This is a genomic window from Pseudomonas sp. GW531-T4 (assembly GCF_017349615.1).
GTDB lineage: Bacteria > Pseudomonadota > Gammaproteobacteria > Pseudomonadales > Pseudomonadaceae > Aquipseudomonas > Aquipseudomonas chlororaphis_I.
The window spans coordinates 1-106,219 of the sequence record NZ_JACMZT010000021.1; the positions used below are offsets into that span (position 1 = coordinate 1).

Annotated in this window: 99 protein-coding genes, 2 tRNA genes and 4 pseudogenes; 60 read left to right on the plus strand and 45 right to left on the minus strand. The window is 62.3% G+C overall.

Translation table 11 applies throughout. The features are described 5' to 3' along the window. The first annotated feature begins 12 nt into the window (after positions 1 to 12). From hslV to J4D28_RS17745, 7 genes are all read left to right on the plus strand, one after another. Positions 13 to 543 carry an ATP-dependent protease subunit HslV gene (gene hslV / locus J4D28_RS17715; RefSeq protein ID WP_007925866.1) on the plus strand — a complete coding sequence of 177 codons (531 nt, stop codon included), beginning with the start codon at positions 13 to 15 and terminating at the stop codon, positions 541 to 543. A 57-nt stretch (positions 544 to 600) separates the two neighbouring features. Next, positions 601 to 1,941 carry an ATP-dependent protease ATPase subunit HslU gene (gene hslU, locus J4D28_RS17720; protein ID WP_009046589.1) on the plus strand — a complete coding sequence of 447 codons (1,341 nt, stop codon included), beginning with the start codon at positions 601 to 603 and terminating at the stop codon, positions 1,939 to 1,941. 79 nt (positions 1,942 to 2,020) lie between these two features. Continuing rightward, positions 2,021 to 2,398: a gamma-butyrobetaine hydroxylase-like domain-containing protein gene (locus J4D28_RS17725; protein ID WP_007925870.1), complete on the plus strand. Its 378-nt coding sequence runs from the start codon at positions 2,021 to 2,023 to the stop codon at positions 2,396 to 2,398. A 258-nt stretch (positions 2,399 to 2,656) separates the two neighbouring features. Continuing rightward, positions 2,657 to 4,336: a class II poly(R)-hydroxyalkanoic acid synthase gene (gene phaC, locus J4D28_RS17730; RefSeq protein WP_009046588.1), complete on the plus strand. Its 1,680-nt coding sequence runs from the start codon at positions 2,657 to 2,659 to the stop codon at positions 4,334 to 4,336. Between the two features lie 96 nt (positions 4,337 to 4,432). Next, complete coding sequence (gene phaZ / locus J4D28_RS17735) at positions 4,433 to 5,290, plus strand: poly(3-hydroxyalkanoate) depolymerase (RefSeq protein WP_009046587.1); 858 nt, start codon at positions 4,433 to 4,435, stop codon at positions 5,288 to 5,290. Positions 5,291 to 5,396: 106 nt separating this feature from the next. Next, positions 5,397 to 7,079: a class II poly(R)-hydroxyalkanoic acid synthase gene (gene phaC / locus J4D28_RS17740; protein WP_103331346.1), complete on the plus strand. Its 1,683-nt coding sequence runs from the start codon at positions 5,397 to 5,399 to the stop codon at positions 7,077 to 7,079. 57 nt (positions 7,080 to 7,136) lie between these two features. Next, positions 7,137 to 7,757 (plus strand): TetR/AcrR family transcriptional regulator, encoded by a 621-nt coding sequence (locus J4D28_RS17745; RefSeq protein WP_009046585.1) that lies wholly within the window; start codon positions 7,137 to 7,139, stop codon positions 7,755 to 7,757. Between the two features lie 75 nt (positions 7,758 to 7,832). Here the strand turns inward: J4D28_RS17745 and J4D28_RS17750 are convergent, their stop codons facing one another. From J4D28_RS17750 to J4D28_RS17760, 3 genes are all read right to left on the minus strand, one after another. Continuing rightward, positions 7,833 to 8,648 (minus strand): phasin family protein, encoded by an 816-nt coding sequence (locus J4D28_RS17750; RefSeq protein ID WP_103331345.1) that lies wholly within the window; start codon positions 8,646 to 8,648, stop codon positions 7,833 to 7,835. Positions 8,649 to 8,658: 10 nt separating this feature from the next. Beyond that, a complete protein-coding gene (locus tag J4D28_RS17755) occupies positions 8,659 to 9,081 on the minus strand; it encodes a phasin family protein (RefSeq protein WP_009046583.1) in 423 nt (140 codons plus the stop codon). A gap of 208 nt (positions 9,082 to 9,289) precedes the next feature. After that, positions 9,290 to 9,565, minus strand: coding sequence for a polyhydroxyalkanoic acid system family protein (locus J4D28_RS17760; protein ID WP_007925878.1), 276 nt, complete (start codon positions 9,563 to 9,565; stop codon positions 9,290 to 9,292). Positions 9,566 to 9,721: 156 nt separating this feature from the next. On the opposite strand from J4D28_RS17760, the gene ubiE reads away from it, so the two are divergent. The 11 genes and pseudogenes from ubiE (at position 9,722) to J4D28_RS30715 (ending at position 17,859) form a co-directional block, all read left to right on the plus strand. Further along, a complete protein-coding gene (gene ubiE / locus J4D28_RS17765; protein ID WP_007925879.1) occupies positions 9,722 to 10,492 on the plus strand; it encodes a bifunctional demethylmenaquinone methyltransferase/2-methoxy-6-polyprenyl-1,4-benzoquinol methylase UbiE in 771 nt (256 codons plus the stop codon). Further along, positions 10,492 to 11,115: an SCP2 domain-containing protein gene (locus tag J4D28_RS17770; protein WP_009046582.1), complete on the plus strand. Its 624-nt coding sequence runs from the start codon at positions 10,492 to 10,494 to the stop codon at positions 11,113 to 11,115. Before ubiE ends, J4D28_RS17770 begins: the two co-directional genes overlap by 1 nt. Further along, positions 11,112 to 12,716 (plus strand): ubiquinone biosynthesis regulatory protein kinase UbiB, encoded by a 1,605-nt coding sequence (ubiB, locus tag J4D28_RS17775; RefSeq protein WP_009046581.1) that lies wholly within the window; start codon positions 11,112 to 11,114, stop codon positions 12,714 to 12,716. Before J4D28_RS17770 ends, ubiB begins: the two co-directional genes overlap by 4 nt. Positions 12,717 to 12,797: 81 nt before the next feature. Next, positions 12,798 to 13,190, plus strand: a complete 393-nt coding sequence (gene hisI / locus J4D28_RS17780; protein ID WP_007925882.1) for a phosphoribosyl-AMP cyclohydrolase — start codon at positions 12,798 to 12,800, stop codon at positions 13,188 to 13,190. Positions 13,191 to 13,192: 2 nt separating this feature from the next. Beyond that, on the plus strand, positions 13,193 to 13,525 hold the full coding sequence (locus J4D28_RS17785) for a phosphoribosyl-ATP diphosphatase (RefSeq protein WP_007925883.1): 333 nt from the start codon (positions 13,193 to 13,195) through the stop codon (positions 13,523 to 13,525). A gap of 25 nt (positions 13,526 to 13,550) precedes the next feature. Next, the gene (locus J4D28_RS17790; RefSeq protein WP_007925884.1) at positions 13,551 to 13,829 is read left to right on the plus strand and encodes a twin-arginine translocase TatA/TatE family subunit; all 279 of its coding nucleotides are present in this window, start codon (positions 13,551 to 13,553) and stop codon (positions 13,827 to 13,829) included. Positions 13,830 to 13,839: 10 nt separating this feature from the next. After that, positions 13,840 to 14,280: a Sec-independent protein translocase protein TatB gene (tatB, locus tag J4D28_RS17795; RefSeq protein WP_016704437.1), complete on the plus strand. Its 441-nt coding sequence runs from the start codon at positions 13,840 to 13,842 to the stop codon at positions 14,278 to 14,280. Then, positions 14,277 to 15,071 carry a twin-arginine translocase subunit TatC gene (tatC, locus tag J4D28_RS17800; protein ID WP_009046579.1) on the plus strand — a complete coding sequence of 265 codons (795 nt, stop codon included), beginning with the start codon at positions 14,277 to 14,279 and terminating at the stop codon, positions 15,069 to 15,071. The genes tatB and tatC overlap by 4 nt, the downstream gene beginning before the upstream one ends. Continuing rightward, on the plus strand, positions 15,068 to 15,775 hold the full coding sequence (locus J4D28_RS17805; RefSeq protein ID WP_009046578.1) for a 16S rRNA (uracil(1498)-N(3))-methyltransferase: 708 nt from the start codon (positions 15,068 to 15,070) through the stop codon (positions 15,773 to 15,775). The genes tatC and J4D28_RS17805 overlap by 4 nt, the downstream gene beginning before the upstream one ends. A gap of 200 nt (positions 15,776 to 15,975) precedes the next feature. After that, a pseudogene (locus J4D28_RS30710) lies at positions 15,976 to 17,004 on the plus strand (methyl-accepting chemotaxis protein); the annotation flags it as partial. 141 nt (positions 17,005 to 17,145) lie between these two features. Further along, complete coding sequence (locus J4D28_RS30715; protein ID WP_371923112.1) at positions 17,146 to 17,859, plus strand: methyl-accepting chemotaxis protein; 714 nt, start codon at positions 17,146 to 17,148, stop codon at positions 17,857 to 17,859. 119 nt (positions 17,860 to 17,978) lie between these two features. On the opposite strand, the gene J4D28_RS17815 is transcribed toward J4D28_RS30715, so the two are convergent. The 19 genes from J4D28_RS17815 to hutC all read right to left on the minus strand — a co-directional run bounded on the left by J4D28_RS17815 (position 17,979) and on the right by hutC (position 41,982). Then, positions 17,979 to 18,713, minus strand: a complete 735-nt coding sequence (locus J4D28_RS17815) for an amino acid ABC transporter ATP-binding protein (RefSeq protein WP_009046576.1) — start codon at positions 18,711 to 18,713, stop codon at positions 17,979 to 17,981. Continuing rightward, a complete protein-coding gene (locus J4D28_RS17820) occupies positions 18,706 to 19,665 on the minus strand; it encodes an amino acid ABC transporter permease (RefSeq protein WP_371920942.1) in 960 nt (319 codons plus the stop codon). Before J4D28_RS17820 ends, J4D28_RS17815 begins: the two co-directional genes overlap by 8 nt. Positions 19,666 to 19,817: 152 nt before the next feature. Then, complete coding sequence (locus tag J4D28_RS17825; RefSeq protein WP_016704434.1) at positions 19,818 to 20,615, minus strand: transporter substrate-binding domain-containing protein; 798 nt, start codon at positions 20,613 to 20,615, stop codon at positions 19,818 to 19,820. 369 nt (positions 20,616 to 20,984) lie between these two features. After that, positions 20,985 to 23,555 (minus strand): glucans biosynthesis glucosyltransferase MdoH, encoded by a 2,571-nt coding sequence (gene mdoH, locus J4D28_RS17830; protein WP_016704433.1) that lies wholly within the window; start codon positions 23,553 to 23,555, stop codon positions 20,985 to 20,987. Continuing rightward, positions 23,548 to 25,341 carry a glucan biosynthesis protein G gene (locus J4D28_RS17835; protein WP_009046572.1) on the minus strand — a complete coding sequence of 598 codons (1,794 nt, stop codon included), beginning with the start codon at positions 25,339 to 25,341 and terminating at the stop codon, positions 23,548 to 23,550. Before J4D28_RS17835 ends, mdoH begins: the two co-directional genes overlap by 8 nt. 276 nt (positions 25,342 to 25,617) lie before the next feature. After that, positions 25,618 to 26,055, minus strand: a complete 438-nt coding sequence (dtd, locus tag J4D28_RS17840) for a D-aminoacyl-tRNA deacylase (RefSeq protein WP_007925900.1) — start codon at positions 26,053 to 26,055, stop codon at positions 25,618 to 25,620. Beyond that, complete coding sequence (pip, locus tag J4D28_RS17845) at positions 26,052 to 27,023, minus strand: prolyl aminopeptidase (RefSeq protein WP_009046571.1); 972 nt, start codon at positions 27,021 to 27,023, stop codon at positions 26,052 to 26,054. Before pip ends, dtd begins: the two co-directional genes overlap by 4 nt. 255 nt (positions 27,024 to 27,278) lie before the next feature. After that, positions 27,279 to 28,082, minus strand: a complete 804-nt coding sequence (gene hutG / locus J4D28_RS17850; protein WP_009046570.1) for an N-formylglutamate deformylase — start codon at positions 28,080 to 28,082, stop codon at positions 27,279 to 27,281. 10 nt (positions 28,083 to 28,092) lie between these two features. Further along, positions 28,093 to 29,298, minus strand: coding sequence for an imidazolonepropionase (gene hutI, locus J4D28_RS17855; RefSeq protein WP_009046569.1), 1,206 nt, complete (start codon positions 29,296 to 29,298; stop codon positions 28,093 to 28,095). A 16-nt stretch (positions 29,299 to 29,314) separates the two neighbouring features. Beyond that, the gene (locus J4D28_RS17860) at positions 29,315 to 30,724 is read right to left on the minus strand and encodes an amino acid permease (protein WP_009046568.1); all 1,410 of its coding nucleotides are present in this window, start codon (positions 30,722 to 30,724) and stop codon (positions 29,315 to 29,317) included. A gap of 154 nt (positions 30,725 to 30,878) precedes the next feature. After that, complete coding sequence (gene hutH, locus J4D28_RS17865) at positions 30,879 to 32,411, minus strand: histidine ammonia-lyase (protein WP_009046567.1); 1,533 nt, start codon at positions 32,409 to 32,411, stop codon at positions 30,879 to 30,881. 158 nt (positions 32,412 to 32,569) lie between these two features. Then, a complete protein-coding gene (gene hutH, locus J4D28_RS17870; protein ID WP_009046566.1) occupies positions 32,570 to 34,093 on the minus strand; it encodes a histidine ammonia-lyase in 1,524 nt (507 codons plus the stop codon). A gap of 99 nt (positions 34,094 to 34,192) precedes the next feature. Continuing rightward, positions 34,193 to 35,023 carry a glycine betaine/L-proline ABC transporter ATP-binding protein gene (locus J4D28_RS17875; protein ID WP_009046565.1) on the minus strand — a complete coding sequence of 277 codons (831 nt, stop codon included), beginning with the start codon at positions 35,021 to 35,023 and terminating at the stop codon, positions 34,193 to 34,195. Continuing rightward, positions 35,020 to 35,871 carry a proline/glycine betaine ABC transporter permease gene (locus J4D28_RS17880; protein ID WP_009046564.1) on the minus strand — a complete coding sequence of 284 codons (852 nt, stop codon included), beginning with the start codon at positions 35,869 to 35,871 and terminating at the stop codon, positions 35,020 to 35,022. The genes J4D28_RS17875 and J4D28_RS17880 overlap by 4 nt, the downstream gene beginning before the upstream one ends. Positions 35,872 to 35,942: 71 nt before the next feature. Further along, entirely contained in the window at positions 35,943 to 36,911 is a 969-nt protein-coding gene (locus J4D28_RS17885; protein WP_009046563.1) for an ABC transporter substrate-binding protein, read from the minus strand. A gap of 74 nt (positions 36,912 to 36,985) precedes the next feature. Further along, positions 36,986 to 38,449, minus strand: coding sequence for a cytosine permease (locus tag J4D28_RS17890; protein ID WP_009046562.1), 1,464 nt, complete (start codon positions 38,447 to 38,449; stop codon positions 36,986 to 36,988). A 117-nt stretch (positions 38,450 to 38,566) separates the two neighbouring features. Then, positions 38,567 to 40,249 (minus strand): urocanate hydratase, encoded by a 1,683-nt coding sequence (gene hutU / locus J4D28_RS17895; protein WP_016704424.1) that lies wholly within the window; start codon positions 40,247 to 40,249, stop codon positions 38,567 to 38,569. Positions 40,250 to 40,731: 482 nt separating this feature from the next. Next, positions 40,732 to 41,304 carry a HutD family protein gene (locus J4D28_RS17900; RefSeq protein ID WP_009046560.1) on the minus strand — a complete coding sequence of 191 codons (573 nt, stop codon included), beginning with the start codon at positions 41,302 to 41,304 and terminating at the stop codon, positions 40,732 to 40,734. Between the two features lie 9 nt (positions 41,305 to 41,313). Further along, positions 41,314 to 41,982 carry a histidine utilization repressor gene (hutC, locus tag J4D28_RS17905; protein WP_231999351.1) on the minus strand — a complete coding sequence of 223 codons (669 nt, stop codon included), beginning with the start codon at positions 41,980 to 41,982 and terminating at the stop codon, positions 41,314 to 41,316. 188 nt (positions 41,983 to 42,170) lie between these two features. Here hutC and J4D28_RS17910 point away from each other — a divergent pair, with 188 nt between their 5' ends. Next, a complete protein-coding gene (locus J4D28_RS17910; RefSeq protein WP_009046558.1) occupies positions 42,171 to 43,535 on the plus strand; it encodes a formimidoylglutamate deiminase in 1,365 nt (454 codons plus the stop codon). Between the two features lie 42 nt (positions 43,536 to 43,577). Here the strand turns inward: J4D28_RS17910 and J4D28_RS17915 are convergent, their stop codons facing one another. Then, complete coding sequence (locus J4D28_RS17915) at positions 43,578 to 44,147, minus strand: lipocalin family protein (RefSeq protein ID WP_009046557.1); 570 nt, start codon at positions 44,145 to 44,147, stop codon at positions 43,578 to 43,580. Positions 44,148 to 44,183: 36 nt separating this feature from the next. Further along, positions 44,184 to 44,438, minus strand: coding sequence for a hypothetical protein (locus tag J4D28_RS17920; protein WP_007925924.1), 255 nt, complete (start codon positions 44,436 to 44,438; stop codon positions 44,184 to 44,186). A gap of 295 nt (positions 44,439 to 44,733) precedes the next feature. Between J4D28_RS17920 and J4D28_RS30720 the strand changes: the two are divergent. From J4D28_RS30720 to J4D28_RS17935, 4 genes and pseudogenes are all read left to right on the plus strand, one after another. Beyond that, a pseudogene (locus tag J4D28_RS30720) lies at positions 44,734 to 45,756 on the plus strand (cache and HAMP domain-containing protein); the annotation flags it as partial. A 93-nt stretch (positions 45,757 to 45,849) separates the two neighbouring features. Then, positions 45,850 to 46,614: a methyl-accepting chemotaxis protein gene (locus tag J4D28_RS30725; protein WP_371920941.1), complete on the plus strand. Its 765-nt coding sequence runs from the start codon at positions 45,850 to 45,852 to the stop codon at positions 46,612 to 46,614. A 90-nt stretch (positions 46,615 to 46,704) separates the two neighbouring features. Further along, positions 46,705 to 46,977 (plus strand): type II toxin-antitoxin system Phd/YefM family antitoxin, encoded by a 273-nt coding sequence (locus J4D28_RS17930; RefSeq protein ID WP_016704421.1) that lies wholly within the window; start codon positions 46,705 to 46,707, stop codon positions 46,975 to 46,977. Next, positions 46,974 to 47,307: pseudogene (locus tag J4D28_RS17935) on the plus strand (type II toxin-antitoxin system RelE/ParE family toxin). Before J4D28_RS17930 ends, J4D28_RS17935 begins: the two are co-directional and overlap by 4 nt. Positions 47,308 to 47,446: 139 nt before the next feature. Here the strand turns inward: J4D28_RS17935 and J4D28_RS17940 are convergent. From J4D28_RS17940 to J4D28_RS17950, 3 genes are all read right to left on the minus strand, one after another. Beyond that, the gene (locus J4D28_RS17940; RefSeq protein ID WP_103331343.1) at positions 47,447 to 48,049 is read right to left on the minus strand and encodes a DUF924 family protein; all 603 of its coding nucleotides are present in this window, start codon (positions 48,047 to 48,049) and stop codon (positions 47,447 to 47,449) included. A gap of 3 nt (positions 48,050 to 48,052) precedes the next feature. After that, on the minus strand, positions 48,053 to 49,063 hold the full coding sequence (locus J4D28_RS17945) for a class 1 fructose-bisphosphatase (RefSeq protein WP_009046552.1): 1,011 nt from the start codon (positions 49,061 to 49,063) through the stop codon (positions 48,053 to 48,055). 199 nt (positions 49,064 to 49,262) lie between these two features. Then, positions 49,263 to 51,713, minus strand: a complete 2,451-nt coding sequence (locus tag J4D28_RS17950; protein WP_009046551.1) for a glycogen/starch/alpha-glucan phosphorylase — start codon at positions 51,711 to 51,713, stop codon at positions 49,263 to 49,265. A gap of 265 nt (positions 51,714 to 51,978) precedes the next feature. On the opposite strand from J4D28_RS17950, the gene J4D28_RS17955 reads away from it, so the two are divergent. Next, positions 51,979 to 52,422: a YkgJ family cysteine cluster protein gene (locus J4D28_RS17955; RefSeq protein WP_028683793.1), complete on the plus strand. Its 444-nt coding sequence runs from the start codon at positions 51,979 to 51,981 to the stop codon at positions 52,420 to 52,422. Between the two features lie 272 nt (positions 52,423 to 52,694). Here the strand turns inward: J4D28_RS17955 and typA are convergent, their stop codons facing one another. Then, complete coding sequence (typA, locus tag J4D28_RS17960) at positions 52,695 to 54,515, minus strand: translational GTPase TypA (protein ID WP_009046549.1); 1,821 nt, start codon at positions 54,513 to 54,515, stop codon at positions 52,695 to 52,697. A gap of 139 nt (positions 54,516 to 54,654) precedes the next feature. Next, the gene (gene thiI / locus J4D28_RS17965; protein WP_009046548.1) at positions 54,655 to 56,109 is read right to left on the minus strand and encodes a tRNA uracil 4-sulfurtransferase ThiI; all 1,455 of its coding nucleotides are present in this window, start codon (positions 56,107 to 56,109) and stop codon (positions 54,655 to 54,657) included. A gap of 330 nt (positions 56,110 to 56,439) precedes the next feature. Here thiI and glnA point away from each other — a divergent pair, with 330 nt between their 5' ends. The 4 genes from glnA (at position 56,440) to J4D28_RS17985 (ending at position 61,274) form a co-directional block, all read left to right on the plus strand. After that, on the plus strand, positions 56,440 to 57,846 hold the full coding sequence (gene glnA, locus J4D28_RS17970; RefSeq protein WP_007929953.1) for a glutamate--ammonia ligase: 1,407 nt from the start codon (positions 56,440 to 56,442) through the stop codon (positions 57,844 to 57,846). Between the two features lie 161 nt (positions 57,847 to 58,007). Next, positions 58,008 to 60,041, plus strand: a complete 2,034-nt coding sequence (locus J4D28_RS17975) for a hypothetical protein (RefSeq protein ID WP_103331342.1) — start codon at positions 58,008 to 58,010, stop codon at positions 60,039 to 60,041. Between the two features lie 86 nt (positions 60,042 to 60,127). Further along, the gene (locus J4D28_RS17980) at positions 60,128 to 60,670 is read left to right on the plus strand and encodes a chorismate mutase (RefSeq protein WP_103331341.1); all 543 of its coding nucleotides are present in this window, start codon (positions 60,128 to 60,130) and stop codon (positions 60,668 to 60,670) included. A gap of 88 nt (positions 60,671 to 60,758) precedes the next feature. Further along, positions 60,759 to 61,274, plus strand: coding sequence for a DUF4124 domain-containing protein (locus J4D28_RS17985; RefSeq protein WP_041985466.1), 516 nt, complete (start codon positions 60,759 to 60,761; stop codon positions 61,272 to 61,274). Here the strand turns inward: J4D28_RS17985 and J4D28_RS17990 are convergent. Continuing rightward, entirely contained in the window at positions 61,246 to 62,361 is a 1,116-nt protein-coding gene (locus J4D28_RS17990) for a bifunctional transcriptional activator/DNA repair enzyme AdaA (protein ID WP_009046543.1), read from the minus strand. The two genes, J4D28_RS17985 and J4D28_RS17990, sit on opposite strands and share 29 nt — an antisense overlap. Positions 62,362 to 62,641: 280 nt before the next feature. On the opposite strand from J4D28_RS17990, the pseudogene J4D28_RS17995 reads away from it, so the two are divergent. From J4D28_RS17995 to ntrC, 3 genes and pseudogenes are all read left to right on the plus strand, one after another. Next, positions 62,642 to 62,863: pseudogene (locus tag J4D28_RS17995) on the plus strand (MFS transporter); the annotation flags it as partial. 358 nt (positions 62,864 to 63,221) lie between these two features. Then, positions 63,222 to 64,307, plus strand: coding sequence for a nitrogen regulation protein NR(II) (gene glnL, locus J4D28_RS18000; RefSeq protein ID WP_009046535.1), 1,086 nt, complete (start codon positions 63,222 to 63,224; stop codon positions 64,305 to 64,307). Then, positions 64,304 to 65,740, plus strand: a complete 1,437-nt coding sequence (gene ntrC / locus J4D28_RS18005; protein WP_007929941.1) for a nitrogen regulation protein NR(I) — start codon at positions 64,304 to 64,306, stop codon at positions 65,738 to 65,740. The genes glnL and ntrC overlap by 4 nt, the downstream gene beginning before the upstream one ends. Positions 65,741 to 66,659: 919 nt before the next feature. Here ntrC and J4D28_RS18010 read toward each other — a convergent pair. Next, positions 66,660 to 67,100, minus strand: a complete 441-nt coding sequence (locus tag J4D28_RS18010; RefSeq protein WP_016702609.1) for a hypothetical protein — start codon at positions 67,098 to 67,100, stop codon at positions 66,660 to 66,662. On the opposite strand from J4D28_RS18010, the gene trmL reads away from it, so the two are divergent. Next, positions 67,099 to 67,554 carry a tRNA (uridine(34)/cytosine(34)/5-carboxymethylaminomethyluridine(34)-2'-O)-methyltransferase TrmL gene (gene trmL / locus J4D28_RS18015; RefSeq protein WP_007930832.1) on the plus strand — a complete coding sequence of 152 codons (456 nt, stop codon included), beginning with the start codon at positions 67,099 to 67,101 and terminating at the stop codon, positions 67,552 to 67,554. The genes J4D28_RS18010 and trmL overlap by 2 nt on opposite strands. A gap of 220 nt (positions 67,555 to 67,774) precedes the next feature. Here the strand turns inward: trmL and secB are convergent, their stop codons facing one another. The 3 genes from secB to J4D28_RS18030 are packed head-to-tail and all read right to left on the minus strand — an operon-like array spanning position 67,775 to position 68,983. Continuing rightward, complete coding sequence (secB, locus tag J4D28_RS18020; protein WP_009046533.1) at positions 67,775 to 68,257, minus strand: protein-export chaperone SecB; 483 nt, start codon at positions 68,255 to 68,257, stop codon at positions 67,775 to 67,777. 56 nt (positions 68,258 to 68,313) lie between these two features. Further along, positions 68,314 to 68,568 carry a glutaredoxin 3 gene (gene grxC / locus J4D28_RS18025; RefSeq protein WP_007930824.1) on the minus strand — a complete coding sequence of 85 codons (255 nt, stop codon included), beginning with the start codon at positions 68,566 to 68,568 and terminating at the stop codon, positions 68,314 to 68,316. A 1-nt stretch (position 68,569) separates the two neighbouring features. After that, the gene (locus J4D28_RS18030; RefSeq protein WP_009046532.1) at positions 68,570 to 68,983 is read right to left on the minus strand and encodes a rhodanese-like domain-containing protein; all 414 of its coding nucleotides are present in this window, start codon (positions 68,981 to 68,983) and stop codon (positions 68,570 to 68,572) included. A 151-nt stretch (positions 68,984 to 69,134) separates the two neighbouring features. On the opposite strand from J4D28_RS18030, the gene gpmI reads away from it, so the two are divergent. The 4 genes from gpmI to J4D28_RS18050 all read left to right on the plus strand — a co-directional run bounded on the left by gpmI (position 69,135) and on the right by J4D28_RS18050 (position 74,354). Continuing rightward, on the plus strand, positions 69,135 to 70,664 hold the full coding sequence (gpmI, locus tag J4D28_RS18035; protein WP_103331340.1) for a 2,3-bisphosphoglycerate-independent phosphoglycerate mutase: 1,530 nt from the start codon (positions 69,135 to 69,137) through the stop codon (positions 70,662 to 70,664). 136 nt (positions 70,665 to 70,800) lie between these two features. Further along, the gene (locus J4D28_RS18040) at positions 70,801 to 72,087 is read left to right on the plus strand and encodes a murein hydrolase activator EnvC (protein ID WP_041985460.1); all 1,287 of its coding nucleotides are present in this window, start codon (positions 70,801 to 70,803) and stop codon (positions 72,085 to 72,087) included. Between the two features lie 31 nt (positions 72,088 to 72,118). Further along, entirely contained in the window at positions 72,119 to 73,429 is a 1,311-nt protein-coding gene (locus tag J4D28_RS18045; RefSeq protein WP_009046529.1) for a S41 family peptidase, read from the plus strand. Between the two features lie 166 nt (positions 73,430 to 73,595). Beyond that, positions 73,596 to 74,354 (plus strand): divergent polysaccharide deacetylase family protein, encoded by a 759-nt coding sequence (locus J4D28_RS18050; RefSeq protein WP_103331339.1) that lies wholly within the window; start codon positions 73,596 to 73,598, stop codon positions 74,352 to 74,354. Between the two features lie 72 nt (positions 74,355 to 74,426). Here J4D28_RS18050 and J4D28_RS18055 read toward each other — a convergent pair whose 3' ends face one another. The 7 genes from J4D28_RS18055 to J4D28_RS18085 all read right to left on the minus strand — a co-directional run bounded on the left by J4D28_RS18055 (position 74,427) and on the right by J4D28_RS18085 (position 80,367). Further along, positions 74,427 to 75,182, minus strand: a complete 756-nt coding sequence (locus J4D28_RS18055) for an ABC transporter substrate-binding protein (protein ID WP_009046527.1) — start codon at positions 75,180 to 75,182, stop codon at positions 74,427 to 74,429. 63 nt (positions 75,183 to 75,245) lie between these two features. Next, the gene (hisF, locus tag J4D28_RS18060; protein WP_007921812.1) at positions 75,246 to 76,016 is read right to left on the minus strand and encodes an imidazole glycerol phosphate synthase subunit HisF; all 771 of its coding nucleotides are present in this window, start codon (positions 76,014 to 76,016) and stop codon (positions 75,246 to 75,248) included. Positions 76,017 to 76,101: 85 nt separating this feature from the next. Beyond that, positions 76,102 to 76,851, minus strand: a complete 750-nt coding sequence (gene hisA / locus J4D28_RS18065; protein ID WP_009046525.1) for a 1-(5-phosphoribosyl)-5-[(5-phosphoribosylamino)methylideneamino]imidazole-4-carboxamide isomerase — start codon at positions 76,849 to 76,851, stop codon at positions 76,102 to 76,104. 95 nt (positions 76,852 to 76,946) lie between these two features. Further along, positions 76,947 to 77,210, minus strand: a complete 264-nt coding sequence (locus tag J4D28_RS18070) for a DUF2164 domain-containing protein (RefSeq protein ID WP_009046524.1) — start codon at positions 77,208 to 77,210, stop codon at positions 76,947 to 76,949. Then, positions 77,211 to 77,849 carry an imidazole glycerol phosphate synthase subunit HisH gene (hisH, locus tag J4D28_RS18075; RefSeq protein WP_009046523.1) on the minus strand — a complete coding sequence of 213 codons (639 nt, stop codon included), beginning with the start codon at positions 77,847 to 77,849 and terminating at the stop codon, positions 77,211 to 77,213. Next, on the minus strand, positions 77,849 to 78,442 hold the full coding sequence (gene hisB / locus J4D28_RS18080; RefSeq protein WP_007921806.1) for an imidazoleglycerol-phosphate dehydratase HisB: 594 nt from the start codon (positions 78,440 to 78,442) through the stop codon (positions 77,849 to 77,851). The genes hisH and hisB overlap by 1 nt, the downstream gene beginning before the upstream one ends. 263 nt (positions 78,443 to 78,705) lie before the next feature. After that, positions 78,706 to 80,367 carry an OFA family MFS transporter gene (locus J4D28_RS18085; RefSeq protein ID WP_009046522.1) on the minus strand — a complete coding sequence of 554 codons (1,662 nt, stop codon included), beginning with the start codon at positions 80,365 to 80,367 and terminating at the stop codon, positions 78,706 to 78,708. 389 nt (positions 80,368 to 80,756) lie between these two features. Here J4D28_RS18085 and J4D28_RS18090 point away from each other — a divergent pair, with 389 nt between their 5' ends. The 5 genes from J4D28_RS18090 to J4D28_RS18110 all read left to right on the plus strand — a co-directional run bounded on the left by J4D28_RS18090 (position 80,757) and on the right by J4D28_RS18110 (position 84,976). After that, positions 80,757 to 81,167 carry an acetyl-CoA sensor PanZ family protein gene (locus J4D28_RS18090; RefSeq protein ID WP_009046521.1) on the plus strand — a complete coding sequence of 137 codons (411 nt, stop codon included), beginning with the start codon at positions 80,757 to 80,759 and terminating at the stop codon, positions 81,165 to 81,167. A gap of 68 nt (positions 81,168 to 81,235) precedes the next feature. Continuing rightward, complete coding sequence (locus tag J4D28_RS18095; protein WP_103331338.1) at positions 81,236 to 83,464, plus strand: AsmA family protein; 2,229 nt, start codon at positions 81,236 to 81,238, stop codon at positions 83,462 to 83,464. Further along, a complete protein-coding gene (gene mutY / locus J4D28_RS18100) occupies positions 83,461 to 84,528 on the plus strand; it encodes an A/G-specific adenine glycosylase (protein WP_023970061.1) in 1,068 nt (355 codons plus the stop codon). The genes J4D28_RS18095 and mutY overlap by 4 nt, the downstream gene beginning before the upstream one ends. Beyond that, on the plus strand, positions 84,525 to 84,797 hold the full coding sequence (locus J4D28_RS18105) for an oxidative damage protection protein (RefSeq protein ID WP_103331337.1): 273 nt from the start codon (positions 84,525 to 84,527) through the stop codon (positions 84,795 to 84,797). The genes mutY and J4D28_RS18105 overlap by 4 nt, the downstream gene beginning before the upstream one ends. A 103-nt stretch (positions 84,798 to 84,900) precedes the next feature. Beyond that, positions 84,901 to 84,976: transfer RNA gene (locus J4D28_RS18110), tRNA-Phe, on the plus strand. A gap of 87 nt (positions 84,977 to 85,063) precedes the next feature. On the opposite strand, the gene J4D28_RS18115 is transcribed toward J4D28_RS18110, so the two are convergent. Continuing rightward, on the minus strand, positions 85,064 to 85,522 hold the full coding sequence (locus J4D28_RS18115; protein ID WP_103331336.1) for a hypothetical protein: 459 nt from the start codon (positions 85,520 to 85,522) through the stop codon (positions 85,064 to 85,066). Between the two features lie 349 nt (positions 85,523 to 85,871). Here J4D28_RS18115 and J4D28_RS18120 point away from each other — a divergent pair, with 349 nt between their 5' ends. Both J4D28_RS18120 and J4D28_RS18125 read left to right on the plus strand, forming a co-directional pair. After that, positions 85,872 to 86,837 (plus strand): alpha/beta fold hydrolase, encoded by a 966-nt coding sequence (locus J4D28_RS18120; protein ID WP_103331335.1) that lies wholly within the window; start codon positions 85,872 to 85,874, stop codon positions 86,835 to 86,837. Positions 86,838 to 86,941: 104 nt separating this feature from the next. Beyond that, a complete protein-coding gene (locus J4D28_RS18125) occupies positions 86,942 to 87,340 on the plus strand; it encodes a hypothetical protein (protein ID WP_009046516.1) in 399 nt (132 codons plus the stop codon). A 195-nt stretch (positions 87,341 to 87,535) separates the two neighbouring features. Here the strand turns inward: J4D28_RS18125 and gabP are convergent, their stop codons facing one another. Beyond that, complete coding sequence (gabP, locus tag J4D28_RS18130; RefSeq protein WP_009046515.1) at positions 87,536 to 88,933, minus strand: GABA permease; 1,398 nt, start codon at positions 88,931 to 88,933, stop codon at positions 87,536 to 87,538. Between the two features lie 565 nt (positions 88,934 to 89,498). Between gabP and J4D28_RS18135 the strand changes: the two genes are divergently transcribed. The 17 genes from J4D28_RS18135 to J4D28_RS18215 all read left to right on the plus strand — a co-directional run bounded on the left by J4D28_RS18135 (position 89,499) and on the right by J4D28_RS18215 (position 105,243). Next, positions 89,499 to 90,272, plus strand: a complete 774-nt coding sequence (locus J4D28_RS18135; protein WP_009046514.1) for an ABC transporter ATP-binding protein — start codon at positions 89,499 to 89,501, stop codon at positions 90,270 to 90,272. Positions 90,273 to 90,285: 13 nt separating this feature from the next. Next, on the plus strand, positions 90,286 to 91,041 hold the full coding sequence (locus J4D28_RS18140) for an ABC transporter substrate-binding protein (RefSeq protein WP_009046513.1): 756 nt from the start codon (positions 90,286 to 90,288) through the stop codon (positions 91,039 to 91,041). Between the two features lie 78 nt (positions 91,042 to 91,119). Continuing rightward, positions 91,120 to 91,815, plus strand: a complete 696-nt coding sequence (locus J4D28_RS18145) for an ABC transporter permease (protein WP_009046512.1) — start codon at positions 91,120 to 91,122, stop codon at positions 91,813 to 91,815. Beyond that, positions 91,812 to 92,501: an ABC transporter permease gene (locus J4D28_RS18150; RefSeq protein ID WP_007922607.1), complete on the plus strand. Its 690-nt coding sequence runs from the start codon at positions 91,812 to 91,814 to the stop codon at positions 92,499 to 92,501. Before J4D28_RS18145 ends, J4D28_RS18150 begins: the two co-directional genes overlap by 4 nt. Before the next feature lie 85 nt (positions 92,502 to 92,586). Further along, complete coding sequence (locus J4D28_RS18155) at positions 92,587 to 93,798, plus strand: methyltransferase (RefSeq protein ID WP_103331334.1); 1,212 nt, start codon at positions 92,587 to 92,589, stop codon at positions 93,796 to 93,798. Between the two features lie 354 nt (positions 93,799 to 94,152). Further along, positions 94,153 to 94,983 carry an FkbM family methyltransferase gene (locus tag J4D28_RS18160; protein ID WP_103331333.1) on the plus strand — a complete coding sequence of 277 codons (831 nt, stop codon included), beginning with the start codon at positions 94,153 to 94,155 and terminating at the stop codon, positions 94,981 to 94,983. A gap of 351 nt (positions 94,984 to 95,334) precedes the next feature. Continuing rightward, on the plus strand, positions 95,335 to 95,844 hold the full coding sequence (locus J4D28_RS18165; protein ID WP_028683813.1) for a PAAR domain-containing protein: 510 nt from the start codon (positions 95,335 to 95,337) through the stop codon (positions 95,842 to 95,844). Beyond that, positions 95,841 to 96,554 (plus strand): VRR-NUC domain-containing protein, encoded by a 714-nt coding sequence (locus J4D28_RS18170; protein WP_039967602.1) that lies wholly within the window; start codon positions 95,841 to 95,843, stop codon positions 96,552 to 96,554. Before J4D28_RS18165 ends, J4D28_RS18170 begins: the two co-directional genes overlap by 4 nt. A 16-nt stretch (positions 96,555 to 96,570) precedes the next feature. Beyond that, the gene (locus J4D28_RS18175) at positions 96,571 to 97,671 is read left to right on the plus strand and encodes a type VI immunity family protein (protein ID WP_103331332.1); all 1,101 of its coding nucleotides are present in this window, start codon (positions 96,571 to 96,573) and stop codon (positions 97,669 to 97,671) included. A 206-nt stretch (positions 97,672 to 97,877) separates the two neighbouring features. Continuing rightward, positions 97,878 to 97,953, plus strand: a tRNA-Thr gene (locus J4D28_RS18180). A gap of 329 nt (positions 97,954 to 98,282) precedes the next feature. Then, entirely contained in the window at positions 98,283 to 99,266 is a 984-nt protein-coding gene (locus tag J4D28_RS18185) for an AraC family transcriptional regulator (protein ID WP_009046506.1), read from the plus strand. Between the two features lie 316 nt (positions 99,267 to 99,582). Continuing rightward, positions 99,583 to 100,617 carry a DUF1254 domain-containing protein gene (locus tag J4D28_RS18190; protein ID WP_016702596.1) on the plus strand — a complete coding sequence of 345 codons (1,035 nt, stop codon included), beginning with the start codon at positions 99,583 to 99,585 and terminating at the stop codon, positions 100,615 to 100,617. A 146-nt stretch (positions 100,618 to 100,763) separates the two neighbouring features. After that, positions 100,764 to 101,615 carry a MipA/OmpV family protein gene (locus tag J4D28_RS18195; protein WP_009046504.1) on the plus strand — a complete coding sequence of 284 codons (852 nt, stop codon included), beginning with the start codon at positions 100,764 to 100,766 and terminating at the stop codon, positions 101,613 to 101,615. Between the two features lie 43 nt (positions 101,616 to 101,658). Next, positions 101,659 to 102,486: a phosphatase PAP2 family protein gene (locus tag J4D28_RS18200; RefSeq protein ID WP_103331331.1), complete on the plus strand. Its 828-nt coding sequence runs from the start codon at positions 101,659 to 101,661 to the stop codon at positions 102,484 to 102,486. A gap of 13 nt (positions 102,487 to 102,499) precedes the next feature. Then, positions 102,500 to 103,294: a hypothetical protein gene (locus tag J4D28_RS18205; protein WP_103331330.1), complete on the plus strand. Its 795-nt coding sequence runs from the start codon at positions 102,500 to 102,502 to the stop codon at positions 103,292 to 103,294. A gap of 403 nt (positions 103,295 to 103,697) precedes the next feature. Continuing rightward, positions 103,698 to 104,297: an NAD(P)H:quinone oxidoreductase gene (gene wrbA / locus J4D28_RS18210; RefSeq protein ID WP_103331329.1), complete on the plus strand. Its 600-nt coding sequence runs from the start codon at positions 103,698 to 103,700 to the stop codon at positions 104,295 to 104,297. A 391-nt stretch (positions 104,298 to 104,688) separates the two neighbouring features. Then, complete coding sequence (locus J4D28_RS18215) at positions 104,689 to 105,243, plus strand: hypothetical protein (protein WP_009046500.1); 555 nt, start codon at positions 104,689 to 104,691, stop codon at positions 105,241 to 105,243. Between the two features lie 31 nt (positions 105,244 to 105,274). Here J4D28_RS18215 and J4D28_RS18220 read toward each other — a convergent pair whose 3' ends face one another. Both J4D28_RS18220 and J4D28_RS18225 read right to left on the minus strand, forming a co-directional pair. Further along, positions 105,275 to 105,592, minus strand: coding sequence for a cytochrome C oxidase subunit IV family protein (locus J4D28_RS18220; RefSeq protein WP_009046499.1), 318 nt, complete (start codon positions 105,590 to 105,592; stop codon positions 105,275 to 105,277). A 21-nt stretch (positions 105,593 to 105,613) separates the two neighbouring features. Further along, the coding region (locus J4D28_RS18225; protein ID WP_207246437.1) for a heme-copper oxidase subunit III family protein at positions 105,614 to 106,219 on the minus strand (606 nt) is incomplete at its 5' end.

Genomic DNA, 106,219 nt, shown 5'->3' on the forward strand with positions numbered 1-106,219 from the left:
GAGACTCTCCCCTTGACCACCATCGTTTCAGTCCGCCGCTTCGGCAAAGTCGTCATGGGCGGCGACGGCCAGGTTTCCCTCGGCAACACCGTGATGAAAGGCAACGCGAAAAAGGTTCGTCGCCTGTATCACGGCCAGGTTATCGCCGGCTTTGCCGGGGCCACGGCTGACGCCTTCACCCTGTTCGAACGTTTCGAAGGCCAGCTTGAGAAACATCAGGGGCACCTGGTACGCGCCGCCGTCGAACTGGCCAAGGAATGGCGCACCGACCGCTCCCTCAGCCGCCTCGAAGCCATGCTCGCAGTCGCCAACAAGGACGCTTCCCTGATCATCACCGGCAACGGTGACGTGGTCGAGCCGGAAGACGGCCTGATCGCCATGGGCTCCGGCGGCGCCTATGCCCAGGCCGCAGCCAGCGCCCTGCTGAAGAAAACCGACCTGTCGGCCCGCGAAATCGTCGAAACCGCCTTGGGCATCGCCGGCGACATCTGCGTATTCACCAACCACACCCAGACCATTGAGGAGCAGGATCTCGCGGAATAAGCCTGTTTCGGCCATCGCGCCACGGCATTCATTCTTGCTTGAGGACCGCCAATTACTATGCCCATGACTCCCCGCGAAATCGTCCACGAACTCAACCGCCATATCATCGGCCAGGACGATGCCAAGCGCGCCGTCGCCATCGCGCTGCGTAACCGCTGGCGCCGCATGCAGCTGCCTGAAGAGCTGCGTGTCGAAGTGACCCCGAAGAACATCCTGATGATCGGCCCGACCGGCGTCGGCAAGACCGAGATCGCCCGGCGCCTGGCCAAGCTGGCCAACGCTCCGTTCATCAAGGTCGAAGCGACCAAGTTCACCGAAGTCGGTTATGTCGGTCGTGACGTTGAGTCCATCATCCGCGACCTGGCCGATGCCGCGATCAAACTGTTCCGCGAACAGGAAATGACCCGCGTGCGCCACCGCGCCGAAGACGCTGCCGAAGAGCGCATCCTCGATGCCCTGCTGCCACCGGCGCGCATGGGTTTCAGCAACGAGGACGCCGCCCCGGCCCAGGACTCCAACACCCGCCAGCTGTTCCGCAAGCGCCTGCGCGAAGGCCAGCTGGACGACAAGGAAATCGAGATCGAAGTGGCTGAAGTCAGCGGCGTCGACATTTCCGCGCCACCGGGCATGGAAGAGATGACCAACCAGTTGCAGAGCCTCTTCGCCAACATGGGCAAGGGCCAGCGCAAGAACCGCAAGCTCAAGGTCAAGGACGCGCTCAAGCTGATCCGCGACGAAGAAGCCAGCCGCCTGGTCAACGATGAAGAACTCAAGGCCAAGGCCCTGGAAGCGGTCGAACAGCACGGCATCGTGTTCATCGACGAAATCGACAAGGTTGCCAAGCGCGGCAACTCCGGTGGCGTCGACGTCTCTCGCGAAGGCGTGCAGCGCGACCTGCTGCCGCTGATCGAAGGCTGCACCGTCAACACCAAGCTGGGCATGGTCAAGACCGACCACATCCTGTTCATCGCTTCCGGCGCGTTCCACCTGAGCAAGCCGAGCGACCTGGTGCCCGAGCTGCAAGGCCGCCTGCCGATCCGCGTCGAACTCAAGGCGCTGTCGCCGGAAGACTTCGAGCGCATTCTCAGCGAGCCTCACGCCTCCCTGACCGAGCAATACCGCGAGCTGCTGAAAACCGAAGGCCTGGTCATCGAGTTCCAGGCGGACGGCATCAAGCGCCTGGCGGAGATCGCCTGGCAGGTCAACGAGAAGACCGAGAACATCGGTGCCCGTCGCCTGCACACCCTGCTCGAGCGCTTGCTCGAAGAGGTGTCGTTCAGCGCCGGCGACCTGGCCAGCGCCCACAACGAAGAGCCGATCCGCATCGACGCCGCCTACGTCAACAGCCACCTGGGCGAATTGGCGCAGAACGAAGACCTGTCCCGTTATATCCTCTAAGCGACAAGCCATAAGCTTCAAGCTGCAAGTTGACCGTAGTCATCTTGTAGCTTGGGGCTTGCAGCTTTAAGCTGCCCCCATGACCAGACTTCCCACCGCCATCAACCTGCACAAAGCCTCGAAGACCCTGACGCTGACCTATGCGCCAGACGAGGTCTATCACCTGCCCGCCGAATTCCTGCGGGTGCACTCCCCCTCCGCCGAGGTCCAGGGCCACGGCAAACCCATCCTGCAATTTGGCAAGATCGGAGTCGGCCTGACCAAGGTCGAACCGGCGGGCCAGTACGCACTGAAATTGACCTTCGACGACGGGCATGACAGCGGCCTGTTCACCTGGGACTACCTGTACCAGTTGGCGGTGCGCCAGGACGATCTGTGGAAGGATTATCTTGCCGAACTTCAAGCCGCCGGAAAGTCCCGCGACCCGAATGAGTCTATCGTCAAGCTGATGCTCTAGATCAGACCTCTGACGCTTTAGAGGGCATTTTCTAGATTCATCTGTTTGAATGCTGGGCTGCATGGCCAACGATTGGCCTGCTTGCGAAAAAAATTAAACTCGGGTAACCAATGGAGCTGGCAAGTTCCCTGCAGTGTTCTCTGAACAAAAAAGCAGTAATGCAGAATCAACGGTCACCCGAGCAGTAGTACCTGGCATCTTTGCTGTGTGACTACACAGCAGGTCCGGTACTCGTCTCAGGACAATGGAGCGTCGTAGATGAGTAACAAGAATAACGATGACCTGAAACGCCAAGCCTCGGAAAACACTCTGGGCCTGAATCCTGTCATCGGTTTACGTCGGAAAGATCTGCTTACCTCTGCTCGTATGGTGCTGACCCAGGCCATCAAACAACCGCTGCACAGCGCCAAACATGTGGCCCATTTCGGCGTCGAACTGAAGAACGTGATGTTCGGCAAATCGACGCTGCAACCGGAGAGCGATGACCGTCGCTTCAACGATCCGGCCTGGAGCCAGAACCCGCTGTACAAGCGTTACCTGCAAACCTACCTGGCGTGGCGCAAGGAGCTTCACGACTGGATCGGCCACAGCAACCTCTCCGAACAGGACATCAGTCGCGCCCACTTCGTCATCAACCTGATGACCGAAGCCATGGCGCCGACCAACACCGCCGCCAACCCCGCGGCGGTCAAACGCTTCTTCGAGACCGGCGGCAAAAGCCTGCTCGATGGCCTCTCCCATCTGGCCAAGGACCTGGTGCACAACGGCGGCATGCCGAGCCAGGTCAACATGGACGCCTTCGAGATCGGCAAGAACCTGGGCACCAGTGAAGGCGCGGTGGTGTTTCGCAACGACGTGCTGGAACTGATCCAGTACCGCCCGGTGACCGAGCAGGTGCACGAACGCCCGCTGCTGGTGGTCCCGCCACAGATCAACAAGTTCTACGTCTTCGACCTCAGCCCGGACAAGAGCCTGGCGCGTTTCTGCCTGCGCAACGGCGTGCAGACCTTTATCGTCAGTTGGCGCAACCCGACCAAGGCGCAGCGCGAGTGGGGCCTGTCGACCTACATCGAAGCGCTGAAAGAAGCGGTCGACGTGGTCACCGCCATCACCGGCAGCAAGGACGTGAACATGCTCGGCGCCTGCTCCGGTGGCATCACCTGCACCGCGCTGCTGGGGCACTACGCGGCCCTGGGCGAGAAGAAGGTCAATGCCCTGACCCTGCTGGTCAGCGTGCTCGATACCACCCTCGACACCCAGGTGGCGCTGTTCGTCGACGAGCAGACCCTGGAAGCCGCCAAGCGTCATTCCTATCAGGCTGGCGTGCTGGAAGGCCGCGACATGGCCAAGGTCTTCGCCTGGATGCGGCCCAACGACCTGATCTGGAACTACTGGGTGAACAACTACCTGCTGGGCAACGAGCCGCCGGTGTTCGACATCCTGTTCTGGAACAACGACACCACCCGGTTGCCCGCGGCCTTCCACGGCGACCTGATCGAAATGTTCAAAAACAATCCACTGATCCGCCCCAACGCACTGGAAGTGTGCGGTACGCCGATCGACCTGAAACAGGTCACCGCCGACATCTTCTCTCTGGCCGGCACCAACGATCACATCACCCCATGGAAGTCCTGCTACAAGTCGGCCCAACTGTTCGGCGGCAAGGTCGAATTCGTCCTCTCCAGCAGCGGGCATATCCAGAGCATCCTCAACCCGCCGGGCAACCCCAAGTCGCGCTACATGACCAGCGAAGAGATGCCGCCCAGCGCCGACGACTGGCAGGAAAACTCCACCAAGCACACTGACTCCTGGTGGCTGCACTGGCAGGCCTGGCAGGCGGAGCGCTCGGGCAAACTGAAAAAGACGCCGAGCATTCTCGGCAACAAGGCGTATCCAGCGGCCGAGGCGGCGCCGGGTACTTATGTCCATGAACGTTAACCGATAGCAAGCCTGCAGGATCGAGCCGCTTGCGCTGATGCTGCTGCGCAAGCGACTCTCTCTTGCAGGCAACGATTCCACCAACAGGGCCAAGGCATGCCTCAACCGTTCATCTTTCGCACCGTCGACCTGGATGGCCAGACCATCCGCACCGCGGTACGCCCAGGCAAGCCTCACTTGACACCCTTGCTGATTTTCAATGGTATCGGCGCCAACCTGGAGCTGGTGTTTCCATTCGTGCAGGCTCTGGACCCGGACCTGGAAGTCATCGCCTTCGACGTACCGGGCGTTGGTGGCTCCTCGACGCCGAGCCGACCCTACCGTTTTCCCGGACTGGCCAAACTGACCACGCGCATGCTCGATTACCTCGACTATGGGCAGGTCAATGTGGTGGGTGTGTCCTGGGGCGGGGCGCTGGCCCAGCAGTTCGCCTATGACTACCCCGAACGCTGCAAGAAGCTGGTGCTGGCCGCCACCGCCGCAGGCGCCTTCATGGTGCCGGGCAAACCCAAGGTGCTGTGGATGATGGCCAGCCCGCGGCGCTACATCCAGCCCTCCCATGTGATCCGCATCGCCCCCCTGATTTATGGCGGCTCGTTCCGCCGCGATCCCAACCTCGCCGCCGAACATGCCAGCAAGGTCCGCTCGGCGGGCAAGCTGGGCTACTACTGGCAGCTGTTCGCTGGCCTCGGCTGGACCAGCATCCACTGGCTGCACAAGATCCACCAGCCGACCCTGGTGCTGGCCGGCGACGACGACCCGCTGATCCCGCTGATCAACATGCGCATGCTGGCGTGGCGAATTCCCAACGCCCAGTTGCACATCATCGACGACGGGCATCTGTTCCTGATTACCCGGGCCGAAGCTGTCGCGCCGATCATCATGAAATTCCTCGAGGAGGAACGGCAGCGGGCAGTGATGCACCCGCATCCGACACCGTTCAGCGGTACGTAGCAAAAAGCGTCTGCCGACAGGATCGTCGCGCGCAGGATGGTTCAGGACCGACTATGGTGTTTGTCTTGGTGTGCTTGTTGATGGCTTGACGAAGGAGTGTTGAAGCATGCGAGACAAACCAACGGCGGGCTCGTTGCCCACGCCCGCCACCTACATCACAGCCCAGAGTGCCATCACCGGCCTGCGTGGCCGTGACTTGCTGTCGACCCTGCGCAGCGTGGCCACCTACGGCCTGCGCCACCCGGCGCACAGCGCCCGCCACGCCTTGGCACTGGGAGGCCAATTGGGCCGTGTCCTGCTGGGGGAAACGCTGCACAAACCCAACCCCCAGGACAACCGGTTCTCCGATCCGACCTGGAACCTGAACCCGTTTTACCGACGCGGCCTGCAGGCCTATCTCAGCTGGCAGAAACAGATCAGGAGCTGGATCGACGACAGCGGCATGAGCGAGGACGACCGGGCCCGCGCGCACTTTGCCTTCAACCTGCTCAACGATGCGGTGGCACCGTCCAACACCCTGCTCAATCCGCTGGCGATCAAGGAAATCTTCAACTCCGGCGGCAGCAGCGTGATCCGCGGCATCGGTCATCTGGTCGATGACCTGCTGCATAACGATGGCCTGCCCAGCCAGGTCACCAAACAGTCCTTCGAAGTCGGCAGGAACCTGGCCACTACCCCCGGTTCGGTGGTGTTTCGCAACGAACTGCTGGAACTGATCCAGTACAAGCCGATGAGCGAAAAACAGTACGCCCGGCCCCTGCTGGTCGTGCCGCCACAGATCAACAAGTTCTATATCTTCGACCTCAGCCCCACCAACAGCTTCGTGCAGTTCGCCCTGAAAAACGGCCTGCAGACCTTCATCATCAGCTGGCGCAACCCCGATGTCCGGCATCGCGAATGGGGCCTGTCGAGCTATGTCGAGGCCGTGGAGGAAGCCATGAACGTCTGCCGGGCGATCACCGGCAGTCGTGACGTGAACCTGATGGGGGCCTGTGCCGGCGGCCTGACCATTGCCGCCCTGCAAGGCCACCTGCAAGCCAAGCGACAACTGCGCCGGGTCTCCAGCTCCACCTACCTGGTCAGCCTGCTGGATAGTCAGTTGGACAGCCCGGCGACCCTGTTCGCCGACGAGCAGACCCTCGAGGCAGCCAAGCGCCGCTCCTATCAACGCGGCGTGCTCGACGGTCGCGACATGGCCAAGGTGTTCGCCTGGATGCGGCCCAACGACCTGATCTGGAATTACTGGGTCAACAATTACCTGCTGGGCAAGGAGCCGCCGGCGTTCGACATCCTTTACTGGAACAACGACAACACCCGGCTGCCGGCAGCCTTTCATGGCGATCTGCTGGATTTCTTCAAGCACAACCCGATGAGTCATCCCGGTGGCCTGGAAGTCTGCGGCACGCCAATCGACCTGCAAAAAGTCACGGTCGACAGTTTCAGCGTCGCCGGAATCAACGACCACATCACCCCCTGGGATGCGGTGTATCGCTCGACCCTGCTGCTGGGCGGCGAAAAGCGCTTCGTGCTGTCCAACAGCGGGCACGTGCAGAGCATCCTCAACCCGCCGAGCAACCCCAAGGCCAACTACGTCGAAAACGGCAAGCTCAGCAGCGACCCGCGGGCCTGGTACTACGACGCCAAGCACGTCGACGGCAGTTGGTGGACGCAATGGCTGGAATGGATCCAGCAGCGTTCCGGCGCCCAGCGCGAAACCCTGATGACCCTGGGCAACCAGAATTACCCACCGATGGAGGCGGCGCCTGGCACCTACGTGCGCGTCCGCTGAATTTCCCCGAGCCGCGGCCCGAGGGTCGCGGCCTGACTGAACAACCAAGAAGACTGGATGAAAACCCGCGACCGGATACTCGAATGTGCCCTGCAGCTGTTCAACCACAAGGGCGAACCCAATGTCTCGACCATGGAAGTTGCCAACGAAATGGGGATCAGCCCCGGCAACCTCTACTACCACTTTCACGGCAAGGAGCCGCTGGTCCTCGGGCTGTTCGAGCGTTTCCAGAATGAACTGACGCCCCTGCTAGATCCGCCCGCCGATGTGCACCTGGCGCCCGAAGACTACTGGCTGTTCCTGCACCTGATCGTCGAACGCCTGGCGCACTACCGCTTCCTGTTCCAGGACCTGTCCAACCTGGCCGGGCGCCTGCCGAAGCTGGCCAAGGGGATTCGCAACCTGCTCAACGCCCTGAAGCGCACCCTGGCCTCGCTGCTGGCCAGGCTCAAGGCTTCGGGACAACTGGTCAGCGATACCCAGGCGCTGGGGCAACTGGTGGAACAGATCACCATGACCCTGCTGTTCTCGCTGGACTATCAGCGCATCCTCGATCGCGAGGGCGAGGTACGGGTGGTGGTCTACCAGATCATGATGCTGGTGGCGCCGCACCTGCTGCCACCGGCGAAACTGGCCACCGAGCAGATGGCCCTGCGTTACCTCGACGAACACGATTGATCGGCGCAGCAAGAACCCCACAAACAAAAACGCCCGACCTTTGCAGGCCGGGCGTTTTTGTTTGTCCCGAAAAACTCAGGACTGACTGGTTGGCGTCGCGGGTGCTGGCGCCGCAGTCGGGGTGACGGCAGGGGTTGGCGCCACTGCGGAGTTCGCAGGGCTGACCGGTGCTGCCGGCTTGGCGACAACCGCTGGCTTCGGTGCTGCGGCCTTGGGTGCTGCCGGTTTTTTCACTGCTGGTTTTTTCGCCGCCGGTTTCGCAGCGGGCTTGGCCGCTGGTTTTGCCGCGGGCTTGGCGGCTACTGGCTTGGCGGCAGGCTTTGCAGCCGGCTTGGCCGCCGCAGTTTTGGCTGCCGGTTTCGCGGCAGGCTTGGCTGCTGCCTTGGCCGGAGCCTTGGCTGCCGGTTTGGCTGCTGCTTTAGCCAGAGGCTTGGCCGCCGGTTTGGCCGCGGCAGTCTTGGCCGCGATCGGAGCTACCTTGGCGCCTGTAAGTTTCTCGATCTGTTTGGTCAGGGTGTCGACCTTGCTGTGCAGCGCCTTGACTTCATTGCGGCTGGGCACGCCCAGACGCGAAATGGCACTGTTCAAGCGCTTGTCGAATGCACCTTCCAGCTCGTCCCACTTGCCCAGCGCGCGGTCCTTGACGCCACTGATGCGCGATTTTGCCGAGCTCGCGGAGTCCTTGGCGGCATCGACTTTCTTGCCGACAGCGCTTTTGGTGAGCTTCTCGGCTTTCTCGCCATCCTTGACCAGCGACTCGAAAAGCTTGCTGCCGTCAGTGTCGATTTTCGAGTACACGCCTAAACCAGCAAGCCAGATTTTACGGGAGTAGTCTTCGACCTTCCCGATCCACGAGCTGCCTTCTTTTTCAGTATTCTTTTTACCAGCCATCCCGTTCTCCTTAATGTTTACGCGCGACACGTTCGAGCAATGCCGTCAGCTCATCGAGCTTAGCAGAGAGTGTCTCAACGTCATGTTTAGACGGAATGCCGATGCGATTCAAGGCACTTGCGACGCGCGTGTCAAAAGCCCTCTCGACTTTATCCAGTTGCACTTCGACTTTGCCCCTGAGACTGGTGACATCGCTCTTCACGTTATCAATCTGACTGTTGGCGGCCTCAAGTTGTTCAGTCACAACTTTTTTGCCTTTCTTTTCAACAGATTGACCGGCTTTAACGAGCTCTTGAAAGTACTCGCTGCCTTCCTGACCGACCTTGGTGTAGGCACCCAGGCCTGCCAGCCAGATCTTGCGGGCATAGGATTTGACTTCGCTCAGAGTGGTTGATGCGACATCAACTTTTTTCTTCAGAATTGCTTTGGCCATGGTGCACCTCACGCGCAGAAGGTTTGAGGAACTGCCCGCAGGAAAGTGGGCTCAGGCACAAAGTAGTGAGAAAAATTAGAATCGGCACCCTAACCAATGTCATAAAAAAGGTGGCGGGTTATTGGAGATGACCGGCTCGCCAGCGATGTTTTTCCAGGCGTCATGACAACACCCAAATCACCGGCAAGCCGACTTCGGTGAAAGCGGCTCAGACCAGGGCTTTATCCAGCGCCTTTTCGATTTCCGACTTGATCATGCCGCTCATGGCGGACATCAACAGGCCCAGCTCGACATCGACCCTGATCGAATCGTCGCCCACCTGCACCGCACCTTTGACCCCCGAACGCTTGAGGTTCAGGGTATCGCCCGACCACTGCGGCTCGAGGCCATACTGATCGGCCAGTTTCTGCGCCAACTGGTCAGCCTTTTCGCGGGCTGCTTCCTTACCCAGGCCGTGGGCACGCTCAACACTTATACGGGCCATTGAATGACTCCTGCTTTATCGGGACTTGCCTATGAGCGTCTTGAGCTGCGCTGCGTCAAAACGCCCCGGCGCTTCACTATCTTACATTCAGCCTTGCCAAGACAAAGACCGCCACCGGGATTAGAATGTCCCGCATTCTCTTTTGGTGACAGCGATATGACTGATCAGCGCAAAGGCAGCGATGCCGAACCCACCACTCACTTCGGCTTCAAAAACGTTCCGGAAAGCCAGAAGGCGGAAAAAGTCGCTGAGGTGTTCCACTCCGTGGCCGCCAAGTACGACCTGATGAACGACGTACTGTCCGGTGGCATGCATCGCCTGTGGAAACGCTTCACGATCGAATTGTCCGGCGTTCGCCCTGGCAATCGCGTGCTGGACATCGCCGGCGGCACCGGCGACCTGACCCGCAAGTTCTCCCATCTGGTGGGCCCTACTGGCCAGGTGGTGCTGGCGGACATCAACGCCTCCATGCTCAAGGTCGGTCGCGACCGCCTGCTCGACAAGGGCGTGGCCGGCAACATCGAGTTCGTTCAGGCCGACGCGGAAAAGCTGCCGTTCCCGGACAACCATTTCGACGTCGTGACCATCGCCTTCGGCCTGCGCAACGTGACCCACAAGGAAGACGCCCTGCGCTCGATGCTGCGGGTGCTCAAGCCCGGTGGCCGCCTGCTGGTACTGGAGTTCTCCAAGCCGACCAACGCGCTGATGTCCAAGGTCTACGATGCCTACTCGTTCGCCTTCATGCCGCTGGCCGGCAAGCTGATCACCAACGACTCGGAAAGCTATCGCTACCTGGCCGAATCGATCCGCATGCACCCGAACCAGGAAACCCTGAAGTCGATGATGGTCGAGGCCGGCTTCGATCGCGTGACCTACCACAACATGACCGCGGGCATCGTCGCCCTGCACCGCGGCATCAAACCCTGATGTTGTTCAGCGGCCTGCTTGCCAGCGTCGAACACGGCCTCAACCGTGTACTGCGTCTCGACAGCACGGCTTTGCCACGCTTGCAGCATTTGAACGGCAAGGTCATCGCCGTCGATTGCCGCAGCCCGAGCGTGCAGCTGTTCGTCATTCCTGGCGATGAGGGCCTGACCCTCGCCGCGCATTGGACGGCCGACGCCGACTGCACCCTGCGGGCGCCGGCCTCGAGCCTGGTGCGCCTGGCCCTGAGCCAGGACAAGACCTCGGTGCTGCACAGCCCCGAAGTCGAGCTGGAAGGCGACAGCGGCGTGCTGCTGGAACTGGCGGCCATCCTCCAGGACCTCGAACTGGACTGGGAGTACGAACTCTCGCGCTGGCTCGGCCCGGTGGCCACCCAGCTGTTCAGCGGCCATTTACGCAGCCGCGCGCGCTGGTATCGCCAGGGTTTCGCCAGCCTGAACCAGAATCTCGCCGAATACCTGGCCGAAGAGTCGCGCACCCTGGTGGGCCAGCGCGAAGCCGAAGCCCGCTTCAGTGAACTGGACCGGGTCAAGCTCGACCTGGAACGCCTCGAGGCGCGCTTCGAGCGCCTTTCCCGATCCCTTGACCCAAGCGATAACGCATGAAGCTGCTTGCCGTCCGCCGTTTGTTGCGCATCCAGCGCGTCGTGATCCGCTACCGCCTCGATGACCTGCTGTTCGCCCTGCCCCTGCCCTGGTTCCTCCTGGCGCTGCGCTACGCCTTGCCCTGGCGCTGGTTCCCGCGCAAGCAACTGGAGCTGAGCCGCGGTGCGCGCCTGCGCCTGGCCTTGCAGGACCTGGGGCCGATCTTCATCAAGTTCGGACAGATTCTCTCGACCCGCCGCGATCTGCTGCCCGAAGACATCGCCGACGAGCTGATGCTGCTGCAGGACCGCGTGCCGCCCTTCGATTCGAAGAAGTCAGTGGCGCTGATCGAGGAGCAACTGGGCAAGAAGATCAGCGATGTGTTCAGCCGCTTCGATATCGAGCCCCTGGCCTCCGCTTCGGTGGCGCAAGTCCACGCCGCCCAGCTCAAGAGCGGCGAAGAAGTGGTGGTCAAGGTCATCCGCCCGGGCCTCAAGCCGGTCATCGCCCAGGACCTGGCCTGGCTGTTCATCCTTGCCCGCGCCGCCGAAAAGGTTTCGGCCGACGCCCGCCTGCTGCACCCGGTGGATGTGGTCAGCGATTACGAAAAAACCATCTACGACGAACTCGACCTGTTGCGCGAAGCGGCCAACGCCAGCCAGCTCAAGCGCAACTTCGAAGGCTCGCCGCTACTCTACGTGCCGCAGGTCTACTGGGACTGGTGCCGGCCGAAAGTGCTGGTCATGGAGCGCATCTACGGGATCCAGGTGACCGACCTGGCCACCCTGGCCGACCAGCGCACCGACATGAAAATGCTCGCCGAGCGCGGCGTGGAGATCTTCTTCACCCAGGTGTTCCGCGACAGCTTCTTCCACGCCGACATGCACCCGGGCAACATCTTCGTCAGCACCGTGCAGCCGTGGAGCCCGCAATACATTGCCATCGACTGCGGCATCGTCGGCAGCCTGACCCCGGAAGACCAGGACTACCTGGCCCGCAACCTGTTCGCGTTCTTCAAGCGCGATTACCGGCGCGTGGCGCAGCTGCACATCGATTCGGGCTGGGTGCCGGCAGAGACCAAACTCAACGAATTCGAAGCGGCGATCCGTACCGTGTGCGAGCCGATCTTCGAAAAACCGTTAAAAGATATTTCCTTCGGCCAGGTGCTGATGCGCCTGTTCCAGACCGCTCGCCGCTTCAACATGGAAGTGCAGCCGCAGCTGGTGCTGCTGCAAAAGACCCTGCTGAACATCGAAGGCCTGGGCCGCCAGCTGTACCCGGAGCTGGACCTGTGGAACACCGCCCAGCCGTTCCTCGAACGTTGGATGCGCGAGCGCGTCAGCCCGAAAGCCTTGCTGGGCAACCTGCACAGCCAGGTCGAACAACTGCCGCACCTGGCCAACATGACCCGCGACCTGCTCGAACGCATGTCCCAGCCCCATGCCCAGGACCCTTCGCCACCCTGGAAACGGCGCAAGGACGACTGGTTCCTGCGCCTTCTCGGCGCGGCGCACCTGGGCGGTGGCGCGATCCTCGCGGCCGGCGGACCGCTGAACGAACTGGGTCACTGGCCGGCCGGCATCATGATGGCCGTGGGCTTGTATCTGGTCGTGCGCCGATAGCCAGCCGGGCTAGCGGCTGGCACACTGTTTCTCATCGCCGAGGCTCGACGAGCGCGTCGGGCCCTGTTGTCGGAGTCGAAGATGAAAGATTGGCTGGACGAGATCAAATGGGACGCTGACGGCCTGGTGCCGGCCATCGCCCAGGATCACAAGACCGGGCGCGTGCTGATGATGGCCTGGATGAACCGCGAGGCGCTGAGCCTGACCGCTGCCGAAAACCGTGCCATCTACTGGTCACGTTCGCGTGGCAAGCTATGGCGCAAGGGAGAAGAGTCCGGGCATGTGCAAAAGCTTCATGAAATGCGCCTGGACTGCGATGCCGACGTCATCATCCTGATGGTCGAACAGATCGGCGACATTGCCTGCCACACAGGCCGCCAGAGCTGCTTCTACCGCGTTTATGAAAACGGCGACTGGAAAACGGTCGATCCGGTACTCAAAGACCCGCACGCGATCTATCAAGCAGGACACTGAACATGAGCGATACCCTGACCCGTCTGGCCCAGGTGCTGGAAGAGCGCAAAGGCGCCGCCGCCGACACTTCCTATGTCGCCAGCCTGTACCACAAGGGCCTGAACAAGATTCTGGAAAAAGTCGGCGAAGAATCGGTAGAAACCATCATTGCCGCCAAGGACGCCGCCCACAGCGGCGACTGCAGCGATGTGATCTACGAAACCGCCGACCTGTGGTTCCACACCATGGTCATGCTCGCCCAGCTGGGGCAGCATCCGCAGGCCGTTCTCGATGAACTGGACCGGCGCTTCGGTTTGTCTGGACACGCCGAGAAAGCCTCGCGTCCGTCCGCCTGAACATCATTTAGAGAGGAAACGCAGCATGGGCATTTTTGACTGGAAACACTGGATCGTCATCCTGGTTGTCGTGGTGCTGGTGTTCGGCACCAAGAAACTGAAAAACCTCGGCACCGATGTCGGCGAATCGATCAAGGGCTTTCGCAAGGCCATGAACGACGACGAAAAACCCGCCGAGCCTGGCGTGCCTCCGACCGCCCAGCCTGCTCCGCCGGTCCAGCCGCAAAGCGCTCCGCTGAACCAGCCGCACACCATCGACGTGCAGGCGCAAAAAGTCGAAGAGCCGACCCGCAAAGACTCGTGAGCACTGACTAATGTTTGGTATCAGCTTCTCTGAACTGCTGCTCGTCGGCCTGGTGGCCCTGCTGGTGCTCGGCCCCGAGCGTCTGCCGGGCGCCGCGCGCACGGCTGGCCTGTGGATCGGCCGCCTGAAGCGCAGCTTCAATGCGATCAAGCAGGAAGTTGAACGGGAAATCGGTGCCGATGAAATTCGTCGGCAACTGCACAACGAACACATTCTGTCGCTGGAACAGGAAGCGCGGAAAATCCTCAATCCGATCCAGCAACAGCCGACACCGGTCGAGCCCGTGGCCGAACAGAGCATTCATGCGCCCGCCGCGGCGCCTGAAGCGCCCGCCAGCGCGACCACGGCGAGCCCTACTGCCGCAACTGCACCGGCCGAACCGGCTGCGCCCGTGACAACGCCTGTCACGCCAGCCCCCCACGACCCTACTTTGCCGCCGCGAGCCCCATGAGCGATATTCCGGAAAACGACCAACATATGCCGCTGGTGTCGCACCTCACCGAGTTGCGCACCCGGTTGCTGCGCTGCGTGGCGGCGATCTTCCTGATCTTCGGCGGGCTGTTCGCCTTCACCCAGCAGATCTACACCATCGTCTCCACGCCGCTGCGCCAGTACCTGCCGGCGGGCGCAACGATGATTGCCACCGACGTGGCGTCGCCGTTCCTGACCCCGCTCAAGCTGACGATGATGGTCTCGCTGTTCCTGGCGATCCCGGTGATCCTGCACCAGATCTGGGGCTTCATCGCCCCCGGCCTGTACAAGCATGAAAAGCGCATCGCCGTACCACTGCTGGTCTCCAGCATCCTGCTGTTCTACATCGGCATGGCCTTCGCCTATTTCCTGGTGTTCCCGCTGATCTTCAAGTTCTTCGCCGCGGCCACCCCGGCCGGCGTGGAAATGATGACCGACATCACCAGCTACCTCGATTTCGTCATGACCCTGTTCTTCGCCTTCGGCGTGGCGTTCGAGATCCCGGTGGCGGTGGTGCTGCTGGTGTGGATCGGCGTGGTCGACGTCGCCTACCTGAAGAAGATCCGCCCGTACGTGATCATCGGCTGCTTCGTGGTCGGCATGATCCTGACCCCGCCGGACATCTTCTCCCAAACCCTGCTGGCGGTACCGATGTGGCTGCTGTTCGAGATCGGCATCCTGTTCGGCAGCCTGATCAGCAAGCGCGGCGACCATCCGGACGACCAGCCGGCGGAAGACCACAACGACCAGCCGCCAGCGACCCAAGCGTGAACCTGCTGCTGCTCGAGGAGGCCGACTTCATCGCGGCCGACCGGGTGATCCTGCGCGATCGCCGCCTGACCCACATGCAGGAAGTCCATCGGGCCGCGGTGGGCGACAGCCTGCGGGTCGGCCGTATCGGCGGGTTGATGGGCTCGGCCGAACTGCTGCGCCTGGAGCCTGGGGAAGCCGAACTGCAAGTCAGCCTCGACCAGCCACCGCCGAGCAAGCTGCCCCTGACCCTGGTGCTGGCCCTGCCGCGCCCGAAAATGCTCCGCCGGGTGCTGCAAACCGTCGCGGCCATGGGCGTGCCCCGGCTGGTGCTGGTGAACAGCTACCGGGTCGAGAAAAGCTTCTGGCAAACGCCTTTCCTCGAACCCGAGGCGATTCGCGAGCAACTGATCCTCGGCCTGGAACAGGCCCGCGACAGCGTGCTGCCGGAAGTGGTCATCGAAAAGCGCTTCAAACCCTTCGTCGAAGACCGTCTGCCAGCGCTGGTCGAAGGCACCCTCGGCCTGGTCGGCCATCCCGGCCAATACCCGGCCTGCCCTCGCGGCCTGGATGAGCCGGTGACCCTGGCCATCGGCCCGGAAGGCGGCTGGATCCCCTACGAAATCGACCTGCTGGGCAAGTCCGGCCTGCAACCGGTGCAACTCGGCGAACGCATCCTGCGGGTCGAAACCGCCGTCACCGCCCTTCTCGCCCGCCTCTTCTAACTAACCCCCACTCCCGTAGGAGCGAGGCTTGCCCGCGATAGCGCGGTGCCTGACACGGCGCCATCGCCGGCAAGCCTCGCTGCTGTTACACGGCTGCTTCAGATTTATCTGACGCAGCCGATAGGCTCTCTACAAAACCTATTTAATAGCCCAAGGGAGTTCGCGGCATGTACCGTTGGTTAGCCCAGAGTCTGGGAAATATGAGCGTCAACCTCAAACTCGGCGTTGGCTTCGGTCTGGTGCTGCTACTGACCCTGCTGATCACCGCGACCGGCTGGCTGGGCCTGGGCAATGTGATCGAGCGCGGCGACAAGCTGGGCTATATCTCCAGCCTCAACGAGCTGACCAAGGACCTGCGCATCGCGCGCCTGGACTATGAAATGCGCCGTGGCGAGCAGGGGCCGGGGGCCGTCAGCGAGCTGCTGAACAAGCTCGACGAAGGCTTGCAACGCGCACGCAAGATGCTGGAAATGCCTGAAAGCATCGCCATGATCGACCAGCAGATCGCCGCCGTCAGCGAGTACAAGCTGGCCTTCGCCGACATGACCCGCGCCACCGCCAGCCGCGAAGCCGCCCGCGCCAAACTGGGCGCCACCGCCGATAACGCCGTGGCCCGGGTGGCCGAAGTGGAGAAATCCATGCTGCAGGGCGACAGCGTGGCCCAGTTCAATAGCGTCATCGACCTGAGCAAACTGATCCAGCAGGCGCGCTTCCAGGTCCGCGGCTACACCTACAGCGGCAAGGCCGAGGCCGAACAGCCGGCGCTGGACGCCATCGACAACGCCCTGAATAACCTCGCCAGCCTGCCGGCCAAGCTGCCGGAACAGCACCTGGCCAACCTGCAACAGGCCACCGAAGCCCTCAAGGGCTATCGCTCCGCCGTCAGCGAGTTTCGCGACTCCCAGGTGGCCAGCGCCGCCGCGCTCAAACGCATGGCGGCCCAGGGCGACCGCCTGATGGAAGTCAGCAAGCAGCTGACCGCCGCGCAAACCCACAAACGCGACAGCGACGCCGCCCGGGCCAGAAGCACCCTGGCCATCGTCACCGCCCTGGCCCTGCTGTTCGGCCTGGTTGCTGCCTGGAGCATCACCCGGCAGATCGTCATCCCGCTGCGCCAGACCCTCAAGGTGGTCGAGCGTGTCGCCTCGGGCGATCTCAGCGAAAACCTGCAGGTCGAGCGTCGCGACGAGCTCGGCCAGCTGCAACGGGCCATGCAACGCATGACCCTGAGCCTGCGCGAGCTGATCGGCGGCATCAGCGATGGCGTCACCCAGATTGCCAGCGCCGCCGAGCAATTGTCGGCGGTGACCGAGCAGACCAGCGCCGGAGTCAACAGCCAGAAAGTCGAGACCGACCAGGTCGCCACCGCCATGAATGAAATGGCCGCCACGGTCCAGGAAGTCGCGCGCAACGCCGAGGAAGCCTCGGAAGCCGCGGTCGCCGCCGATCAGCAGGCCCGCGAGGGCGACAAGGTAGTTGGCGAGGCGATCGCACAGATCGAACGCCTGGCCGCCGAGGTCGGCAACTCAACCGCCGCCATGGGCCACCTGAAGCAGGAAAGCGACAAGATCGGCAGCGTGCTCGACGTGATCAAGTCGGTCGCCCAGCAGACCAACCTGCTGGCCCTCAACGCCGCCATCGAAGCCGCCCGCGCGGGCGAAGCCGGTCGCGGTTTCGCGGTGGTGGCCGACGAGGTGCGCAGCCTGGCGCAGCGCACCCAGAAGTCCACCGAAGAGATCGAGGAGCTGATCGTCGGCCTGCAGAACGGCACCCAGGAAGTGGCCAACATCATGGACAACAGCCGCAACCTGACCGACAGCAGCGTAGAGCTGACCCGCCGGGCCGGCGGCTCGCTGGAAAACATCACCCGCACCGTCTCGGCGATCCAGGCGATGAACCAGCAGATCGCCGCCGCGGCCGAGCAGCAGAGCGCGGTGGCCGAGGAAATCAACAGAAGCGTGCTGAACGTGCGCGACGTGTCCGAGCAGACCTCGGCAGCCAGTGAGGAGACAGCGGCCTCCAGCGTCGAGCTGGCGCGCCTGGGGACCCATCTGCAGACCCTGGTCGGGCGCTTCCGGGTTTGAGCCGAGCCGGTTTCGCTTGATATCGGGGTGAAACAATCGCGGGCAAGCCTCGCTCCTACAGATAAAGGTCATCTGCAGGAGCGAGGCTTGCCCGCGATGGGTTTCAGCCGGTGGAAAACCTACAGGACCTGACGCAGGAACGCCTGGGCCCGCGGGTCTTGGGGCGCATCGAAGAACGCCGCTGGCGAGGCGTCTTCCAGCAGTTTGCCGTGATCGAAGAACAGCACCCGATCCGCCACTTCCCGGGCAAAGCCCATTTCGTGGGTCACGCAGACCATGGTCATACCTTCCAGGGCCAGGGTTTTCATCACGTCCAGCACTTCACCGACCATTTCCGGGTCCAGCGCCGAAGTCGGCTCGTCGAACAGCATGACCTTGGGCTCCATGGCCAGCGCCCGGGCGATGGCGACGCGTTGCTGCTGGCCGCCGGAGAGCCGCGACGGGAACTCGTTGGCCTTCTGCGCGATACCGACCTTCTCCAGCAACGCCAGGGCCTTGGCCTCGCGCTCCTGCTTGCCGCGCTTGCGTACCACCTTCTGCGCCAGGCAGAGGTTTTCCAGCACGGTCATGTGCGGGAACAGGTTGAAATGCTGGAACACCATGCCGACTTCGCGGCGATAGGCATTCACATCGGTCTTCGGATCGGCCAGTTGCAGGCCGTCGATGCTCACCGAGCCGGAATCGAACTGTTCCAGGCCGTTGAGACAACGCAGGAAGGTCGACTTGCCGGAGCCGGACGGGCCGATCACCACCAGCACTTCGCCCTTGGCCACGTTAGTGGTGACGTTATCTACCGCGCGGACCACCTGGCCCCGGGTGTCGAAGACTTTTACCAGATCGCGGACTTCAATCACTTTGCGCGAGCCTCCGCTCAAGCCGGCTGGCCATCTTCGACAGCGGCAGGTTGATCAACAGGTACAGGGCCGCCACGCAGAACAGGATCTCGAACGGCGAAAACGAGGTGGTGATGACTTCACGTCCGCTCTTGAGCAGCTCGGTGATGGCGATCACCGACACCAGCGAGGTGTCTTTCACCAGGCTGATGAACTGCCCGGCCAGCGGCGGCAGCACCCGCTTGAAGGCCTGCGGCAGTACCACATGGCGCATCGACTGGCAGGCGTTCAGGCCCAGGGAGCGGGCCGCCTCATTCTGGCCACGGGCGATCGACTGCACGCCGGCGCGGACGATTTCCGCCACATAGGCACCGGTGAACAGCGACAGCGCGGCGATCCCGGCGAACTCGCGGGACAGGTTCAGCACCGTACCGATGAAGAAATAGAAAATGAAGATCTGCACCAGCAGCGGCGTGCCGCGCACCAGTTCGACGTAAATGGTCGACAGGTCCCGCAGGGTCGGGTTGTTCGACAGCCGGCAAAGCCCGGTCGCCAAGCCGATGAACAGCCCCAGCACCCCGGACACCAGCGACAGCCACAAGGTGGTCCACAGCCCCAGCAGCAGCGGCCCGGCCGCCCAGTGACGGGTCACGCCGATCACATCGCCTTCGGCCACATCGTCGCCACGGGCGACTTGCAGGCTGTTTTCGTCGACCGTCAGCCGTTGCTCGTCACCCGCGTCGTTGCGCAGCGTGACCTCGGCCTTGCCGCCTTTGCGCACCAGTTCGCTGACGGTGGAGATGTCCGCCGCCCGCTGCGACTCCTCGGCCTGGTAGGCGAAGTACTGCGGTACACGGTTCCAGCGCCATTCGTAGGACATCAGCGAGGTGGCGTAATACAGCGCGCCGGCCAGGCCGATCAGCACCAGCACGGTCAATACGTGCCAGGGCCATTGGGCTTTTTTATGTTTGATCACTTTGCAGGTTCCAGCCGTTTGCAGCGGGGAAGTTCGGTATCGCCGATCAGGACGCCATCGCGAGCCGGCTCGCTCCTACAGGGATTGCGTGAATCCGTAGGAGCGAGGCTTGCCCGCGAATGGGGCGACTCGGTCTGTCTGACCGAGTGTTATTCCATGTCCTTGAGCCACTCGGTGCTCTTGAACCACTTGTCATGGATACGATCGTAGGTGCCGTCTTCGTGGATCTGGTGCAGGAAGTTGTTGATGAAGTTGAGGCTGTCGTAGTCACCCTTCTTCAGACCGAAGGCCAAAGGCTCGTAGGTGAACGGCTTGTCGAGGAACGTAAGCTTGCCGTTGCCGACCTTGCTCAGTGCCACCACGTTGTACGGGGCATCGTAGATAAAGGCGTCGGCCTTGCCGTTGACCACGTCGAGCACGGCTTCCTGCTCGTTGTCGTAGCCGTGGTACTTGGCCTTGGCGATCAGCTTCTTGGCGACCATCTCGCCGGTGGTGCCCAGCTTGGAGGTGATGCGGTAGTCGGCGGTGTTCAGGTCTTTATAGGACTTGATGGTGCCTTCCAGTTCCTTGCGGATCAGCAGGGTCTGGCCGACCACGATAAAGGGTTCGCTGAAGTTCAGGCGCAGGTTGCGTTCCTGGGTCAGGGTCATGCCGCTGCCGATCATGTCGAACTTGTCGGTCAGCAGGGCCGGGATGATGCCGTCGTAGCCGGTGGAAACCAGCTCCAGCTTGACGCCCATGGCCTTGGTCATGGCCTTGAGGATATCGACCTCGAAACCGATGATCTCACCGCGCTTGTTGGTCATCTCGAACGGCATGTAGGTCGGGTCCATGCCGACTTTCAGCGTGCCGCGCTTGACCGCATCATCGATGGCGCCAGCCTGGGCTGCATTGACCGCCACCATTGCCGTGACGCCGAGCAGCAGCATCGAGAGATACTTCTTCATCTTCAAGTCCCCTGAACCCATTTTATTGTGAGGCGAACCCGCGACAGGTTTTCCCTGGAAAACCGACGGATACGGGCACCAGGAATGCCCGCTCGCAGCAATTCGGGGTGCGATGCTAACTCACCCGGCCGTTTGCACAAGGGTTTGACCAGGATTTGTTGTTACAGAGGGGGGTGACAATCTCCCTGTAGCCGCTGCCGCAGGCTGCGATGGTCCGGGCCACGCTGGTCGTAGGACCTCCTGCGATCTCAGGATCCTGCGTCCCCTTCGGTACGGATGCCGCCCAATCGATCGCAGCCTGCGGCAGCGGCTACAAGAGCGGGCCCACAAACAACAACGCCCTTGAGAGTGCTCTCAAGGGCGTTGTCATCAGGCCGGTTGGGCGATTGCCGTTTGCGGTCGCAACGGCAACAACGGTGCATGAGGGTCTTCATCCACCGATTGCCGCCAGGCGCTCAGCCAGTCAGCATGGCCTTCGCTCCAGACCTGCTCATGCAGGCGGGCCAGGGCCACCGGGTCGCTCAGCAGCGCCAGGCGCTCGCCATTATTCAGCGCCGCCGGCCCCACTTTCAGGGCATGGCGGACACGTTCGCTACGCAGCCACTCGATCGGCTCGGCCAGGCCGTGCCGGGACGTCGCCAGGGCACAGGCCAGGGCGTTCTGCTGCGGATCGACCACCGCCCGGATGAAGCCGTCGTTCAGCGCATGCCAACGGTTTTCATGGGTGTACTGGTCGGTGGACACCAGCTCCTGTGGCGGCGCGTATTCCTCGGGGATCAGGAACAGGCTTTCGTCACGGGACTTCAGGCCCAGGCCGACGCGGCTGGAAATCACCGACACCGGGATCGACAGCATCAGCGAACCGACGATCGGCACCAGCCACCAGAGGAAGCTCGGGTTCAGCCAGATCACCAGCAGCGCCCAGAAGAAGCCCAGCAAGGTCTGCGGACCATGGCGGCGCACCGCTTCGCTCCACGGCGTGGAATCGTCGTCACGTTGTGGCGAGTTCCAGGTCGCGGCCCAGCCAAGGAACGCGGCCAGCACGAAACGGGTGTGGAAGATCATCCGTACCGGCGCCAGCAGCATGGAGAACAGCATCTCCAGCAGCATCGACAGGGTCACCTTGAACTTGCCGCCAAACTCTTTCGCGCCCTTGGCCCAGATCAGGATGATGCTCAACAGTTTCGGCAGGAACAGCAGCACGATAGTGGTCGAGAACAGCGCGATCGCCTTGTCCGGATGCCATTGTGGCCACAGCGGATACAGCTGGCGCGGCTCCAGGAAGTACTGCGGTTCCATCAGGGTATTGACCGCCAGCAGGGCCGTCGACAGCACCAGGAAGAAGAACCACAACGGCGCCGACAGGTAGGACATCACCCCGGTGAGGAACACCGCACGGTGCACCGGGTGCATGCCCTTGACCAGGAACAGGCGGAAGTTCATCAGGTTGCCGTGGCACCAGCGACGGTCGCGCTTGAGCTCGTCCAGCAGGTTCGGCGGCAACTCTTCGTAGCTGCCCGGCAGGTCGTAGGCAATCCACACGCCCCAGCCGGCGCGACGCATCAGCGCCGCTTCGACGAAGTCGTGGGACAGGATCGCACCGGCGAAGGCGCCTTTACCGGGCAACGGCGCCAGGGCGCAGTGCTCGATGAACGGCTTCATGCGGATGATCGCGTTGTGGCCCCAGTAGTGGGACTCGCCCAGCTGCCAGAAGTGCAGGCCGGCAGTGAACAGCGGGCCGTAGACGCGGGTGGCGAACTGCTGCATGCGCGCATACAGGGTGTCCATGCCCGAGGCTTTCGGCGCGGTCTGGATAATCCCCGCGTCCGGCGTGGCTTCCATCAGGCGCACCAGGCTGGTCAGGCATTCGCCGCTCATCACACTGTCGGCGTCGAGCACCACCATGTACTTGTAGTCGCCGCCCCAACGACGGCAGAAGTCGTCGAGGTTACCGCTCTTGCGTTTCACCCGACGGCGACGGCGGCGATAGAAGATCTTGCCGAAACCCTTGGTTTCGCGGCAGACGTCCAGCCAGGCCTGCTGCTCGGCCACGCAGATATCGGTGTCGTTACTGTCGCTGAGCACGAAGAAGTCGAAGCGGTCCAGGTCACCGGTGGCCGCGACCGACTCGAAGGTCGCCCGCAGGCCGGCGAATACCCGCGGCACGTCTTCGTTGCAGATCGGCATCACCAGCGCGGTGCGTGCATCTTGCGGAATCGGCTCGTTGCCGGCGCTTTTACCGGAAATGCGGTATTTGTCATGCCCGGTGAGCAGCTCGAGGAAGCCCATCAGCGCGGTCCAGAAACCGGCCGAAACCCAGCAGAACAGGATGCCGAACATGATCAGGATGCTGGTCTGCAGGGCGTACGGCAGTACCTGGGTGGCGGTCTGCATCAATGGCTGATGCATGACTTCTTCCAGGTCGACGAACGACCAGCCCTGGTACGGCATGATGCCTTTCATGTACCAGCCGGCCACTATGGTCTGGCCGAGCATCAGCACCAGCAGGATGTAACGGCGGATCGAACCCACGGTGCGCCAGCGCGCCGCCGGGAGCACCCGCTCATCCTTCGGCGGTGCCGGCGGGTTGGTGCGCCCGGTCAGGCGCCGCCAGCCACGCACCAGGATATTGGTGCGCCAGGGCTCGGGAACCACCTTGGTCCGCCGGATCGGCGGCGTGGCCTTGAGGCACACGCGACCGCTGGCGTCGAGCGCCAGCATCTCGGCATCGATCAGTTCCTCGGCGGAACTCAGGGTCAGCCGGCGGCCCACCGAGGCCTGGGCGGCATCGGCAGGCGCGTCGAACGTCGAGGACGACAGGCGTTCGTGCAGTTCACTGAAGGACTTGCAGCCCGCGAGTTCCGCGCGCTGCTCATCGGTCATTGGCAGGTGCGCCAGATACTCGGCAAGAGTCTCTGGCTGTACTTGAGGGTTACTCATCGGCAGGCAACTGGTAGCTCCAGGTCTCGGTCAGGACTTGCTCGGTCGGGACAGATTCCGGTGTGGCTGGGGCCGCCTCGGCAGCAGCAGGCTGCTTGGCGTCTTTGTGGTTCTTGGCGTCCTTGGCCGGCTTGGCTTCGGCTTGCTTGGCATCCGCCTCTTTTTTCTCCTGCTGCTTGGCGGCGACTTTGTCGGCCTTGGCGATGGAGGAGCTGGAGGCTGGCGACACGGCCTTGGCCGGCTCGACAGGGGTGGCGTTCTTGACCAGGGCCGCACGCATCTCGGTGGATTTGCTCGGATCCTTGATCTTCATCCGCAGGGTCAGGCGCCAGCCCTTGGTTTCAGGGTTGTAGCGCACGCTGTTTTCCACCAGCTCGGCGTTGTCGCCGACGCTGACCTGGCTGCGCACCTCGGTGTCTTCCGGCAATGCCGCCAGGGATGGACCTTCGAAGTCCACCAGGTAGGCCACGCTGCCGTCCGGCTGGCGGATCAGGTTGGATTGCTTGACGTCACCGGTGGAACGCAGGGTCTGCTCGACCCAGGCGCTGTCTGGCGAATGCAGGGAAGCCTCGTCCATGGTCCAGTGCAGGCGATAGGCGAAATCGAACGCCTGGCCTGGCTCAGGCTGCTTTTCCGGGCTCCAGAACGCCACGATGTTGTCGTTGGTTTCGTCCGCGGTCGGGATCTCTACCAGGTCGACGGTGCCTTTGCCCCAGTCGCCCTTCGGCTCGATCCAGGCGCTTGGGCGCTTGTCGTAGCGGTCGTCGAGGTCTTCGTAGTGGCTGAAGTCGCGACCACGCTGCAGCAGGCCGAAACCACGCGGGTTCTCTACCGAGAAGTTGCTCACGGCCAGGTGTTTCGGGTTGTTCAGCGGACGCCAGATCCACTCGCCGTTGCCGGCATGGATCGACAGGCCGCTGGAGTCGTGCAGCTCGCGGCGGTAGTTGAGGACTTTCGACGGCTGGTTGGCGCCGAACAGGAACATGCTGGTCAGCGGGGCAATGCCCAGCTTGCCGACCTTGTCACGCAGGAACATCTTGGCCTTGACGTCGACGATGGTGTCGCTGCCCGGACGCAGGGTCAGGCGATAGGCGCCAGTGGCCCGCGGCGAGTCCAGCAGGGCGAAGATCACCAGATGCTTGTCGGTCGGCTTGGGTTGCTGGATCCAGAATTCGGTAAAGCGCGGGAATTCCTCACCGGACGGCAGCGCAGTGTCGATGGCCAGGCCACGGGCCGACAGACCATAGACGTGACCCTTGCCAATGACGCGGAAGTAGCTCGCGCCGAGCATGGTCATGATTTCGTCCTGCTTGTCCGCCTTGTTGATCGGGTACAGGACACGGAAGCCCGCGTAACCGAGCTGTTCGGTGGCCTTGGGATCGAACTTGAGGTCGCCAAAATCGAAGCGAGTCGAGTCGTATTTGATCTCTTCGACGGTGTTCGCCGTGATTTCGTTGATTTTCACCGGCGTATCGAAGTGCATGCCCTGGTGATAGAAGGACAGCTTGAATGGGGTTTTCTGCTTGGCCCACTCGGCCTTTTCAGGCAGGAAGCGGATTTTCTGATAGTCCGCGAACTTCATCTCACGAAATTCGTTCGGCAGGTTACTGCGCGGAGCCTCGTACTTCTGCCCGGCCAGATCCTTAGCCTTGGCCGATACATCATCCAGATTGAATGCCCAGAGTTGGCCGGCGCTAAGCAGGCAAAGCAGTGCGGAGCCCGTCACCAGTGCGTTTCGTAACCGTTTGGCAGACAATTTTGGTGCATTACAGGGACTAACAATCACGAGCAACCCTCGCCGAAAACAGATCAAAAAACCAACGGCCAGCTATCTATATGCCAGGTTGGCGAGCATTGTTCCGACTCCGATGGGGCTAAATGATTCCCCAAACGGTCCCGAACAAGTCTCTACCTAAGTCAAAACGGACCAACGAACGCTGATCCCCGTAGCGCGCGATTATCTAGTAGCCCGCGTTACAACGCATCAGGGGCGACCAAGTATTTATCGCGAAAAACGCCTATTTTCGGCCGCTTCCGGCCGAAAAAGATGTTTCAAGCACTTTCAGGTCTGTAACAGGAAGGTTACCGGGCCATCATTGACCAGATGGACCTGCATATCCGCCCCGAAGCGCCCTGATGCTACTTTGCCATGCAACTGTTGCGCCTTGCATAGCAGATAGTCAAAAAGTTCCTCACCGAGGGCCGGCGGCGCCGCGGTGGAAAAGCTCGGGCGCAGGCCGTTCTTGGTGTCCGCGGCCAGGGTGAACTGCGAGACCAGCAGCAAACCGCCGTCCACATCGGCCAGGGACAGGTTCATCTTGCCCTCGGCATCACTGAATACCCGATAGTTAAGCAGCTTGTGCAGCAGTTTGTCGGCACTGGCCCGGGTGTCCTCGGGCTCCACCGCTACCAGCACCAGCAAGCCCTGGTCCACCGCACCGACGATTTCCCCCGCCACTTCGACCCGCGCGCCGCGCACGCGCTGCAACAACCCCTTCATGCTTCTTCGGGCGGCAGGTCGAGCAGGCGCCGGGCCATCTGATTAGCGGCGCGCACCAGGGCATCGGTGATGCCCGGCTCCGACGCGGCGTGACCAGCATCGCGGATCACCTGCAGTTCGCTGTTCGGCCAGGCCTGGTGCAATTCCCAGGCGTTGTCCAGCGGACATATCACGTCGTAGCGGCCATGCACGATCACGCCCGGCAGGTGGGCAATCTTGCCCATGTCGCGAATCAGCTGGTTCGGCTCGAGGAACGCATGGTTGGTGAAGTAATGGCATTCGATCCGGGCGATCGACAGCGCGCGCTGCGGCTCGGAGAAACGATCGACCACCAGCGGGTTTGGCCGCAGCGTCGCGGTGCGCCCTTCCCAGATCGACCAGGCCTTGGCCGCATGCATCTGGGCGATCTGGTCATTACCGACGAGACGCTTGTGGAAGGCGCTGAGCAGGTCGTCGCGCTCGTCCAGCGGGATAGGCGCCACGTAGTCCTGCCAGTAGTCGGGGAACAGACGGCTGGCGCCTTCCTGGTAGAACCATTTGATTTCCTGCGGACGGCACAGAAAGATCCCCCGCAGAATCAGACCATGGACACGCTCAGGATGGGTTTGCGCATAGGCCAGGGCCAGGGTCGAACCCCAGGAGCCGCCGAACACCACCCATTTCTCGATGCCCAGGTGCAGGCGGATCCGCTCGAGGTCGGCGACCAGGTCCCAGGTGGTGTTGTTTTCCAGGCTGGCGTGCGGGGTGGAGCGCCCGCAACCGCGCTGGTCGAAGGTGACGATGCGGTACAGGTTCGGGTCGAAGTAACGGCGACTCTGGGCATCGCACCCGGCTCCCGGGCCACCGTGGATGAACACCACCGGCAAGCCTTCCGGGGAACCGCTCTCATCGACATACAGTACATGGGGTTCGTCGACAGCCAGATCGTGCCGGGCATAGGGTTTGATCTGCGGGTACAAAGTCTGCATTGCGCGCTCCGTAAGGGGTCGAGGTCATCCCTGGGGGGACTTCAATTATTCTGCCGTCCGGCATCATAAACCCGAATTACGGAATGAGCATGTCCTTGGAAAAAATGCGGTTGTTCCCCCCGGAAAGCCAGGCGCACCTGTAGCCGCTGCCGAAGGCTGCGCTCGACTGCGCAGCAGGCGCAGGATCTTGAGATCGCTGAAGGCCTTCGGCCTTATCGCAGCCTGCGGCAGCGGCTACAGGCTTTCCCGTCGGCCTCAGCGCCCGTAGCGCTTCTGCCCCCAGGCCAGCAGCCCTTGCAGCAGCTGCTTGAGCACCACCTGGGTCGGCGCCGCCAGATCGTCGCGGTAGCGGAACGGCTCGAACTCTTCCATGTAGGTGCTCTGCGCCAGCTCCAGCTGCACGGCATGGATGTTCTCCGCCGGGTTGCCGTAATGCCGGGTGATATGGCCGCCCTTGAAACGGCCATTGAGCACATGGCTGTAGTCGGCATGACGGGCGCAGATCGCTTCCAGCTGGCTGGCCAGCTCGGCATCGCAGCTGGCGCCGTTGAAGGTACCCAGGTTGAAGTCCGGCAGCTTGCCTTCGAACAAATGCGGGATCAGCGAGCGGATCGAGTGCGCATCGAACAGCAAGGCATAGCCGAACTCGGCCTTCAGCCGCGCCAGCTCCTGCTGCAGGGTGCTGTGATAAGGCGTCCAGACCTGCTCCAGATAAGTCGCCCGCTCCTGCTTCGACGGCTCCCGCCCCTCACGGAACAGCGGCACACCATCGAACAGCGTGGCCGGGTACAACCCGGTGGTGGCGCCGACATATAAAGGCTTGTCGTCGGACGGGCGATTGAGGTCGATGACGAAACGCGAATACTCGGCCGCCAGGGTGCTGGCGCCCAGTTCCTCGGCGAACGCGTAGAGCCGCGGGATGTGCCAATCGGTATCCGGCAGGCTTTGCGCCTCGGGGATCAGCCCGGCCTCGACCACTGGCGTCAGGCGCAGGCCGGCGTGGGGCATGCTGATCAGCAGCGGCACCCGGCCTTGTTTGAAGTTCAGAACCTTATCCACAACCCTTCTCCTATAAATCCACTTCAACGCCGTGGCGCACGACGCGTTTTTCCAGGTCGCCGCCCAGCCAGTAGGCCAGGTCGGCGGGACGATCGATCTGCCAGGCGACGAAGTCCGCCACCTTGCCGGCCTCCAGCGAACCGTGGGTCCGCTCCATGCCCAGCGCGGTGGCCGCGTGCAGGGTCACGCCGGCCAGGGCTTCTTCCGGGGTCATGCGGAAACAGGTGCAGGCCATGTTCAGCATCAGGCGCAGGGAGAGCGCCGGCGAAGTGCCGGGGTTGAGGTCGCTGGCCACGGCGATCTTCACCCCGTGTTTACGCAGCGCGTCCATCGGCGGCAGCTGGGTTTCGCGCAGGAAATAGAAGGCGCCCGGCAACAGCACGGCGACAGTGCCGGCCTTGGCCATGGCGATGGCGTCCTCCTCGGTCATGAACTCCAGGTGGTCGGCCGACAGCGCGTGATAACGCGCCGCCAGGCTGGAGCCATGCAGCGACGACAGCTGTTCGGCGTGCAGCTTCACCGGCAGACCGAGCTTCTGCGCGGCAACGAACACCCGCTCCACCTGTTCCGGCGAGAACGCCAGGTATTCGCAGAACGCATCCACCGCGTCCACCAGGCCCTCGGCGGCCAGGGCCGGGAGCATTTCGCTGCAGATGTGCTCGATGTAGTCGTCCGAGCGCTCGGCGTATTCCGGCGGCAAGGCGTGGGCCGCCAGGCAGGTGCTGCGCACGCTGACTGGCAGCTCGGCGCCCAGGCGCCGGATCACCCGCAGGATCTTGCGTTCGCTGGCCAGGTCCAGGCCGTAGCCAGACTTGATCTCGACGCTGGTCACGCCGTCGCGCAGCAGGCTTTTCAAGCGCTTGCGGGCACTGTCGAACAGTTCATCCTCGCTCGCCGCACGGGTGGCCCGCACGGTGCTGGCGATACCGCCACCGGCGGCGGCGATTTCGGCGTAGCTCACCCCTTGCAAGCGTTGCTCGAATTCGCCGCTGCGGTTGCCGCCGAACACCGTGTGGGTGTGGCAGTCGATCAGGCCCGGGGTGACCCAGGCCCCCGCCAGGTCATGCCGCTCGGCATAGTCGCCGGCCGGAACCTGGTCGCGCGGGCCGATCCACTCTATGAGCGCTCCTGACGTCACGATGGCGGCATCCTCGATGATCGAGTAAGCGCCTTGCGCCATGCTTGCGACGTGGCAGTGTTGCCAGAGAGTTTTCATCCGAGGCCTCCGTTAGTTATCGATGGGACAAAGAAGGGTCGCGGTGTACCTGGACCGCCTGACCGGCGGCCGGCTTGACCCACAACAGATAAGCGATCACCAGCAGCACGATCCACACCGCACCCACCGCCAGCGCCGCCTGGGTCTCCGGGAAGTAACCCAGCACGCCGAAGACGAACAGCATGAACACGATGGCGGCTGCCGGCGCCCAGGGCCAGAACGGCACCGGGAATTTCAGTTGGGCGACCTGCTCGGCGCTCATCGAGCGACGCATGGCCACCTGGGTGACCAGGATCATCAGCCAGACCCAGACCGTGGCGAAGGTGGCGATCGAGGCAATCAGCAGGAACACGTTTTCCGGAATCAGGTAGTTCAGCAGCACACCGCCCAGCAGCGCGGCGCCCATGACCACCACGGTCATCCACGGCACGCCGTGTTTCGACAGCTGGGCAAAGCCTTTTGGCGCCTGCCCTTGCTGGGCCAGGCCGTACATCATGCGCCCGGCGCCGAAGATGTCGCTGTTGATCGCCGACACCGCCGCCGAGATCACCACGATATTGAGGATGGTCGCCGCCGAGCCGATGCCCAGGTTGTCGAAGATCTGCACGAACGGGCTGCCCTGGCTACCGATCTGCGGCCATGGATAGATGGCCATCAGCACGAACAGGGTCAGCACATAGAACAGCAGGATGCGCATCGGCACCGCGTTGATTGCCTTGGGGATGACCCGCTGCGGGTCCTTGGCTTCACCGGCGGTGATACCGATGATCTCGATGCCGCCAAAGGCGAACATCACCACCGCGAACGAGGCGATCAGGCCGCCGATGCCGTTGGGCATGAAACCGCCGTGGGCCCAGAGGTTGGCCACCCCGGTGGCCTGCTCGCTGCTGGCCGAACCGATGCCGAACAGCATGATGCCGAAGCCGGCGAGGATCATCGCGACAATCGCGCCGACTTTCAGCAGCGACAGCCAGAACTCCATCTCGCCGAAGACCTTGACGTTGCACAGGTTGAGGCCGCCGATCAGGAACACGATGCCGAGCACCCAGACCCAGCGCGCCACTTCCGGAAACCAGAAGCCCATATAGATGCCGAAGGCCGTGACGTCGGCCAGGCAGACGATGATCATTTCAAAGGCATAGGTCCAGCCGAGGATAAATCCCGGCAACGGCCCCAGGTAATTGCTGGCGTAGTGGCCGAACGAGCCGGACACCGGGTTGTGCACGGCCATCTCGCCCAGCGCGCGCATCACCATGAACACCGCGGCACCACCGATCAGGTAGGCCAGGAGGACCGCGGGACCGGCCATCTGGATGGCCGAGGCAGAACCATAGAACAGCCCGGTGCCGATCGCCGACCCCAGCGCCATGAAGCGAATATGTCGGGCGGACAGCCCGCGTTTCAATCCTTGAGCTTGCTGTTGCATTTCTCGTTCCTAATTATTTTTATCGGAGAAAACCGGAACCACCTGTAGCCGCTGCCGAGGTACGAGGCTGCGAAGCGGTCCGCAGGACCACCCTCGGGGGCTGCTGTGCAGCCCATCGCAGCCTCGTGCCTCGTCAGCGGCTACCGGCATGGGGTTACAGGCTCGGCAGCAACTTGGCCGGCAGCAGCTCATTCAGGCAACGGGACGCCAGCAGTTCGCTCGCGGCGTTGATGTCCGGGGCGAAGAAGCGGTCCTTCTCGTAGAACGGCACTTTGCTACGCAGGGTAGCGCGGGCCTTTTCCAGCTTGGTCGAGGTCTTCAGGCCGTCACGCAGGTCCAGGCCCTGGCAGGCTGCCAGCCATTCCACGGCGAGGATGCCACGGGTGTTTTCGGCCATTTCCCACAGGCGCTTGCCAGCGGCGGGCGCCATGGACACATGGTCTTCCTGGTTGGCGGAAGTCGGCAGGCTGTCCACCGAGTGCGGATGGGACAGCGCCTTGTTTTCGCTGGCCAGGGCCGCGGCGGTCACCTGGGCGATCATGAAGCCGGAGTTGACCCCGCCATTGGCCACCAGGAACGGCGGCAGCTGGGACATGTGCTTGTCCATCATCAGCGAGATGCGGCGCTCGCTCAGGGAACCGATTTCGGCGATGGCCAGGGCCATGTTGTCGGCGGCCATGGCCACCGGCTCGGCGTGGAAGTTGCCACCGGAGATCACGTCGCCCTCGGCGGCGAACACCAGCGGGTTATCCGACACGGCGTTGGCTTCGACCACCAGCACCTCGGCGGCCTGGCGGAACTGGGTCAGGCAGGCGCCCATGACCTGTGGCTGGCAGCGCAGGGAGTACGGGTCCTGCACCTTGTCGCAGTTCTGGTGCGACTTGGAGACTTCGCTGCTGTCGCCCAGCAGGTCGCGGTAAGCCGCGGCAGCGTCGATCTGGCCTTTCTGGCCACGGGCGGCATGAATCCGCGCATCGAACGGCGAACGCGAGCCCAGCACCGCCTCGACGGTCAGGCCGCCACAGGCCAGGGCGCCGGCGAACAGGTCTTCGCCTTCGAACAGGCCACGCAGGGCGAAAGCGGTGGACACCTGGGTGCCGTTGAGCAGCGCCAGGCCTTCCTTGGCCGCCAGGGTCAGCGGCTTGAGGCCGGCCACGCTCAGGGCTTCGGTAGCGTTCAGCCATTGGCCTTTGTAACGGGCCTTGCCTTCACCCAGCAGCACCAGGGACATGTGCGCCAGCGGCGCGAGGTCGCCGGAAGCGCCCACCGAGCCCTTGAGCGGGATATGCGGGTAGACCTCGGCGTTGACCAGGGCGATCAGCGCGTCGATCACCTGGCGGCGGATACCGGAGAAACCACGGCTCAGGCTGTTGACCTTGAGCACCATGATCAGGCGCACCAAGGCGTCGCTGATCGGCTCGCCGACACCGGCGGCATGGGACAGCACCAGGGAGCGCTGGAGGTTTTCCAGGTCTGCGCTGGCGATACGGGTCGAGGCCAGCAGGCCGAAACCGGTGTTGATGCCGTAGGCGGTGCGGTTCTCGGCGAGGATCTGCTCGACACAGGCGACGCTGGCGTCGATCTGCTTCGATGCACTGTCATCGAGGCTGAGGGTTACCGGCTGTTGGTAGACGGCACGCAGTTGGGCCAGGGTCAGTTGGCCGGGAATCAGATTTAGCGCAGTCACATTTATGCTCCTTTTGAGAGTTTGTTATTAACTACCAGTCGCTCCGGAAGCTTCCGTTGTCCGTCGCAGCCCGCCGTTTGTGAGCGAGTGGCGCCTTGGCACGCTGGTTTTTCGTGGAAACCGTTGTCGTGGAAAATTCCGTTCTTGCAGGGCGTTGCTCAGCGCACGCCCGGTAAAACCTCCTGCAGCAAGGCTGGAGCCTTGAGCAGCGCCGCCGCGCTGGCGATGTCCGGGGCCAGCCAGCGGTCCTGGTCATAGGCCGCAACCCGCTGGCGCAACAGCTTCCAGGCCGCATCGGTGCCGGCACCGAAACGCTGTTCCTTGAGAAATTCAAAGGCCTGGGCCGCCAGCAGGTATTCGATGGCGAGGATCTGGGTGCAGTTTTCCAGCGCACGGGAAAGCTTCAGCGCGGCGTTGGTGCCCAGGCTCAGGTGGTCTTCCTGCAGGCCGGAGGTGACGTAGTTGTCGAGCACCGCCGGTTGCGCCAGCTGGCGGTTCTCTGCGCACAGCGAGGCAGCGACATACTGGACGATCATCATTCCGGAGTTGACCCCGGGGTTGCTCACCAGGAATGCCGGCAAACCGCTGACGTGGGGGTTGATCAAGCGATCCAGGCGCCGCTCGGCGATCGAGCCGATCTCGGCCATGGCGATCGCCAGCAGGTCCGCCGCCAATGCCACCGACTGGCCGTGAGGGTTGGCCTGGGACATCACCCGGTAGTTGTCCGGAGTGCCCAGCACCATCGGGTTATCGGTGACGGAATTGAGCTCGGTCTCAACCTGCTGCGTCGCATGCGCCAACTGATCGCGGGCGGCGCCGTGAACCTGCGGGATGGAACGGATGCTCAGGGCATCCTGGGTGCGGATGCCTTTGCTGGCGGCAATCACTTCGCTGCCGTCGAGCAAGGCGCGCAGGTTGATGCCGACCTGCTGCATGCCCGGGTGCGGCTTGAGCGCGATGATCTCGGCATCGAACGCGGCGATCTGCCCGCGCTGGGCCTCGAAGCTCATGGCGCCGATCACGTCGGCCCATTGCAGCAGGCGCGTGGCATCGGCCAGGGCCAGGCAGCTCAGGCCGGTCATGCACGGCGTGCCGTTGACCAGGCACAGACCGTCCTTGGCCCCCAGTTGCACCGGCTTCAGGCCTTCCGCCGCCAGCGCCTGCTCGGCCGATACGACCTGCCCGCGATAGCTGACCTGGCCGACACCAAGCAAGGCGATGCTGATATGCGCCATGTGGGTCAGGTAACCCACCGAGCCCTGGGACGGCACCTGCGGGGTGATACCACGATTGAGCAGGGCCAGCAGCGCCTCGACCACCCGGCGATGCAGGCCGGACTTGCCGTGGCTGTAGTTGACGACAGCCGCGCAGATGATCGCCCGGGTCTGCTCGTCGGCCAGCGGCGCGCCCACGCCACAGGCATGGCTGAGCAAGGTGTTGCGCGACAGCTGGCTCAGTTGTTCGTCCTGCAGCGAAACGTTGCACAGCGCGCCCAGGCCAGTGTTGATGCCATAGGCGCGTTCGCCGCTGACGACGATGCGCTGGACGATGGCCTGGGCATTCTCGATGCGCGCCCAGGCCTGGGCCGACAGCTCGAGCTGCGCGCCATGCCGGGCTACGGCGACCACATCCTGCCAACGCAGCGGGGCGTCGGCGATAACGATTTTTTCAGCCTGCGACATCTTCGACCTCACGGGTACCACCTGAACATTGATGCAGCTTTACCGCCGCATTCGCGGGCAAGCCTCGCTCCTACATAGGAAGAGGCCCGCCGCACGCCTTCAAACCACCGCCGCGCGCCGCTGCACGAAACGGTCGACGTACTCGTCCGCCGGCGAATGCAGGATCTCTTTCGGCGTGCCGACCTGGATCAGCCGGCCATCCTTGAGGATCGCGATGCGGTTGCCGATGCGCACGGCCTCGTCGAGGTCGTGGGTAATGAAGACGATGGTCTTGTGCAGGGTCTTTTGCAGCTCCAGCAACTGGTCCTGCATCTCGGCGCGGATCAGCGGGTCGAGGGCACTGAAGGCTTCGTCCATCAGGATGATGTCGGTGTCCGCCGCCAGGGCGCGGGCCAGGCCGACGCGCTGGCGCATGCCGCCGGACAGCTGGTGCGGGTACTTCGCCTCGTAGCCCTTGAGGCCCACGGTGTTGATCCAGTGCAGCGCGCGCTCGGCGCAGACTTCCTTGCTCTCGCCACGCACCTTGAGGCCGTAGGCGACGTTTTCCTGCACGGTCTTGTGCGGCAGCAGGCCGAAGCTCTGGAACACCATGCTGATCTTGTGCCGGCGAAATTCGCGCAGGGCTTCCATGTCGTATTGCAGGATGTCCACGCCGTCCACCAGGATCGCGCCGCTGGTCGGGTCGATCAGGCGGTTGAAGTGGCGCACCAGGGTCGACTTGCCGGAGCCGGACAGGCCCATGATCACGAATATCTCGCCAGTGCCGATGCTCAGCGACAGGTCGTTGACCCCGACCACGCAGCCGGTCTCGGCCAGCACCTGGTCCTTGGTCTTGTTCTGGCGAATCATGTTCAGCGCGTCGGCCGAACGGTTGCCGAAAATCTTGAAGACGTTCTTGACTTCGATCTTGCTCACGGTTGCGTTGTTCATTTGCTCACCTCATGGCGTGGACGACCATAGGCTTGGGTAATACGGTCGATGACCACGGCCAGAATCACGATCGCCAGGCCGGCTTCCAGGCCACGGCCGACGTTGAGGGTCTGGATGCCGACCAGCACGTCTTCGCCCAGGCCACGGGCACCGATCATCGAGGCGATCACCACCATCGACAGGGCCATCATGGTGGTCTGGTTGATCCCGGCCATGATGCTCGGCAGGGCCAGCGGCAGTTGCACGCCGAACAGTTGCTGCCAGCGGTTGGCGCCAAAGGCGTTGATCGCTTCCATGACCTCGCCGTCGACCTGGCGGATGCCCAGGTCGGTCAGGCGGATCAGCGGCGGCGCGGCGTAGATCACGGTGGCGAAGATCGCCGGCACCTTGCCCAGGCCGAACAGCATCAGCACCGGGATCAGGTACACGAAGCTCGGCATGGTCTGCATGATGTCCAAGAGCGGCATCAGCACCGAACGCAGGCGATTGCTGCGCGCCGAGAGGATCCCCAGGGGAATGCCGATCAGCACCGAAATGAAGGTCGCCACCAGCATCAGCGCCAGGGTCTGCATCAGCTTGTCCCACAGGCCGACCGCACCCACCAGGAACAGCAGGCCGACGATTACCGCGGTGGTCACCAGCTTGCGGGTCGAATGCCAGGCGATGCCGCCGACGATCGCCAGCATCAGCCACCAGGGCGCCAGGCGCAGCAGGCCTTCGAGGTTGACGATGGCCCACAGCAGGGTGTCGGAGATGTGGCGGAACACATCGCCGTAGTTGGTCACCAGCGAATCGACCCAACCGTTGACCCAGTCGGCGATGGAAAACGTGAAGCTTTCAGGAAACATAGAGAGACTCTCGATCAAGTGGGTTGTGGCGAGGCTCCCGGCTGCGCTTCAGGCAGCCGGAAAGGCTCTACCTACAAGGCCGCGTCGATTTTCTTGGCTGCGTCGTCGCTCACCCATGCGTGCCAGACTTCAGGATGTTCCTTGAGAAAGATTTTCGCCAGTTTCGGCGACTCGATACGTTCCTTCGCCATGCGGCCCAGGTTCTGGTTCAGTAGGTCGATCGGCAGGTTGACCTTTTCCAGCACGGCCACCAGCTCAGGCGCTTGTTCGTGGAAGGTCTTGGACAGGCCAACCTTGATGGTCACACTCTTGTCCACGCCTGGTTTCTCTTCCAGCTTCACCAGGTCGACCTGGCCCATCAGCGGGGTTGGCGACCAGTAGTAGAACAGGATCGGTTCGCCACGCTTGTAGCTCGACAGCACCGCGGCATCCAGCGCCGGGCCGGTGCCTGGGCGGAAGTTGGTGTAGCTGCTTTCCAGGCCGTAGCTTTTCAGCATCTCGCTGTTGTCCAGCTCGCAGGTCCAGCCGGCCGGGCAGTTATAGAAACGGCCTTTGCTCGGCTCTTCCGGGTCCTTGAACACGGCGGAATACTTGGCCAGGTCGGCGATGTTCTTCAGGTCCGGGGCCTTGGCTTCCAGCTTGCGCTTGGCATCGCCCTCGATCACGTAGCGCGGCACGTACCAGCCTTCGATGGCGCCCACCACCGGGGCGCCGACGCCGACCACCTTGCCGGCCTTCTCGGCCTTGTTCCAGACCTCGCTGCGACCGACCCACTCCTCGGCGAAAACCTGGATGTCATTGCTGCTCAGGGCGTTCTCCATGGTGATGGAGTTGCCTGGCAGGCTGTCGGTCTTGCAGCCGTAGCCTTTTTCCAGGACCACTTGCAGCACGTCGGTCAGCAACATGCCGCTTTCCCAGTTCAGGCCGGCGAATTTCACCGGTTTGCCGGACTCGCACCAGCCGGCCGCCTGGGTAGCGCCGGCGCTGGCCAGCAGGCCCATGGAAAGCAAAGTGGTCAGCAGGGTCTTATTCATTTTCATTGTGTGACGCTCCCAATCATTGAAATGGATTACGGCAGTCAAAAGGCATCCAGCCCGTCCACGTCCAATCAGGTCTAGACCGCAGTAGCGCGGCCTGCCCCACTCAGCTTTTGTTCTGTGATCGAGTCCTGCTCTACCGGCAGGATCAGGCGATCGGGTACAGCGCCATGCCATTTCTTCGCGCAGACGTAATACAGCGCCGCGGGAACCACCAGGCCGACGATCCAGGAGATATCCACGCCACCCAGGACTTCCACCAGCGGACCGGTGTAGAACTTGGTGCCGATGAACGGCAGCTGCACCAGCACGCCGATCACGTAGACGCTGATCCCGAGGATGTTCCAGCGGCCGTAGCGACCGTTCGGATCGGCCAGCGCCGGCACGTCATAGTGCTCGCGGGTGATGCAGTAGTAGTCCACCAGGTTGACCGCGCTCCACGGGGTGAAGAAGGCCAGCAGGAAGAGGATGAAAGACTTGAACGCACCGAGGAACGAGTGCTGGCCGAGCAAGGCGATCAGGGTCGCGGTGCCGACGATGACCAGCACGAACACCAGGCGCTGCAAGCGCGTCACTTCCAGGTGGCCACGGAAGCCACTGATGATGGTGGCGATGCACATGAAGCTGCCGTAAGAGTTCAGCGTCGAGATGGTGATCTTGCCGAAGGCGATGCTGAAGTACAGCAGCGCCGCAGTGGCACCGCTACCGCCCAGGCCGACGATGTAGGCCACTTCGTGACCGGCGAACTGCCCGTCGGCCATGGCTGCGGCGAACACGCCGAGCATCATCGCCACCTGCGCGCCGATCACTGAGCCTGCGCCAGCGGCGAGGAAGGTTTTCACCGAGGAGGTCTTGCTCGGCAGGTAGCGCGAATAGTCCGCCACATAGGGGCCGAAGGCGATCTGCCAGGACGCGGCGAGCGACACCGCGAGCAGGAAACTGCTCCAGCTGAAGTGGCGGATTTCCAACAGCGCGCCAACGTCGGTCTGACTCATCAGGCGGCTGAACAGGTAAACGAAGGCGATCACGCCAATGACGCTGGCGGCGCGACCGATGAAATGGATCACCCGGTAGCCAAGCACCGTGACCAGCACGATGACGCTGGCGAAGATCAGGATCCCGACGCTGTCACTGACCCCGAACAGCTGGCCCAGCGCCTGGCCGGAAAGCACGGTGCCGGTAGCCGTGAAGCCCAGGTACATCAGGCACACCAGGACAATCGGGATGGCCGCGCCATAGACGCCGAACTGGACCCGGCTGGAGATCATCTGCGGCAGGCCGAGCTTGGGCCCCTGCGCCGCGTGCAACGCCATCACACCGCCGCCCAGCAGTTGACCGATGAGCAGGCCGATCAACGACCAGAACACATCACCGCCCAGCACCACCGCCAGAGCGCCAGTGACGATGGCCGTGATCTGCAGGTTAGCCCCCAGCCACAGGGTGAACTGGCTGTAGAGCTTGCCGTGGCGTTCAGCCTCGGGGATGTAGTTGATCGAGCGCCGTTCGATCAGGGGTTTGGAGCTATCGCTGGCCGTGGACATCGTTATTGTTCTCCCGGGAGATTCTTGTCATGTCAAAGCTCTGCTACATGGACCGAGCCGCCGCACTACAGCGTGCGACGGCTCCTTCCCTGATCCTGGCGGCAATCCGCCGGGAGCTTACTTGCCAGTGATCATCGGCAGGTTCAGGCCCTGTTCCTTGGCGCAGTCGATGGCGATCTGGTAACCGGCATCGGCGTGACGCATGACACCGGTACCCGGGTCGTTATGCAGCACACGGGCGATACGCTCGGCCGCTTCGTCGGTACCGTCGCAGACGATCACCATCCCGGAGTGCTGGGAGAAGCCCATGCCGACGCCGCCGCCGTGGTGCAGGGAAACCCAGGTCGCACCGCTGGCGGTGTTCAGCAGGGCGTTGAGCAGCGGCCAGTCGGACACGGCGTCGGAACCGTCCTGCATCGATTCGGTTTCGCGGTTCGGGCTGGATACCGAACCGGAGTCCAGGTGGTCGCGACCGATCACGATCGGCGCCGACAGCTCGCCGCTGCGCACCATTTCGTTGAACGCCAGGCCGAGCTTGGCGCGCAGGCCCAGGCCAACCCAGCAAATACGCGCCGGCAGGCCCTGGAAGCTGATGCGCTCGCGCGCCATGTCCAGCCAGTTGTGCAGGTGAGCGTCGTCCGGGATCAGTTCCTTGACCTTGGCGTCGGTCTTGTAGATGTCCTGCGGATCGCCCGACAGCGCGGCCCAGCGGAACGGACCGATGCCGCGACAGAACAGCGGACGGATATAGGCCGGTACGAAGCCAGGGAAGTCGAAGGCGTTCTCGACGCCCTCTTCCTGGGCCATCTGACGGATGTTGTTGCCGTAGTCGAAGGTCGGGATGCCCTGCTTCTGGAAGTCGAGCATGGCCTTGACGTGCACGGCCATCGATTGCTTGGCCGCCTTGACCACCGCCGCCGGCTCGGTCTTGGCGCGCTCGCGGTACTGCTCCCAGGTCCAGCCGGCCGGCAGGTAGCCGTTGAGCGGGTCGTGGGCGCTGGTCTGGTCGGTGACCATGTCCGGACGCACGCCGCGACGGACCATTTCCGGGAGGATTTCAGCCGCGTTGCCGCACAGGGCGATGGAGATCGCCTTGCCTTCGGCGGTGTACTTGGCGATACGCGCCAGGGCATCATCCAGGTCCTTGGCCTGCTCGTCGACATAGCGGGTCTTGAGGCGGAAATCGATGCTGCTCTGCTGGCATTCGATGTTCAGCGAGCAGGCGCCGGCCAGGGTCGCGGCCAGAGGCTGGGCGCCACCCATGCCGCCGAGGCCGGCGGTCAGGACCCAGCGGCCCTTGAGGTTATCGTTGTAATGCTGGCGACCGGCTTCGACGAAGGTTTCGTAGGTGCCCTGGACGATGCCCTGGCTGCCGATGTAGATCCAGCTGCCGGCGGTCATCTGGCCGTACATGGCCAGGCCCTTGGCATCCAGTTCGTTGAAGTGTTCCCAGGTGGCCCAGTGCGGTACCAGGTTGGAGTTGGCGATCAGCACGCGCGGGGCGTTGCTGTGGGTCTTGAACACGCCGACCGGCTTGCCGGATTGCACCAGCAGGGTCTCGTCGTCATTCAGGTTGGTCAGGCTCTCGACGATCTTGTCGTAGCACTCCCAGTTGCGCGCGGCGCGGCCGATGCCACCGTAGACCACCAGTTCTTTCGGGTTCTCGGCGACTTCCGGATCGAGGTTGTTCATCAGCATGCGCAGCGGCGCTTCTGTCAGCCAGCTCTTGGCGGTCAGCTTGTTGCCGCGGGCAGCGCGAATTTCGACGTTCCGGTATTTCGTAGGTTTATTCTCAGTCACGAAAAAACTCCTCAGCGATCAATCCAAACCAACCCAGGCAGTGGGCGAGCGTGCCTGCGCGCAGGGCGCTGCGCAGCAAGCGAATCAGGGGACGCTACGAATAGTCTTCAGCGACTCATACGCATACGTCTTTACTTGTACATACAAGCATATGCAATCGAGCGGCCAACTCGTTGAATGCACCTTCAAGAAAATCTCTGGAAATGCTGGAGAGGCCCTTGGATCAAGGGTTTCAGCGTCGATTATTTTTTCGCGGGGAATGTGGCGAGAGATGTGAGCGCTGTTACTTCGGCTGAGCCTTGCGCCACGCTGGGGCGTTCGGTAACAAATTGGTGCGCGAGGGAAACAACATCAGGGAGGGAGAGAAACAGGAGGGCTTTGTAGCCGCTGCCGAAGGCTGCGATCGACTCCGAAGGAGACGCGCTCTTTGCAGGCCGGAAGGCTCTTCGAGCCTTATCGCAGCCTGCGGCAGCGGCTACAGGTCAGATGGCCGTCAGTTCGATCACGCAGCAAGCGCCGCTGACGCTGACTTCCCGCAGGCCGGGGTTATCGAGCAGTTGCAGGCAGTCATGGCGCTCCAGCAAGGCGGCGACACCACCACCCAGGTCGGCGCGCATTTCGTCGGCCACGCTGAATACCAGCACCGTGCTGGCCTGGGTGAAGAAACGCTGGCCACCCTGCAGCCATTGCAAGCGAGCGCTGTAGCGATCCGGCGCGTAAATCAGGTTGAAGTCGCGAATCGGCCCGTCGATCAGGGTGCAGGCGACCTGGCTGGCGCCACTGAAGGCAAAGGGGTCCAGCGGTAACAGTGCGCGGCTGTCCTGGCCGTCCACCGTCAGGGTCATGCCCGCGCCTTGCAGCACGGTGATGATGCGCTGGTAGCCGGTGAAGCTGGAAAAGCCGCCGGACTCGCCGATATCGGCGATCGACAGCCGCCAGCCGAAACCTTCCAGGCCGACGCCGGCGTCCCGGGTGATTTCTTCGGTGCTGCCGCCGCCGTTTTTCCACGGCATGCGCGGGTAGTTGGCCGCGCGCAAAACGTTCAACTGAGTCATTGATGCCCCTTACTTATGAAACCGCCCTTCCAGGCTGTGACGAGAACCCGGGTGGATCAGGCGCGCGGCGGTCACCGGCTGGCGGCCGGACCAGGTCCGGCGGCGAATCAGCAGGCACGGCTCGCCGCGCTCGATCTGCAGCAACTTGCATTCTTCCGGCTCGGCCAGAATCGCCTCGACCACATGCTCGCCCTCGGTCAGCGGCGCGACCTGGTTCAGGTAGGCGTATGGGGTCTGCAGGGTGAAGTCCTGCTTGAGGTAGTCCGGCGCCACCAGCGCGTTGACGAAGCGGTCCTCGATCTGCACCGGGATATCGTTCTCGAAATGCACGATCAGCGAGTGGAAGACCCTCTGCCCTTCGCGCATTTCCAGGGCCACGGCGCGCTCGGAACCGGCCGTCTCTTCACCCAGGGTGATGACCTTGCAGGTGTGGCGATGGCCGCGCGAGGCGATCTCGTCGGCGATGTTGTGCACCTCGAACAAGGCTGACTGGCTCTTGGGTTCGGCGACGAAAGTCCCCACGCCCTGCATGCGCACCAGCATGCCTTCGGCGGTCATCTCGCGCAGGGCGCGGTTGATGGTCATGCGGCTGAAACCCAGTTGGCTGACCAGCTCGCTTTCCGAGGGCACACGGTAGTGCGGCGGCCAGTTTCCACTCTCGATCTGCTGAGTGATCATCTGCTTGACGCGGGCGTACAGGGGCGCCGGACTATCGCCCAGATGGGCGGCCAGCGGGGAGTTGGCGGGCGGAGTCGGCACGGGAAATCCTTGTTTGTCGAAGAAGGCCACTAGCTTGCCGGAGTTTACCGAGCAGGCAAACGTCTGTATATGTATATACAAATAACACACGACGGGGTGCTTGAACCATGTCCGCCTTCTTTGCCGAACGCGCACTGCTGCCTAACGGATGGGCCAACAACGTACGTCTCGAGGTCAGCGCCGACGGCCTGTTGACCCACATCCAGGCCGATGCCAGCGCAGAAGGCGCCGAACGGCTACAGGGCCCGCTGCTGCCGGGCATGCCCAACCTGCACTCCCACGCCTTCCAGCGGGCGATGGCCGGGCTGGCGGAAGTGGCCGGCAACCCCAACGACAGCTTCTGGACCTGGCGCGACCTGATGTATCGCCTGGTGGGCAAGATCAGCCCGGATCAGCTGGGCATCATCGCCCGCCAGCTGTACATCGAAATGCTCAAGGCCGGTTACACCTCGGTCGCCGAATTCCATTACGTGCATCACGACACCAGCGGCCAGCCCTACGCCGACCCGGCCGAGCTGTCGCTGCGTATCAGCCAGGCCGCCAGCGCCGCCGGCATCGGCCTGACCCTGCTGCCGGTGCTGTACAGCCACTCCGGTTTCGGCGGCCAGGCGCCCAACGAAGGCCAGCGCCGCTTCATCAACAGCACGGAAAACTACCTCAAGCTGCAAAGCCGCCTGCAACCGCTGCTGGCCCGGCAGCCGGCCCAGCAGTTGGGGCTGTGCTTCCACTCGTTGCGCGCGGTCACCCCGCAGCAGATCAGCGAGGTGCTGGCCGCCAGCGACAAGCTGTGCCCGGTGCATATCCATATCGCCGAACAGCAGAAGGAAGTCGACGACTGCCTGACCTGGAGCGGACGCCGACCGCTGCAATGGCTGTATGAAAACACCGAGGTCGATCAGCGCTGGTGCCTGGTCCACGCCACCCACGCGAATGCCGAAGAAGTCAGCCTCATGGCGCAAAGCCGGGCCATCGCCGGCCTGTGCCTGACCACCGAGGCCAATCTCGGCGACGGGATTTTCCCGGCGGTGGATTTCCTTGCCCAGGGCGGCCGCATGGGCATCGGCTCCGACAGCCATGTGTCGCTGAGCGTGGTGGAGGAATTGCGTTGGGCGGAATATGGCCAGCGCCTGCGCGATCAACGCCGCAACCGCTTGTATCGAAACGACCAGCCGATGGTTGGCCGGACCCTGTACGACGCCGCGCTGGACGGTGGCGCCCAGGCCCTGGGGCAGCCGATCGGCGCCCTGGAAGTGGGCAAGCGCGCCGACTGGCTGGTGCTCGACGGCAACGATCCTTACCTGGCCACCGCCGAGGGCGACGGCATCCTCAACCGCTGGCTGTTCGCCGGCGGTGATCGCCAGGTACGCGATGTGCTGGTCAACGGTCAGTGGGTGGTGCGCGACGGACGTCACGCAGGCGAGGAAGAAAGCAATCGGGCCTTTACCCGGGTGCTGCGCGACCTGCTCGGCTGAAGCCGTCACCGCGGGAGCCAGCGTGCTGGTTCCCGCATGGATTCACTTCGAGGTCTTGGCCATCGCCGAGTCCGACACACGCCAGATCAGTCGGGTGGTGTCATAGCCTTGCTGACGCGCCCTGCTCAGCAGATCCTCGCGAACCGCCTCGCTGACATTCGGCCGGCGCGACAACAGCCACAGGTATCGACGATCCGGGTTGCCGACAATGGCGGTCTTGTAGTCGTCGCTCACGTACAGCACCCAGTAGTCGCCCTTGGCCAAGCCCGGTATCAAACGGGAAAACCAGGTATCGAACTCGACCCACAGCTTGTCGGTTTTATCCGGCGCCTGCGGCGTTGCCGTGCCCCGCACCTCTTCCCATTGCCAGTTGGCGGTCAGGCAGCGGTTGAGCACCGTCATATTGCCTTCGGGCAACAGGGTGTAGCGGGCTTCGGATTGCGCGCAGTTACGTTGGAAATACATCGGCAAACGCGCCAACTCGTACCAGGTCCCTTGGTAACGCTTGAGATCGACGTGATTCGCGGTCTTGGGCGCCAGTGAATCGTCCCGGGAAGTGGCGCAGCCGGCCAACAACAGGCCGGCCAGAAGAGTGACTAGCAAACGCATCATTATTTTTCTCCCGTGGGCACGTGGCCCCGGTTTTTTTTACTTCAGGCCTTGCCCGGAAAACATCAACACTTTGTCACCGGCGTACTGCACGCTGATAAAGCTGTTCTTGTCGCCCCAGGTGCAGCTGGACATGCCCAGCGCGCCGGAACAGTCGGTCGGTTTGCCCAGCAGTTTTTCAACTTCGGCCTTGGGCATGCCGGCCGACAGCTTGGAATAGTTTTCCTGATTGATCTTGCCGCACGCAGCCAACAGCACGCAGAACGACAACAGAGCGAGAGAACGCAGGGACATGGTGAAACTCCTGGGCGGACGGGGGGATGGCATGCTGCCAACCAGAAGCTTAGAAGAGAAAAGCCCCATCTGGTTCCCCAGCCAGACGGCTATTTATTGTGACGCAGCGCCCAGCATTTCCTCCCGAATCAACCACTTTGCGACGGCCAAAGACATTTCGTCGGACAGGCTTCGACGCCCCTCATCTTTAGTGATGGCCAGTCGACATAAAAGCAGCGCAAAAGCCGCCGTTATGGCAAATTGACGCCCCCTCGCTGACCACCCTCTCGCGGTAGTTCACTTAATGACCAGAAACATGAAATTCAGCCATAAGATCCTGCTTGCCGCCGCTCTTGTGGTCGCCGTTGCGTTCGTCTGTTTTATCCTGTTCAACGACTATCGACAGCGCGAAGCCCTGCGCAGCAGCAACGAATCCTCCATGCAGGAACTCGGCAGCCTGACCAGCAGCAACATCCAGACCTGGCTGGAAAGCCGCATCCAGTTGCTGCACACCCTGGCCCAGCAGATCGCCGTGGACGGCAGCGGTGCCGACGGCCTGAAACGCAGCGTCGGCCTCCCCGCCTACGCCAGCAACTTCCAGCTCAGCTATTTCGGCGGCCAGGACGGTGCGATGTTCTCGGTCCCGGCGGGCAACCGCGCGCCCGATTACGATCCGCGCGCCCGCGGCTGGTACAAGGCGGCCAACGCGGCCCAGCAGACCATCGTCACCGAACCCTACATCGCCGCCTCTTCCGGCAAGCTGGTGATCACCGTCGCCACCCCGGTCCAGCACCAGGGCAGCTTCATCGGCGTCGCCGGGGCCGATATCGACCTGTCCAACGTCAGCGCCATCATCAACTCGCTGAACTTCGGCGGCCATGGCCAGGCGTTCATCGTCAGCGCCGGCGGCAAGATCCTGATCCACCCGGACAGCAAGCTGGTGCTCAAGAACCTCAGCGACGCCTACCCCAATGGCGCTCCGCAGGTCAGCCCGGGCCTGAAGGAAGTCGAGCTGGACGGCAAGACCCAGTTCATCTCCTTCACCCGGGTCAACGGTGTGCCGTCGGCGGACTGGTACGTGGCGCTGGTGCTGGACAAGGACACCGCGTTCTCGATGCTCAGCGAATTCCGCACCTCGGCGATCATCGCCATGCTGATCGCCGTAGTGATCATCATCAGCCTGCTGGGCATGCTGATCCGCGTGCTGATGCAACCGCTGCACCTGATGGGCCGCGCCATGCACGACATCGCCGAGGGCGAAGGCGACCTGACCAAGCGCCTGACCATCCATGGCCACGACGAGTTCGGCACCCTGGGCGCGTCGTTCAACCGCTTCGTCGAACGGGTTCACGGCTCGATCCGCGAAGTCGCCTCGGCCACCGGCCAGGTCAACGAGGTCGCCCTGCGGGTGGTCAGCGCCTCGAACTCGTCGATGTTCAACTCCGACCAGCAGGCCAGCCGCACCAGCAGCGTCGCCGCGGCGATCAACCAGCTCGGCGCCGCCGCCCAGGAAATCGCCCAGAACGCCGCCCTGGCATCGCAGCACTCCAGCGATGCGCGCAACCTGGCCAGCGAAGGCCAGGCCGTGGTGGACCAGACCATCGCCGCCATGCAGCAGCTGTCGGCGAAGATCAGCGACTCCTGCGGCAACATCGAGACGCTGAACAGCAACACGGTGAACATCGGGCAAATCCTCGAAGTCATCACCAGCATCTCCCAGCAGACCAACCTGTTGGCCCTCAACGCCGCCATCGAGGCCGCCCGCGCCGGTGAGGCCGGGCGTGGTTTCGCAGTGGTCGCCGACGAGGTGCGCAACCTCGCCCACCGCACCCAGGACTCGGCGCAGCAGGTGCAGAAGATGATCGAGGAACTGCAGGTCGGCGCCCGCCAGGCGGTGAACACCATGACCGAAAGCCAGCGCGAGAGCGAAAGCAGCGTCGGCATCGCCAACCAGGCCGGCCAGCGCCTGGGCAGCGTGACCCAGCGCATCGGCGAGATCGACGGCATGAACCAGTCCGTGGCCACCGCCACCGAGGAACAGACCGCCGTGGTCGAGTCGATCAACGTCGACATCACCGAGATCAACACCCTCCACCAGGAAGGCGTGGAAAACCTGCAGGCAACCCTGCGCGCCTGCGCCGACCTGGAGCAGCAAGCGGCGCGGTTGACGCATCTGGTGGGCAGTTTCCGTATTTAACGATCGGCAACACTCAACTCGTCTGGCGCGGCGCACACAGGACTGAATAAAGACTAAACTCAGTCCTGCTTCCCCAGACGAGATGCTCCCATGAAGCTTTCCTCTCAGATCAAACCGATCAGCTACCTGAAAAGCCACGCCGCCGAGATCGTCAAGACCATCACCGAAAGCCGTGAGCCCATGGTCATTACCCAGAATGGCGAGGCGAAACTGGTGGTCATGGATGTGAAAAGCTTCGAGCAGCAGGAAGAAACCATGGCGCTGCTGAAGATCCTCGCCCTCGGTAATCGCGAGATCGATGAAGGCCAATTCCGCGACGCGGAGGATGTGTTCGCCGACCTGGACCAGGCCGACCAGCCGTGACGTTCAAGGTAGTGCTTCTGCATTCAGCGGAAACCGACCTCATCGAGTTGCGTACCTACCTCACCCAGCGGTTCTCCACCGCCACCTGGCAAAAGCAGCTACGGCAACCTGAAACAGGCCATTCGCCAACTGGCCACCCTGCCCTATGCCGGGGTGATTCCCGAAGAACTCGAACAACTGCATATCGGTCACTACCGACAGATACTCTCGGGAATGAATCGAATCATCTATGAAGTACGGGACGCCACCGTCTACATCCATGTCATCGCCGACACCCGCCGAGACCTGCAAAGCTTGCTGATGGCACGGTTGCTGCGCGCCAAGCGCTAAGTATTCATGGGGCTTGAGGCCCTATCGCGGGCAATCGAGCGTCGACCGGCCGCTCCTACAGAAGAACCTAGGCATCCGTAGGAGCGAGCGGGCGGCGATCCGACTTGCCCGCGATAGCGTTTGATGCTGCTCAGAAGATTTAGAAGCTGGAACCCGGCTCGCGCAGGAATGCCAGTTCCTCCGGCGTCGATTCACGCCCGAGAATCCGGTTGCGATGGGGGAAGCGCCCGAAGCGGGCGATGATTTTCTGATGCCGTTCGGCGTAGTCCAGCTGGTCGGCGAACACCGGTCGATCTTCCGGCGGCTGTTCGTCCTGCAACGCGACGAACCTGGAGATCGCTTCGTTCTGCACCGCCAGGTTCTCGCAATGCTCGAACACCAGGTAGATGAAGCTACGCTGCATCGCGGGCAGTTGCCGGTCGAAATCCGCGGCGATGCCCTGGGCCACCAGTGCCTGGGCACGCAGGTCGCCGGCAAAGCTCTTGGGGGTTTCGCGATACAGCATGCGTGGCAGTTGGTCGAGCAGCAGCACCAGGGCCAGCCAGCCTTGCGGGCGTTGCGCCCACTCGGTCAATCCACCGGCCAAGGCCTGTTCCACCAGATCCCCGAAACGCTCGCGCGCCTCGAGGTCCTGGCTGTCACGCTTGCCAAACCACAGCTTGCCCTTTTCAGCGACGATGTCCGCAGGTTTCTCGGCAGAACCGAACCACCAGTCGAGCAGGGGCTGCCAGGGCGCGGCCATGATTTATTCCTTGTGGTAGGCGGTGACGCGGGCGACTTCTTCCTTCGAGCCGAGGAACACCGCTACGCGCTGGTGCAGGCCTTCAGGCTGGATATCGAGAATGCGCTGGTGGCCGTCGGTGGCGGCGCCGCCGGCCTGTTCAACCAGGAACGACATCGGGTTGGCTTCGTACATCAGGCGCAGCTTGCCTGGCTTCGATGGCTCGCGGCTGTCGCGTGGGTACATGAACACACCACCCCGGGTCAGGATGCGGTGTACGTCGGCGACCATCGCGGCGACCCAGCGCATGTTGAAGTTCTTCTTCAGCGGGCCTTCCTCGCCAGCCATCAGCTCGCTCACGTAGCGCGCGACCGGCGCTTCCCAGTGACGCTGGTTGGACATGTTGATGGCGAACTCCTGGGTGCTCTCAGGAATGGTCAGGTCTTCGTGGGTCAGCACGAAGCTGCCCATTTCACGGTCCAGGGTAAAGCCCTTGACGCCATCGCCCAGGGTCAGCACCAGCATGGTCTGCGGACCGTAGATGGCATAACCGGCGGCTACCTGCTGGGTGCCGGGTTGCAGGAAGGCCTTTTCGTTCAGGGCTTCGTTCTGGCTCAGGTGCTCGTTCGGGCAACGCAGCACGGAGAAGATGGTGCCGACCGGCGCGTTGATGTCGATGTTCGACGAACCGTCCAGCGGGTCGAACACCAGCAGGTAGGCGCCTTTCGGGTATTTGCCCGGGATCTGGTAGGCGTTGTCCATTTCCTCGGACGCCATGCCGGCCAGGTGGCCGCCCCATTCGTTGGCTTCGAGCAGGATCTCGTTGGAGAGCACGTCGAGCTTCTTCTGCACTTCGCCTTGGACGTTTTCAGTGCCCATGCTGCCCAGGACACCGCCCAGGGCGCCTTTGGACACGGCGTGGCTGATCTCCTTGCAGGCACGCGCCACCACTTCGATCAGGAAGCGCAGATCGGCAGGAGTGTTGTTGCTGCGGGTCTGCTCAATCAAATAGCGACTCAGGGTAACGCGGGACATGGAAGGCTCCGGAGGAATGGGGGGGGCTAAAAAACCCGCGCAGTTTAGCGCGAGTCGGGGTGCATTTCCTCCTATGAGACGAGATCCGTCATAGAGAGTTCATGCGTGGGGTTGAGCGTAGCCCGAAATCCGACCCGTAGCCGCTGGCGCAGGCTGCGCTAGCCTGCGCCCTTTCGACACTAGGGGGCCGACGAGCAGCCTATTCCAGAGCCTTCCAGATCTCCGTGGCGTACTCGCGAATGGTCCGGTCCGAAGAGAACCAGCCCATGCGCGCACTGTTGAGCACCGCCGAACGCCACCAATGATTGCTGTCGCGCCAGCGCTCCTCGACATGCAATTGGGCATTCCAGTAGGAATCGAAATCGGCGCACACGTGGAAGCGGTCATAGTCGATCAGCGAATCGATAAGGCCGGTGTAGCGGGCCGGATCGTCCGGCGAGAACACCCCGCCACGAATTGCCTGCAGCACATCGTTGAGGCGATGGGAGGCGGCGATGTCCGGCACCGCGCTGAACTCGCCGTTGCGTTTGCGCGCCTCCACCTGCTGGGCGCTGAGGCCGAAGATGAACATGTGCTCGGCGCCGACCCGCTCGCACATCTCGACGTTGGCGCCATCCAGGGTGCCGATGGTCAGGGCGCCGTTGAGGCCGAACTTCATGTTGCTGGTGCCCGAGGCCTCGAAGCCGGCAGTGGAGATCTGCTCCGACAGGTCCGCCGCCGGGATGATGCTTTCGGCCAGGCTGACGTTGTAGTTGGGCAGGAACACCACCTTGAGCAGGCCACGCACGGTCGGATCGTTATTCACCGTGCGGGCGATGTCGTTGCTCAGCTTGATGATCAGCTTGGCCTGGTGATAACTGGCCGCGGCCTTGCCGGCGAAGATCTTCACCCGCGGCACCCAGTCGATTTCCGGCTCGGCACGGATCGCCTGGTACAGCGCCACGGTGTGCAACAGGTTGAGCAACTGGCGCTTGTACTCGTGGATCCGTTTGACCTGCACGTCGAACAGCGCCGCCGGATTGACCGCGATCCCCAGGCGCTCATGGATGATCGCCGCCAGTGCGCGCTTGCTATGCAGGCGCTGCTCGGCGAACTGCTTGCGAAAGGACGACTTCTCGGCGAAGGGCTCGAGCTTGAGCAACAGCTCCTCGGGGTTGTCCAGCAGCTCCGGGCCGACGGCCTCGACCAGCATCGCCGTCAGCTTGGGGTTGGCCTGGTACAGCCAGCGGCGGAAGGTGATGCCGTTGGTCTTGTTGTTGATGCGTTCCGGATACAGCTTGTGCAGCTCGGAGAACACCGTGCTGCGCATCAGCTGGGTGTGCAGGCCGGACACGCCGTTGACGCTGTGGGAACCGAGAAACGCCAGGTTGCCCATGCGCACGCGGCGCCCGTTGTCTTCTTCGATCAGCGACACCGCGCGCAGCACGTCGAAGTCGTGGATGCCCTTGGCCCGCAGCGAATCGATGTGCTGGGCGTTGATCAGGTAAATGATCTGCATGTGCCGCGGCAGCATGCGTTCCATCAGGCCCACCGGCCAGGTTTCCAGGGCCTCGGGCAGCAGCGTGTGGTTGGTGTAGGCCAGGGTTTCGACAGTGATCTGCCAGGCCGCCTCCCAGGCGATGCCGTGCAGGTCCACCAACTGGCGCATCAGCTCGGCCACGGCGATCGATGGGTGCGTGTCGTTGAGCTGGATCGCCGCATGCTCGCCGAGGCTGAGCACCGAGTCGTGCATGTTCTTGTGCCGGCGCAGCAGGTCCTGCAGGGACGCGGAGACGAAGAAGTATTCCTGGCGCAGGCGCAGCTCCTGGCCGGCTTCGGTGCTGTCCGCCGGGTAGAGCACCCGCGAGATGCTCTCGGCGCGGGCCACCTCGGCCACCGCGCCGAGGTGATCGCCGGCATTGAAGCGTTCCAGGTGCAGGTCTTCCATGGCTCGCGCCCGCCACAGGCGCAGGGTGTTGACGCTGGCGCCGCGCCAGCCGACCACCGGCGTGTCGTAGGCCACCGCGCGCACGGTTTCCGCCGGCCACCAGACTTGCCGCGCATGGCCAGCCTCGTCGGTGACGGTCTCGACGCTGCCACCGAAGCCGATCGAATAGATCACTTCCGGACGCTCGAACTCCCAGGGGTTGCCGAAATCCAGCCAGTGCTCGGTCTGCTCCTGCTGCCAGCCATCGACTATGGCCTGGCGGAACAAGCCGTGCTCATAACGGATGCCGTAGCCGTGGCCGGCAATGCCCAGGGTCGACATGCTTTCCATGAAGCACGCCGCCAGCCGGCCGAGGCCACCGTTGCCCAGCGCCGCGTCCGGCTCCAGCAGGCGGATGCGCTCCAGGTCGACGCCCAGATCGCTCAGGGCATCGCGCGCCACGTCCAGCAGCCCGAGGTTGCTCAGGCTGTCGTAGAGCAGGCGGCCGATGAGGAATTCCAGGGACAGGTAATAAACGCGCTTCTGGCCTTTGCGGTAGATCTGCCGCGTGTGGTCCATCCAGTGCTCGACCATGTGATCGCGCGCCGCCAGGGCGATGGCTTCGAACCAGTCATGGTCAAAGGCGTGGTCCGGGTCTTTGCCCACCGCGTAGGTGAGTTTGGTCAGGACGGCATCGCGAAAAGCGGCCACCTCAGCGTCACGAACTTGCAGTTCCTGAGTCATGAATACGACCTCGAGCGAGATAGACAGTGAGCATGGAATTGTCTGAGCCTAGTCGGTCTGACAGGAGCCAAAGTCTCTGGTTCGGTGCGTCGTGCAATTGCCCGAACAGAGGCAGCGTCTCCCGCGGCAGCGGGTAAAAATGATGCAGATGCCGTGCCGACCCTCGCAATCCCCCCGAGCACGGTTAAATTCCGTTAAATGGTTGTTCAAAAATCCACCAGTACCGGTATGATCGCGCGCCCTGATACACACGCTGGAAGCAAGCCTGATGAAGTCCAACCTGATCGCCGCCGCGGAAATCGACCGACTCGATACCTGGGCCAAGTATTCCGCGCCCATGTGCGGCTCCTGCATGTCCAGCTGCTGCACCCTGCCGGTGGAGGTCAAGATCAAGGACCTGATCCGCATCGGCATCGTCGACGAATTCGAGCGCGGCGAGCCGGCGAAGAACATCGCCAAGCGCCTGCAGAAGGAAGGCATCGTCGAGCGCTACAACCAGAAGTCCGAGATCTTCACCCTGCAGCGCATGAGTAACAACGACTGCCTGTATCTGGATCGTAAGAGCCGCCTGTGCACCATTTATGACAAGCGCCCGGACACCTGCCGCAACCACCCGAAGATCGGCCCGCGCCCAGGCTATTGCGCGTACAAGCCCAAGCCGGTCGAGCGCCCGACCAACACCGGCAGCCGGACCCTGGAACGCTTCTGAGCCTCGACCTGCGCCTGCAACCCTGTTCCCCGCGTAACCCTGCCACCCTGTAGCCGCTGCCGAGCCTTGGCGAAGCTGCGAACGGCTGCAAAGCAGCCGCAGTACGGGCCACCGCAGAGTTTCAGATACACCGCTTGACGACCGCTACGCGGCCGATCGCAGCCTCGCTGGCGCTCGGCAGCGGCTACAGGAATCAGCTCATTTTCGCAGATCAAAAAAAACGCCCCCGGCCTTTCGACCGGGGGCGTTTTTATTCAGCCTGAACTAAAGGATCAGTTCTTGGCTTTCTTGGCAGCGCGGGTACGCTCGCCTTCGTCCAGGATCTTCTTGCGAAGACGGATGGACTTAGGAGTCACTTCGCACAGCTCGTCGTCCTGGATAAATTCCAGAGCCTGTTCCAGGGTGAAACGAACCGGCGGAACCAGGGCGATGGTTTCGTCCTTGCCCGAAGCACGCATGTTGTCGAGCTTCTTGCCTTTGGTTGGGTTCACGCCCAGGTCGTTGTCACGGCTGTTCAGACCAACGATCTGACCGTTGTAGATTTCCTGGCCGTGCTCGACGAACAGCTTGCCGCGCGCCTGCAGGGTTTCCAGGGAGTAGGTCAGTGCCTTGCCGGTCTCGACCGAAACCAGTACGCCGTTCTGACGGCCGGACATGTGGCCGGACTTCATCGGAGCGTAGCGATCGAAGATCGAGGTCAGGATGCCTGCACCGTTGGTCAGGGTCAGGAACTGGTTACGGAAACCGATCAGACCACGGGCTGGAATGTTGTATTCCAGGCGTACACGGCCCTTGCCATCCGGAACCATGTTGCTCAGGTCGCCCTTACGCAGACCCATTTCTTCCATGACCTTGCCCTGGGATTCTTCAGGGATGTCGATGGTGACGTTTTCGAACGGTTCCTGCTTCACGCCGTCGACTTCACGGATGATCACTTCAGGACGGCCAACGCCCATTTCGAAACCTTCGCGACGCATGGTTTCGATCAGTACCGACAGGTGCAGCTCACCACGGCCGGAAACCTTGAACTTGTCGGCCGAGTCGCCTTCTTCAACGCGCAGTGCAACGTTGTACAGCAGCTCTTTGTCCAGACGTTCCTTGATGTTACGGCTGGTCACGAACTTGCCTTCTTTACCGCAGAATGGCGAGTCGTTGACCTGGAAGGTCATGGAAACGGTCGGCTCGTCGACGGTCAGCGGCTTCATCGCTTCGACAGCGGTCGGATCGCACAGGGTGTCGGAGATGAACAGCTCGTCGAAACCGCTGATGCAGACGATGTCGCCGGCAGCGGCTTCTTCAACGTCCACACGGTGCAGACCGTGGTGACCCATCAGCTTCAGGATACGGCCGTTGCGCTTCTTGCCTTCGGTGTCGATAGCGACGACCGGAGTGTTCGGCTTGACGCGACCGCGAGCGATACGACCAACGCCGATCACACCCAGGAAGCTGTTGTAGTCCAGAGCGGAGATCTGCATCTGGAACGGACCGTCACGGTCAACGGCTGGAGCCGGAACGTTGTCGACGATCGACTGGTACAGCGGGGTCATGTCTTCAGCCATGTCGGTGTGGTCCAGACCGGCAATACCGTTCAGGGCCGAGGCGTAGACGACTTTGAAGTCCAGCTGTTCTTCGGTGGCACCCAGGTTGTCGAACAGGTCGAAGATCTGGTCCAGAACCCAGTCAGGACGCGCGCCTGGACGGTCGACCTTGTTGATCACCACGATCGGACGCAGGCCGGCTTCGAAAGCCTTCTTGGTCACGAAACGGGTTTGCGGCATAGGGCCGTCTTGGGCGTCGACCAGCAGCAGAACGGAGTCGACCATCGACATTACGCGCTCAACTTCGCCGCCGAAGTCGGCGTGGCCCGGGGTATCCACGATGTTGATGTGGTAGCCGTTCCAGTTGATGGCGGTGTTTTTGGCCAGGATGGTAATACCGCGCTCTTTTTCCTGGTCGTTGGAGTCCATCACGCGCTCGTCGTTGAGCTCGTTGCGCTCCAGGGTGCCGGATTGACGCAGGAGTTTGTCTACCAGGGTGGTTTTACCGTGGTCAACGTGAGCAATGATGGCGATGTTGCGTAGATTTTCGATCACTTGTGTATCTCGATCAGAGGATTCGGTGTGCTGACAACTGCTGGCAGCGATTAACAATAGAGTCCGGCAAGGCCGTTACAGCTTGACGGTGGCGTCGGGGGGCCGGTGACGCAAGCCACAGGCAAACAGCCCCGGGCACTTAGCTCGGTCTATAAACGCGCACATTGGCATGTCCCTCACTGAGCAGATGGTGAGCATGCAGGCGACTCATGACGCCTTTGTCGCAATACAGCAGGTACTGGCGAGTAGGGTCCAGTTCCTTGAAGCGTGCATTCAATGCATAGAACGGCAGCGCTTTTATCTCGATGCCAGCCAACTCCAGCGGGTCGTCTTCCTGAGCATCCGGATGACGGATGTCGATCACGATCTGCCCCGCCAGCGCCTCGCTGACTTCTTCGATCTGCAAATCCTGGCCCAGTTCGTCGATTACCCGATCGATCGGCACCAGTTTGGCCCGCTCGATCGCACGCTCGAGCACCGCCATGTCGAATTCTTTCTCTTCGTGCTCCACGCGATGGCGCTTGGCGTGGGTCTTGGGGTTCACCGAGATGACCCCGCAGTACTCCGGCATGTGCTTGGCGAAGTCGGCGGTGCCGATTTCGTTGGCCAGATCGATGATGTCCTGCTTGTGGCTGGCGATCAGCGGGCGCAGCACCAGCTTGTCGGTTACGCAGTCGATGACCGAGAGGTTCGGCAGGGTCTGGCTCGACACCTGGGAAATCGCCTCGCCGGTGACCAGCGCGTCGATGTGCAGGCGGTCGGCGATGCTCGACGCGGCACGCAACATCATACGCTTCAAAATGACGCCCATATGACTGTTGTCGACTTTGCCGAGGATTTCGCCGAGCACTTCCTCGAACGGCACGCTGACGAACAGCACGCGCTGGGAGCTGCCGTACTTCTTCCAGATATAGTGCGCGACTTCCATCACGCCCAATTCGTGGGCACGCCCGCCCAGGTTGAAGAAGCAGAAGTGGCTCATCAGGCCGCGACGCATGATCTGGTAGGCCGCCACCGTGGAATCGAAACCGCCGGACATCAAAACCAGGGTCTGTTCCAGGGCGCCCAGCGGATAACCGCCGATGCTGTTGTGCTGGCTGTGGATCACGAACAACCGTTGGTCGCGAATTTCCATCCGCACTTCGATTTCCGGCTCTTTGAGGGAAATTCCGGCGGCGCCGCACTGCCGGCGCAGCTGGCTGCCGACGTATTTCTCCACATCCATGGAGCTGAATTCATGCTTGCCGGCGCGCTTGCAGCGCACGGCGAAAACTTTCCCCGCCAGGGCCTCGCCAAAGTGCTGCTTGCACTTGGCAACTATGTCGTCGAAGTCGCCCAGCGGGTATTCATCGACCTGCAGGAAATGCGCGATGCCCGGCATGCAGCTCAGGCGCTCGGTCATCTCCTTCAAGGCTTTCGGCTCGCTGACGGCGGTTTCCAGCTCGAGGTTGTCCCACACACCATTGACCACCACGGCCGGGTCCAGATCGCGGAGCACGGCACGGATGTTCTTGGCCAACTGACGGATGAAACGCGTCCGTACCGGGCGGCTCTTGATGGTGATTTCCGGGAAAACTTTAACGATTAGTTTCATGAAAACAGCGCGCGCTGGGCCAGCCGAAAAAGGGGGGCGCGGATTATAGCGGAAATTGCTCAAGGTTTAACCAATTAATGTGCACTCGGTTTTTCGTGCACCAAAACGGGTCGCCGCCAGATAAAAACGCAACATTGCGGTGCGTCAGTTTGCCAATCTGGCCCAAATAGCGCCCGGAATGCGTGAGTTTGGGGCATAAAACCCAACTCAGGGCACTGGCATGCAATTTGCTCCCTTGTGAGGCAGGTTGCCATGGCAGAGTATCTGCGCCGGCATCACCCACATTCTAAGGGCACACCAACACTCGCCCGAAGCCACCCGGAGGACACTATGTCGAAGTCGGTTCAACTCATCAAAGATCATGACGTCAAATGGATTGATCTGCGCTTCACTGACACCAAAGGCACTCAGCACCACGTGACCATGCCGGCCCGTGATGCGCTGGATGACGATTTCTTCGAAATCGGCAAAATGTTCGACGGTTCCTCCATCGCTGGCTGGAAAGGCATCGAAGCCTCCGACATGATCCTGATGCCGGTTGACGAAACCGCCGTCCTGGACCCGTTCACCGAAGAGCCGACCCTGATCCTGGTCTGCGACATCATCGAACCTTCGACCATGCAGGGCTACGATCGCGACCCACGCGCCATCGCCAAGCGTGCCGAGGAGTACCTGAAGTCCACCGGTATCGGCGACACCGTATTCGTAGGCCCAGAGCCTGAGTTCTTCATCTTCGACGAAGTGAAGTTCAAGTCCGACATCTCCGGCTCCATGTTCAAGATCTTCTCCGAGCAAGGCTCGTGGATGTCCGACCAGGACGTGGAAGGCGGCAACAAAGGCCACCGTCCAGGCGTCAAAGGCGGCTACTTCCCGGTTCCTCCGTTCGACCACGACCACGAGATCCGTACCTCCATGTGTAATGCCATGGAAGAAATGGGCCTGGTCATCGAAGTTCACCACCACGAAGTGGCGACTGCCGGCCAGAACGAAATCGGCGTGAAGTTCAACACCCTGGTCAACAAGGGCGACGAAGTTCAGACCCTGAAGTACTGCGTACACAACGTGGCCGATGCCTACGGCCGCACCGCTACCTTCATGCCTAAGCCTCTGTACGGCGACAACGGCTCGGGTATGCACGTGCACATGTCCATCTCCAAGGATGGCAAGAACACCTTCGCTGGCGAAGGTTATGCCGGCCTGTCCGACACCGCCCTGTACTTCATCGGCGGCATCATCAAGCACGGTAAGGCCCTGAACGGTTTCACCAACCCTTCGACCAACTCCTACAAGCGTCTGGTACCAGGCTTCGAAGCTCCGGTAATGCTGGCCTACTCGGCTCGCAACCGTTCCGCTTCGATCCGTATCCCTTACGTGTCGAGCCCTAAAGCCCGCCGTATCGAAGCACGCTTCCCGGATCCGGCTGCCAACCCATACCTGGCCTTCGCTGCCCTGCTGATGGCTGGCCTGGACGGTATCCAGAACAAGATCCACCCTGGCGATGCGGCCGACAAAAACCTGTACGACCTGCCGCCTGAAGAGGCGAAAGAGATCCCACAAGTTTGCGGCAGCCTGAAAGAAGCCCTGGAAGAGCTGGACAAAGGTCGTGCGTTCCTGACCAAAGGCGGCGTTTTCAGCGACGACTTCATCGACGCTTACATCGCCCTGAAAAGCGAAGAAGAAATCAAGGTCCGTACCTTCGTACACCCACTGGAATACGAGCTGTACTACAGCTGCTGATCCGGTAGCGCCGCCCCACGCGGCGTGACAAGAAAAGGCCTCCCTCGGGAGGCCTTTTTTATTGCCCGCCCATCGCCCCGGAGCATTCCCCCAGGCCAGCCATCCATGGATAATCCGCGCCTCTCGCGCCCGCTGTCCGGCGCCTCGACGAAGGGATTCGTATGCAGTGGACTCGTTCTCTCGGCCTGATCGCCTGCCTGGCGTTCGGCAGTACCCAGGCCGCTCCTTTCTATGCTGACAAATCCCTGGCCCACCCGCTGATCACCGGCCTGGCGGAAAGCTCGGCGACCCTGGCCTTTATCAAGCAGGCCGGCAGCGTCAAAGGTTATTACTCGGTCGACCCGGACGAGGGCCAACCGCAGCTGCTGGACGACTTCGGCGATGCCACCATCGAGTCGGTGTTCAACATCGCCCTGGATGATGAGTCCCTGACCCGCCTGGTGCTGTTCAAACAGCGTGGCCAATACCGCCTGCATGCCTATCGCTATGACGAAAACGACCGCCTCTACCGGCGCCTGGAGAAACTGCAGCCCGCCCTGGAGCGCATCGCCAAAGACCGCAAGAAGCTCGATGCCCCGACGGTGAAACAGGCCCTGCGCCAGCTGACGCCACTGAACTACAGCTACTTCTACGAAGACTCGGGTATCGACGAATTCGACCAGCTCGACCATTCGGCCGGCACCCTGGTGGGTTATTTCGACGCTAACGGGCAGCCCATCACCGCCAATCCGCCCGGAGCCGACCAGTACCGCTACAAAAAGACCTTCGTCGAAAAAGACGGACGCTTTCTCACCGCCACCTACTGGCGCGGCGAAGCGCCTGCGCCGGAGGGCGAGCCCCTGCTGTACAACTACCGGGCCAGCCACATCGCCTGGGAGACCGAGCCGCAGCGCTTCACTGGCAGTGAGGACGGGGCCTACGTGGAGTACTCCAGTTTCGGCGGTGCCGTCATCGCCCAGGGTGCCTATGCCCACGGCCAACGCACCGGCGAATGGAGTTTTTCCAACCCAGACGATGGCTGGACCCACGGCCGTTTTGTCGATGGCAAACGCCAAGGCCAGTGGACTGAGTCCTACGGCTGGCAAACCGCTACCGGCGAGTATCGGGACGATCTGCGTGAGGGACGCTGGGTGCTGTCCTACGACGAAGGAGGCGAATCCGCTGTCACCGGCTTCCAGACCTATGTCCAGGGTGTGCTCGACGGTCCGAGCGAAGAGCGGGTGGACGGCTCCACGGAGAGCGGCAGCTACCGCAACGACAAACGCGAAGGGCCATGGGTGACCCAAGCAGGTCGCGGCAGCTTCGAGAACGGCCTGAAAAGCGGCCCGTGGATACTCAAGACAGACAAGGGCCATAACCAGAGCGTGAACTTCGTCGCCGATAAAAAAGACGGTGAGTTGCGCGAAACCGACGCCAACGGCGTGCTGGTCCTGATCGAGCATTACAAAGCAGATGTGCTGTCCGGTACCCGCGAAGGCTATAGCCCCAGCGGCAACCTGCAGTACTCACAGCAATATGAGAATGGCAAACGGGAAGGCCGCTCACTGGGTTACAGCGAAGACGGCAAGCTGATCAGCGATATTTCCTGGCACAACGATCGCTACGAAGGCCCTCACCTGACCTTCCTGCGCGACGGTACGCCGGCCACGGTCGGACGCTTCGAGGGAGGGCGCTTTGTCGGCCTGATGAAACAATACGATCAGGACGAAGTGCTTTATGAAGAAGCCAACTGGTGCCGCTTCGACAAGCGCGGTTCAACCGTCGAACGCTGTGGAAAACAACGGCGGTTCACCCACGGAAAGCTGTCCTGGGAAACGGACTTTCTCTTTGGCAGCCCCCAAGGCTCCATCGAGTACAACTATGAAACAGGCCAAAAGATCCGCGAGAAGATCATCGGCGACAATGACCAGATCACTCAGCGCACCTACTACGACAATGGGCAGGTCGAGTGCCAGAAAAACTCGGTGGGTTTCACCTGGATGACCATCAACCAGCAACAGGTGAAAAGTCATGAGTCCGACGGCCAACTGACCGGCGAACAGCTGTGCTATCACCGCAACGGCGTGGTCAAGAGCCGCGAGCTGATCGACAACGGCTTGAGCGCCTGCCGGATCATCTATGACGAAAGCGGCAAGCGACTGTCTTCCAGCCCGACCGATTGCGGGGCGCCCGCGACCGCCGCGGCCGGCCAATGATCCATCTTGTGCCCGACGCTTGCCAGGCACTGCGGTTTTGCGTGCATCATGGCCGCCGACTTGTCCCCAAGAAGCCGAGACTATCCATGACTTCGCGATTCTGCCTTGCCCTGTTGACCCTGTTGCTGGCCGGCAATGCCTGCGCCGCCCCTGCCACCCTCAGCCCTCTGCTGGCCAGCATCGAAGAACGCCTGGCCATCGCCGACCAGGTGGCCCTGAGCAAATGGGACAGCCACAAGCCGGTGGAAGACCGCCCCCGCGAGCGTGAGGTGATTGCCGGCGCGGTGGCCCAGGCGCCGGCCTACAAACTCGACGGCGCGGCGGTGGAACAGTTCTTCGCCGCGCAGATCGAGGCCAACAAGCTGGTGCAGTACGCCCATCTGTCCGAATGGACCTTGCAAGGCCAGGCACCGGACGCGCCGCGCCCGGACCTGGTGGGACAGATCCGCCCGCAACTTGATCGGTTACAAAAACGCCTGCTGCAGCAACTGGCGGATTTCAGCCCCCACCGCAACGACCCGCACTGCCCACAATGGCTGGCCCAGGCCACCCACGAAGGTGATCGGGCACCACTGCGCCAACTGGCGCTGATCCGCGCCACCGCCGAGCTTTGTGTGTTCAAAGGTTGAAGCGGCGAACCCGGGCCCGGTCTGCGGCTCTATGCTGGAGGCACTTCCATCCTTGAAGCCGCCGACCCCAGCGCCCAGGAAAGCTGCCATGCGTGTGCACTGTCTCTACCTGCTGTTGCTGGCCGCCCTGCCGGCCGCCGCGCAGATCTACCGCTACACCGACGCCCACGGCAACACCGCCTACAGCGACCAGCCGCCGGCCGGCGTGCCCGGCCAGGCCGTCGAGCTGGCGCCGCTGAACCGCATCGAGGCGCCCAGGCCGCTCACACCGCCCGGCGTCGATCCAGTACAAACGCCACCCAGCCGCGCACCGGCCTACACCACCCTGGAGCTGAGCGGCGTGCCGGATGGCGGCGTGGTGCGTGCCAATAACGGCACCTTCGAGGTCGAGGTGCGCCTGCAACCGCCCCTGCTCAACGAGCATCGCCTGCGCCTGCTGCTGGACGACCAGCCTTACGGTCAGCCCGGCAACGTACCGAGCTTGCAACTGGTGAACATCGATCGCGGCGAGCACCGCCTGGCGGTGCAAGTGCTCGATGGCGAGCGGGTGATCCAGCAAAGCCCGCCGCTGACCTTCACCCTGCAACGGGTTCATCGGCCCTGAGGTGTTGTCGCGCCTGAACCTGCGCGTACAGGCGCCGCTCATGTTCGAGTAGCCAGCGTTTGCGCCACAGCCCGCCGCCATAACCGGTGAGCGAACCGTCGGAACCTATCACCCGGTGACAGGCAATCACGATGGCGATCTGGTTGGCGCCATTGGCCCGGGCCACGGCCCGCACGGCGGAGGCCGAACCGATGCTGCTCGCCACCTCGGCGTAACTGCGGGTAACGCCTGGAGGAATGGCCCTGAGTGCCTGCCACACCGTGCGAGTGAAGGCCGAAGCATTCAGCGCCAGCGGCGTGGTAAAGCTCGCCGACTCCCCGGCGAAAAATCGCCGCAATTCGCTCTCGATCTGGTCGATGGGGGCAAAACGCCCGAAGCCGATGGTCGAGCCGGTGTGCTCTTGCAGGCGCTTCAGCTCAGTGGCCAATGCCGGGCGGTCGAAGAACTCCAGCAGATGCAGGGCCTGCGCATCGGCCACCGCCAGCATCACGCCGATCGGGGTTTGCAGCCAGTCGGCCTTGAGCAGTTCGCGGCCGCGCAGGTTCGACGGTGGTTGGCCGAGCAGCCGGGTGAAGGCACTGCGAAAGCCGCTGTCGGAATCGAAACTGGCGCTGATCTGCGCATCGATCACGCTGGCACCGCCCGCCAGTTGCTGCATGCCCTCGCCGATCCGCCGCAGCCGGGCCATTTCCAGGAAGGTCACGCCGAAGTGGCGCTTGAAGGCCCGGCGCACCGTGGAAGGGTCGAAGCCGAGCTCGATCAGGTCGCCTTCATACCAGCGCTTGTCGGCATTGTGTTCCAGCAAGGCCAGCAGCTGCTTGACCAAGGGCTCCTGGGCACCTGTCTGCTCCAGCGGACGGCAGCGCAGGCAGGCGCGAAAACCGGCCTCGACACAGGCCTTGATCGAGCTGAAGAACACCGTGTTTTCGCGCTTGGGCTTGCGCGCCGCGCAGGTCAGCCGACAGAACACGCCCGTGCTCTTGACCCCGACGAAAGCGAACCCGTCATAGGCCGGGTCGCGTTCGAGCAAGGCGCGGTACAGGGTGTCGTCGTCGGGCAGTTGGAACAGCAAGGGGGCGTTGTCCATGGCCGTCTCCAGCACCAGAGGGAATGTCTGTGCACTGTAGAGCAGCGCCGCAACGGATGCCGCCGCAAATCAGGCGTTGATTCGCCAACGGTGCCCCCACTTTGCGCCCGGCGTGAAACAACGCCGAGCGGTAGCTCAACCTCAGGCGCGCTCGATCACCATGGCCACGCCCACGCACAGGCTGACCGAGGCCGATGAGAGGATTCGCGCCATGGGCACGACCCCATGCTCCATGCCGATCTCGCGGCTGCCGAGCAACCACACCGCCGCGCCATCGTTAAGCATTGTCGGCGTGGCCATCGCCTCGGCCTGCTATGCCCTGGTCTCCCTGGTGTGCATGCTCCTGCTGCTCAAGCGCATCGGCCACAACGCCGCCGACCTGTCCACCGCCGAGCAGGCGGACGCCGACGAACTGGCCCGGGAACCCCGTGCCACGCCGCTGATCGAGGATCCCGCGACGCTGCCACCGAGTATCGACAAGGACGCCCAGCCCGCCCACTGAGACGCCATCCGCCGCATTCTTCCAGGCCCGCAGCAAGCGGGCCTTTTTGCGTGCGCCGAAAATTTTCGGCCCGGCGTGCCGCTGGCCATTCTTTAGCGCAGCCTCGGACAAATCGCACTATATTGGTGCATCAAACTGCACCTTCATCCATCCGCAGCCCATTTTGGTTCGAAAGTACCCAGCGCAGCCGGCAAAACGCTGAGAAAGAGAACTTTAAACGTCCGTTTCAGGGCTCGAGCGCTTCTTTTCGGAGCCTTGGTTTGGTTTTTGCATTTTCTCGATACCAGCGCCTTATTCGCGCGCGCAATCCTGGGCCGGCCCGGGATTGCCTTGTTTCAAAAGAGGTCAACATTTACCCATGACCATCAGCGATCAACTGCACCGCTTGCTACTCGACAACCTGACCACCGCGACCATCCTGCTCAACGCCGACCTGCGCCTTGAGTACATGAACCCGGCGGCGGAGATGTTGTTGGCCATCAGTGGCCAGCGCAGCCATGGGCAATTCATCAGCGAACTGTTCACCGAATCGGCCGAAGCCCTGAGCTCCCTGCGCCAGGCGGTGGAACAGGCGCATCCGTTCACCAAGCGCGAAGCCATGCTCACCGCGCTGACCGGCCAGACCCTGACCGTGGACTACGCCGTGACGCCGATCCTGAGCAATGGCGACACCCTGCTGTTGCTCGAAGTCCATCCCCGTGACCGCCTGCTGCGGATCACCAAGGAAGAGGCCCAGCTGTCCAAGCAGGAAACCAGCAAGATGCTGGTGCGCGGCCTGGCCCACGAGATCAAGAACCCCCTCGGCGGGATTCGCGGCGCCGCCCAGTTGCTGGCCCGCGAACTGCCGGACGAGAACCTCAAGGACTACACCAACGTCATCATCGAAGAGGCCGACCGCCTGCGCAACCTGGTGGACCGTATGCTCGGCTCCAACAAGCTGCCGTCGCTGGCCATGTGCAACGTGCACGAAGTGCTGGAGCGCGTGAGCAGCCTGGTGGAAGCCGAAAGCCAGGGCTGCATCACCCTGGTGCGCGACTACGACCCGAGCATTCCCGATGTATTGATCGACCGCGAACAGATGATCCAGGCGGTGCTCAACATCGTGCGCAACGCGATGCAGGCCATCAGCAGCCAGAACGAGCTGCGCCTGGGCCGCATCTGCCTGCGTACCCGCACCATGCGCCAGTTCACCATCGGCCACGTGCGCCATCGCCTGGTGACCAAGATCGAGATCATCGACAACGGCCCGGGGATCCCCGCGGAACTCCAGGAAACCATCTTCTTCCCCATGGTCAGCGGCCGTCCGGACGGTACCGGGCTGGGCCTGGCCATTACCCAGAACATCATCAGCCAGCACCAGGGCCTGATCGAGTGTGACAGCCATCCCGGCCACACCACGTTCTCGATCTTTCTGCCACTGGAACAAGGAGCCCCATCGACATGAGCCGTAGTGAAACCGTGTGGATCGTCGATGACGACCGTTCTATCCGTTGGGTTCTGGAGAAAGCCTTGCAACAGGAAGGCATGACCACCCAGAGCTTCGATAGCGCCGATGGTGTGATGAGTCGCCTGGCCCGCCAGCAGCCGGACGTGATCATCTCCGACATCCGCATGCCCGGCGCCAGTGGCCTGGACCTGCTGGCGCGGATCCGCGAGCAACATCCGCGCCTGCCGGTGATCATCATGACCGCGCACTCCGACCTGGACAGCGCTGTCGCTTCCTATCAGGGCGGCGCCTTCGAGTACCTGCCCAAGCCGTTCGATGTCGACGAAGCGGTGTCGCTGGTCAAGCGCGCCAACCAGCATGCCCAGGAACAGCAAGGCCTGGAGGTGATCCCCGCGCTGGCCCGCACTCCGGAGATCATCGGCGAAGCGCCAGCGATGCAGGAGGTGTTCCGCGCCATCGGTCGCCTCAGCCATTCCAACATCACCGTGCTGATCAACGGTGAGTCCGGTACCGGTAAAGAGCTGGTGGCCCACGCCCTGCACCGCCACAGCCCGCGGGCGGCTTCGCCGTTCATCGCGCTGAACATGGCGGCGATCCCCAAGGACCTGATGGAATCCGAGCTGTTCGGCCATGAAAAAGGCGCGTTTACCGGCGCCGCTAACCTGCGGCGTGGGCGCTTCGAGCAGGCCGACGGCGGCACGCTGTTCCTCGACGAGATCGGCGACATGCCGGCCGACACCCAGACCCGCCTGCTGCGGGTGCTGGCCGACGGCGAGTTCTACCGGGTCGGCGGGCATACGCCGGTCAAGGTCGACGTGCGCATCATCGCCGCGACCCACCAGAACCTGGAAACCCTGGTGCACGCCGGCAAGTTCCGCGAAGACCTGTTCCACCGCCTGAACGTGATCCGCATCCATATTCCGCGCCTGTCGGACCGTCGCGAAGACATCCCGACTCTGGCCAAGCACTTCCTCAGCCGCGCCGCCCAGGAGCTGGCCGTCGAGCCCAAGCTGCTGAAAAGCGAGACCGAGGAATACCTGAAGAACCTGCCGTGGCCCGGCAACGTGCGCCAGCTGGAGAACACCTGCCGCTGGATCACCGTGATGGCTTCGGGTCGCGAGGTGCATATCAGCGACCTGCCGCCGGAGCTGCTGAGCCTGCCGCAGGATTCGGCGCCGGTGACCAACTGGGAGCAGGCCCTGCGCCAGTGGGCCGACCAGGCCCTGGCACGCGGCCAGTCGAGCCTGCTGGACAGCGCGGTGCCGAGCTTCGAGCGGATCATGATCGAGACCGCCCTCAAGCACACCGCCGGCCGCCGTCGCGACGCCGCCGTGCTGCTGGGCTGGGGCCGCAACACCCTGACGCGCAAGATCAAGGAGTTGGGGATGAAGGTCGACGGCGGGGATGACGACGACAGCGACGAGGGCTGAGCCGCTGTGAGCCTGTAGCCGCTGCCGCAGGCTGCGATAAGGCCGAAGGCCTTCAGCGATCTTGAGATCCTGCGCGCCCTTCGGTCGCGATCGCAGCCTTCGGCAGCGGCTACAGTGCAAGGTATTCGTGCTGTGCCGAATGACAGGGCCAATCGCGGGCAAGCCTCGCTCCTACAGATTCAGGTCGTTTGCGGCAATTGCGCCCGACACGGCTTCTGTAGGAGCGAGGCTTGCCCGCGATGCTTTTCGTGCACCGCAATGGTGAGCCTGCACTGCCGAAATGCGCGAACAGACCTGGGGTTTCACCACGGGCGACCTCGATATTTCTCGCCAGAACAAATCCACAGAACGACGAAAGCCCCGTAAACCGGGGCTTTCAGCATTTCTTGAAAATTCGCTTAACCGTTTAAGCCAGAATTGGCACGCCCCCTGCAAAGACAAGATCACGAGTGCAGTCACTCACCCGTTTTGGGGACCTTGGTACAGGCAGGCCGAGACTCCCCTTCTTTACACCCGGAACCCCTACCGCTCGCAGCGACGGGTTCCAGCCGGTTTGGGGAACCCTGGTACAGGCAGGCCAGGGATTCTCTCTTTAACCCCGGGCTCATCACGCTCTCAGCGACGAGCCCCACCCGTTTCGGGAACCTTGGTACAGGCAGGCCGGGGATTCCCTCTTTAACACCCGGGCTCATCACGCTCACAGCGACGAGCCCTACCCGTTTCGGGAACCTTGGTACAGGCAGGCCGGGGATTCCCTCTTTACACCGGGCCCAGCGCGATCAGCGCGGCCCTCACGCTTTTGGGAACCTTGGTACAGGCAGGCCGGGGCTTCCCCTCTTTACACCGGGCCCGGCGCAATCAGCGCCCCGCCCTCACGCTTTTGGGGACCTTGGTACAGGCAGGCCGGGAATCCCCTCTTTTATTCCTCGCGCAGCTGGAGCTCCAGGCGCCAGCGCCCGTCGACCTCGCTGCCCGACCACTCGCCGTGCAGCGCCCGCGCGGCGACCACGTTCAGCAGCAACCCTTCCTCAGTCGTCCGCACCCGCCAGTTGGCATCCTTGTCGTTGATCTTCAACTGGCCCTTCTGCGCCCGCCCCTCGGCTTCGAACAGCAGCGCCACCGCCCCGTCGATGTGCTCGCCATGAACCTTGGGCTCGTTGTTGAACCACACCACCAGGGCATTGGGCTGGACCTGCACTTCCTGCAGCTCGGTGGGGTCCGGAGTGGTCAGGCGACCGATCATCAGCCCCACCATCACGCCAAAGATCGCCAGCGAGCCGAACACCCGCAGCATTAGCTTCGGCCTGACGTCCGCTTCAGGCGTAGAATGCGGCCTGTCTTTTTCTTCGGAGCCGTGCATGTTTCACGTCATCCTTTTTCAACCAGAAATTCCGCCGAATACCGGCAACGTAATCAGGCTGTGCGCCAATAGCGGCTGCCACCTGCATTTGATCGAGCCACTGGGTTTCGAAATGGACGACAAGCGCCTGCGCCGGGCCGGCCTCGACTACCACGAATATGCCACCTTGCAGCGCCATGCCGACCTCGCCAGCTGTCTTGAAAGCCTAGGCCATCCGCGCCTGTTCGCCTTCACCACCAAGGGCTCGCGACCGTTCCACGACGCCAGCTTCGCCGAGGGCGACGCCTTCCTGTTCGGCCCGGAAAGCCGCGGCCTGCCCGCCGAAGTGCTGGACGCCCTGCCCGCCGAACAACGCCTGCGCCTGCCCATGCGTGAAGGCTGCCGTAGCCTGAACCTGTCCAACACCGTGGCGGTGGCCGTCTACGAAGCCTGGCGCCAGCTGGGGTTCAAATAAGCCACCCACTTCCGCGCCACTCCCTGTAGCCGCTGCCGCAGGCTGCGATAAGGCCGAAGGCCTTCAGCGTTCTCAAGGCCTTGCGCCTCCTTCGGCGGTGATCGCAGCCTTCGGCAGCGGCTACAGGTTCGGCGCCGGGTATCGACATCAGTCTCGAAACCCTGGGCCCAAACATGAAAAAAGCGCCTGAAACGGCGCTTTTTTCATGGAACCCAGCAGCTTATTGAACAGTGCCTTCACCAGCTGCCTGCAGGCGTTGCAGCTCTTGTGCGTACAGCGCGTCGAAGTTCACCGGAGCCAGCATCAGGGCCGGGAACGAACCGCGGGTCACCAGGCTGTCCAGCGCTTCGCGAGCGTACGGGAACAGGATGTTCGGGCAGAACGCGCCCAGGGTGTGGCTCATCGAAGCGTCGTCCAGGTTCTTGATCAGGAAGATACCGGCCTGTTGCACTTCGGCGATGAACGCTACTTCTTCACCATTCTTCACGGTGACCGACAGGGTCAGCACGACTTCGTGGAAACCTTCTTCCAGCGCCTTCTGACGGGTGTTCAGGTCCAGGCCGACGCTCGGCTCCCACTGCTGGCGGAAGATCGCCGGGCTTTTCGGAGCTTCGAAAGACAGGTCACGCACATAGATACGCTGCAGCGAGAATTGCGGTGCGGATTCGTCTTCGGTCGCAGCGGTGTTCTGTTGGTCAGTCATCTCAGATCCTTCTTGATCTCGGGGTCATGTAGGGTTTGCTGATCTTGGGTGGTCAGTCAGGCCGCGAGCAGTGCGTCGAGCTTGCCGGCGCGCTCCAGGGCGAATAAATCGTCACAACCGCCCACATGGGTGCTGCCGATCCAGATCTGCGGCACGGACGTGCGCCCGGCCTTCTGGGCCATTTCGGCGCGAACCTGCGGCTTGCCGTCGACCTTGATCTCTTCGAAGGCTACGCCTTTGTTCTCGAGCAGGTACTTGGCCCGCGAGCAGTAGGGGCAGTAATCGCTGGAATAGACGACGACGGCGGCCATATCACTTCACCAGCGGCAGGTTGTCGGCTTTCCAGCTGCCAACGCCACCGGACAGCTTGGCGGCGGTGAAGCCGGACTTCATCAGCTCGCGAGCGTGGGTGCCGGCGTGCTGACCCAGGGCGTCGACCAGAATGATGGTCTTGGCCTTGTGCTTTTCCAGCTCGCCCACGCGGGCGGCCAGTTTGTCTTGAGGGATGTTCAACGCGCCGACGATATGGCCCGCGGCGAAGTCCTTGGACGGACGGATATCGATCACCACGCCCTGCTCGCTGTTGACCAGCGCGGTCAGTTCACGGGTGCTGAGGCTGCGGCCACCGCGGCTCAACTCGTGAGCGATCAACAGAGCCAGCAAGATGACGAAGGCGCCGACGAGCAAGTAGTGTTCAGTGGCGAATTGAATCAGGTGAGCAACCATCAAGGAGGTTCCAGGGCGTTAAAATGTCGGCCAGTATACACAGCCCTCCGGGTCGGCCAAACCCCGCCCGGCGGTGACGCCACCGGAACTTCGCTTTAAACTGCCACTCCCTTTTTCCAACATTCTCCCAATCCAGCCACGAGTGGAATCTATGACTACCACGCCTAAACCTTTGGTCCTGATGATTCTGGATGGCTTCGGTCACAGCGAGAGCCACGAATCCAACGCTATCTATGCGGCCAAGAAGCCGGTCCTCGACCGCCTGTACGCCAGCGTGCCGAATGGCCTGATCTCGGGTTCGGGCATGGATGTCGGCCTGCCGGACGGCCAGATGGGCAACTCCGAAGTCGGCCACATGAACCTCGGCGCCGGCCGCGTGGTGTACCAGGATTTCACCCGTGTCACCAAAGCCATCCGCGATGGCGAGTTCTTCGAAAACCCGACCATCTGCGCCGCCGTGGATAAAGCCGTGGCCGCCGACAAGGCCGTGCACATCCTCGGCCTGCTGTCCGACGGTGGCGTGCACAGCCACCAGGACCACCTGGTGGCCATGGCCGAACTGGCCTTCAAGCGCGGCGCCGAGAAGATCTACCTGCACGCCTTCCTCGACGGCCGCGACACCCCGCCGAAAAGCGCCGCCTCGTCGATCGAGCTGCTGGATGAAACCTTCAAGACCCTGGGCAAGGGCCGTATCGCCAGCCTGATCGGCCGCTACTTCGCCATGGACCGCGACAACCGCTGGGACCGCGTGGCCCAGGCCTACAACCTGATCGTCGACGGCAACGGCGAATTCAACGCCGCCACCGCCCAGGAAGGCCTGCAGGCCGCCTACGAGCGTGGCGAGAGCGACGAATTCGTCAAGGCCACCACCCTCGGCGAGCCGGTGAAGGTCGAAGACGGCGACGCCGTGGTGTTCATGAACTTCCGCGCCGACCGCGCCCGCGAGCTGAGCCGGGTGTTCGTCGAAGACGATTTCAAGGAATTCGCCCGCGCCCGCCAGCCGAAACTGGCCGGTTTCGTCATGCTGACCCAATACGCGGCGAGCATTCCGGCCCCTTCGGCCTTTGCCCCGGGCAGCCTGGAAAACGTGCTGGGCGATTACCTGGCGAAAAACGGCAAGACCCAGCTGCGCATCGCCGAAACCGAGAAATACGCCCACGTGACCTTTTTCTTCTCCGGTGGCCGCGAAGAGCCGTTCCCGGGCGAAGAACGCATCCTGATCCCGTCGCCGAAAGTCGCCACCTACGACCTGCAGCCGGAAATGAGTGCGCCGGAAGTCACCGACCGGATCGTCGACGCCATCGAAAACCAGCGCTACGACGTGATCGTGGTCAACTACGCCAACGGCGACATGGTCGGCCACAGCGGCGTGTTCGACGCGGCGGTCAAGGCCGTTGAATGCCTGGACCTGTGCGTCGGCCGGATCGTCGAGGCCCTGGAAAAGGTCGGCGGCGAAGCCCTGATCACCGCCGACCACGGCAACGTCGAGCAGATGTCCGACGCCGCCACCGGCCAGGCCCACACCGCCCACACCAGCGAGCCGGTGCCGTTCATCTATGTTGGCAAGCGCAACCTGAAAGTCCGCGAAGGCGGAGTCCTGGCTGACGTGGCGCCGACCATGCTCAAGTTGCTGGGCCTGCCGCAGCCTGCGGAAATGACTGGCACTTCGATACTGGTCTGATATCAAACAGTCCGAATAATGGGCCGGAAACGGCTTTTTATGACGAACGCCTCAAAGCAGTTGGCTTTGAGGCGTTTTTTTTGCAGCGAGGGGCGGGCATACTAGGCCGTCCCTTTCCCTGGTGTCGCCCGCCTCTATGCTTCGCGCCCTGATTACCCTAGCTCTGATCTGCCTGCTCCAACCGGCCTTCGCCGACGAGCGCGCGCAAACCCAACAGCAGTTGGACGCCACGCGTCAGGACATTGCCGAGCTGAAAAAGCTGCTGGGCAAGCTGCAGGAAGAAAAGTCCGGCGTGCAGAAAGACCTGCGCGGCACCGAAACCGAGATGGGCAAGCTGGAAAAGCAGGTCGATGCCCTGCAGAAAGAGCTGAAGAAAAGCGAATCCGAGCTGCAGCGTCTCGATGAGGAGAAAAAAAAACTCCAGAGCGCGCGCATTGAACAGCAACGACTGATCGCCATCCAGGCCCGCGCGGCCTACCAGAACGGCCGTCAGGAGTACCTCAAGCTGCTGCTCAACCAGCAGAACCCGGAAAAATTCGCCCGCACCCTGACCTATTACGACTACCTGAGCCAGGCCCGCCTGGAGCAGCTGAAGAATTTCAACGAGACCCTGCGCCAGCTGGCCAATGTCGAAAAGGAAATCTCCCTGCAGCAAGCCCAGCTGCTGGTGCAGAAAAGCAGCCTCGACACCCAGCGCGAAGAGCTCGACAAGGTCCGCAAGGAACGCCAGGTGGCCCTGGCCAAGCTCAATGACGACGTGAAGGCCCGTGGCGACAAGCTCAAGGCCCGCGAACAGGACCAGGCCGACCTGGGCAAGGTGCTGAAAACCATCGAGGAAACCCTGGCCCGCCAGGCCCGCGAGGCAGAGCAAGCGCGACAGAAAGCGCTGATCGCCCAGCAGGAAGCCGAAAAAAAGCGTTTGCGTGAGGCCCAGGCCAGTGCCGACGACAGCCCGCGCAAGCCGCCCCGAGCGGCGCCCGGCCCCTTGGTTTCCAGCGCAGGCGCCTCCTATGGAGGCCCTTTTGCTTCATCCCGGGGAAAACTTCCATGGCCGGTTGATGGTCGACTGCTGGCGCGCTTCGGCGAAAGCCGTGGCGACGATGCCCGGACCAAGTGGGACGGGGTGATGATCAGCGCCTCGGCCGGCAGCCAGGTGCATGCCGTCCACGGCGGCCGCGTCGTGTTCGCCGACTGGTTGCGCGGCGCCGGCCTGCTGGTGATCCTCGACCATGGCAACGGCTACTTGAGCCTCTACGGACACAACCAGACGCTGCTTAAAGAAGCAGGCGATGTGGTCAAGGCCGGCGAGTCCATCTCCACTGTGGGTAGCAGTGGCGGCCAGGGCGCGCCTGCACTGTACTTCGCTATTCGCCAGCAGGGTCGCCCAAGCGACCCGGCACAATGGTGCCGCGCGCAAGGATAAGCGCGCCATCTCATTCAGGAGTTCGTTCGACATGCTGCATTTGTCCCGCCTCACCTCGCTGGCCCTGACGATCGCTCTGGTGATCGGTGCGCCCCTGGCGTTTGCCGCCGAAACCGCTCAATCGACAGCCGCCACGACCACCAAGGCGCCATTGCCGCTCGAAGAGCTGCGCACCTTCGCCGAGGTCATGGACCGGATCAAGGCCGCCTATGTCGAACCCGTCGACGACAAGACCCTGCTGGAAAACGCCATCAAGGGCATGCTCAGCAACCTCGACCCGCATTCGGCCTACCTGGGCCCTGAAGACTTCGCCGAGCTGCAGGAAAGCACCAGCGGCGAGTTCGGCGGCCTGGGCATCGAAGTCGGCGCCGAGGACGGCATCATCAAGGTGGTGTCGCCGATCGACGACACCCCGGCGTCCAAGGCCGGCATCCAGGCCGGCGACCTGATCGTCAAGATCAACGGCCAGCCGACCCGCGGCCAGAGCATGACCGAAGCCGTGGACAAGATGCGCGGCAAGATCGGCCAGAAGATCACCCTGACCCTGGTCCGCGACGGCGGCGCGCCGTTCGACGTGACCCTGGCCCGCGCCACCATCCAGGTGAAGAGCGTGAAGAGCCAGCTGCTGGAGTCGGGCTACGGCTACATCCGCATCACCCAGTTCCAGGTCAAGACCGGCGAGGAAGTGTCCAAGGCCCTGGCCAAGCTGCGCAAGGACAACGGCAAGAAGCTCAACGGCATCATCCTCGACCTGCGCAACAACCCGGGCGGCGTGCTGCAATCGGCGGTGGAAGTGGTCGACCACTTCATCACCAAGGGCCTGATCGTCTACACCAAGGGCCGCATCGCCAACTCCGAGCTGCGCTTCTCCGCCACTGGCAAGGACGAAAGCGAAGCGGTACCGATGGTGGTGCTGATCAACGGTGGCAGCGCCTCGGCTTCGGAGATCGTCGCTGGCGCCCTGCAGGACCAGAAACGCGCGGTGCTGATGGGCACCACCAGCTTCGGCAAGGGCTCGGTGCAAACCGTGCTGCCGCTGAACAACGACCGTGCGCTGAAGATCACCACCGCGCTGTACTTCACCCCGAACGGCCGCTCGATCCAGGCCCAGGGCATCGTGCCGGACATCGAGGTGCGCCGCGCCAAGATCACCAACGAGGCGCAGGACAACGAGTACTTCAAGGAAGCCGACCTGCAAGGTCACCTGGGCAATGGCAACGGCGGCGCCGACAAGCCGACCGCTTCCGGCAGCAAGCCCAAGCCGATGCCGCAGGACGACGACTACCAGCTGGCCCAGGCCCTCAGCCTGCTCAAGGGCTTGAGCATCACCCGCAGCAAGTGATGGAACCCATCGCGAGCAAGCCCTCCGCCTCCTCTGTAGGAGCGAAGCTTGCTCGCGATGGCGTCATCATGATCGCCACACCCCGCCAAGGCCCTACCCGAACCCTATGCTGCAAATCCCCATGACCCACCAACGCCAACCCCACCCACGGTTGTCGTGGAGGCTCATGATCGGACTTCTGTGCCTTCTCGCCTTCACCTCGACCCAGGCCGCCGAGCCCGCTGCGCGCAAGGCCTACCTGAGCCTGATCATCGACGATCTCGGGCAGAACCTGCCCCGCGATCGCCGCGTACTCGCCCTGCCCGGCCCGGTGACCACGGCGATCATGCCCGACACGCCCCACGCCGCCGAGTTCGCCCGCGAAGCCCATCGCGCCGGTAAGATCGTCATCCTGCACATGCCCATGGACCCGGCCACCGGCCCCTTCGCCTGGCACCCCGATCTGCCCATCGAAGAGCTGGAAAGACGCCTCAATGCCGCCTTCAAGGCCGTGCCCTACACCAGTGGCATCAACAACCACATGGGCAGCCGCATGACCTCCCAGCCCCAGGCCATGGCCTGGCTGATGGCCGAACTGCAGCGGCGCCACAAGTTCTTTGTCGACAGCCGCACCAGCGCCAAGACCGTGGCTGCCGCCGAAGCACAGAAAATCGGCCTGGCCAGCGTATCCCGCGATGTGTTCCTCGACGACGAACGCACCGAAGACGCCATCAGCCACCAGTTGCAGACCGCGATAAACCTGGCGCGCAAGCAGGGTTCGGCGGTGATGATCGGCCATCCCTACCCGCAGACCCTGGCCGTGCTCGAACGCGAACTGCCCAGGCTCAAGGCCCAGGGCATCGACTGGATCGATATCGAGTTGATGATCAGCGTGCGCAGCAACAGGGCGATGGTTGGGCACGGCAAGGATGGGGTTTACCGCTGAAACAGCTGCAAGTGGCAAGCTGCAAGCCTCAAGCGACTTGCAGCTCCAAGCTTGCAGCTTGCGGCTGCCCTTCTACAGGTAGCGCCCCATGATCTCTTCCACCACGCCTTCCTCGCGCAGTTGGTCCAGCGCGGCCTGCAGCCGGGCGACGGTCTCGTCCGGCACTTCTTTGTTCAGCGCCAGGTACAGCTGGGCGCTGTGGAAGCGCAGCACGGTCTTGAGCCCGGTCACGCCTTCCTGCCTGGCCAGGTAACGCCCGGCGGGGTCGCCGGTGGCCCATAGATCGATCTGGCCGCCGACCAGCTTCCTGGCGTTGTCCTGGTCCTTCAGCACTACCTGCGGCTTGAGCCCTTGCTTGGCCAGGGTCTCGGCGATGGCGTCGCCCTTGTAGGCGCCGATCCGGTATTTGCGCGCCTGCTCCAGGGATTGCAGGGCGATCTTGCTGTCGTCCCGGGCCAGCAGGATCCAGTCATCCGGGCCGATGGGGCCGACCCATTTGAACAGCGGCTCCCGGTCCGGCAGCCGCGCCGTGACAAACACGCCATACCCCGGCTGCTCCAGGGCGAGCTTGTAGATGCGCTCCCAGGGAAAGCGCAGGGTCAGGCTGTAGTTGATCCCGGCGCGCTTGAACATTTCGCGGACGATATCCACGGCGATGCCGTTGATATTCTCGCCCTGGGCGAAGTTCTTGCCGTTCCTGGCCATGTTGTAGGGGGGGAAGTTTTCCGTCAGCAGCACCAGGGAGGTGTCCGGCGTTTGCGCTGCGCGAGCGCTTGCGGCGAAGAGAACCGAAGCGCTGGCAAGAACAAGAAGAAGACGTTTGAACATGACGGGCTACCGGAATCCATGGCGTGCTCCAGAGTGCCGCGAGCCCGCCATGCTGTCCAGTGGCTATCTTACGACGATACCGCGGTGTGCCATGTAGGCCTTGGCCTCGGGCACGGTGTACTCGCCGAAGTGGAAGATGCTCGCCGCCAGCACCGCGCTGGCGTGGCCTTCGAGGATGCCGTCGGCCAAGTGTTGCAGGTTGCCGACACCGCCCGAGGCGATCACCGGAATGCCCAGGGCGTCGCTGATGGCGCGGGTTACACCCAGGTCGAAGCCGTTCTTCATGCCGTCCTGGTCCATGCTCGTCAGCAGGATTTCGCCGGCGCCCAGGCCTTCCATCTTCTTCGCCCACTCCACCGCGTCCAGCCCGGTAGGCTTGCGCCCGCCGTGGGTGAAGATCTCCCAGCGCGGGGTTTCGCCCGGCCCGGACACCTTCTTAGCATCGATGGCGACGACGATGCACTGCGAGCCGAAATGCTGCGCCGCTTCGCCGACGAACTCGGGGTTGAACACCGCCGCGGTGTTGATCGAGACCTTGTCCGCACCGGCGTTGAGCAGGTTGCGGATGTCCTGCACGGTACGCACGCCACCGCCGACGGTCAGCGGGATGAACACTTGGCTGGCCATGCGTTCGACGGTATGCAGCGTGGTGTCACGGCCATCGACGCTGGCAGTGATGTCGAGAAAGGTAATCTCGTCCGCGCCCTGCTCATCGTAGCGACGGGCGATTTCCACCGGGTCGCCGGCGTCACGGATGTTCTCGAACTTGACGCCCTTGACCACCCGGCCGTTGTCGACATCGAGGCAGGGAATTATGCGTTTGGCTAAAGCCATGGTTAATCCTCGAGTTGCAAGCTTCAAGCTTCAAGCTGCAAGAAAGAGCGGATCGCGTTCACGCTCTTAACTTGCAGCTTGCAGCTTACGACTTGGAGCTGGCCGCGTAGCCATCACAAAAGGCCTGAGCCTCAGCCACATCCAGAGTGCCCTCATAAATCGCGCGGCCAGTGATGGCGCCGATGATCCCCGGCGCCTTGGCGTCCAGCAGGGCCTTGATGTCGCCCAGGTTGTGGATACCGCCGGAAGCGATCACCGGGATTTTGGTGGCAGCGGCCAGGGCAGCGGTGAAGGGTACGTTGCAGCCCTGCATCATGCCGTCTTTGGCGATGTCGGTATAAACGATGGCGGACACGCCGTCGGCTTCGAAGCGCTTGGCCAGGTCGATGACCTGCACGCTGCTGACCTCGGCCCAGCCGTCGGTGGCGACGAAGCCGTCCTTGGCGTCCAGGCCGACGATCACCTTGCCCGGGAAGGCGCGGCAGGCTTCGGCGACGAACTCCGGCTCCTTCACCGCCTTGGTGCCGATGATCACGTAGCTCACGCCGGCCTTGACGTAGTGCTCGATGGTTTCCAGCGAGCGGATGCCGCCACCGATCTGGATCGGCAGGTTCGGGTAGCGCTTGGCGATGGCGGTGACCACTTCACCGTTGACCGGCTGGCCTTCGAAGGCGCCGTTCAGGTCGACCAGATGCAGACGGCGGCAGCCGCCCTCCACCCACTTGGCAGCCATGCTCACCGGGTCATCGGAGAACACCGTGGAATCTTCCATGCGGCCCTGGCGCAGACGTACACAGGCACCGTCTTTAAGATCGATAGCGGGGATAATCAGCATGCTTTTTCCTTCGTAAAAAGAGCTGCAAGCTGCAAGCCACAAGCTGCCAGCATGCGTGTGTATGTTTCTCTCTTACAGCTTGAAGCTCGAAGCTTTCAGCTGCTTTTCTCGAGCGCCCACAGGTCGCTTTCGATGCTTTCGAACCGCTCTTTGAGCTGGGTCTGCACATCGAAAATCGCCCTGTTGTAATAGTGCGGAGCAATTTCGCGGGTAAACAGTTCAAGAATCTCGGCTGCCTCGAACGAGCCCAGGTCGAGCTCGAAGCGATCTTCCATGAAGCGCTGGATCTTGTGATTGGCCTCACTCTCCTGCTCGGGGGTGAGGGTCAGGATCGGCGCTTTAGCCTTCTTGACCGCCATTTACCAGCGACCGTCCCACGCTGCGAAGTTCTGCAGCAATTGCAGGCCATGGGTATGGCTTTTCTCCGGGTGGAACTGCACGGCGAAACGCGAACCTTCGGCCAGCGCCGCGGCGAAATCAACGCCGTAGTGACCGCTACCGACCACCTGCCGCGCGTTGCCGGCGGCGATGTAGTAGCTGTGCACAAAGTAGAAGCGCGCCAGGTCCGGGATGTTGTGCCACAGCGGGTGGCTCACCGCCTGTTTCACTTCGTTCCAGCCCATGTGCGGGACTTTCAGGTGTTCGCCGTCTTCATGCAGGTCTTTGCCGAAGAACTTCACCTGGCCGGGGAACAGGCCGATGCAGTCGACGCCGTCGTTCTCTTCGCTGTGGTCGAGCAAGGCTTGCATGCCCACGCAGATGCCGAGGAACGGACGGTCCTGGCTGACTTCACGTACCAGCGCGTCGAAGCCCAGGCGACGGATCTCCGCCATGCAGTCGCGAATCGCGCCGACGCCGGGAAATACCACCCGGTCGGCTTCGCGAATCACATTGGCATCGCTGGTGATCAGCACCTTGCCGGCGCCGACGTGCTCGAGGGCCTTGGCCACCGAGTGCAGGTTGCCCATGCCGTAATCGATAACCGCGACCGTCTGCATTACAGCACGCCCTTGGTCGAAGGCATCTGCCCGGCCATGCGGTCATCCAGCTCCACGGCCATGCGCAGCGCGCGGCCGAAAGCCTTGAACACGGTTTCGATCTGGTGGTGGGTGTTGTGCCCACGCAGGTTGTCGATGTGCAGGGTGACGTTGGCGTGGTTGACGAAGCCCTGGAAGAATTCCTGGAACAGGTCGACATCGAAGCCGCCCACGGTGGCGCGGGTATAAGGCACATGCATCTGCAGGCCAGGACGGCCGGAGAAGTCGATCACCACGCGCGACAGCGCTTCATCGAGCGGCACGTAGGCGTGGCCGTAGCGACGGATGCCCTTCTTGTCGCCGATGGCTTTGGTGAAGGCCTGACCCAGGGTGATACCGACGTCTTCCACAGTGTGGTGGTCGTCGATATGCAGGTCGCCTTTGCTTTCGATATCCAGGTCGATCAGCCCGTGACGGGCGATCTGGTCCAGCATGTGCTCAAGGAAGGGAACCCCGATATCGAATCGGGCCTTTCCGGTGCCATCCAGGTTGATCGAGGCTTTGATCTGGGTTTCCAGAGTGTCGCGCTCGACGGACGCCTTACGTTCGGCCATCACCAGCTCCGCAAAATCATTGGGCGAAAAAGGCGATCATTATAGGCCGGACGGCGGCTAAACAGGAACACGCAGGACAAGATCCTGACGGGCGCAACCCAATAAAGCCGGGGTTGTACCTGTCATGACAAGCAATATGCAACCTGTAGCCACTGCCACAGGCTGCGATCGGCCGGAATGGCCGTGGCGATCCTGAAATCGCTGAAGGTCCTGCGGACCTTATCGCAGCCTTCGGCAGCGGCTACATCCTTGCCAGCGAAGCCTTAGTGGAACAACACCGCGGTCTTCTGCAGGGTGACCCACACGCCCCACGCCAGCGGAATGCCCACCACCAGCCAGGCGGCGACCGCCAGCGGCACGCTGCCGGACGAGGCTTTCCATTCCAGCACGGTGCTGCTGTCCGCGCCCTTGTCATGGCCCAGCGCCTGTTCGGCGGCCAGCTCGGCGTCGGTCATGAAGTACTTGTCGGCCACCGGACGCACCAGCAGGTTGCACAGGAAACCCAGCACCAGCAGGCCGGCGAGGATGTACAGGGTGATGTCGTAGGCCGCGGCGCGCTCGACACCGATGCTCAACTGATACTCACGCAGGTAGTTCACCAGCACCGGGCCAAGCACGCCTGCCGCCGCCCAGGCGGTGAGCAGACGACCGTGGATCGCGCCCACCATCTGGGTGCCGAACAGGTCCGCCAGGTAGGCCGGAACCGTGGCGAAACCGCCGCCGTACATCGACAGGATGATGCAGAACGCCGCCACGAACAGCGCGACGTTGCCCAGATGCCCCAGGTTCGGGATCAGCGCATACAGGGCAAAGCCCAAGGCGAAGAACACGAAGTAAGTGTTCTTGCGGCCCAGGTAGTCTGAGAACGAGGCCCAGAAGAAACGACCACCGATATTGAACAGGCTCAGCAGGCCGGTGAAGCCGGCGGCGATCGCCGCGATCGCCGCCAGCTGCGAAGCATCCAGCTGACCGAAGGCCAGCTCGTTGCCCAGCAGCTTGCCGGCGAAGACTTCCTGCAACAGCGGCGAAGCCATGCCGAGGATGCCGATACCGGCGGAAACGTTCAGGCACAGCACCAGCCATACCAGGCGGAACTGCGGGGTTTTCCAGGCCACGTTCACATGCACGTGACGGTGGGTGATCATCGCGTTCGCGGCTTTTTTCGCCGGCGGAGTCCAGCCCTCGGGCTTCCAGCCGGTCGGCGGCACGCGGTACGACAGCGCGCCACCGATCATGAACACGAAGTAGATCGCCGCCATCACCAGGAAGCTCTGCCAGACGCCAACACCGGTTGGCGAAGCGAAGTGACTCATCAGTGCCGCCGCCAGCGGCGCACCGACCATCGCGCCACCGCCGAAGCCCATGATCGCCATGCCGGTGGCCATGCCGCGCTTGTCCGGGAACCACTTGATCAGGGTCGACACCGGCGAGATGTAGCCCAGGCCCAGGCCGATACCGCCGATCACGCCGGAGCCGAGCCACATCAGCCAGATCTGGTGGGTATAGATACCCAGCGCCGAAATCAGCAGGCCGCCGCACCAGCACAGCGCCGACACCACACCGGCCTTGCGCGGGCCGGCGTGTTCCAGCCAGCCGCCCCAGACCGCCGCGGAGCAGCCGAGGAAGATGAAGAACAGGGTGTAGATCCAGCCGAGCATCGAGATCGGCCAGTCACACTGGGACGAAAAGACCTGAGCGATAAAGCTCATGTCCGGGGCGCAGGCCAGCGGAGCGGTAACGCCCAGGGCCTTGGACAGCGGCAACCAGAACACCGAGAAGCCGTAGGCCATGCCGATGCACAGGTGGATGGCCAGAGCGGCCGGTGGAACCAGCCAACGGTTGAAACCGGGCTTGGCGATGATGCGTTCTTTGGACAAGAACGCCGGCTGGGCGGCAATGACGCCCGCCTCGGTGCTAGTGCTCATGAGTGTTTCCCCCAATTATTGGAATTATTCGCCGGCCACTCTCCACCCACGACCTTTGCACGCAGACGTGGCCGTTTTATCGAGTGAAGCTCCATAGAGTGCGACTTTTGGTCGCAGAAGGGCAGATGAACTGCGAGAGATTACCATTTGCTCGTGACAGAAAAAGCAAACTGCCATCACCTTTTCCGCATCATCTGCTCCGCAACACGGCAATAACGCTTCTGTAGGAGCCAGGCTTGCCGGCGATGGGCGTTATGCGGTGTGTCAGGCAGAACGCTTCGCGGGCAAGCCTCGCGCCTATAGAAGCCTGCACGATGCCTGCCCCTCGCCAGCCCGCGCGCTGCTGTCGATAATGGCCAGCCATTCCTTCGCTCTGCACAGGATCCCCCATGCCCATCGTTGTCGAGTCGCTGAAACAAGCCAGCTATCAGGATCAGCAGGACCTGCAGAAGATCTACCGCGATGCCCCGCCCTGGCTGTTCGCGCCGCAGCGCGATGACCAGGAGCTGATCGAAACCGCCCTGGGCGACGGCAGCCTGATCGCCGGGCGCTTCAACGACCGCCTGCTGGGCGCCGCCCGCCTGCAACGGCACCCAGGCGTCTGGCACCTGTCCCAGTTGTGCGTGCGCAAGATCACCCGGCGTCGCGGCGTGGCTGAGCGACTGGTGAGCGAAGCACAGAAAATGGCCGCCCGGCATGACGCCACCTTGCACCTGCTGGCACCCACCGGGCACCTCGAAGCCCAGGCGCTGGCGGCCAAGCTGCAGATACCGCTGGATGTGCTGCAAAGCGATCAGTGACCAGTGGCCAGGCCCGGGGCGTTATACTCCCTGGCTAAATTCGAATTCGACACTACAAGGACTCGCCCATGAAAGCGTTCGGCAAAATCCTGGGTCTGGTACTTCTCGGGCTGTTGCTGATCATCGTGGCTCTCGGCTTCGCCCTGACTCACCTGTTTGATCCCAACGACTACAAAGAAGAAATTCGCCAGATAGCCCGCGACAAGGCCCACATCGAGCTGACGCTCAATGGCAATATCGGCTGGAGCCTGTTCCCCTGGCTCGGCCTCGAACTGCATGAAGCCGGCGTCGCCACCCTGGCCAACCCGACCCAGCCGTTCGCCGACCTGCAAATGCTCGGCCTGTCGGTCCGCGTGCTGCCGCTGCTGCGCCGCGAAGTGCAGATGAGCGATGTGCGCGTCGAAGGCCTGAACCTGCGCCTGACCCGCAACAAGGACGGGCACGGCAACTGGGAAGACATCGGCAAGGTCGCCCCCGCCGACAAGCAGGCTGCAACCCCGGCCACCAGCACCGGCGAAACCACTGCCGCGACCCCGGCCAGCCCGGAAAAACCGGCGCAGCCGATCCGCCTGGATATCGATAGCCTGACCGTGAACAACGCCCGGGTGGAATACAACGACGAACAGAGCGGCAAGCAGTTCACCGCCGAAAGCATCCAGCTGAGCACCGGCCCGATCCACGAAGCGACCAATACCCCGGTCAAGCTCACCGCCTTCCTCGCCAGCACCCAGCCGGCCGTGCGCGTACGCACCGAGTTGAAGGGCGAGCTGCGCTTCGACCGCGTGCTCAAGCGCTATCAGTTCGAAGACATGAAGCTGTCCGGCGAAGCTGCCGGCGATCCGCTGCAAGGCAAGACCCTGACCTTCGCCGCCCAGGGCCAGCTGCTGCTGGACCAGGCCGCCAACGTTGCCGAATGGAACAGCCTGAAGCTCTCGCTCAACCAGCTGCGCGCCATCGGCGAGCTCAAGGTCCACGACCTGGACAAGACCCCGCAGCTCAACGGCGGTATCTCCATCGCCCAGTTCGACCTGGCCAAGTTCGTCGACAGCATCGGCCAGACCCTGCCGGCCATGGCCGAAGGCAGCCTGAGCAAGGTCGAGCTGGTCAGCCGCCTGTCCGCCACGCCGAACAGCATCGCCCTGGAAAACATCAACCTGAAACTCGACGACAGCAGCTTCAGCGGCCGCCTGGCGGTCGAAGACCTGGCCAAGCAATCGCTGCGCGCCCAGCTCAAGGCCGACACCTTCAACGTCGACCGCTACCTGCCGCCGAAGTCCGCCGAAGCCAACAGCGCCGCGGTGGCGCGCAAGGCCGAAGTGCAGAGCAGCGAAGCCAGCGCCGTCGCCGGGGCCGGCAACTCGCCGCTGCCGGACGCGCCGACCAAGGGCGCCTGGAGCACCGAGCGCCTGCTGCCGGTGGAGCGCCTGAGCAAGCTGGATGTGGACGCCGACCTGAGCTTCGGCCAACTGACCCTGGACAAGCTGCCGATCCAGAACGCCACGCTCAAGGCCAACGGCCAGGGCGGCCTGCTGAAACTCGAAGGCCTGCGCGGCGAGCTGTACAACGGCAGCTTCGAGGCCAGCGGCAACCTCGACGTACGTCAGCCGACACCACAGCTGAGCCTGCAGACCAGGATCAACCGGGTACCGGTGGAGCGCATCCTGGAAAGCCAGGGGCAGAACCCGCCGGTCAAGGGCCTGGTGACCCTCGACAGCAACCTGACCAGCAGCGGCAACAGCCAGAAGGCGCTGGTCGACAGCCTCAACGGCAACGCCAGCTTCGTCGTCAACAACGGCGTGCTGCTCAATGCCAACCTCGAACAGCAGGTGTGCCAGGGCATCGCCACGCTGAACCGCAAGGCCCTGAGCAGCGAACCGCGGGGCAAGGACACACCCTTCCAGGAACTCAAGGGCAGCCTGACCCTGCGTAACGGCGTGGCCAGCAACCCGGACCTGAAGGTGCGCATCCCGGGCATGAGCGTCAAAGGCAACGGCGACATCGACCTGCGCGTACTGGGCATGGATTACCGCGTCGGCATCATCGTCGAAGGCGACAAGAGCGACATGCCGGACCCGGCCTGCCAGGTCGGCGAACGTTTTGTCGGCATCGAACTGCCGCTGCGCTGCCGTGGCCCGCTGGAACTGGGCGCCAAGGCCTGCCGCCTGGACCGCGACGGCCTGGGCCAGGTCGCGGCCAAGCTGGCCGGCGATCGCCTCAGCGAAAAACTCGATGAAAAACTCGGCGACAAGGTCAGCCCGGAACTGAAAAACGCACTCAAAGGGCTGTTCAAACGATGAGGGCCGAGCAGTTCGCACCGGCGGTACTGGACTGGTACGACCGCCATGGCCGCCACGACCTGCCCTGGCAGCAGGAGATCAACCCGTACCGGGTATGGGTCTCGGAAATCATGTTGCAGCAGACCCAGGTCAGCACCGTGCTCAACTACTTCGACCGCTTCATGGCCTCGCTGCCGACGGTCCAGGCCCTGGCCGCCGCGCCGGAAGACGAAGTGCTGCACCTGTGGACCGGCCTGGGCTACTACACCCGCGCGCGCAACCTGCAAAAGACCGCGAAGATCGTGGTCGCCGAGTACGGCGGCGAGTTTCCCCGCGACGTGGAAAAACTCACCGAGCTGCCGGGCATCGGCCTATCCACCGCTGGCGCCATCGCCAGCATCAGCATGGGCCTGCGCGCGCCAATCCTCGACGGCAACGTCAAGCGGGTGCTGGCGCGCTTTACCGCGCAGGAGGGCTACCCGGGCGAACCCAAGGTGGCCAGGCAGCTGTGGGCCGCGGCCGAGCGTTTCACCCCGCAGACCCGGGTGAACCACTACACCCAGGCGATGATGGACCTGGGCGCCACCCTCTGCACCCGAAGCAAACCCAGCTGCCTGCTGTGCCCCCTGGAAAGAGGCTGCGAAGCGCACATGCTGGGCCTGGAAACCCGCTACCCGATCCCCAAGCCGCGCAAGGAAGTGCCACAGAAACGCACGCTGATGCCGATGCTGGCCAACCATGAAGGTGCCATTTTGCTGTACCGCCGGCCCTCCAGCGGCCTGTGGGGCGGTTTGTGGAGCCTGCCCGAGCTGGACGACCTGGCGGACCTGGAACACCTGGCTTCGCAGCACTCGCTGGAGCTGGGCAAGCAACAGGCAATGGCCGGGCTGGTGCACACCTTCAGTCACTTCCAGCTGGCCATCGAGCCCTGGCTGGTGCAGGTCCAGGCATCCGCCCATCACGTGGCCGAGGCCGACTGGCTCTGGTATAACCTCGCCACCCCGCCGCGCCTGGGCCTTGCCGCCCCGGTGAAAAAACTGCTCAAACGCGCGGCCGACGTATTGAACGCAGGAGAGTTGCAATGACCCGCACCGTGATGTGCCGCAAGTACAAAGAAGAGCTGCCAGGCCTGGAGCGCCCTCCGTATCCGGGCGCCAAGGGCCAGGAGATCTTCGAGCACGTGTCCGCCAAGGCCTGGGCCGACTGGCAGAAACACCAGACCCTGCTGATCAACGAAAAACGCCTGAACATGATGAACGCCGAAGACCGCAAATACCTGCAGGGCGAGATGGACAAGTTCTTCTCCGGCGAGGAATACGCCAAGGCCGACGGCCACGTGCCGCCGTCCGAGTAATTGCCTGCAAATCGGGGTGGGAACGTAAGCGGCGGTAATAATTAAACTTTTTTTCAAAACTTGCTTGACGCCCCCCCGAAAAACCCGTTTAATGCGCCCCGTTGCCCAGATAGCTCAGTCGGTAGAGCAGGGGATTGAAAATCCCCGTGTCGGCGGTTCGATTCCGTCTCTGGGCACCACTAATACCGAAACCCCTGAATCACAAGATTCAGGGGTTTTTTATTGCCTGCGATTAACTGGCACTTGTCTCAACCCCTCCTCCTCGTTCAATAACCTTCATTCCAATGCAGGTTGAGGTCGCGAACGCCCGCCACTTTCATATCCACCGTGTTGCGCTCGGTATGCCCGCCACGGGTGGCGATAACCTGGTACTTGCCGGCCGGCAGTTGCACAAAGACGATCGGGCCGACCTGATTCAGGGTCAGCACCGATTGCCCTTGCGGGCTCTGGATCGCCAGGTCGACATCGGAGGTGTATTTGTTTTCCGGGCCGACGGAAAAGGTCATGTGCAGGTTGTACCCCTTGGTCTGCAAGAGCGCGCGCGACTCGTCCAGGCCGATACCGCCGGCCAGATAGGTAATGCCGTTCTGCTGTTGAGGCTCCAGCTGCACGCCCGCCGGGTCGATGGGTTCGTTGCTGGGGGTGGCGGACTGTACGCTGAACGGCGCGAGGGACAGGAACGCCGCGAGAACGCCTGTTACGACACACGAAAAAAAGGATTTCATGATGAGCACTCCCGGTTCGTCTCGAACCACTGAATGGGATGCCACCGCCAAGAGTCCGGCCCCAGCGCGGTAGCGTCCGGGTCTCCCCTTTCCTCTCGAATGGCTCAGCCTCGTTTCAGCAAGCGATGCTCGAATGAAAAGCCCGTCAGGCGGCTTGCCCGCAGGCCTTGTTAGTCAGTGTACGCCCCGATTTAGGGCTGTTTAGATCGATTCGGTGTGAGGCTTTTAACCAAAAGTACCTAGCAGCGATTCCGATTCCGCCGGTTGCCAGGGCGCGGACAAGGCGGTTATTAATGCTTGCACCCAAAAAGAGCCGACACGCCTTTTCGCCCGCAAAGGAATAGCGCCGATGACCGTGCAATCCCCGCCTTCGTCCCTGCACCCGGCCAGCACCGCCAGCAGCCCCGGCACGGCCTTCCGTGAACCCGCCGCCGACGGTTTCATCCTGGGCGGCTTCACCTGGCGCCATGCCGAACCGGACCCGGCACGCCCGGTAGTGATCATCAATGCCGCCACTTCCGTGCGCTGCCGGCACTACTCGCGGTTCGCCGATTACCTGTTCAGCCATGGCTTCGACGTCATCACCTATGACTACCGAGGCATCGGCGAGTCGCGGCCGGCCTCGATGCGCAAGTTGAAGGCATCCTGGTCGGACTGGGGCAGCCTGGACTTCGAAGCCATGCTGCAACGCGCACAGCGGGAATTCCCCGGCCAGCCCATCGATGTGGTCGGACACAGCTTCGGCGGTTGCGCGGCGGGGCTGGGGGCGTCCGGGCAGTTGATCCGCCGCGTGGTGACCGTGGGCGCGCAGTTCGCCTACTGGCGCGATTACGCCCCGGAAAGCCGCTGGCGCATGCTGGGCAAATGGCATGTCGTGATGCCGCTGCTGACGGCGATTTATGGCTATTTTCCCGGCAAGCGCCTGGGCTGGCTGGAGGACACCCCCGCCGGCGTGGTGCGCGACTGGGCCACGCCCACCGCACACTATCAACGCCGGCCCAGCGGGCGCCATCTGGCGCGCCGGGACCCGGCGCTGCCCTTCGCCCGGGTCAAGGCGCAGCTGCTGGCCATCAGCATCAGCGACGACCCTTACGGCACCGTGCCGGCCATCGAGCGCCTGCTGGACTATTTCACGGCCAGCCAACGCCGCCATTGGCGCATCGAGCCCCGGGACATCGGTGAGCAGGAAGTCGGGCACTTCGCGTTTTTCCGCAGCCATTACCAGGACCGCCTGTGGCCGATCGCCCTGGCCTGGCTGCAACACGCGGCGTTGCCCATGGATGCGCCGGGACGCCTGATCAGCGGTAGCCGTTGAGCGTGCCAGGCGGCGCATTTACTGGCATCCTCTGCCGCCTCAAAGCCAGGCCGGACGCAGTATCGATGCCCGGCCCTCCTATTTGCGCAAAAGGTACGACGCCCATGGCATCTGCGAACAAGCAACACAAAAGAGCCCAGCGGGCGAAAACCAAGGCCAAGCAGAACCGCACCCAGCGCAACGCCGCCCCGGTGGAGCTGGACCCGAACGACGACCGCATCGACTTTGAATCGGTGGACCTGACCGAACTGTTCAAGAAGATGATCGACGCCGAGAAGACCAGCCAGCAGGCGATGTGCGCGGCGTTCCTGGAAGACCCGCTGCTGGAGATCGTCTACGAGCAGGAAGGCGAGGAAGGCGCCATGGACTTCATCCTTGCCGCCCTGATCGAGTACCGCCAGTGGTCCACCGAAACCGACGAAGCCGGCGCCCTGGCCTGGATCGAAAGCCCGGAATTCCAGGCCGCTTACCTGGCCGCCTCGGAAGCGCTGATGCAGAAATAAGGCTCAACACCATCTGTAGCCGCTGCATGACCCTCACTGCTGCGTCGAATGTTCAATCGTCATCGCGGGCAAGCCTCGCTCCTACAGATGGAGGTGATCCGTAGGAGCGAGGCTTGCCCGCGAAAGCGTCGGTACAGACCATAAAAAAGGCCGCTGTCATCGCTGACAGCGGCCTTTTTGCTTAGCGGGAAAGACTCAGGCGCGGCTCAATACACCAGCCGCCTGCTTCTCCAGCTTGCGCCGACGCGCCACCAGCAGGCCCGCCGCGATCACGATGATGCTCAGCAGGCCGGTGGCGATGATTTCCATGCGGTGCCCTTCCTGGAACAGCATGATGGTCAGCACCCCGACGATGAACACAATCACCGCGTAGGTCAGGCCCGGGAACAGCCACATGCGGTAGGCGATCTTCTCGCCGGCCGCGGTGCGCTTCTGGCGCATGCGCAGTTGCGATACCGCGATCACCAGGTACACCAGCAAGGCGATGGCGCCGGAGCTGGCCAGCAGGAAATTGAACACCGCGGCTGGCGCTACATAGTTGGCGAATACCGCGAGGAAAGCCGCGGCGGTAGACAGGATCACCGCCCAGTAAGGCGTGCCACTGCTGTTGGTACGCTTGGAAGCGGCCGGGGCGTCGCCACGCTTGCCCAGGGAGAACAGCATGCGCGAGGCGGTGTAGAGCGCCGAGTTCAGGCAGCTGGTCACCGCCACCAGCACCACCAGGTCGACGATCAGCTTGGCGTTGGGGATGCCCATGCGGTCGAGCACGGTCTGGTAGGAACCGACCTGGGCCAGGCTCGGGTCGTTCCACGGCACCAGCGACACGACGATAAAGATCGACACCAGGTAGAACAGGCCGATCCGCCAGATCACCGAGTTGGTGGCCTTGCTGATCTGCTGGCCCGGGTTCTTCGATTCGGCGGCGGCGATGGTGACGATCTCGGTGCCCATGAACGAGAACATGGTGGTCAGCATGGCGGCGAGTACCGCGCCCATGCCGTTGGGGAGGAAGCCCTGGGTATCGAACAGGTGCGAGACGCCACTGACATTGCTGGTCGGCAGCAGGCCGAAGATCGCCAACAGGCCGAGCACCACGAAGCCGATGATCGCCACGACCTTGATCAGGGCGAACCAGAACTCGAACTCACCGTAGTTCTTCACGCTGAACAGGTTGGTCGCGGTCAGCAGCAAAGTGATCACCAGGGTGAACGCCCAGATCGCGATGTCGGGGAACCAGGCATGCAGGATGGTCGCGGCGGCGTTGGCCTCCAGCGGAATCACCAACACCCAGAACCACCAGTACAGCCAGCCGATGGTGAAACCGGCCCAGTGGCCGATGGCACGGTCGGCATAAGTCGAGAAGGAACCCGTGTCCGGCGAGGCGACGGCCATTTCGGCCAGCATGCGCATCACCAGCACCACCAGGGTGCCCGCGGCCGCATAGGCCAGCAGCACGGCAGGGCCGGCTTCGGCGATGGCGTGGCCGGAACCGACGAACAGCCCGGCGCCGATTACCCCGGCGATCGACAGCATGGTCACATGCCGCGGTTTGAGCCCCTGTTCGAGGTCATTGGAGGTCTGCGTACTGCTCATTGAAACTACCTTTGCGAAGAAAGCGAAAGCGTCCACCCGGTCTGGCTTTTCCTTTCACACAGGCAGTCGTAAAAAGAATCCAACAGGGCGTTCTTTATTTCTTACGCAAGATTTGCGCCAAAATGTTACAGGCTCCCAGCCGGCGCGGCCTGCGAAGGCGACCGGCGGATGAGCGTAAGTCCTTGAGATTAATGGCCTTGCGCCAGAACGTTACCGCACCACCCATTTGTAGAACGAACCAGTGCACCAGAAACACACACAAAAAGTGTGCGACGCACAAATAGAGGGCGGATACGCAACCTTTGGCCGTTTTACCCTTCCAACACCCGGCCAAAGCTGGCACCATCGCGCCTTTTTTTACGCGACACCCGCTGGGAACAGGGTTCAAACGGGCGTTCGGTTGTTGATGGGGCGACAGTCTGCTGTGCCGATGCGACAACCTGTCACACGCCGTCTGCTTACACCCTGAAGCGCTGTTGGCTGTCATTCGAACGCTATGCTAGGTTGGCGCCTCGCCAGGAAAGCCGCTACCAGCAGGAGCGCAATGAACTCATGAGGACCGCACATGGCTGAGGCCACGCCCGCGCTTGAAATCCGCAACTTGCACAAACGCTACGGCTCGCTGGAGGTACTCAAGGGTGTCTCGCTGACCGCACGCGACGGCGATGTGATCTCGATCCTGGGTTCCTCCGGTTCCGGCAAGTCCACCTTCCTGCGTTGCATCAACCTCCTGGAAAACCCGCACCAGGGCCAGATCCTGGTGGCCGGTGAAGAACTCAAGCTCAAGGCCGCCAAGAACGGCGAACTGGTCGCCGCCGACGGCAAGCAGATCAACCGCCTGCGCAGCGAAATCGGCTTCGTGTTCCAGAACTTCAACCTCTGGCCGCACATGAGCGTGCTCGACAACATCATCGAGGCCCCGCGCCGGGTGCTCGGCCAGAGCAAGGCCGAAGCCATCGAAGTGGCCGAGGCGCTGCTGGCCAAGGTCGGCATCGCCGACAAGCGCCACGCCTACCCGGCCCAGCTCTCCGGCGGCCAGCAGCAACGCGCCGCCATTGCCCGCACCCTGGCGATGCAGCCCAAAGTCATCCTGTTCGACGAGCCGACCTCGGCACTGGACCCGGAAATGGTCCAGGAAGTGCTCAACGTGATCCGCGCCCTGGCCGAAGAAGGCCGGACCATGCTGCTGGTCACCCACGAAATGAGCTTTGCCCGTCAGGTTTCCAGTGAAGTGGTGTTCCTGCACCAGGGCCTGGTGGAAGAGCAAGGATCGCCACAGCAGGTGTTCGAGAACCCGCTTTCGGCGCGCTGCAAACAATTCATGTCCAGCAACCGCTAACGGAGCAACACGCATGCAGAGCTATAAGAAATTCCTCCTGGCCGCTGCCGCCACTCTGGTGTTCTCGGCCAATGCGATGGCCGCCGACAAACTGAAGATGGGCATCGAAGCGGCCTACCCGCCGTTCAACAACAAGGATGCCAGCGGCCAGGTCGTCGGCTTCGACAAAGACATCGGCGATGCCCTGTGCGCCAAGATGAAGGTCGAGTGCGAAGTGGTCACCTCCGACTGGGACGGCATCATCCCGGCCCTGAACGCCAAGAAGTTCGACTTCCTGATCTCCTCGATGTCGATCACCGACGAGCGCAAGCAGGCGGTGGACTTCACCGACCCGTACTACTCCAACAAGCTGCAGTTCATCGCCCCTAAAGACAAGGCCGACTTCAAGACCGACAAGGCTTCCCTCAAGGGCAAGATCATCGGTGCGCAGCGTGCCACCCTGGCCGGCACCTGGCTGGAAGACAACCTGGGCGACGACATCACCATCAAGCTCTACGACACCCAGGAAAATGCCTTCCTCGACCTGACTTCCGGCCGCCTGGACGCGATCCTGGCCGACAAGTACGTCAACTACGAGTGGCTGAAAAGCGAAGCGGGCAAGCCTTACGAGTTCAAGGGCGATCCGGTTGAAGAAAGCGACAAGATCGGCATCGCCGTGCGCAAGAACGATCCGATCCGCGAGAAGCTCAACGCCGCGCTGAAAGAAATCGTGGCTGACGGCACCTACAAGAAAATCAACGACAAGTACTTCCCGTTCAGCATCTACTGATACTGACTGGCCTGCCCGGCGCCCTCCCCCGAGGGCGCCGGTCCTTAGCAAAGCCTGCCGCGACTTGAATAACCATCCATGAATATCGATCTCTACGGATTCGGCCCGGCGCTCGCCGCTGGCGCGCTGATGACCGTCAAGCTGGCTCTTTCCGCGCTGTGCCTGGGGCTGGTGCTCGGCCTGCTCGGCGCCTTGGCCAAGACTTCCCCGTACAAGCCGCTGCAATGGCTTGGCGGCACCTATTCGACCCTGGTGCGCGGCGTTCCCGAGCTGCTCTGGGTGCTGCTGATCTACTTCGGCACCGTCAACCTGATGCGCGCCCTGGGTGAGTTCTTCGGCAACCCGGAGCTGGAACTCAACGCCTTCGCCGCCGGGGTCATCGCCCTCGGCCTGTGCTTCGGCGCCTACGCCACCGAAGTGTTCCGTGGCGCGATCCTCGCCATCCCCAAGGGCCATCGTGAGGCCGGCGTGGCCCTGGGCCTGTCGAAATGGCGGATCTTCACCAAGCTGATCATGCCGCAGATGTGGCGCATCGCCCTGCCGGGCCTGGGCAACCTGTTCATGATCCTGATGAAGGACACCGCGCTGGTGTCGGTGATCGGCCTGGAAGAAATCATGCGTCACTCGCAGATCGCCGTGACCGTGTCCAAGCAACCCTTCACCTTCTATATGGTGGCGGCCTTCATGTACCTGGGCCTGACCGTGCTGGCCATGACTGGCATGCACTTCCTGGAAAAACGCGCCGCTCGCGGCTTCGCGAGGAGCGCTTCATGAACTGGGAAGTGATCATCAAGTGGCTGCCCAAGCTGGCCCAGGGCGCCACGCTGACCCTGGAGCTGGTGGCCATCGCGGTCATCGCCGGCCTGCTGCTGGCCATTCCGCTGGGCATCGCCCGCTCGTCGCGCCTGTGGTACGTGCGCGCCCTACCCTATGCCTACATTTTCTTCTTCCGCGGCACGCCACTGCTGGTGCAGCTGTTCCTGGTCTACTACGGCCTGGCGCAGTTCGACGCGGTGCGTAACAGCGCGATGTGGCCATACCTGCGCGATCCGTTCTGGTGCGCCACCGCCACCATGACCCTGCACACCGCGGCCTATATCGCCGAGATCCTGCGCGGGGCGATCCAGGCCATCCCGCCGGGCGAGATCGAAGCGGCGCGGGCGCTGGGCATGTCCAAGCCCAAGGCGCTGTTCTACATCATCCTGCCCCGGGCCGCGCGCATCGGCCTGCCCGCCTACAGCAACGAAGTGATCCTGATGCTCAAGGCCAGCGCCCTGGCCAGTACCGTGACCCTGCTGGAACTGACCGGCATGGCCCGCACCATCATCGCCCGCACCTACCTGCCGGTGGAGATCTTCTTCGCCGCCGGGGTGTTCTACCTGCTGATGTCCTACGTGCTGGTGCAAGGCTTCAAGCTGCTGGAACGCTGGCTGCGCGTCGAGCAATGCCAAGGCCGCTGAACCCTTCGCTCCTACCGGCGCCCCGCTAACCTGTAGGAGCGAGCTTGCTCGCGATTGCCATCCCCCAGACACCGCCGAGCCCGCCATGCCCTCCATCCTCCAAGGCCCCGAACTCCTCACCCGCTTCCAGGCCCTGGACCGCTTCCTGCTCGACCATCAACAGCTCTGGCGTCCACGCCCCTTCACCGAGCTGCAACTGCCCTGGGAAGCCCGGCACCACGAACTCGCCCAATGGCTGCGCCAGCGCAGCCTGGACGATGCCGAGGCCAGCCATAACCACCCCGAGTTGCTCGATGCTCCCGCGCCCTTCCCCGATCTGGCGCGGACTGCCGCCGCGCTAGGCGCCGTGGCCGAGCTGCCAACGCACCAGGTACCAGCTGCCCGCCAACGCCTCAACGTCGACGTACCCGGGCGTAAATGGCAACAGATCGAAGCCTTCGCCGCCTGCCTGGAGTTCACCCAGGCACCCGGCCACTGGCTGGACTGGTGTTCGGGCAAGGGCCACCTCGGCCGCCGCCTGCTGCAACCCGGGCAACAGCTGACCTGCCTGGAATACGACCCGGCCCTGGTCGCCAGCGGCCGGCAACTGAGCGAACACCATCGGCTGCCGGCCAGCCACCTGCAGCAAGACGTGCTCGCCGCCGACGCCGCTGTCCGCCTGAGCGCCGAACACACCCCGGTGGCCTTGCACGCCTGTGGTGACCTGCATGTGCGCCTGATGCGACTGGCCAGCGAGTGCGGCTGTCGCCAACTGGCCATCGCGCCCTGCTGCTACAACCGCATCAGCCACGCCGAGTACCAGCCGCTTTCCGGCCCGGCCAAGGGCTCGACGCTGCAACTCTCCCTCGACGACCTCGGCCTGCCCCTGAGCGAGACCGTCACCGCCGGCGCCCGGGTACGCCGCCAGCGCGACAGCTCCATGGCCCGGCGCCTGGCCTTCGACCTGCTGCAACGCCGGCTGCGCGGGGGCGATGAATACCTGCCCACCCCGTCGCTGCCCGCCAGCTGGCTGGACAAACCCTTCGCCGACTACTGCCGCGACCTGGCCGCCCTCAAGCACTTATCCACAGTCGGCTCGCAGGACTGGCCGGCGCTGGAGGCCGCCGGCTGGCAGCGCCTGGCCCAGGTGCGCAACCTGGAGCTGCTGCGCGGCCTGTTCCGTCGGCCATTGGAGCTGTGGCTGGTGCTCGATCGCGGGCTGTTTTTGCAGGAACAGGGTTATCGCGTGCAACTGGGCCAGTTCTGCCCGGCACCGCTCACCCCACGCAACCTGATGCTGCTGGCGGAACGTGGATAACTTGGATCCACCACCCCACCCAGCCTGTGGATAACTCTGTTGATGAATTCCTGCCAAAGCCACTGAAAGTGCCTGTTACAGGCCTAATCCATAGCTGGTCATTTTTTGTTCATAAAAATAAATCAACGAAAAAACAGCCAGTTGCGGCGAACTGAGAACGGATCCACAAAATCGACCGGAATTGCCGTGCAACGGCCATCGATTGTGCATAAGCGTTAATACCAAAGGACATAACCGCCGAAAACCGGCACCTGGCAGGCAGCAAATTGCGCCGGTTGGCGGCGCTTGTTATACAGACGCAGGCGCTCGCGGGCGCGTCCGAGCCAGAACCTTTGTGACTGACGGGAAAAGACAGTGACGTTCATTTCTTATGCACAGAATTTCGAAGACATCCGCCTGTGGCGCGCGCTCAAACATGTCGAAAAAGGCCTCTACATCGACGTCGGCGCCAACCACCCCACCGCCGACTCCGTGACCCGCGCCTTCTACGACCGTGGCTGGAGCGGGATCAACGTCGAACCGGTACCCAGCTATTACGACGCCCTGTGCCAGGAGCGCCCCCGGGACACCAACCTGCAATGCGCAGCCGGCGACAACGCCGAGGCCCTGACCTTCTACGGTATCGCCGACACCGGCCTGTCCACCCTCGACCCCGCCATCGCCCAGCAGCACAAGGACGCCGGCATGCCGGTGCAGACTCAGATCGTCAGCTCGCGCACCCTGAGCGATATCTGCGAGGCTCATGTCGACGGCCCGATCCATTTCCTCAAGATCGACGTCGAAGGCCACGAAGAAACCGTGCTGCGCAGCATGGACTTCAGCCGCTGGCGACCGTGGATCCTGCTGATCGAAACCCCGTGGAACCGCGACCAGGCCTGGGAAACCCTGGTTACCGGCGCCGGCTATCACCCTGTGGTGTTCGATGGCATCAACACCTTTTACCTGGCCGAAGAACACCTGAACCTCAGGGGCGCCTTCGACATCCCGCCGTGCAACCTCGACGAATTCCAGTTCAACCCCGGCCACCGCTTCGTCGCCCCCGCCACCGACCTGGAACAGGCCCTGATCGCCGAACGCCAACGCGCCGACCGCGCCGAAGCCGAACTCCACGCCCTGCGCAACAGCCGCTCATGGCGCGCCATCGAAAAACTCAAGAAAGTGCTGGTGCGCGGCGGACGTCACTGAGAGCGTCAATCAAGCAATAGCCTCATGCTGCGCTGTGACTGCTTGACTCACACGTTCCCCGCGGGCTTGCAAAAACAGTCTCGGCGGCCGAGTATTTCCGCCTACCTCAGCTCGAACAGGGATATGTTTCAGCGAGGCGTTATCAGGCACATACGGTCACAAGGACGAGACGACCATGACTTCTTTTTGCCAGCAAACGCGGCACGGCTCTCAGGCTGGGTGTCTATCGCAGCATCTGGACAGCGTGAGTCATCCCAAGGCCCCACCTCTCCTCGCTACGCTCCCTGCTTCGCGTAAACCAAACTCGCCACGTACTCAATCCCTTCTGCCCGACCTGACACGGAGCCCGATATGAGCGGGAAACCTGCAGCTCGCGTTACCGACCCTACCGCCTGCCCACTACCCGGCCACGGTACCAATCCAATCGCCTCGGGCTCCCCCGACGTACTGTTCGACGGACTACCGGCCGCTCGCCTGGATGACCCTTCAGCATGCGGAGGAAAGCTGTCCGGAAACCTCTCGGCGACAGTGTTCATAAACGGGAAAAACGCAGCAACGGTCGATAGCCTCGGCACCCATGGCAACGTAGTGATCGGTGGCTCCGGGACAATCATCATTGGCGATACCTTCGTCCCCAGCCCCATGGCACCGATCCAGGGCATGGGCACAAGTCCATTCAAAGGCCGCTTCCGGGTGTTCGACAGAGAAACCGGCAAGGCCATCGCCGGCCAACAAGTGCGTATCAGCTCCAGCAGCGGAGAGTCGATACAAACTACCGATGCAGAAGGCTACACATCCTGGGTGAACAACGAGCAGCCGGAAACACTGAAGTTCGACCTGATCTATGGAGATGATCAATGAGTGGTGATAACCCCTTGTCGACCGGCGGCATGTCAGCACCAGGGCAGACAACGGATGTAGGCCTGACAAAACCCAGACTCGCCCCTGGAGACAAAAAAGTTCTCTGCTCGGCGGCCTGTTACTGCCAGGCAACACCTAACGTAGCGGTGGACGGCAAAAACCTTAAACAGCAGTGCGTTGCCGCGCGCCTGAACGGGCTGGACAAAATCCTTATGGGGCGAAGCCCGCTGAAGCCGGAAGTCAGCTACGACATGACCAAAAAGCCGCCCGTTCCGATCATGGACAGCCAGAGTGGCGACAACCCTCATAGCTGGATCCCCGGCTGGATCAAGAAATACTGGGATCAGGACCCAGATCACCCACCATTCGAAGCAGGCACGGGCATGATTCGCCGACCAGACGTCGTCATCGTGAATGACCCGAGAAAACCTCCGACCCAAGACAACATCAAACAGGTTGTGGAAATGAAGTTTCCACCCGATTCTCCAAACACGAAACAGACGGCTGAATACGCGAAAATTGCAGGGGGCAGCAATAAGGTGGTCACCCTCGATGCCAGAGAATGCGACTGCACCCAGGAAGAGCAAACTTCTAGAGTCCCGTCTGAAGAGCTGGGGTGGGCCGCAGCGATTGCAGCCGCCGCCGCGTGGCTACTGAGCCGCGGCAAGACGCCTGTCCCGAGATTCCCGGTACCCGCCGGCGCCATGTGATTTAAAGGAACCGACCATGAGTGAACCTTTCGACTTAGCCGCCGAGCTGGAAAAAATGCCTTTCGCCCTGGAGATCCCGGGCCATTTACTGATGAAGGGTGGGCGGCAAGACTACATTGGAGCAGCGCTCTGCATCCGAGGCACCTTGTATTTCAAGGATGCCCATACCGTTCCGGTACGCGAAGAACTTGGTCGATGCTTCAACGACTACCAGCGCCTGGCAGGGCCTGAGTTGAGGTGGCTATGGCGAGAAGAACCGCCTGAAGGTTCAGCATTGACCCCTTACAACAAGGCCAGATCCCTGATCGAGATGCTGGCCACCATGAAAGAAAACGATCACCTGAGTTTTTACTACACCGGTGGCCGTGAAGCGGTAGACGCCAGTCCCTGGTTTTTCGAGTTGTTCGGCCAGCGTGGCTGGGAAGCAAAAATGGGGGATGACCTCAGCGTGCTGGAGTTTTCAGTCCCGATCCTCTTCTTCGAAGAGCACCGTCTCGACTTCCTGCGCTTGTTCCTCGATTGTGCAGCCCGTCTGAAAGCGGAACAGGGCTATGCCGGTTATGCGCTAAACCTGTCCGTGACCAAAAGAGACGGCAACGAAGCAACAGAAGCCTACATGAGCGAAAGCATGCCCGGGCTGGATGCAGGCCTGGCCCCCCTATTGGCCAACCGGCCCGAGTTCCAGAAGAACAAAATCAAAACCGTGAGCTGGCTGACCGTACTCAACAAACCACGCCTGGAAAGCGCAGGAGGTTTAAAGGCACTACAGGCCAGGTTGCCTGACAGCCATTTCGCTTTTTATGACTACGGTGCCGGCGTGATCATCCAGGCCGGAAACGAACCATCCGTGATAGGCGATGCCGACTTCCCACGGCCTCCCGCCTACGTGCTGCTGAACCATGAGCTCAAGGAGCTGCGTTACGAAACAGTCGGCGACCTTCATGGTGGTTCTCATGATGGCGAAGTTCGTCTTACCGGGTGGTCGGCGGATCAATGGTTGAAACGCTTTGATGTGCCGCTGTCCGAGCTGAGCGCCTATCAGCACAAACTCAGCGAACAGCCCGCACTCAGCAGCCAGTACACGCTCAAGGACCGACTGCCCCCACCAAGGTTATAAAACCAGCGGCCCCAGCAATGCCCCCCTGACCGGCCAGTTCGGTGGTATGACGCGACGCCAATGAGTGCTACGCCACTTTCCGCTTGGACCGCTCCAAGGGCACCCATGCGAACATCGATCCCAAGGTAGCCGGAGCATCTGCAAAAATAGTCAGATTTCAGGGGTTTACAGAACCTTGCCAATCGCTATAATCGTCGCCCTGACACGCCGGTATAGCTCAGTTGGTAGAGCAACTGACTTGTAATCAGTAGGTCCCGGGTTCGACTCCTGGTGCCGGCACCATACAAGGTTCCAGAGAAGGCTTTCAAAATCTCTGGAACTCCCGAAAAACCCGCCTTCTGGCGGGTTTTTTCGTTTTGGGGTTCTGTCGGGTTACGGCAAAAACCGGGTGGATTGCGGCCGTTTTAGGGCTAAGGCCATTCGATACAAAGGGAGCCCCCTTATGTCGAGCTCCTCGCCGATTCGGCTTGCCGCTCAGCCAAGCCCACCAACTGCGCCTACAAGCTTTCGACGGCGACGACCTCTACCTTGGCAAAAGTTTTGCGCTAGTGTTCCCTGCGGGCTAAGACGGTTTTCACGTGCATTGCCTTTAAAAACAGGTGCGAACGCTTATGACGAATGCTACGCCGTCCATCAAACTCAGCACTCTTCGGCACATAGCCCCCTATCTGAGCATGCGAGGGGTGTCGCCGCTGGAGTTCTTTCGGCGTTACGGTATTTCCCCTCATGTTTTTCAAAACCCTGATGCCTGGGTACCGCGAGCGGCCTGCTTTCATATAGCCAATGAAATGGCAGCTATCGCACAGGACCCCTTCGGCGGCGCATGTGTGGGACACCTGATCGAAGTACGCTCTCTCGGTGCCTGGGGCGAGTTGATATTGGACTCAACCAACCTCGCTCAGGCTTGTGCAGTGGCGTCGATCTATACGGACTTACTGCATCAAGGAGGAGAAGTAAAAATCGTCACCGAAGGCCGTACGACAAAACTGATCCAGCAATTTACCGGACAGCACGGGGCTGATCCGAAGCAAGTCATTCTCGGCACTCTTGCGCTGCTTAGAAAAGTACCGCTCATGTCCGGCGAGCCTGGCGCCATACGCGTGCATCTGCAAAACCCAAGGGAAAGAGGAGACGAGGCGCTCGAAGAATACCTGGGGCCGAATCTCGAAATGAACGCGCAGTACAACATGATCGAATTCGACCGTGAGCTGCTAGGCACTCCCCTGCAAGCTGTTCGGGATGACGCCTGGAAAGTCACCGAAGCCTTGAGGTCGACCGCGGAAGCGGCAGGCGTGCTTATCGAGCAGATATCGGACCAGGATCAATCCAAACTTACCGCTATTTCCAGAAACATCGGACTGTCTTCTCGAACGCTGCAACGTCGTCTCAAATACTGCGGCATCGACTTCGAAGATTTACGCGACGAGACGCGTCGCAGCGAAGCCCTTCAGCTCATTGCCAGCGGTAAATACACTGCGACCGAGATTGCCTACATGGTGGGTTACAGCGATCAAGCGCACTTTACTCGAGCCTTCAAACGCTGGACTGGGAGTTCACCGTCGCGCTACCGCTCGGCCTTGAAACTTGATTATTAAAACTCAAGACAGCGTCTTCGCCTAACCACTTCCCCCCTCCCGCCGGACCATCTAATAGAGACCTGCGAAGCCTGCAACTACCGGGATATGGCTTGTCGTCCTGATCCCTGCAGCCATTTCTGTGCGAACTCCGCCAACAGGCGATGCGTAATGGCTTCGCCTTTTGGCACCAAATGGCAAGTTTCCATCAAGACGTTCTTATACAGTCTGAAAAGGTAATGCCAACACCAGCGAGCGGTGCAGCAAGCAATCCAGGCACAAGCAAAAGTCTGAAGCTGGTGAATGGAATCACTTCTTATAAGATCAAGAGGTTTAAATGCCCTACTCATTCACGGCCGGCATCGTCGCCCTGACGCTGGCAACTTTTGCGAGTGCAAACACTCAGTCATCCTCTGATGGGGCGACGCTGGTGGGTGTCGATAATTTTATCCGTGCCGAGTCCGACCTCTACATGGGTAAAAGGGTGGCCAGTGGAGGTTTTGGTCGGTTTGTCCATAGCCGCGAACCGGTTCCCATCGACGCTCAGGATGTCATCCGAATGAATCGGGACACGCTTTACTCGTCAGCGGTGTTCGATCTCGATGCCGGTCCAGTCACGATCACATTGCCTGAGGCCGGCGAGCGGTTCATGTCGATGCAAGTGGTCAACGAAGATCACTACGTAACCGCCGTCGTTTACGGTGCCGGCCGCCATACGCTGACGAAAGAGGATATCGGCACACGCTATATTTTTGTCGCTGTCCGCATGTTCTTCGATCCCACAGATCGAGAAGACCTTGAGCAGGTGCATGGACTGCAGGACGCAATCAAGGTCAGCCAGGCCAAGCCGGGGGCATTCGCAGTGCCGAAGTGGGATCAGGCGAGCCAGAAAAAGATGCGTGATGCCCTGGCGGTTCTTGGTTCGACGATTCCCAACTACAACCAGTCCTTTGGCCCTAAAGGTGGGGTCGATCCGATCCACCACCTGATCGGAACTGCGACGGGGTGGGGCGGAAACCCGAGCAAGGACGCAATCTACCTCGGCGGTGTGATACCGCAGAACGATGGGAAAACCGTTTACCGTCTCAAAGTTGGACATGTCCCGGTCAACAGTTTCTGGTCTGTAAGTGTTTACAACGCAGATGGATACTTTCAAAAAAACCCATATGACGCCTATTCGTTGAATAACCTCACGGCCAAAAAAAGTGATGATGGTTCGATTGTCATTCAGTTCGGTAGTTGCGACGGAAAGATAGCTAATTGCCTGCCTACCATGCCCGGATGGAACTATACGGTCAGGCTTTATCAGCCAAGTAACGAAATACTGAATGGCCAATGGAGTTTTCCACAGCCGCAGCCCGTCGCTCTATAAGTTTAATTATTCGAATAGTGGCTGGTTCGTCAGATTAATGGGCTGACACCTCAGTAGAGTTAAACGCAAAGGTCACCAAGTTTGATATGGCTTATCAAGCCAGGGATGGCTCTGCACTACAGAGTTCACACCAAAGGAAATAAACAATGACGACCAAAGATAATCCAAATTCTTTCAGACATCCGGTGATGTTCATCATAGGTGCGGCACTCGCATTGACGCTGGCATTGCCTGCACACGCAGCCCTCGACGATTCAAACGGCACGCCATCCGTGACGGTAGGCGGCGGAATTGCCGTTGGCCCTTTGTATGAAGGCTCTTCACATTACGCCGCGTTCCCGTCCCTGAAGCTGAAAGCGGTCTTGCCTACCGAAGACTGGGGCACCTTTACCGCAGCCTTCCCGGAGGGGCTGCGTTGGGACTTGCCGGGGCTGGCGCCTTTCGGGGTGGCCCTGCTGATCGGTTATGACCAGGGGCGCAAGGAAAGAATTCATACCCTGGACGGTCGTGATGACTACTTGAAGGGAATGGGCAACCTGGACAGCACTGCCCTGGTCGGGGCGGAAGTGTACTGGATCCTGCCGAACGGCCGCCTGTTCGTTCGCGGTCTGCAATCGAGCCAGAACCGTAACTACGGTGGCGAAAGCCTGGGGCGCACGGCGTACCTGGAAGCCGGGGTCGCCACTGCATACCCACTGTCTTCGACCTTGACCCTGGACTCGACGCTGTACGGCACCTGGAGCAACGAGAACGACATGATGGCCCGCTTCGGCGTCACGGCCCAGCAAGCCGCACGCACCCGGTTCGATGAGTACCACCCGGGTGGCGGAATGCGGGACGTGACCTTGAAGCTGGGCCTGACCTGGCAATGGCAGCCACAGCTGGCACTGGAAGGTGGCATCAAGACCTATGCCCTGGTCTCCGACGCCCGCGACAGCCCGCTGACGGGTGAGAAGGTCGGAGCAGGTGCCTACCTGAATGCCTTGTACCGGTTCTGATCAACCGTCGGGACCGTGTGCGACATAAAGAAGGAAGCAGTCGATGAAAAAAGTACATGAACCCTGGGGGGTGACGCTGTCCCTGGCCGGCTTGCTCTGGTCGGGGCTGGTGCTTGCCGAGGATGCCACCACGACCGTCACGGACCCTCATTTCAAGCTGGCTCCAGGCTATCTCGCCCCGGCCGAATTGCCAGTGCACCTGGCGTTGCTCGGCGCCCCACCCAAACCTGACTCTGCGGCGCTGGCACGGGACGAGGAAGCACGCCGTGCCGCGCTGGCGCTGCGTGGCTCGGTCCGGGAGAAACTCGCGGCGGCGGACGCGGAACTATCATTCCCGGGCCCGGCGAAAACATTCTCCTGCGCGCTGGGCACCCAGATCAGCGAAAAAGACACGCCTCATCTCTATACGTTGATGCAGCGCACCCTGACGGATGCAGGCGGCTCTACCTACGCCGGGAAGAATGCCTACAACCGTACCCGCCCCTTCGTGGTGCACAACGAAGGCACGTGCCGCAAGGACATGGAGCCACTGCTGCGCACGGATGGTTCCTGGCCATCCGGCCACTCCGCTGCGGGCTGGGCCTGGGGCCTGGTCCTGGCCGAGATCAATCCTGCACGCGCCACCGAATTGATGACCCGTGGCCTGGCATACGGCCAGAGCCGGGTGATCTGCGACGCACACTGGCAGAGCGACGTGGATGCCGGCCGCATCATGGGGGCCGCCACGGTGGCGAGCCTGCACGGCAATCCGGCGTTCCTGGCGGACCTGGCGGCGGCGAAGGAAGAGGTCAAGGCGGCTCAGAAGGCCGGTCTGAAGCCTACACAAGACTGTGGGGCCGAGGATGTGGCGCTCGCGCTGACCCAGCACTGATCGGAGAAACACCATGATGCACAGTGATCACCCCCGTTCATCGTCACGGCTCAGGCATGCCCGCCTGGCTCTGCTGGTCAGCGCCTTCACGGCCGCCGGCTCCAGCCTGCCGATCGTGGCCATGGCAGCAGACGATGACAGTTGGCAGTTCAACGGCGGGCCTTACCTGTGGGGCGCCGGGATCCGTGGACACGTAGGCCACCGTAGCACCGGGACGCAGTTTATAAAGTCCGATTTCTCGGACATCGCGCGCACTGTCGATATGTCGGTGATGCTGATGGGCGAGGCGCGGCGCGGCCCCTACAGCGTGCTCGCCGACTTGATGTACATCGACACCGATACCCGCAACCGTCTACCAGCGGGCGCTCCGGCGTCCAAGCTTGAGGTGGAAAGCAAGACGGCTTGCGGATTCCTGGGGGGCGGATATACCGTGTTGGGGGATGACAATCATCGGTTGGACGTCGCGGGCGGCGTGCGCGTCTGGTACAGCAGCACCGCCATCACCCTGCATGGTGGACCTGCTGGCGGCCTGTCCGGGTCCGACCAGGCTACCTGGGCGGACGCCATGGTGGGGCTGCGTGGGCACTATGCCGTGAACGACCGATTCTGGTTGTCATCCTGGGGCATGGTGGGTGCCGGGCAGTCCCGGGAAGACTGGGATCTGGCCGCACTGGCGGGCTGGGAGTTCTTGCCCGGCTTTTCCGCGGTGGCCGGTTACCGGGCCATGGGGGTGAATTATCGCCATGACGGTTTTGTCTACGACATTGTCCAGAAGGGGCCACTGTTGGGTATCAGTGGGCGATTCTGAGTCTTTCATAGAGCCTTGCCCGACATCCCTCCTCGCTTTCAAATTCCCTTCAGTACCACGCCGCTCTCCAAGCCCCTATCAAGGGGGCTATCAGTTATTTAATCCAAATATATTCCTTATATATTTCAATCAATTAAAAACGCACTCCTGCCGCAGAAAGTAAAAACATTCATGACCTGTTCATAAAAGAACAGTCGCCCCCATCAGTCATCGTTGTTTTACAACGATCAATTTTCTCGAACATCCCGTTCGATATTTTCTCATATTCACAGAAGCCAATTAGATCGATCATGCGCCACGACTCACGCAGATGCAGGGTGAAACGGTGGGATGGATAACTAATCTGATCGCCTATTTAACAGGCAGTCAGTCAGCTCAAAACACACCTCAAGAGGAAGTACGCATGGCTAAGGTATTGGTTCTTTATCATTCGATGTACGGTCATATCGAAACAATGGCCCAGAGCGTGTCGGAAGGTGCCCGGAGCGTTCCCGGGGTCGAGGTCACTATCAAACGCGTACCCGAAACCATGGACCCGGAAGCCTTCAAGGCTGCCCATGGGAAAGTGGATCAGAGCGCTCCGGTGGCCACACCAGGCGAGCTGGGCGACTACGACGCAATCATCCTGGGTACCCCGACCCGCTTCGGCAATATGTCCGGTCAGATGCGCAACTTCCTCGACCAGACCGGCGGGCTGTGGGCCAAGGGCGGGCTGGTTGGCAAGCTCGCCAGTGTATTCACCTCGACAGGTACGGGTGGTGGCCAGGAAATGACCATTGCCTCCACGTGGACCACCCTGGCTCACCACGGCATGATCATTGTGCCCATCGGTTATAGCTCGCCAGCCTTGTTCGACACTTCCAGTGTCGGCGGTGGCACGCCTTATGGCGCATCCACCATTGCCGGTGGTGACGGCTCTCGCCAGCCTGATGCCCGTGAATTGGAGATCGCCCGTCATCAAGGCCAATACGTGGCACAACTGGCGGTCAAACTGAGCAAGTAATAAATCGCCAGGTAAGCGCTGAGGCAGACACTGCATAAGCAGTGTCTGGCTGCGACTCCCGGTGCGGCACCCTACAAAACAAAGCCCTCGCAACGATGCGAGGGCTTTGTTGTTTCTGGGCTAATGTCCCTGCCTCCCGAGACTGCGGGCACCGACTGCTGATACCCACTTCACCAGGCCAATTCGAACAGAAGGACTCACCCCCCCTCAGATTGCCCTATGTGCCCGCAGCCCCCGGCCGGCAAGGCGTTGCGGAGGGTGGTGCTATACTTTTTTAGCTAGCGACAAGCGTGCGGTGTTATCCAGAGCGGCAGGAAAAACGGTCTGGAATTTCAGATAACGACTGCAGAAAAAATGGGGGCCTCTGCGACGATGAAGTAGGAGGTGACTCATGAACCGACACTTTTACATCAGCGATAATCTCGACGAGCTGGAAACCGTTGAAAGCGAACTGGAAGCCAGCGGCATCAGTACCGAGCAGATTCATGTGCTCAGCGACCGGGATGCGGATGTCGAGCAGCATCACCTGCATGATGTGAATTCACTCATGAAGCAGGATGTCGTTCACTCCGGCGAGATTGGCGCGGTCATTGGCATACCGCTCGCGGCATTGGTACTGCTCGGTGCCTATCTGGCAGGTTGGACCGAGTCCGCGGCCGGCTGGGTGCCGTTCATCTTCCTGGCGATCGTGATCCTGGGCTTCTGTATCTGGGAAGGCGGCTTCTTCGGTATCCAGGTACCCAATGCCCACTTCAGCAATTTGAAAAAGACGGTAAGGGACGGCGAGCACATCTTCTTCGTGGATGTGGAACCCGCTCAGGAAGCTGTCCTGGATCGGGTCATCAGCCATCACCCACAGTTGCAGGTCGCCGGAACCGGCGCAGCAGCCCCTCACTGGGTAGTGGCCTGGCTGCAGAAATGGCATCAGTTCAAGCGAACGATATAGAACGCCGTTGAACGCCGGAGGCGGAAGCCAGTCATTGCCCGAGGAAAATCCCCCGGGTGGAAAACACGTAATCCGCCTCGGCTGCCATCAGGCCCACCAGCACCAGCAGACACAAGGGCGGGACGAGTATGGCGTAGACCATCGCCAGGCGTTCCCACGCCATGTGCATGAAGATGGAAACGATCAGGCCCGCCTTCAACAGCATGAGGACCAGGATCAGCGACCACCTGAAATAGCCCTCGAAGTGAAAGTAGTCGACCAGGTAGGACAGGGTACTGAGTACGAACAACAGCCCCCAGATCTTCAGGTACAAGCTCACTGGATGCTGTTGACCTTGTGCATGTGCCATCGCCGGTACTCCTCTGCGGGCTCACCATAAGTAGAAGAAAGCGAAGATAAATACCCACACCAGGTCCACGAAGTGCCAGTACAGCCCGGCGATCTCGACGATCTGATAGTTGCCGGAGCGCTCGTAGTCACCGCGCAATACCTTGAAGGCGACGATGCACAGGTAAATGACGCCGATCGATACATGCAGCCCGTGGAAACCGGTGATCATGAAAAAGCTGGCACCGAATTGCGCGGCGCCCATGGGGTTCGACCAGGGGCGTACGCCTTCGGCGATAAGCTTGCTCCACTCGAACGCCTGCATGCTGACAAAGGTCGCCCCGAAGGCCGCGGTAGCCAGCATCAGGGCCGCGCATTTGCCGCGTACACGGCGATAGGCGAAGTTCACGGCCATGGCCATGGTGCCGCTGCTGCTGATCAGCACGAAGGTCATGATGGCGATCAGGATCAACGGGATTTCAACGCCACCGATGGTCAGGGCGAACACTTCGCTGGGGTTCGGCCAGGGGGCGGTGGCACTCATGCGCACCGACATGTAGCCGGTCAGGAAGCAGGTGAAGATGAAGGTGTCGCTGAGCAGGAAGATCCACATCATCGCCTTGCCCCAGGGCACCCGCTTGAACACATC

Bases quoted from the DNA above. Each gene is read 5' to 3' on its own strand.
- hslU (WP_009046589.1), top strand. From the start codon at position 601: ATGCCCATGACTCCCCGCGAAATCGTCCACGAACTCAACCGCCATATC.
- J4D28_RS17725 (WP_007925870.1), top strand. From the start codon at position 2,021: ATGACCAGACTTCCCACCGCCATCAACCTGCACAAAGCCTCGAAGACC.
- phaC (WP_009046588.1), top strand. From the start codon at position 2,657: ATGAGTAACAAGAATAACGATGACCTGAAACGCCAAGCCTCGGAAAAC.
- phaZ (WP_009046587.1), top strand. From the start codon at position 4,433: ATGCCTCAACCGTTCATCTTTCGCACCGTCGACCTGGATGGCCAGACC.
- phaC (WP_103331346.1), top strand. From the start codon at position 5,397: ATGCGAGACAAACCAACGGCGGGCTCGTTGCCCACGCCCGCCACCTAC.
- J4D28_RS17745 (WP_009046585.1), top strand. From the start codon at position 7,137: ATGAAAACCCGCGACCGGATACTCGAATGTGCCCTGCAGCTGTTCAAC.
- J4D28_RS17750 (WP_103331345.1), bottom strand. From the start codon at position 8,648: ATGGCTGGTAAAAAGAATACTGAAAAAGAAGGCAGCTCGTGGATCGGG.
- J4D28_RS17755 (WP_009046583.1), bottom strand. From the start codon at position 9,081: ATGGCCAAAGCAATTCTGAAGAAAAAAGTTGATGTCGCATCAACCACT.
- J4D28_RS17760 (WP_007925878.1), bottom strand. From the start codon at position 9,565: ATGGCCCGTATAAGTGTTGAGCGTGCCCACGGCCTGGGTAAGGAAGCA.
- ubiE (WP_007925879.1), top strand. From the start codon at position 9,722: ATGACTGATCAGCGCAAAGGCAGCGATGCCGAACCCACCACTCACTTC.
- J4D28_RS17770 (WP_009046582.1), top strand. From the start codon at position 10,492: ATGTTGTTCAGCGGCCTGCTTGCCAGCGTCGAACACGGCCTCAACCGT.
- ubiB (WP_009046581.1), top strand. From the start codon at position 11,112: ATGAAGCTGCTTGCCGTCCGCCGTTTGTTGCGCATCCAGCGCGTCGTG.
- hisI (WP_007925882.1), top strand. From the start codon at position 12,798: ATGAAAGATTGGCTGGACGAGATCAAATGGGACGCTGACGGCCTGGTG.
- J4D28_RS17785 (WP_007925883.1), top strand. From the start codon at position 13,193: ATGAGCGATACCCTGACCCGTCTGGCCCAGGTGCTGGAAGAGCGCAAA.
- J4D28_RS17790 (WP_007925884.1), top strand. From the start codon at position 13,551: ATGGGCATTTTTGACTGGAAACACTGGATCGTCATCCTGGTTGTCGTG.
- tatB (WP_016704437.1), top strand. From the start codon at position 13,840: ATGTTTGGTATCAGCTTCTCTGAACTGCTGCTCGTCGGCCTGGTGGCC.
- tatC (WP_009046579.1), top strand. From the start codon at position 14,277: ATGAGCGATATTCCGGAAAACGACCAACATATGCCGCTGGTGTCGCAC.
- J4D28_RS30715 (WP_371923112.1), top strand. From the start codon at position 17,146: ATGAATGAAATGGCCGCCACGGTCCAGGAAGTCGCGCGCAACGCCGAG.
- J4D28_RS17825 (WP_016704434.1), bottom strand. From the start codon at position 20,615: ATGAAGAAGTATCTCTCGATGCTGCTGCTCGGCGTCACGGCAATGGTG.
- mdoH (WP_016704433.1), bottom strand. From the start codon at position 23,555: ATGAGTAACCCTCAAGTACAGCCAGAGACTCTTGCCGAGTATCTGGCG.
- dtd (WP_007925900.1), bottom strand. From the start codon at position 26,055: ATGAAGGGGTTGTTGCAGCGCGTGCGCGGCGCGCGGGTCGAAGTGGCG.
- pip (WP_009046571.1), bottom strand. From the start codon at position 27,023: ATGCAGACTTTGTACCCGCAGATCAAACCCTATGCCCGGCACGATCTG.
- hutI (WP_009046569.1), bottom strand. From the start codon at position 29,298: ATGAAAACTCTCTGGCAACACTGCCACGTCGCAAGCATGGCGCAAGGC.
- J4D28_RS17860 (WP_009046568.1), bottom strand. From the start codon at position 30,724: ATGCAACAGCAAGCTCAAGGATTGAAACGCGGGCTGTCCGCCCGACAT.
- hutH (WP_009046566.1), bottom strand. From the start codon at position 34,093: ATGTCGCAGGCTGAAAAAATCGTTATCGCCGACGCCCCGCTGCGTTGG.
- J4D28_RS17875 (WP_009046565.1), bottom strand. From the start codon at position 35,023: ATGAACAACGCAACCGTGAGCAAGATCGAAGTCAAGAACGTCTTCAAG.
- J4D28_RS17880 (WP_009046564.1), bottom strand. From the start codon at position 35,871: ATGTTTCCTGAAAGCTTCACGTTTTCCATCGCCGACTGGGTCAACGGT.
- J4D28_RS17885 (WP_009046563.1), bottom strand. From the start codon at position 36,911: ATGAAAATGAATAAGACCCTGCTGACCACTTTGCTTTCCATGGGCCTG.
- J4D28_RS17890 (WP_009046562.1), bottom strand. From the start codon at position 38,449: ATGTCCACGGCCAGCGATAGCTCCAAACCCCTGATCGAACGGCGCTCG.
- J4D28_RS17900 (WP_009046560.1), bottom strand. From the start codon at position 41,304: ATGACTCAGTTGAACGTTTTGCGCGCGGCCAACTACCCGCGCATGCCG.
- hutC (WP_231999351.1), bottom strand. From the start codon at position 41,982: ATGATCACTCAGCAGATCGAGAGTGGAAACTGGCCGCCGCACTACCGT.
- J4D28_RS17910 (WP_009046558.1), top strand. From the start codon at position 42,171: ATGTCCGCCTTCTTTGCCGAACGCGCACTGCTGCCTAACGGATGGGCC.
- J4D28_RS17915 (WP_009046557.1), bottom strand. From the start codon at position 44,147: ATGATGCGTTTGCTAGTCACTCTTCTGGCCGGCCTGTTGTTGGCCGGC.
- J4D28_RS17920 (WP_007925924.1), bottom strand. From the start codon at position 44,438: ATGTCCCTGCGTTCTCTCGCTCTGTTGTCGTTCTGCGTGCTGTTGGCT.
- J4D28_RS30725 (WP_371920941.1), top strand. From the start codon at position 45,850: ATGTTCAACTCCGACCAGCAGGCCAGCCGCACCAGCAGCGTCGCCGCG.
- J4D28_RS17930 (WP_016704421.1), top strand. From the start codon at position 46,705: ATGAAGCTTTCCTCTCAGATCAAACCGATCAGCTACCTGAAAAGCCAC.
- J4D28_RS17940 (WP_103331343.1), bottom strand. From the start codon at position 48,049: ATGGCCGCGCCCTGGCAGCCCCTGCTCGACTGGTGGTTCGGTTCTGCC.
- J4D28_RS17945 (WP_009046552.1), bottom strand. From the start codon at position 49,063: ATGTCCCGCGTTACCCTGAGTCGCTATTTGATTGAGCAGACCCGCAGC.
- J4D28_RS17950 (WP_009046551.1), bottom strand. From the start codon at position 51,713: ATGACTCAGGAACTGCAAGTTCGTGACGCTGAGGTGGCCGCTTTTCGC.
- thiI (WP_009046548.1), bottom strand. From the start codon at position 56,109: ATGAAACTAATCGTTAAAGTTTTCCCGGAAATCACCATCAAGAGCCGC.
- glnA (WP_007929953.1), top strand. From the start codon at position 56,440: ATGTCGAAGTCGGTTCAACTCATCAAAGATCATGACGTCAAATGGATT.
- J4D28_RS17975 (WP_103331342.1), top strand. From the start codon at position 58,008: ATGCAGTGGACTCGTTCTCTCGGCCTGATCGCCTGCCTGGCGTTCGGC.
- J4D28_RS17980 (WP_103331341.1), top strand. From the start codon at position 60,128: ATGACTTCGCGATTCTGCCTTGCCCTGTTGACCCTGTTGCTGGCCGGC.
- J4D28_RS17985 (WP_041985466.1), top strand. From the start codon at position 60,759: ATGCGTGTGCACTGTCTCTACCTGCTGTTGCTGGCCGCCCTGCCGGCC.
- J4D28_RS17990 (WP_009046543.1), bottom strand. From the start codon at position 62,361: ATGGACAACGCCCCCTTGCTGTTCCAACTGCCCGACGACGACACCCTG.
- glnL (WP_009046535.1), top strand. From the start codon at position 63,222: ATGACCATCAGCGATCAACTGCACCGCTTGCTACTCGACAACCTGACC.
- ntrC (WP_007929941.1), top strand. From the start codon at position 64,304: ATGAGCCGTAGTGAAACCGTGTGGATCGTCGATGACGACCGTTCTATC.
- trmL (WP_007930832.1), top strand. From the start codon at position 67,099: ATGTTTCACGTCATCCTTTTTCAACCAGAAATTCCGCCGAATACCGGC.
- J4D28_RS18010 (WP_016702609.1), bottom strand. From the start codon at position 67,100: ATGCACGGCTCCGAAGAAAAAGACAGGCCGCATTCTACGCCTGAAGCG.
- secB (WP_009046533.1), bottom strand. From the start codon at position 68,257: ATGACTGACCAACAGAACACCGCTGCGACCGAAGACGAATCCGCACCG.
- grxC (WP_007930824.1), bottom strand. From the start codon at position 68,568: ATGGCCGCCGTCGTCGTCTATTCCAGCGATTACTGCCCCTACTGCTCG.
- J4D28_RS18030 (WP_009046532.1), bottom strand. From the start codon at position 68,983: ATGGTTGCTCACCTGATTCAATTCGCCACTGAACACTACTTGCTCGTC.
- gpmI (WP_103331340.1), top strand. From the start codon at position 69,135: ATGACTACCACGCCTAAACCTTTGGTCCTGATGATTCTGGATGGCTTC.
- J4D28_RS18040 (WP_041985460.1), top strand. From the start codon at position 70,801: ATGCTTCGCGCCCTGATTACCCTAGCTCTGATCTGCCTGCTCCAACCG.
- J4D28_RS18045 (WP_009046529.1), top strand. From the start codon at position 72,119: ATGCTGCATTTGTCCCGCCTCACCTCGCTGGCCCTGACGATCGCTCTG.
- J4D28_RS18050 (WP_103331339.1), top strand. From the start codon at position 73,596: ATGATCGGACTTCTGTGCCTTCTCGCCTTCACCTCGACCCAGGCCGCC.
- J4D28_RS18055 (WP_009046527.1), bottom strand. From the start codon at position 75,182: ATGTTCAAACGTCTTCTTCTTGTTCTTGCCAGCGCTTCGGTTCTCTTC.
- hisF (WP_007921812.1), bottom strand. From the start codon at position 76,016: ATGGCTTTAGCCAAACGCATAATTCCCTGCCTCGATGTCGACAACGGC.
- hisA (WP_009046525.1), bottom strand. From the start codon at position 76,851: ATGCTGATTATCCCCGCTATCGATCTTAAAGACGGTGCCTGTGTACGT.
- J4D28_RS18070 (WP_009046524.1), bottom strand. From the start codon at position 77,210: ATGGCGGTCAAGAAGGCTAAAGCGCCGATCCTGACCCTCACCCCCGAG.
- hisH (WP_009046523.1), bottom strand. From the start codon at position 77,849: ATGCAGACGGTCGCGGTTATCGATTACGGCATGGGCAACCTGCACTCG.
- hisB (WP_007921806.1), bottom strand. From the start codon at position 78,442: ATGGCCGAACGTAAGGCGTCCGTCGAGCGCGACACTCTGGAAACCCAG.
- J4D28_RS18085 (WP_009046522.1), bottom strand. From the start codon at position 80,367: ATGAGCACTAGCACCGAGGCGGGCGTCATTGCCGCCCAGCCGGCGTTC.
- J4D28_RS18090 (WP_009046521.1), top strand. From the start codon at position 80,757: ATGCCCATCGTTGTCGAGTCGCTGAAACAAGCCAGCTATCAGGATCAG.
- J4D28_RS18095 (WP_103331338.1), top strand. From the start codon at position 81,236: ATGAAAGCGTTCGGCAAAATCCTGGGTCTGGTACTTCTCGGGCTGTTG.
- mutY (WP_023970061.1), top strand. From the start codon at position 83,461: ATGAGGGCCGAGCAGTTCGCACCGGCGGTACTGGACTGGTACGACCGC.
- J4D28_RS18105 (WP_103331337.1), top strand. From the start codon at position 84,525: ATGACCCGCACCGTGATGTGCCGCAAGTACAAAGAAGAGCTGCCAGGC.
- J4D28_RS18115 (WP_103331336.1), bottom strand. From the start codon at position 85,522: ATGAAATCCTTTTTTTCGTGTGTCGTAACAGGCGTTCTCGCGGCGTTC.
- J4D28_RS18120 (WP_103331335.1), top strand. From the start codon at position 85,872: ATGACCGTGCAATCCCCGCCTTCGTCCCTGCACCCGGCCAGCACCGCC.
- J4D28_RS18125 (WP_009046516.1), top strand. From the start codon at position 86,942: ATGGCATCTGCGAACAAGCAACACAAAAGAGCCCAGCGGGCGAAAACC.
- gabP (WP_009046515.1), bottom strand. From the start codon at position 88,933: ATGAGCAGTACGCAGACCTCCAATGACCTCGAACAGGGGCTCAAACCG.
- J4D28_RS18135 (WP_009046514.1), top strand. From the start codon at position 89,499: ATGGCTGAGGCCACGCCCGCGCTTGAAATCCGCAACTTGCACAAACGC.
- J4D28_RS18140 (WP_009046513.1), top strand. From the start codon at position 90,286: ATGCAGAGCTATAAGAAATTCCTCCTGGCCGCTGCCGCCACTCTGGTG.
- J4D28_RS18145 (WP_009046512.1), top strand. From the start codon at position 91,120: ATGAATATCGATCTCTACGGATTCGGCCCGGCGCTCGCCGCTGGCGCG.
- J4D28_RS18150 (WP_007922607.1), top strand. From the start codon at position 91,812: ATGAACTGGGAAGTGATCATCAAGTGGCTGCCCAAGCTGGCCCAGGGC.
- J4D28_RS18155 (WP_103331334.1), top strand. From the start codon at position 92,587: ATGCCCTCCATCCTCCAAGGCCCCGAACTCCTCACCCGCTTCCAGGCC.
- J4D28_RS18165 (WP_028683813.1), top strand. From the start codon at position 95,335: ATGAGCGGGAAACCTGCAGCTCGCGTTACCGACCCTACCGCCTGCCCA.
- J4D28_RS18170 (WP_039967602.1), top strand. From the start codon at position 95,841: ATGAGTGGTGATAACCCCTTGTCGACCGGCGGCATGTCAGCACCAGGG.
- J4D28_RS18175 (WP_103331332.1), top strand. From the start codon at position 96,571: ATGAGTGAACCTTTCGACTTAGCCGCCGAGCTGGAAAAAATGCCTTTC.
- J4D28_RS18185 (WP_009046506.1), top strand. From the start codon at position 98,283: ATGACGAATGCTACGCCGTCCATCAAACTCAGCACTCTTCGGCACATA.
- J4D28_RS18190 (WP_016702596.1), top strand. From the start codon at position 99,583: ATGCCCTACTCATTCACGGCCGGCATCGTCGCCCTGACGCTGGCAACT.
- J4D28_RS18195 (WP_009046504.1), top strand. From the start codon at position 100,764: ATGACGACCAAAGATAATCCAAATTCTTTCAGACATCCGGTGATGTTC.
- J4D28_RS18200 (WP_103331331.1), top strand. From the start codon at position 101,659: ATGAAAAAAGTACATGAACCCTGGGGGGTGACGCTGTCCCTGGCCGGC.
- J4D28_RS18205 (WP_103331330.1), top strand. From the start codon at position 102,500: ATGATGCACAGTGATCACCCCCGTTCATCGTCACGGCTCAGGCATGCC.
- wrbA (WP_103331329.1), top strand. From the start codon at position 103,698: ATGGCTAAGGTATTGGTTCTTTATCATTCGATGTACGGTCATATCGAA.
- J4D28_RS18215 (WP_009046500.1), top strand. From the start codon at position 104,689: ATGAACCGACACTTTTACATCAGCGATAATCTCGACGAGCTGGAAACC.
- J4D28_RS18220 (WP_009046499.1), bottom strand. From the start codon at position 105,592: ATGGCACATGCACAAGGTCAACAGCATCCAGTGAGCTTGTACCTGAAG.